This is a genomic window from Actinosynnema sp. ALI-1.44 (assembly GCF_001984155.1).
In the GTDB taxonomy this organism is placed as follows: domain Bacteria; phylum Actinomycetota; class Actinomycetes; order Mycobacteriales; family Pseudonocardiaceae; genus Kibdelosporangium.
In genome coordinates, this window is the sequence record NZ_MTQO01000053.1 from 901,348 (window position 1) to 1,003,822 (window position 102,475).

Sequence of the window (102,475 nt, forward strand, 5' to 3'; positions counted from 1 at the left end):
GCGTACTGGCGCCGTCAAGAAGGTGCGGCGCAAGGAAAAGAAGAACATCTCCCACGGGCATGCTCACATCAAGAGCACGTTCAACAACACGATCGTCTCGATCACCGACCCGCAGGGCAACGTGATCAGCTGGGCGTCCAGCGGTCACGTCGGCTTCAAGGGCTCGCGCAAGTCGACGCCGTTCGCCGCCCAGATGGCCGCGGAGAACGCCGCCCGCAAGGCCGCCGAGCACGGCATGAAGAAGGTCGACGTGTTCGTCAAGGGCCCGGGTTCCGGCCGTGAGACCGCGATCCGTTCGCTGCAGGCAGCCGGCCTCGAGGTCGGCACGATCCAGGACGTGACCCCGCAGCCCCACAACGGCTGCCGCCCGCCCAAGCGGCGCCGGGTCTGAGGCACGGGGAGGAGTAAGAACAAATGGCTCGTTATACGGGACCTGCCACGCGTAAGTCGCGTCGGCTCAAGGTTGACCTCGTCGGTGGCGACAAGGCGTTCGAGCGTCGCCCCTACCCGCCCGGCCAGCACGGCCGCGGCCGGGTCAAGGAGAGCGAGTACCTGCTCCAGCTGCAGGAGAAGCAGAAGGCCCGCTTCACCTACGGCGTGCTCGAGCGTCAGTTCCGCAAGTACTACGACGAGGCCGTCCGCCAGCAGGGCAAGACCGGTGAGGTCCTGCTCCAGCTGCTGGAGTCGCGTTTGGACAACGTGGTGTACCGCGCGGGTCTCGCGCGCACCCGTCGCCAGGCGCGCCAGCTGGTCAGCCACGGTCACTTCATCGTCAACGGCGTGAAGGTGAACGTGCCCAGCTACCAGGTCACCAAGTTCGACATCATCGACGTGAAGCCGAAGTCGATGCCGACGCTGCCGTTCGAGGTCGCCAAGGCGACCATCGGCGACCGCCCGGTGCCGGCGTGGCTGCAGGTCGTCCCGTCGAACCTGCGGATCCTGGTGCACCAGCGGCCGGAGCGGGCGCAGATCGACGTGCCCGTCCAGGAACAGCTGATCGTCGAGTTCTACTCGAAGTAAGACTTGATCAGCCCCGGCGTTCCGATAGCGCCGGGGCTCCATTTCCAGGCATCAAATAGCGGGTGCCTCAGGGAAGGAAACGAAGAAAGTGCTTATCTCACAGCGTCCCAGTCTCGCCGAAGAGCCGGTCAGCGAGACCAGGTCCCGGTTCGTCATCGAGCCGCTCGAGCCTGGTTTCGGCTACACGCTCGGCAACTCGCTGCGCCGCACCCTGCTGTCCTCGATCCCGGGGGCGGCGGTCACCAGCATCCGCATCGACGGTGTGCTGCACGAGTTCACCACCGTTCCGGGGGTGAAGGAGGACGTCACCGACATCATCCTGAACCTCAAGGAGCTCGTCGTCTCGTCCGAGGAGGACGAGCCGGTCACCATGTACCTGCGCAAGCAGGGCCCTGGTGAGGTCACCGCCGGAGACATCGTGCCGCCGGCCGGTGTCACCGTGCACAACCCCGATCTGCACATCGCCACGCTGAACGGCAAGGGCAAGCTGGAGATCGAGCTGGTGGTCGAGCGGGGCCGTGGTTACGTGCCCGCGGTGCAGAACAAGCAGGCGGGTGCCGAGATCGGCCGGATCCCGGTCGACTCGATCTACTCGCCGGTGCTGAAGGTGACCTACAAGGTCGAGGCGACGCGTGTCGAGCAGCGCACGGACTTCGACAAGCTGATCCTGGACGTGGAGTCCAAGCCGTCGATCACGCCGCGCGACGCGGTGGCGTCGGCTGGCAAGACCCTGGTCGAGCTCTTCGGCCTGGCACGCGAGCTGAACGTCGATGCCGAGGGCATCGAGATCGGCCCGTCGCCCGCGGAGGCGGACACCATCGCCGCCTACGCGATGCCGATCGAGGACCTCGACCTGACGGTCCGGTCGTACAACTGCCTCAAGCGCGAGGGCATCCACACCGTGGGTGAGCTGGTTTCGCGCAGCGAGGCGGACCTGCTGGACATCCGCAACTTCGGTGCGAAGTCGATCGACGAGGTCAAGATGAAGCTCGTCAGCCTCGGCCTCGCGCTCAAGGACAGCCCTCCCGGGTTCGACCCGACCGCCGCGGCGTCGGACTACCCCGCCGAGAGCGCTTGGGCGACTGCGGACACCAGCGTCGACACCAGCCACGACGACGGCCAGGACTACGCCGAGACGGAGCAGCTCTGAGTCCCTTGTGGACGCTCAAGAGCGGACATATCTAGGAGCTAGGAAATGCCCACCCCCACGAAGGGTCGCCGCCTCGGCGGGTCTCCGGCGCACGAACGGATGTTGCTGGCCAACCTGGCCACCTCGCTGTTCACGCACGGCCGGATCACCACCACGGAGGCCAAGGCCAAGCGGCTGCGTCCGTTGGCCGAGCGCCTGATCACCAAGGCGAAGTACGCGCACCAGGCCAACGAGGAGTACGTCAAGGCGACTCCCGAGGCCGAGCGCAAGGACAAGTACAGCGAGTCCGGCTTCAAGACCAGCCCGGCCGCACTGCACCACCGTCGTGAGATCACCAAGGTGATCCGCAACAAGGATGTCGTGCACCGCCTGCTGGCCGAGATCGGCCCGTTCTTCAACGACCGCGACGGTGGCTACACCCGCATCGTCAAGACGCTGCCGCGCAAGGGTGACAACGCCAAGATGGCGATCATCGAGCTGGTCAACGAGAAGACCGTGACCAGCGAGGCGGAGAAGGCCCGCGGTACCAAGTTCGCCAAGAAGGCCGACGAGCCGAAGGCGGAGACCAAGGTGGAGGACCAGGACGCCGAGGCGCCCGAGTCCGCGACCAAGGACGCCGCGGACGAGCCCGCCGAGGGTGCCGAGGCCAAGGCCGATGAGGCCCCGGCTGAGGACGCCACCGAGGAGAAGTCCGAGAAGAAGGACGAGTCCTGAGGGATCAGTTCGACCAGGAGCCCGTCGCCCCCACTGGGGACGGCGGGCTCCTGCGCATACGCCTGGACATCGCCTACGACGGAACGGACTTCTCCGGTTGGGCCCGTCAGCCCGAGCGCAGGACCGTCTGCGGGGTCCTGGAGGACACGCTCGCGCGGATCATGCGGCTGCCCGAAGTCCGTCTGACCGTGGCCGGGCGGACGGACGCGGGTGTGCACGCGACCGGCCAGGTGGCCCATGTGGACCTCCCGGTCGTGCCGGAGGCGTACCGCCTGAACCGCGCGCTGCCCGGCGACGTGAGGATCCTGGGCGTCTCAACGGTGTCCACGGACTTCGACGCCCGGTTCGCCGCACTGCGCAGGCACTACACGTACCGCGTGTCGGACGCGGTGGTAGCTCCCTTGCAGCGCAACCACATCGTGGCCTGGCCGCGTTCCCTCGACATCGGCCTGATCAACGCGGCCGCCCAGACCTTGTTGGGAACGCACGACTTCGTGGCCTTCTGCAAGCGACGTGAAGGTGCCACGACCATCCGCGAGCTGCAGCGCCTGGCCTGGCGCAGGGAAGGCGAGGTGCTGGTCGCCGACGTGTCGGCGGACGCCTTCTGCCACTCCATGGTCCGCAGCCTGGTCGGCGCCCTGTTGGCGGTGGGCGAGGGCAAACGCCCGGTCGACTGGCCCGCGAAGCTGCTCACCGCCGAAGCGCGGTCCAGCGAGGTGACCGTCGCACCGGCACACGGCCTGATCCTGACCAAGGTGGACTACCCAGCCGAGCCCGACCTGGCGAAACGCGCGGCGGAAACCCGCAACGTCCGCACCTTGACCTCGTGAGTGTCTTGGCCGGTTAGAACCGGCCAAAACACTCACGAGGGTTTTCCTACTGCTGGACGAACAGGAGGCGGTTCGGGGATCCCGAGCCGGGGTTGGTGACGACGTTCGGGGTCGCCCGGGTGTTCAGGGTGTTCTGCACGTCCGCCGGGGTGGCCCCGGGGTTGGTGGACAGGTAGAGCGCCGCGGCGCCCGCGACGTGCGGGGTGGCCATCGAGGTGCCGCTGATGTTGTTGGTGGCGGTGTCGCTGGTGTTCCAGGCCGACACGATGCTCTGGCCCGGCGCGAAGATGTCCGTGCACCTGCCGAAGTTGGAGAAGGAGGCGCGCGCGTCGTTGCTCGACGTCGCGTTCACGGTGATGGCTTCGGTCACGCGGGCGGGCGAGGAGTTGCACGCGTTCGTGTTCGAGTTACCCGAAGCGATCGCGTACGTGACGCCTGCCTGGATCGAACGGCGCACCGCGTTGTCGATCGCCGTGCTCGCCCCGCCACCGAGGCTCATGTTCGCAACGGCCGGCTTCTTGTGGTTCGCGGTCACCCAGTCGACGCCCGCGACGACCTGGGCGGTTGTGCCGGAGCCCTGGCAGTTCAGCACGCGGACGGCGAACAGTTGGGTGCCCTTGGCCACGCCGTGAGCCGTGCCACCGACAGTTCCCGCGACGTGGGTGCCGTGGCCGTGGCAGTCGTTCGCCGTACCACCGGAGGTGATCGCGTCGAAGCCTGTCTTCGCACGGCCGCCGAAGTCGCTGTGGGTCAGGCGGATGCCGGTGTCGACGATGTACGAGTTCACGTTGGCGGCGGTGTTCGGGTACGTGTATTTGCTGTCCACCGGCCGGTTGCGCTGGTCGATCCGGTCAAGGCCCCAGGACGGTGGGTTGTTCTGGGTGTCCTGGATCCGCACGACCTGGTCTGCCTGCACGTAGTCCACCGCTGGGTCCGCGGCGAGGCGACGTGCTTGCTGTGCGGTCATGTCCGCGGCGAAGCCGTTCAGCGCTGCTTTGTACGTGAACTTGACCGTGCCGCCGTACTTCTTGGTCAGCGAAGCCGCGTTCTCCGGTGTGTTCTTCAGAGCGACGATGTAGGAGTTCGGCACCACGTCGGCCGCGTTGGCCTCGAGAACTGTGCCTTCGGCGGCGTTGGCCGGCGTGGCCAGTCCGATGGTCGCGGCGAGCAGCACCGCGAACCCGGCCGTGCCCGTTAAGCGGGCAGCCTTCGATACTCGCATCCTTCTGGTCTCCTTCGAGCAGGGCGTGCGTGTCGGTTCCGATCGCCACGCACGGATTGAAGGGAACGGACTACACATTGGTCCGAACCACGGCATCACGCAAGGGAAGTGCGCAACTTCAATGTGTCACGTATCCCCAGTTCCCCACTTTGGGAATGAATTAGCCCGTCCAGCGCAGGAACGGCTGCGCCGGACGGGCTAAGGATGAGACGTTTAGACCGTCAATGTCCATTTGTTGACGGTGCCGACGTCCGCACGCGCGGTGTCCTGCACGCGCAGGTTCCACGTCCCGTTCGCGTCTTCTGCGGACAGGTTCACCGCGTACGTCTCGACCACGTTGTCCGCGCTGTCACCGGAGCTGGCCGGCTTGAGGTTGCGGACCGCGCCGCTCGGCGACACGAGATCGATCTTCAGGTCGCCGCGGTAGGTGTGGGTGATGTCGACGGACACCTTCCCCGCCGTCGCACCCTTCTTGCCCGCGCACTCCGAGATGGCGATCGGGCTGTTCACCGTGCTCAGGTCCGGGATCGCCACGTCGGTGTCGTTGGTCTTGGTGGTGCAGGTGACCGGCGGCGGCTCGGTGCCGCCTCCGCCCGTGTACAGCAGCTTGTTCGGCGAGCCGCTGCCCGGACCGGTGATCTTGCCGTCGGTGGCGGCGTTGACCAGCGCGTCACGCACCTCCTGCGGCGTGGCGGCGGCGTGGTCGGCCAGGTACAGCGCGGCCCCGCCCGCGACGTGCGGGGTGGCCATCGAGGTGCCGCTGATGTTGTTGGTGGCGGTGTCGCTGGTGTTCCACGACGACACGATGCTCTGGCCCGGCCCGAAGATGTCCGTGCAGGTGCCGTAGTTCGAGAACGACGCACGGCCGTCGGTGTCCGTGGACGCGTTCACAGTGATCGCCTCCGGCACGCGGGCCGGGGAGTAGTTGCAAGCGTTTGCGTTCGAGTTGCCGGACGCGATGGCGTACGTGACACCGGACGCGATCGACTTCTTCACGGCCGCGTCCAGCGTGGCGTCGGCACCGCCGCCGAGGCTCATGTTGGCCACCGCGGGCTTGACGGCGTTCGCGGTCACCCAGTCGATGCCCGCGACGACCTGGGCGGTCGTGCCGGAGCCCTGGCAGTCCAGCACGCGGACCGCGAACAGGTTCACGCCTTTCGCGACGCCGTACTCCTTGCCGCCGACGGTCCCGGCGACGTGCGTGCCGTGGCCGTGGCAGTCGTTGGCGTTGCCGCCGGAGGTGATCGCGTCGAAGCCCGGCTTCGCGCGGCCGCCGAACGTCTGGTGGGTGACGCGGATACCGGTGTCGATGATGTACGCGCTCACGTTCGACGCCGGAGTCGAGTACGTGTAGGACTTGTCCAGCGGCAGGGTGCGCTGGTCGATCCGGTCGAGCCCCCACGACGGCGGGTTCGGCTGGGTGTCGGTGATCCGGAACGTCCGGTTCGCCTGGACGTACCGCACGGCGGGGTCGGCCGCGAGTTCGCGGGCCTGTGTCTCGCTCATCGTGGCGGCGAAGCCGGTCAGCGCGGACTTGTAGGTGTGCGTGACGCCAGCGCCGTACTTCCGCGCCAGCGCCGTGGTCTGGTCCGCGTTCTTCAGGACGACGACGAAGGAATCCTTGACCACACCGTCGGCGTCGAGACCGAGGATCTGGCCCTGTGCGGACGCGGGGGCGGCCGATGCGGGGGCGGCTAATCCGACCGTCGCGGCGGCGACCGCGGCGATCCCGGCGATACCCGTGATCCGGGCAGCCCGAATTACACCCATCCTGATTTCTCCTTCGAGCAGGGCGTGCACGGCCCCGGGTGCCCTCGCGGCCGTGCACGAATGGAAGGACGATCATCAGGGTGCGTTGTGACCATGCGATCGCACAAGGTCACACGGGGGGTTTACATATTCCCAGAAAGGGTTTAATCGCCGCGCCGAATTGGTCCGATGATCTGTTGTTCCCGCTGGGTGGAGACCAATCGCAAAGGCCGCCACAAGTTCGAACCCAACGCCACGACCTGGTCGTCCTGCAAGGACGTCAGCTGGTTGATCATGGGCGGCGGCAGTCGCCAAATGCGCGAGGCGAGTTGTGCCTGGCCCGATGGAAGTCGTTGCATGAGCACAAGGTCGGCCGCGTTCGCGGTCGCGCCCGCCTGCGGGTGCAAATACGGCAAAACGTAAATAGTGGTCTGCCACGGCGTTCGTGGCGGAAACAGTTCCTGCGGAGTCGGTCCGCCGTCGTGCACCACGAGCAATGGGCTGTCCTCTGTGGGCCGTGGCAGTTCCACCGGGCTGAGCCTGCGGATCTGCACGATCGGCACCGGGCGACCGTCCGGAGTGGTCCCCGCGGCCTTCTGCAGCACCTGCCACTTGGTCGGGCGCCCGGTCGCGATCACCACCCAAGCACCGACCGCCATCGCGCGCAGCGCTGTCTGCAACGCCAGGTACAACCCGCCCACCAGGACGATCCTGGTCGGCGCGGGACGCAGGGTGGAGACCATCAGCGGCTCGCCACCCGGCATGTTCTGGCCGAGCACCATGCCGCCGCGGTCGCCCGACGGGCTGACGTGGTCGAGCATGTCCGGCGAGACCATGAACTCCGGTGCGACGCCCTTGTTGAGGCCCTGTGCGTCCACCAACCGGCTGGAGCCGCTCACACCGCACCTCCCAGCGGCAACGTGGCTGCGAGACCGGCGACTTGCAGGCCGCGCAACGGGGTCAGCGTGATTCCGATCTTGTCCGAGATCGCTTCGAGCCGCTCGTCGGCGGCGTCGAGCTCACCGGGCGTCCGCGCGCTCACGCGGACCAGGCCACGCACACCGATCTGGTTGTCCTCCGCGCCAGGCGACAACGACAACGCGATCGTCGACGACAGCGCGCGGACACCGGTCAGCGCGTTCAGGCTCGTGGCGACCTTGCCGTTGGGCCAGCCGGTGATCGAGTAGCTGGCGTGGCCGACACCCGCTGCCGTGACACCCGTCCACTTCTCCTGCAGGCTCACCCGGGAGTTGTTCCCGGCCACCGCGGTCAGTTCGGCCGAGGTGATGCCGGCCTTCAACAGCTCGTCCGGGTCCAACGGCCGCGTCGGCACGCCACGCGACTCGAGAGCGTTGCGGATACGCGACAACGCACCGATCAACGCGCGGTGTGCACCCACGACACCGCCACCGCGCTCACGAACCGCGGCGGGGCAGCGGCTCGGGTCGAGGCGTACGGCAACCCACGTGGTCCGCCGTGCCGCGGCGGGCAGCGGGCCGAGCACCTCGAGGTACGAGCTGAGCGCGGGCGAGTTCGGCGGCAGCGAAGTGCTGCCCGGGTAGCAGTGCCAGATCACCTGGATCGCGTCGAGCACCACACCGCGGTCCTCGAGGCACGGCGCCAACGCGCTCAGCGGCAGGCTCGGCGTGGTGCCGACCTGTGTGACCAGGCTGGGCGCCGGGTCCACCAGCAGCACCGCGGTCCACGCGCCGTCGTGCCACGCCAGACCCAGCGGGCGGCGCTCGTGGTCCTGGCCGTGTGCGACAACGAGGTCCGGCACAGCCAGCCGCAGCAGTGCGACGCGCGCGTCCTCGGGGCCGGTGACGGCTGCCGCGCTGTCGGCGGCGACCTGCTCCATCGAGATCGGCGCCGACGGCTTGGTCACCCTGCCGTGCGTGCGGAACGTGTACCGGGTGGTCAAGCTCACCCACTGCGGGAACCACCGGCCGCGCCACCGGATGAACGCGAACAGCAGCGCGACCACCAGCACACCGACGGCCACGTAGAGCAGGCTCGTGTTGATCGCGATCAGGATCAGCCCGATCGCGAGACCGAGCTCCACCACGACCAGGTTGGTCACCGGCAGCGCGCCGAGGCTGGCACCGACCGTGCGCCTGCGGGCCGAGATCGGCACCTTCGGCGTGCTGGGCGGCGGTGGCTGCTGCGGCATCGGCCCGCTGTTGGGCGGGCGCTGACCAGGCGGCGGCCCGGACGGTGGTCCAGGCGGTGGTCCAGGCGGTGGTCCAGGCGGTGGTCCAGGCGGTGGTCCAGGCGGTGGTCCAGGCGGTCCCCCGGGGCCGGGCGGACCGGGCGGGCGGCCACCGGGCGGCCTGCCCCCCGGAGGCGGTCCGCCACCGGGCGGTCCACCCCCGCCGGGTGGACCCCCGCCGGGCGGACGTCCCCCGGGCGGTGGCATGCCATGGCGTGGAGGCGTGGTCACCGACATCCCTACCGTCTCTTCCCCTCGATCTTCCCCGCAGGCGGATCGACACTGGTCAGCCCCAGTTCCCCGGAACTGCCAGCCCACCGCCTCCGGTACGGCTATCCTGCGGAACCGTACCGCGACAGGGAGAGCTGCAGGCCGAGAATGCCCTCAACACCGACGACAAAGTCTCAGGTTCAGGCGTATCGCTTCGTGCTGCGAAGGATGCAGTCCGCGCTGGTCCGGAAGGACGCAGTGATGCTGCACGACCCGATGCGGACGCATTCGCGTGCGACCGCCGTCGGGTTCATCCTCGGCGCGATCGGTGTGCTCGGGTTCGTGATCGTGGGCCTCCTCGCGCCCAAACCGACGCTCCCGGAGAGCGGGATCATCATCGCCGAGCCGTCGGGCACGGTGTACGTGGTCTCGGGCAATCCGAAGACGCTGACCCCCACCTTCAACCTGGCGTCCGCCCGGCTGCTCGTGCTGGCCCAGCAGAACCAGGGCCAGAGCGGCGGCAGCGAGAACCCGGACGCGCCTGCCCAGGCGCCTGCCAACCCGACGGTGATCGACGACAAGAACCTGAAGGACATCCCGAAGCGCCAGCTGACGGGAATCCCGAACGGACCGCAGCTGCTGCCCGCCGAAGACCAGCGGACCAGCGACAACTGGGCGGTCTGCGACGTGATCACGTTGGACAGGACGCTGCCGGAAGCCCAGCAGGCGACCGGTATCCAGACTTCGGTGCTCGCGGGTGTCGGCGACCTGAGCAGGGAGTTGCAGCCGGGCGAATCGCTGCTCGTGCAGGCGGAGAACAAGAAGACGTACCTGGTGTACCGCACGCCGAGCAACGTCAACGAGCGCAACTCCAACGCGGTGCGGGCCGAGGTCGACCTGAACAAGCCGTCCGTGGTCCAGGCGCTCAAGCTCGACAAGGGCGCGGTGCGCAGGATCAGCACGGGCATGCTGAACGCGATCCCCGAGGTGAAGTCCCTCACCGCGCCGACGGTGTCCGGCAACGGCACGTCCGATCTGGGTGTGCAGGTCGGTGGTGTGTTCTCGGTGCCCAACGCCTCCAACCGCGACTACTACGTCGTGTACAGCGACGGCATCGAGAAGATCAAGTCGACGACAGCCGACCTGATCCGGTACGAGAAGTCGGCCGGTAGCGCGAGCATCCCGGAGATCTCGCCCGACCGGATCACCTCGCAGACCCTCCAGGACCGCATCGACGACCGCCTCTCCCCGGACGTGGCACCTGGCGTGCTCCAGGCGCAGGCAGCGGGCAACTCGGTCGCCTGCCTCGGTTGGTCGCTCCAGGGAACGGGGGACGCGCGCGACAGCCACACCGCACTGCACATCAGCGCGGAGTTGCCGCTGCCGAAGGACGCGTCGGGCGCGAAGATGCAGCCGTTGAAGATCGCCACCCCGAGCGCGGACGGCCAGAAGATCGACAGCTTCTTCATGCCGCCGGGCCGGGCAGCGGTGGTCAGGGGTTCGGCGTCGAAGGCGGACTTCGACAGGGGCCCGATCTACCTGGTCTCCGACCGAGGGGTGAAGTACGGCATCCCGGACACCAGGACAGCGGGCGCACTCGGCCTGGACAAGCAGTCCCCGGCCCCGGACGCGATCGTCCGGCTGCTGCCGGACGGAGCGTCGTTGTCCTCGAAGGACGTGAACCGCAGCTTCGACTCGGTTCCCTTCGATCCCCAAGCGGGAACGGTGAACACCCCACCGGCACAACCGAACCAGGGCGGCGGTTCCTAGCCGCCGCAGACGAACCTCCGACGCCCGCCAGGGTCCACTGTGGCCCGGCGGGCGTTCTTGTGTTCGGCGGGAGGTTTCAGGCGGGCAGCGGCCGGTCGGCTGTGTCATAGGCGTGGCGTGCCGTTTCCACCCGGGTGAAATGGGTGTCGGACCACTCGGTGAGCACGGCGAACACCGGCCCGAGCGTCCGGCCGAGGTCGCTGATCTCGTACTCCACCCTCGGCGGGATCTCCGCGTGGTACGAGCGCGTGACGAGTCCGTCGCGTTCCAGTTGCCGCAGCCGCTGGGTGAGCACTTTCGGCGTGATGCCGGACAGGCGCCGCTGGATCTGCACGAACCGCTGTCTGCCGTGTTCCTTGAGCACCCACAGGATCGGCGTCGACCACCGGCTGAACACCAGGTCGACCACGGGGCTGATCGGGCACGCGCCCACGGCTTCGACGGGGTGGGGCATCACGGCACCTCGCATGGTTCCCGGGAGAGAGCCACTATCTTCTGGGAACCTACTGTATTCGCGGCGTTACCTTCGCTCTGCCGAGTTTCCCGGCAGAAGGAGGAACGACACCATGACCGCGCTCGCCCTGCCCACCCGTCCCGGCGACCGCCCCGAGACCGGCCCCGCGGTGCCACACGTCCAGCTCAGCCAGAACAGTCCGGACGATGTCCGCGAGCGGCTCACGCGGTGGATGACCGAAAACCTGCGTGCGGCCGTGATCCGGCCCAGTGAGATCTCCGAACCGGGCGCGCTGGCCTTCTTCCTCGACGACGCGCGGCCACCGGACGGCGCGGTGCTGTTGCCACCACGGCTGGACGCCGAGTTCGTCCACGTCCACACCGACGGCAGCCTGCACCTCGCGCTGTCCACTGAGGACCAGGACGAGCTCGTCGCCAAGGGCTGGGGCGAACCGCATCCGCTGTACTCGCCCACGGTCAACGTGATGATGCTCTACGGCCCGCGCACGGAGGAGGAACTGCGGGTCGCTGAATCCGTTGTCGCGGCGTCGTACCGCTACGCCACAGGCCACGATCTCGGCTGACACGAAAAAGCGGGGCACCCGGCCGGGTGCCCCGCTTCTCCTGTCCGGTGTTCTAGTCCGGCTGGAGCCAGGAGGTGTGGATCAGCTGCTGGCCCAGCTTCCTCGTGATCATCACGCCGCGACCGGGCGGCAGCTGCTTCGACTTGTACGTGCCGAGCAGGACGCCCTCGTCCTTGCTCGCGCTCATCACCAGGCCCGGCACCGACAGCTCCTTGAGCTTGCCGATGATCGGGTCGAAGGACGCGCGCGACGCGCCACCCGAGCGGCGGGCGACGATCATGTGCATACCGACGTCCTTGGCCTGCGGGAGGAACTCCTGCAACGGCTGCAGGGGGTTGCCGCCCTGCGTGGCCACCAGGTCGTAGTCGTCGACGATCACGAACAGCTCCGGACCCGACCACCACGACCGCGTCTTGAGCTGTTCCTGCGTGGTGTCCGGCCCCGGCAGCCGCTTCTTCAGCGAGCCGACGACGTCCTTCATCATCTCGTTGAGCTGGTTGGCCGAGACCGCGTAGCCCAGCAGGTGCCCGGTGTTGATGAAGCCGAGCATGGTGCGGCGGTAGTCGACGAGCAGGATCACCACTTCGTCCTCGGAGTACCGCTCCATGATGCCGCGCACGATGTTGCGCAGCAGGTTCGTCTTGCCGGACTCGCCGTCGGCGAAGGCGAGGAAGTGCGGCTCCGAGTCGAAGTCGATGTAGACCGGGGCGAGCTCGTCCTCGTTCACGCCGATCGGGATCAACCTGGTGTTGCGGTGCTTGTCCAGCTTGATCATGTCGTCGTACGGCATCAGGTCCGGCAGCAGGCGGATCGCCGGTGCCAGCGGTCCGCGCCAGCACTGCCTGATCCGGTTCGCCGCGTCCTGCACACCGGCACCGACGTCCTCCGCGTTGGACGAGCCGTCGATGCGGGGCAGGCCGACGAGGAAGTGCAGCTTGTCACGGGTCAGACCGCGGCCGGGGCGACCGGCGGGCACGTTCACCGCGACCCGGCGGTCGATGTCGGACTCGGTCGGGTCACCGAGGCGCAGCTCGAACCGGGTTCCCATCAGGTCCTTGACCGCGGGGCGGATCTCCGCCCACCGGCTGGCCGCGATGATGACGTGCACGCCGTAGGACAGGCCCTGCGCGACCAGGTTGACCACCTGGGCTTCGAGCGACTCGAACTCCTGGCGGAAGTTCAGCCAGCCGTCCACGAGCAGGAACACGTCGCCGAACGGGTCCTCGGTGATCTGGCCCTGCCGCTTGCGGTTGCGGAAGTCGATCATCGAGTCGATGTTGTGGTCGCGGAACAGCTGCTCCCGCTCGGCGATCAGCGACGTGATCTCGGCGACCATCCGGCGGGCCAGGTCCGGGTCCAACCTGGACGCGACGCCACCGACGTGCGGCAGGCCACGCAGCGACGCGAGCGTTCCACCACCGAGGTCGAGGCAGTAGAACTGCGCCTCCTGCGGCGTGTGCGTCAACGCCATCGACATCACGAGCGTTCGCAGCAGCATCGACTTCCCGGACTGCGGACCGCCGACGATCGCGGCGTGGCCCATCGCACCGGAGAAGTCCGCCCACAGCAGGTCACGGCGTTGCTCGAACGGCTTGTCGATGATGCCGAGCGGAACCTGGAGCCGTCCGTTGGCGAAGTGCCCCGGCACGGTCATGCCGCGGTCCTCGGTCGGCTGCAACGGCGACAGCAGCGTGTCCAGCGAGTTCGGCGTCTCCAGCGGCGGCAGCCACACCTCGTGCGCGGGTGCGCCCTGGCCGACGAGCCGCTTGACGATGACGTCGAGTTCGCTCTCCTCGGTGCCGCCTTCCGGCTTGTTCTCCTTGGGCTGCTCGACCGGCTTGATCGGCTCCTTGGGGATTTCGATGTAGTCCGGCACGAACAGCCGTGGCCGCTTGTCGCTGGTGACCGGCGCGGACGGACCGGCGGCCTGCATGCCTGCCGGCCGGTACGGACCGGACACATAGGACGCCTTGAAGCGGACCATGGTCGACGTGTCGAACTTCAGGTACCCGGAACCGGGGATCGACGGCAGCTCGAACGCGTCCGGCACACCGATCGCGGCACGGGACTCCGCCGCCGAGAACGTCTTCAGACCGATCCGGTACGACAGGTGCGAGTCGAGACCGCGCAGCTTGCCTTCCTCCAGCCGCTGCGACGCCAGCAACATGTGCATCTGCAGCGACCGGCCCAACCGTCCGATCGCGACGAACAGGTCGATGAAGTCCGGTTTGGCGCTCAGCAGCTCGGAGAACTCGTCGACCACGATGAACAACGCGGGCAGCGGGTCGAGGTCGGCGCCGTTCTCGCGGGCTTTCTCGTACTCCCAGACGTTCTTGAAGTTGCCGCCGTTCTTCAGCGCCTCCTGGCGCCTGTTCATCTCACCGGCGAGCGCGTCCCGCATGCGGTCGACCAGCGTCAGGTCGCCCTGCAGGTTGGTGATGGTCGCGGCGACGTGCGGCGCGTCGTCCAGGCCGAGGAACGTCGCACCACCCTTGAAGTCGACGAGGACGAAGTTGAGGATCGTCGACGAGTGCGTGGCGAGCATGCCCAGCACCAGCGTGCGGAGGAACTCCGACTTACCGGAACCGGTGGCGCCGATGCACAGGCCGTGCGGGCCCATGCCCTCCATCGCCGCTTCCTTGATGTCCAGCTCGACCGCCTGGCCGAACTCGCCGACACCGAACGGGACGCGGTAGCGGTCGCGGACCGGCCGTGGCCGCCACGCCTGCTGCACGTCGAACGTCATCGGGTCGCCGGGAATCCCGAGCAGCTCCAGCAGCGTCGGGTTGGACAGCAGCGGCTCATCCTCGCCGGTGTCCGCGGCGCCGGTACCGAGGCGGTACGGGGAAAGCTTGCGCGCCAGGGCCTCCGCCTCGGCGATGCTCAACGTGTCCGGTGCGCCGAACCACTCGACACCGCTCGCGCTGCGCGCGCCGAGCCGCGTCGGCTCGACCACGAGGCGCAGACCGCGGCGTGCGGTCAGGTTGCCGAGCGAGTCCGACAGGTCGAGCAGCGTGACGCCGATCAGCCCCTCTTCGAGGATGATCTGCTCCTCGCGGGTCACGTCGCCGTCGTCGATCACTATCACGATGTGCGGCTGGTCCGGCTGTGGCGGGGCGTTGCGGGTGAACCGCTGCCGTTCGCGCAGCTGCTCGTCCAGCCAGTGCTCGACCTGGCCGAGCGAACCGGCCATCAGCCGCATCTGGCCGATGCCGTCCACCATGGACGGGTGCTGCGCGTGCGGCAGCCACTTCGCCCACTCCCACTCCGCCTTGGCACGACCGGCCGTGACGACGGCGATCATCACGTCGTCCGGGGTGTGGAACGTGACCAGCTGGGCCAGCATCGCCCTGGCCAGCGCCCGGGTCAGCTCCCTGTCGCCGGCCATCCCGACCGCGGCGAAGTTGCGGATCGCCAGCGAGATGGGCAGATCGGGCACGATCGAGTGGGCGCGCACGAACCGGCGCAGCGCCAGCGTCGCGATCGGCTCGAGTTCGTCGACCGGACCGGTCTGCGGCGGCACGAGCCGCGTGGCCAGCCGGGTCGACGCGCGTCCGACGCGCAGGTGGCAGAAGTCGGCGTCGGCCTGCCTGCGCTCCCACATCCGCCGCGACGTCGCGATCGACCACATGGCCTGCGGGTCCGGGTGGATCCACTCGCGCTCGGAGCGCTGGTCGCGGGCGGCCTCACGGGCCCGGTCGCGCATCTGGCCGAGGTAGCGCAGGTAGTCCTTGCGGTCCTCGTTCATCTCGGCTTTCTTCTGCCCGCCACCGCGGCCGCCGCCGCCCGCGAACATGCCGACCATCGAGAACATCATCATGACCGGGAACAGCAGGGCCATCGGGCTGCGCCCGGACGGGCCGCCGAGGGTGAACATCATGACGACCATGCCGAGCATCGCGAGGATCATCACGACCGGCATCATCTTCATCAGGATGCTGCCGGGGATCACGCGAGGCACCTCGGGTGGTGGCTCGAGGTGCACCTCGCCGCCCGGCGGCCGGGGTGCGGCGAGGCGTGGCAAACGCTTGAACTGCAGCGTGCTCACGGTGTGGGCCCCTCTTCGACGCTCGATGAGACGTACATATCGCGGAACCGCCAGCGGAGGCGATACCGGTGCGGCCATACTAGGGGCGGCCACGGACGGGTATGCGCCATTCGGTGAAGAAGTACCCGGCCAAGTGGGCGACCGCATAGGGTCGGCAAGTTCGCAAGAAGGCTCGAAGGGGGCAGGTGTGGCTACCGGTACGACGGTGTTCAGCAGGGTGACAGTCGTCGCGCCGAGAACGCGCATCGACGTCGCACTTCCCGCTGACGTGTCAGTGGCCGACTTGCTGCCGATGCTGCTGGACATGGCCAAAGAGGCCACTCCGGACGGCGGCGCGCGGCACGGCGGGTGGTGCCTGGCCAAGCTCGGCGACAGCCCGCTCGACCCGAGCAGGACGCTCGGTTCGCTCGGCATCGTCGACGGCGACATGTTGCAGCTGCGCAAGCGCAACGAGAACCCGCCGCCACCGCTGTTCGACGACGTGGTCGACGCGATCGCGGAGTCCAGTCCGGACAGTTTCCGGCCGTGGACCAAGCAGACGGCCAACAGGATCGGCTACGTGGCAGGCGCGCTGGCGTTGGTGCTGGCGGCGGTCGCGGTGTTCGTCGGCGGCCCGTTCGGCGGGGGTTCCCAGCTCGCGGCGGCCGTCGCGGCCGGTGCCACGGCGGTGATCGCGGTCGCCGCGGGTGCCGTGGTGGCGCGTGCCTACCAGGCGACGACGGCCGGTGTGCTGATCGCCGCGGCCGGTGGCCTGCCGATGGCGTTCGTCAGCGGCGTCTACATCGTTCCCGACGGCCTCGGCGCCGCGAACTTCCTGCTCGGCTCGGCGCTGATGGGGATCGTGGCGTCGGCGTCGATCATGTTGATCGGCGCGGGGGTGACCACGTTCGTCGCGGCCGGGACGGCGTCGGTGTTCGGCATCCTGGCGTTCGCGGTCGGCACGCTGATCGACCACCCCGCGCCCGGCATCGCCGCGGGCGCGGCCGCCGCGGCGCTGGCAGGCATCTCGATGCTGCCGAGGCTGACCATCCAGCTGGCGAAGCTGCCGCTGCCGAACGTGCCCGGCAGCGCGGAGGACCTCAAGGAAGACACGGCCATGCCGGACTACCGCTCGATCGAGCGGCGTGCGGGCCTGGCACACGAGTACATGACCGGCATGATCATCGGCAGCGGGATCGTCGCGGCGGTGTCCGCGATGATCAGCGCGACGGCTCCTGGTGTCTGGGGCGTCATCACCGCGGTCGTGGTCACGCTCGTGCTGTTGCTGCGCGGCCGGACGTACGCCAACGGCAGCCAGGCGGTGGCGCTGCTGGCCACCGGCATGCTGTCGGCGGCGGGTGTGCTGATCGGCTGGCTGGTCGTGGCGGACGCGTTCGACCGCCTGCTGTGGGTGTTCGGTGCGCTGCTGCTGATCGGCGCCGCCGCGCTGGTGCTCGGTGTGATCTTCCCCGAGCAGCGGTTCTCGCCACCGCTGCGGCGCGGGGTCGAAGTGTTCGAAGCGATCTGCATCGCCGCCGTGCTGCCACTGGCACTGGCCGTGATGGACCTGTACTCGACGTTGCGGCACCTGAACTTCAAGATCTGATGAAGACGACGACGGTGAAGAAGCTCGCGGCGGTCACGGCTGTGCTGGGCCTGTTGGTCGGTCAACCGGCGTTCGCCCAGCAACAGCAGGACCAGTCGGCATCGGGCGCCGAGCCGCCGAAGGTCGACGTCAGCCGTCCGGTGGTGACGGACACGAAGGCGCCGCCGACGAACATCGAGTACGCGAAGGCGACCGGCTGCATCGGCAGCCTCAACCAGGGTGTCGTGCTGCCCAACAAGCCCTGGGGGCAGCAGCAGTTGCGCATCGAGGAGGCGCAGACCTTCGCGACCGGCAAGGGCCAGATGGTCGCGGTGATCGACACCGGTGTGCGCGACCACAAGTACCTCAAGGACCGCGTGGTCGCGGGAGCCGACTACGTCAGCAAGACCGCCAACCCGACCGAGGACTGCGACGGGCACGGCACCGAGGTCGCGGGGATCATCGCGGCGAAGAGCCCGGACCTGACCAAGGTCGGCTTCACCGGCGTCGCGCCGGACGCGAAGATCCTGGCGATCCGCCAGTCCAGCGAGAACTACAAGGGCAAACCGCAGCCGACGGCGGAGAAGCCCGATCCGCAGGAACAGCCTGCCGGTGACCTCAAGACGCTGGCGCAGGCGGTCGTCAACGCGGCGAACACCAAAGAGGTCACCGTGATCAACATGTCGGTGGACAACTGCAGGGAAGCCAAGTACGGCATCTCCGAGCCGGAGCGGGACCTGCAGCGGGCACTGCGGTACGCGGTCGACCAGAACAAGGTGGTCGTGGCGTCCGCGGGCAACCTCGGTCCTGTTTGCACGGACGCGAAGAACGGCCCGGACCCCAAGAAACCCACGCACATCGTCACGCCGCCGTGGTTCGCCGACGACGTGCTGTCGGTGGCGGCGGTGAACGAGAAGGGCAACCTGGCAGCGTTCAGCGTGCAGGGGCCGTGGGTGAGCGTGGCCGCGCCGGGCACGGACATCATCTCGCTCGACCCGGCCGGTGACCTCGCCAACCGCACGATCCAGGGCGGCAAGCCGGTCCCGATCCAGGGCACCAGCTTCGCCGCGCCGTACGTCGCCGGGCTCGCCGCACTGGTCAGGGAACGGTTCCCCGACCTGACCGCACGCCAGGTGATGAACCGGATCAAGATGACCGCACAGCACCCGGCGGCGCCGGGCGGCCGGGACAACCTGGTCGGCTACGGGATGATCAACCCGGTCGCGGCGCTGACCGCGATGGTCCCGCCGGAGTTCGGCATCCCGGCCGACAAGGCGGAGAACCTCCCCGCCGGGATGCCGCCGTTCCGCTCGAAGGACTGGAGCGCGATGTCCGTCGCCTTGATCGGCGCCGGTGGTGGCGTGGTCCTGTTGCTGCTGACGCTGTTCATCATGCACGCGATCCGGCGCAACAAACCCGGCCAGGACGCGGACGCGTGACCCTCAGCCGGACCGGTGGGCGGCGATCGCCATCGCCGCCCCGACGGCGGCGACCGCCAGGTTGGCGTACAGCTCGTATCCGGTGAGGAACCCGATGTTGGGTATCACCCAGCGGTTCACCGAGTTCAGGACGAACCCGAAGAACGGCTGGTAGAACAAGTGGTCGATGGTCCCGCTGATCCCGATGAGCAGCAGGAGCACCCCCACCGCCGCGATGGCCTTGCGCATGGTCGTCAAAGCTACGAAAGCGGCCGTGACCAGCGGATCGGCCGGAGGAACCGGCTCGCTGCGACCAAAGTATCAACTTCGCGGGCCACACCGGATCCGCGCGTACAGTCCATGGATCATGAGGAGTCGCCGCAGCGTCCGTGACTGGTTGGTGGACACCACCTTGTTCCTGTTCGCGGCGTTGCTGGGCGTGCTCGCGGCCAACGACAGGTTCAACGGCAGCGTGCCGATGCCGAACCCGTCGTGGCTCTTCCAGGTCGACCAGGTCCTCGGCCTGCTGGCCTGTTGCACGGTCTGGATCCGCAAACGCTGGCCGGTCGAGGTCGCCGTGGCGCTGCTCGTGGTTGGCACGTTCTCCGAACTGACCGGGGGCGGCATGCTCGTTGCGCTGTTCACCGTCGCCGTGCACCGGCCGCCGAAGGTCTCACTGCTGGTGTTCGCGTTGAGCCTGGCATCGACCACCGCGTTCATCTACATCCGTCCGGATACCGGCGACACACAGACAGTTCTGATCCTTGCGCTCACGATCCAGGGCATCGTGCAGGCATGGGGTCTGGTCGTGTACCACCGGCGCCAGCTGATCATCTCGCTGAAGGACCGCGCTGACCGGGCCGAGACCGAGGCGCAGTTGCGCGCGCACCAGGTCAGGGAGGAGATCGCGCGGGAGATGCACGACGTGCTCGGCCACCGGCTGTCGCTGCTGAGCGTGCACGCGGGAGCGCTCGAGTACAACCCGGCCGCGCCCAGCGACGACATCGCCAGAGCGGCCAAGGTGATCAGGGAAAGCGCGCACCAGGCGTTGCAGGACCTCCGCGAGGTCATCGGCGTGCTCAGGGCCCCGGTCGGCGAGCTGCCCCAGCCGACGATGGCGGACGTGGCGACACTGGTGACCGAGTCCCGCCGGGCCGGGATGAACGTGCGGCTGCGCCAGGAACTCACCGGGACCGTGCCGGAGCTGCTCGGCCGGACCAGCTACCGCATTGTCCAAGAAGGACTGACCAACGCCAGGAAACACGCGCCGGGCGCGGACGTCCACGTGGTGCTGACCGGCGAGCCCGCGGACGGCCTGACGGTCGAGGTGGTCAACACCCTCCCCGCGCCGGTCACCGAGAACACCGGCGGCCAGGGCCTCAAGGGCCTCGGCGAACGCGTCGCACTGGCCGACGGCCGCTTCGAACACGGCCCGACCACCGAAGGATGGCGCCTGAGGGCATGGCTACCGTGGCCCGCGTGACTACCTCGGTCCTGATCGTCGACGACGATCCCCTTGTCCGCGCGGGTCTGGTCATGATGCTCGGCGGTGCGCCCGACATCACGGTCGTCGCCGAGGCGAAGGACGGCACCGAGGTGGTGCCGTTGGTCGACCGGCACCAGCCGGACGTCGTCCTGATGGACATCCGGATGCCCGCGATGGACGGCCTGTCGGCCACCGAGATCCTGCGGTCCCGCCCCGCGGCCCCCGAGGTGATCATCCTGACCACGTTCGACGCCGACGTCCACGTGCTGCGGGCGTTGCGGGCGGGCGCGGCGGGCTTCCTGCTCAAGGACACCCCACCAGGCGAGATCGTCGACGCCGTCCGCCGGGTGGCGCAGGGCAGTCCCGTGCTGTCGCCCGCGGTGACCAGGCGGCTGATCGACCGCGTCGCCGAGACGGATCACGACAGGCGCCGGGGCGACGCCCGTGACCGGCTCGACGAACTGTCCGAACGGGAACGCGAGGTCGCCGTCGCGGTCGGCCACGGCAAGTCCAACGCCGAGATCGCCTCGTCGCTCTACCTCAGCGTGCCGACGGTCAAGACCCACGTGTCGAGCGTGCTGACCAAGCTGGACCTGAACAACCGCGTCCAGATCGCCTTGCTGGTGCACGACGCCGGGCTACTCGACAGCCAGTGACCTGACGAACCCCCTACGATTCGAACGGGCTTCGAGTTGCTCGGGGGTGAACGGGGAGATGACGCTGCGCGTCGCCGTGGACTTCGGGACGTCCAGCACGTGTGTCGCCGTGTCCGTGAACGGCCGTGAACCGCAGGTCGTCGCGGTGGACGGGCGGCCGGTGCTGTCCTCGGCCGTGTACGCCTCGCCTGACGGCAGGCTGTTCGTCGGGCTGGAGGCGGAACGCCAGGCCGCGGTCGACCCGTCCCGGTACGAACCCAATCCCAAGCGCCGCGTCGACGAACCGGAACTTCTGCTCGGCAACAGGGTGGTCCCGGTCGTCGAAGCCATCCGGGCCGTGCTCACCCGTGCCGTGGACGAGGCACGCCGGTTCGCGGGCGGCGCACCCGTCGCCCAGTTGGTGCTGACGCACCCGGCGGACTGGGGCGGGATCCGCACCCGGGTGCTCCGGCAGGCCGCCAACGGCCTGTCCGAGCGGATTTCCCTTGTCCCGGAACCGGTCGCGGCCGCGGTGTTCCACGCGGACACCTTCGACGGGCGCGCCGAGGTGATCGCCGTGCTGGACATCGGCGGCGGCACGGTCGACGTCAGCGTGGTCGGCCGGACGCGTGGACCCGGGCACGAGTTCCGGGTGCTGGCCACGAAAGGCGACCCGTCGTTCGGCGGCGCGGACGTCGATCAGGCGCTGCTGCAACACGTCGGGCGGATGATCGCCGGGACGGATCCGGACGGGTGGCGGTCGCTGATCGAAGGGCGTGAGCTGGCCGACCGCAGGCGCAGGCGGGTCGTCTCGCAGGATGTCCAGGGTGCGAAGGAAACCCTGTCCCGGCACACCTACACCGATGTGCCGATGCCGGTTCCGTTCGCCGACGCGCACGTGACCAGGCAGGACCTGGAGCAGCTCGTCGCGGCGCCGCTCGGCCGCGCGGTCGAGCTGGTCGCCGCCGCGGTCCGTGAGGCCGGTGTCCGCGCCGACCAGGTCTTCCTCGTCGGTGGGTCGAGCCGGATCCCGATGGTGGCGCGGCTGGTGCACGAGCGGATCGGGATCGTGCCGACCACGCTCGACCAGCCGGAGACGGTGGTCGCCCGCGGCGCGCTGAAGGCCGTTCCCGGCGAGATCCGCCGCGGTCCGGTCCAGAACAGTCCCGTTCAGAGCGGCCAGGACCGGACTGTGCCGGTCCGGACGAGCGCCCTGCCGTCCTTGCCCCGGTCCCAACCGGCGCCACCCCCGCTGCCCCCGGTGCGGCAGTTCGTTCCGCCGCCCATGCCCGCCCCGGTCAAGAGCCGGGCGAAACCGTGGATCATCGGCGGTGTCGCGGCGGTCGTGGTCGCCGCCGTGGTGGTCGTGCTCGTGCTGAGCACCGGCGGCGGTTCGCCGACGGCCGAGCAGCCGCCCGGCCGGACGATCGCCCAGTTCGACTACACCTTCACGATGCCGCAGGACTGGAAGCAGGTCGCGTCGGACACCACCTACCGCGAGGTCAGGGTGAAGCCGTCGGACGCGGAACAGGGACTGGACACGATCATCGTCCAGGAGCTGGCGCTGGCCTTCGACCCCTCGGTCGACAGGGAACGGGCCGTCGGCGGGCTGCGGGAGAAGTACCGGCAGTCGACGAACCTGCGGCTGTCGGACCTGAACGAGAACGGCCGGTTCGCCGACCGGGACGTCGTCTCCTACCGGCAGCAGGTGGACAACGCGACTGTGGAGTGGTTCGTGCTGTTCGACAAACGCGCGCAGGTCAGCGTCGGCTGCGAGTACACGCAGAGCGGCCGTGACCGGGTGATGGCCGCCTGTGATCGTGTTGTACGCACGATGACCGTCAACTGACTCCGTTCCCCTATCGGGTGACGGAGACGGCGACATTTCACAAGAGCAAATCGTCCAGGCCCGCGCCAGGCCCAATCGGCATACAAGCAGGTCAGGATGGGTTTTCTGGCATTCGCATTCGCACTGATAAACCCCGGTTCCCGGTAGTGGCGTTTACTAGAGCAACGACCTCGAAACTTCTGCGGACAGCATGGAACCGGAGCTGGCAGGGTCTGCGTCGGAAGGGTTGTACGAACAAAGAACGTACAAACCAGGACTTCGATGAAGGGGGCATCTCCCAATGCCGAACAGCTCCTTTGAGATTACGCCGGACATGCTGGCCAAGGCCCAGCAGGACACCTCGAACGTCCGCGAGCAGTCGGCCGGCCACATCCAGCAGCTGCGCAACAACCTCGCCCAGCTCGAGGGTGCCTGGGTCGGCGACGCGGCCACCGCGTTCCACTCGCTCGTCGGCCGGTTCAACCAGGCCGCCGACAAGGTGCTGGCCGACCTGCAGACGATCAGCGAGAGCCTCGGTACGGCGGCGAAGGCCTACGGCCACCGCGAGGAAGAGAGCAAGTCGACCTTCACCAAGGCCGAGGGCAACTTCTCCTTCTGATCCGGATCTCGGACGAGCCTTTCTTTCGACACCGAACTTTCGTTTACTGAGCCAGACTTTCGCTTTGGGAGGAACTTCAAATGTCAGACGGTCGCATTAAGGTCGAATTCGCCGCGGTCGAGGCCGCGGGTGCCCAGATCGACGGCACTGCCAAGAAGATGGACGGGGAGCTCGACACTCTCCGTAGCCAGCTCGCCCCGCTGCGTGACGCCTACAGCGGTGCCGCCAAGGAAGCGTGGGACGCGGTGCAGACCAGCTGGGACAACGCGCAGAACGAGCTGAACCAGGTGTTGGCCCAGATCGGTGCGGCGACCAAGCAGGCCGCGCAGGACTACCAGGAGACCGAGTCCGGCGTGACCAAGCTCTGGGGCTGAGCGAAAAACCGCCAGAACAGCGCAGGGACCCCGGGAATCCGGGGTCCTTTTCGCGCGTCCGTCATTTCTGGATGCTGCCCATCCGGTTCCAGAACTGGGTCTTCGCCTCATTGCCCGCAGGCAGGGCGGTGACCTGGTCCGGCCGTGGCGCCGCCGGGAAATCGGCCGGGGTGGCCGGTCCCTTGGCGTCGTAGCCGATCTCGAGCTGGACCTTGCTCTTCTCGCCGTGCACCTCGCCCTTGACCTCGGCCTTGAGCAGAGTGCGGTCGCTGTTGAGCACGATGTTCACCGCGACCAGCCGGTTCATCATCGCCGGTTCGATCAACGCGACGACGTCGGCCGGGAAGTTGATCACCTGATTGTCGACGACTGTCTTCAGCGTGATCTCGGTGCGCAGCTCGGTTCTGCCGTCGGGCAGCCGCATGCCGGTCGTGTTCCGGCCGGGCGGCGAGGCCTTGTCGGTCGCGCCGAGAGCGGCGACGATTTTGCAGAGCGTCTGCAGGCCCACGATCGCGCAGTCGAGGTCCGTCCCGGACGCCGACATCGACACCCACTCGGTCGGCGCGATCGAGGTGTACGCCTTGCCGAGGCGGACGTACTCGAGCGGGTCACCCGACGGGTGGTAGATGTCGTAGTCGTACCCGGGCGGCGTCTTCGACCGGCTCTTCGTGAGCAGCGCTGGTGGCGTGCCCCGCATGGCGACGTCGACGTCCGAGCCGCTCTTGCGCTCGTTGACCGCAGCGTAGAAGAAGATCGTCCCGCGGAAGTCCCTGGTCTCGTCGACGTACTTCTCGATCGCTCTGACGCTCGTCGAGTAGACGTCCGCGGCCGCCTGCCTGGCGGCCTCCGGATTTGGCGTCGGCACACCTGTGACGGACTGCCCGCACCCCGCCGTCAGCAGCAGGGTCACGAGTGCCAGTGCGGTTGCGCGCATCACGTCCCCCTGGAGTGAAGTCCCAGATCGGGAGGCTATCGCAGGCCCGGTGACGGCGTTGCGCGGCGGTGAAGAGGGGGGCGTTTTGACCCTCGGGGAAGCAACCAGGTATCTTCTATCGTTGTTGTGCGGCGCGGCGTGTGACTAGCGCGCCCTAGGTGGGTCCGACCTGCCGTGGGTCCGGCCCCGCACAGGTACCCAGACGCAAGTTTTGACGATGAGGTAGACCCGTGCCCACGTACAGCCCGAAGCCCGGCGAGGTGGCCCGCGCCTGGCACGTGATCGATGCCGAGGACGTGGTGCTCGGCCGCCTTGCCACGCAGGTCGCAACCCTTCTGCGGGGCAAGCACAAGCCGACCTACGCCCCGCATGTGGACACTGGTGACTTCGTCGTCATCGTGAACGCCGAGAAGGTTGTCCTCACCGGCAGCAAGCGGGATCAGGCTTTCGCCTACCGGCACAGCGGTTACCCCGGCGGACTCACCAAGAAGTCCTTCGGCGAACTGCTGGACACCCGCCCCGACCGGCTCCTGGAGAAGGTCGTCAAGGGCATGCTGCCGAAGAACAAGCTCGGCCGTGCCCAGGGCAAGAAGCTCAAGGTCTACGCCGGCCCTGAGCACCCGCACACGGCGCAGCAGCCGACGCCCTTCGAGATCACCAAGGTTGCCCAGTGAGTGAAGAGAACCTGACCACCGAGACCCCCGAGGTCGACGCCGTCGCCGAGGCTCCCGAGGCCACTGACGCCGTCGAGACCGTCGAGGAGACCCCTGAGGTCACCGCCGAGGCCCCTGTGGAGGACACTGCCGAGGCAGGCGAGGACGCTCCGGCTTCGGCCCCGGTCGTGCGCGTTCCGGCCCCTGGCGAGGTCGCTCAGACCGTCGGTCGCCGCAAGGAGGCCGTGGTCCGCGTCCGCCTGACCCCCGGCTCCGGCCAGTTCCGGCTGAACGGCAAGTCCCTCGAGGAGTACTTCCCGAACAAGGTGCACCAGCAGCTCATCCGTGAGCCACTGGTGATCCTGGACAAGCCCGAGCTGTTCGACGTGCGCGCCAACCTCAAGGGCGGCGGCATCACCGGCCAGGCCGGTGCGCTGCGTCTCGCGATCGCCCGCGCGCTGATCGAGATCGACGCCGAGGACCGCCCGGCGCTGAAGAAGGCCGGCTTCCTGACCCGTGACCCGCGGGTGAAGGAGCGCAAGAAGTACGGTCTGAAGAAGGCCCGCAAGGCGCCTCAGTACAGCAAGCGCTGACACATCTCAGCCCGCGAACGGGAGCAGCAGGTTTTTTCTGCTGCTCCCGTTCTGCTACTCCAGGGAGGTTTCATTGAGCCGGTTGTTCGGCACCGACGGCGTGCGCGGGCTTGCGAACGTCGACCTGACACCGGAACTGGCGATGGCGGTGTCCGCTTCGGCGGCCCGTGTGCTGGCTGAACACGACCGCTCGCACCGCCCGGTCGCGGTGGTCGGGCGTGACCCCCGTGCCAGTGGCGAGATGCTGCAGGCCGCGGTGGCCGCGGGCCTGGCGTCCGCGGGCGCGGACGTGATGCAGGTGGACGTGGTGCCGACGCCCGGCGTGGCGTACCTCGTCGACAACCTCAGCGCCGACCTCGGCGTGATGATCTCCGCGTCGCACAACCCGATGCCGGACAACGGCATCAAGCTGTTCGCGGCGCACGGCCACAAACTGCCCGACGACGTCGAGGACGAGATCGAAGCCGGGATCGACGCGGCCCCGCAGCGCCCGACCGGCGCGGGCGTCGGCCGGATCTACACGATCCCGGACGCACTCGACCGCTACATCGCACACCTCCTCGAGGCGGCGCCGCAGCGGCTGGACGGCCTGAAAGTCGTGGTGGACTGCGCCAACGGCGCCGCATGGGCGGCTGCTCCGCGCGCCTACCGCGAGGCGGGCGCCGAGGTGATCGCGATCCACGCGCTGCCGGACGGCGAGAACATCAACGACCAGTGTGGTTCGACACACATCGAGTCGCTCCGCGAAGCCGTCCTGGCCGAGGGCGCGGACATGGGCATCGCGCACGACGGCGACGCCGACCGTTGCCTCGCCGTCGACGCACAGGGCAACTTGGTGGACGGCGACCAGATCATGGCCGTCCTCGCGCTTGCCATGAAGGACCGCGGCGAGCTCGTGGAGAACACGCTGGTCGCCACAGTCATGAGCAACCTCGGGCTGCACCTCGCGATGCGCGACGCCGGTGTGACGATCCGCACCACGGCCGTCGGCGACCGCTACGTTCTCGAGGAGCTGCGCAACGGCGGCTACTCGCTGGGTGGCGAGCAGTCCGGCCACGTCCTGCTGCCGAGCCACGCGACCACGGGCGACGGCCTGCTCACCGCGATGGGCGTGATGGCCAGGGTGGCAGCGACCGGACGGCCGCTGGCCGAGCTCGCCGGTGTGATGCAGCGCCTGCCGCAGGTGCTGGTGAACGTGAAGGTCACGGACAAGGCCGCGGTCGCCAAGGCGTCGTCGGTCAACGACGCCGTGGCCGCGGTCGAGGCCGAACTCGGTGAGACCGGCCGTGTCCTGCTGCGCCCGTCGGGCACCGAACAACTCGTCCGGGTGATGGTCGAGGCCACGAGCGAGGCCGCGGCCGAGGCGGCGGCGAACCGGTTGGCCGGAGTGGTCTCCGCAGTCTCCTGAACGACCGTTCCGCAGGGCCGGCAGCAGCCGCCACCTCCGGGCTGGTTTGCAACCAATGTGGCCTTCGTTGCGGAAAACGCAACGAAGGCCACATTGGTTGCACAGGAATCTTTCTTCCACGGCTTCTCGTTCCTCCGCGAGGCGGCCCGCCACCGGGCTGGCGACAATCCGGCCGTTCACCCGCCGCGCCCATGGTGAGCTGGGTACATTCCTTACCGGACGAGTAAACCGATGGCACCGATCGCGCGTCGCGTGCGTCGAAGTCGAGCAAGCCAGATGAAGGGGGGACCCCATGGCAGGGAAGACCGAGATCAAGCCCGATGAGGTACGGGCCGTTGCCGCGGACATCGAGGCGATGGGGGCGGCTTTCGACGAAGTGGTGAAGTTCGTCAACGCGAACGTGCTCAAGGCTGAACACTTCGGGCACGTCGCCGGCGTCTCGGAGAAGGCAGGCGGGGGTTACACGACCGCGGTGGGAGCGTTCGCGGGTGGACTCACCAAGGCTGCCGGGTTCATCAAGGGAGTCGGGGCGACCCTGAAGGCGTCGGCCGACCAGCACGGTGGAACCGAGTCGGCCAACAAGCAGAACCTCGCGAACACCGACGGGGGTGCGTGACCGTGAGCGACGCGCTCGCAGGACCAATCCGGACTTCGATGGTCGAGCCATTGGGAGATGGCAGGGACACGTCCGACGCGCAGCTCGGCAAGGCACAGTGGTTCGTCACCTTCATGAGCGGCGAGATGGGCGGACTCTACAACATCTGGTGCGGCAACCCGTGCGCCGCGCCCGACCTGCAGTACCAGTCCGGCAACCAGGTCCGGGCGATGATGGCGGAAGGTGCCCCGGAGACCACCGTCCTCAAGGAACTCGCGGGCATCAACTGGGGCATGATCTGGGACGCCAAGGGCCGGTTCGAGAGCCTGGCGAAGGTGGGCGCGGCGGCGGGGCAGAGCCTGACCAACGGTGTCAACGGGATCCACTCCGCGTGGCCGGACAAGGCAGGCGCCAAGGCCGCGGACAAGTTCAACGAGCTGGCCCGGCCGATCCGCGACTTCGGCGGCGTGACCGACGCGATCGCGAAGGCGGCTGCCGGTCTGTGGAACACCAGCAGGCAGCCGGTGATCGACATCGGCAACCTCCAGCAGGCGAACATCACCAATATGGTGAACAAGTACCAGGGTCTCGACTTCAACCAGAAGCGGACCCTCGTCATGTACCTCGACCGGGCGCGGATGTACGGTCGCGACTGGTCAGGCACCAACGACGTCGACGACGACGGCTCCGGCACAGGTGAGATCACGCCCGGGTCGCTGCGCAGCACCCCTGGCCTGATCGACATCAACGAGGGCCACGCCAGCGAGATCTACGCCGACTCGTTCATCCGGGAGATGGACACGTTCGGCTACTACTACCGCAACGCCATGACCTCGTACCGGCAGCTACTGGAGGCCGCGTACAAAGCGGTCAGCGAGGGGCTGAACACGTTCGCCCAGGCGATGCGGACCGCCAACACGACCATGTTCGACACCCTGCAGGCCCCCGGGACGGGCGGCGGGGGCAAGGACGACACCGGCGGTGGTGGCAAGAAGGACGACACGGGCGGTGGTGGCAAGAAGGACACCGGCGGTGGCGGCTTCAAGGGCGGCCCCGGGGACACCGGCGGCGGGTACCAGCCGCCGCCACTGCCCAAGCCCGAGACGGAGATGCCGCCCACCCAGACCGATCCGTCCGCGGTGGACCCGGCCAAGGACTCGACGGCGACCGACCCGAACGCGACCGATCCAACCAAGGATGTGCCCGGGACCGGTGTGGACGGCGGTGCGGGCAAGCCGACCGGCGGCGAGACTGTCACCATCGACGAGGGCGGCCGCAAGATCTCGGTCACCAGCCCGGACAGCAGCGGCCACGTCCAGGTGACCGTCGACGACGGCACCGGCCAGCCAAAGACGTACGACCTCGATTTCGGCCAGAGCCAGCCGGGCGCGGCGACACCGGGCGCACCCGGTGCGGGAACGCCGGGCCAGCAGGGTTCCACCCCCCTCGGTCCGGACGGCCAACCGGTGCAGACCCTGCCCGCACCCGCGGGCGGCGACCCGGCCGAAACGCTCAAGCCGGGGCCGGACGGCAAGATCGTCATGCACGACGGCGACGTCACGATCACCGCGGAGCACCCGCCGGGCCAGCCGGACCAGGTCAAGCTGACGGTCGACGACGGCACCGGCGAACCGACCACCTACGTGCTCGACTACAGCGACAAGACGGGCGGCGCGCAGACCCTCCAGGCCGAACCGGTTTCCGCCAACCTGGACGGGTCGCAGAACATCGCGGATCGGCAGCCCGCGCAGGCCCAGGGATTCGCCGGCGGGGGTTCGGACGGCTCGGCCGTGCCCGCGGGTTCCGGCGCTGGGGTGTCCGCCGCGACCGCCGAGGCTTCCGCTTCGGCCGCGCCGTCCAGCGGTGCGCAGGAGCCACTGCAGTCGGTTCCGGGCTCGGATCAACCGGTCCAGACGACCAGTACCCAGGCGGTGGCGTCCGACTTCGGAGGCGGTGGCGGTGGCGGCTTCGCCGACTCGGCGTGGTCCACTCAGGGCGACCTGCTGTCCGGTGACGACGGCAGCCAGGTCGCGCCCGCGGCCGGTGAGGCCGGACTCGCCACCATCTCCGACGACGGGGCGCAGCAGCCGCACCCGGCGCAGGTGAACGGTGCCGGGATGGGCGGCGGAATGCCGATGGGTGGCATGGGCGCCGGTGGCGCAGGCGGAGGCGACACCGAGCGCAGCGGCGGCCAGTGGTCGGTGGCGGGTGACCTGTTCGCCGAGGACGAGCTCAGCGAGCCTGCCAGGATCGCTGGCGTGCTCGACGACGACGCGCGCTGATTGAGGAGAACCGCGAGTGTTCGACCACGACTACGAGAGCCCTGATGCGCAGGCCGTCCGAATCCGATTCGAGGAGATCGAAGCGGCGTACCGCGCTGACCACGACCGGCTGCTGTCCGACGATGACCAGCGGGGCAAGGAACTCGCGGAGATCGAAGCCAAGCACGCCGAGGCGGAGGAAGCCGCGCAGAAGGTCATCGCTGAGCGGGAGGGGCGGAGTGCGCCCACTGAGGAACCGTCGCCGTGGACGGCTCCGCAGAAGGAAACCGTGATGTCCTTCGGCGACTTCGACGAGGAGCAGTCGAAGGCCGACGTGTGGTCGACACCGACCCCGCCGATGGGTTTCCCGCCGCCGCCACCGATCCCCGAACCGGTGCCGGAACCGGAGGCCTTCCGCACGTCGGCGCCGGAAGCGGTGCTGTCGTTCGGCGGCTACGACGAGGAAGAGGAAGCCGCGCCGGTTCGGCAGACGCCGCAACCGCCGCAGGCGTCGGGCAGGCGCAGAGCCAGGGACGAAGACGAGGACGATGACATGTCCGGGCAGAGCTGGCTGCGCTGAAATGGTTGTGGGGGCGAGAAATGACAGGGCGCAACGACAAGCTTGAGGTCAACAAGGAGCTTGTCACCGCGATCAGCAAGGAGATGACCGAGTTCGGCACCGCGTTGACGACCGCGCGGGCGTACGCGCACGCCGACAACGGGCTGACCGCGGACAAGTTCGGCACGATCGCGGCGCGTACCGGCGTCGGCCAGACCTACACGCAGCTGCGCGAGACGCTGCGCGGCATCCTCGACAAGGCATCGCCCACAGTGGACGCTCTTGCCGAGGCGATGGCCAAGGCACACGAGAAGACCGTCGAGGCGGACGCCGAGGCGGCGGCGCGGTTCAGGAGGGCGGGCAATGACCTCCGATGACATCACCGCCCCGCTGAAGCCGGTCAACAGCAAGGACATCGACTCGACCACGGAGCTGCTCGACACGTTCAAGTGGTTCAAGGAGAACCTGTCCACGAGGCCCGGCCGGTTCGGCGAGCTGTACCAGCGCTGGAACGGCCACCCCGCCAGCAGGATGGGCGCGAGCGGGTGGTCCGCGCGGCCGTGGAACCCGGAAGACGACCGGATGATCGACGATCTCGGCGGGATCGACTTCGGGCCGATGCTCGGCGACGTCGAGCGGTTCGGCAACCTGCGGGTCGCGGGCGACGAGATGCGTGGCACGGCCGATTCGATCCGCAACCGCCTGACCGACGCGTGGTCGGGCCCCGCGGCCGAGGCGGCGTTGGACAAGCTCGACGCGCTGGGCAAGGCGTCGGTGACGTTCCGGGACACGCTCAACCAGTTCGCCGCGGCCCTGGACGCGGCGAGGACGACGACGAAGGACGCGGTCACCGACCTGAAGACCGCGATCGGCGGCCAGATCAAGCCGTTCGACCTGCCGGGCGGGGTGGATCTGCGCCGCCAGCAGGTCGACCGGATCGACACCGCGATGGCGGGCGGTCCGCCGTTCGGCCGTCCGTTCGTGCTCGCCGAACTCCGTCAACCGTCCACTGTGGATCTCAACAGCGGCGGCATCGGGCAGTGGTGGAGCAACGAGACGATCAACGCGCTCGATGCCCTGTGCGACAACTACTTCAACGCGATCGGCCCGTTGCGCAGGATCGTCGGTGAGACCACGACGGCGATCGCCAACTCGTGGTCGGCGCTGAACGAGGCGCTCAAACGGATCCAGGCGACCGCCGACCTCGACCCGTTCGGCAAGATCGCGCCCGCACCGGGCAAGACGTCGCCGCAGATCGGAATCCACGCCCAGTCCGCGGACCGCGTCGGTGTCACGGTGGACGGCAAGCGCTACGAGATGGACCTGAGCCGTTCCGAACCCACCGCGCCACCGGTTGCGCAACCGTCACCCGCGGCCAACGCCGTGGGCGGCGGACCCGGCGGCACCGGCGCGTCAGGCGGTGGTGGTGGCGGAGGCGGTAGCCACAAAGCCGCCGGTGGCGGTGGTGGCGGTGGTGGGGGAGGTGGCGGCGGCCCCGCCGGTACAGGCGCGGCCGAGACGCCCGCTCCCGCCCCAGGTGCGATGGCGGGCGTGCAGATGCCCGCGAACGCGGCCCCGGCGGCAGCGCCGCCCGCAGCGGGCCCGCCTGCTGGTGCGGCTCCCGGTGGCGCGCCGGGCGGCATGCCCATGGGTGGCATGCCGATGGGTGGCATGGGCGCCGGTGGCGGCCAGGGTGGTGACACCGAACGCCAGAGCAAGTGGCGTACCCAGGGCGATCTGTTCGACGACGCCGTGGACCTGGCCGTGCCGATGGTGATCGGTGACGACGACCCGTACGGTCCCTTCGGCCCGAAGGGGAAGAAGTGATCGACGAATCCGACCCGGCCGTCGTCGCCATGCGCGCCCAGTTCGCCGAGATCTCCGCACGGCACAAGGCAGGCGTGGCCCAGTCCGTCGCGGAGTACCAGCAGGGCGAAGCGGCCAACAAGGCATACCAGGACGAAGTGGCGCGCCGGGAGGCCGAGCAGGCGGCCGCGGTGAAGCCACCGGAGCCGGAGGCGAAGAACCCGTGGCTGTCGCGCCGGAACGCGCCGAACCGGCCGGAGCCCGAAGACGGAGACGAGACCGGTTACTACTCAAACACCTGGATGCAGAAGCGGTGACTCCTGGATCCTGGCGCCCTTGAAGTCGTTGTCCAGCAAGTCGTCGTAGGCGTCCGTACCAGTCAGGTGCTTGAGGAAGAACGCGGTCAGCATCGCGCGGGAGGTTCGCTGGGTCCTGCGTTCGCCCTTGCCCGGCAACAGCAGTTGGCTCCAGTGCCGTCCTTCGGTGAACCCGAGGTGCCCGGCTTTGGGCAGCTCACGCACCTGCACCGGCCCCGCCCACGCCTTGGCGATCAGGTCGGCGTTGCCGACAGCGGGGGCGACCAGGTCGTTCTCGGCGGTCAGGTGCAGTCCTGGCATCCGGCACGAGCGTGCGGCCTCGACAGCGGACGGTCGCGCCTCGGCCGCCGCCAGCGTCGCGACGGCACAGACCCGGGAGTCCTCGGCCGCGGCCAGCACCGCGCTCCCGCCGCCGAAGCAGTGCCCGGCCAGCCCCAGCCGATCGGGTGAAACCGTGACCTGGCCGTCGCCGAGCCGCACGTTGACGCACGTCTGGAGGGCGGTCCGGAGGTCGGCGGCGAACAGCCGGTGCGACCCGAGCGGGCCGACGTGCGTGTTCGGCGCGACCACGACGATGCCGTGGGTGGCCAGGTGACGCAGGAGACCGTGGTAGCGCAACGCGGGCTGCAGCCAGCCGTGTCCGAACGCGACGGCCGGCAGACCGTGCCCTGACCTGGGCGTGAACAGCACTCCGGGCTGCCCGACCAGGCCGAGGTCACCCCGCAGTACCGAGTGCGGACCGGGAAGTGCCAGCTCGTAGGCCAGCTGCTTGGCGCGTGCCATGAGGCGACGTTATCCGATGGCCGCCGGGCTCACCCGGTCACCTCACGGTTGCGAAGACCGCTCGGCGGTCAGGCGCTCGGCGGTCGCATGTGCCGCGCGCTCGTCGTGGTCGTGCGGATCGCTCACGGCCAGACCAGGGGAGACCGCCGTACCCGCGACAGGTCCGGCGGACTGCTGCAACGTGTGCGTCACCTCGTGCGCGAGCGTCTGGTAACCCTCGGTGGATTCGGGGTTGTAGGCGCCCGTGTTGAAGAAGACGTCGTTGCCCGTGGTGAAGGCCCGTGCACCGAGCTGGTTGGACAGGCTCGCCGCGGTGGCGTCCGTGTGCAGACGGACGTCGCCGAGCGACTGCCCGAGCCCGCTCTCCATCTGGGTACGGACCTGCGCGGGCAGCGGACTGCCCCCACCGAGTTGCCCCCGGATGCGGTCGGCGACGTCATCGCCGGGAAGTCCGCGGGACTCACCCTCGATGAGCCGGGCGACCATCTGATTCCCGCCCGCGAGAACGGCGTTTGCGGAATCGTCCTTGACGGCGGCTGTCTCGGTGGAGACTTGTGCCCGCTGCCGCGCGCTGCCAGCCTCCTCGGCGCGGATACGGTCAGGCTCCATGAATTCAGGTTAGGCGCCTCGGTGACCATTTCATACGGATGGCGACGACGAAGACCCTCTGGTCCTGCCTGCGCTGGTAAACGGTGACAACGAACGTGCCCGCCTTGGCGCCCCTTCGGGCTAGGAAGTCCTCGGCGCACGCCCTCGTGTAGGTGGTCAGCCAGGCCACCTTGTGCTCGGGTCGCTGGCTGAAACACCATCCCTGGTCTTCGACGGTCTCGGTGTACTCGAGGATCCGGTGGGACTTCGAAATCTCCCGGCGGTACTCGATCTCATGGGTGTAGTTCCAAAACTTCGTCACGGTCGACGGATGATCGCGGTGCGAATCACTGGCTACGATTCGTACGGAATGCCTTCCGGGCAACAGGAATAGCGAAATCCGGCCGGTTCGCCGCAGCCGTGCTGCGGACTTCCCGGGACGCGGCGCCCCGCGAGTGCGAACGTTCATTTCGACATAACCCGGTTTTGGGGTGCGCGTCGTGCGCCGGGGTGAGGGTGGCTCCCGGTGTAGATCCCGAACTGGGAGGTACTGTGTCCGTCCCCACCACACCCTCACGTCGTTCCGTCCTGCTCGGCGGTGCCGCCGCGTTGGGCATCACGGCGCTGGGCACCACGCAGGCGAGCGCGTCCGCCGACCGGCTCGCCGACCCGTTCACGCTGGGCATCGCGTCCGGCGACCCCGATCACCACAGTGTCGTGCTGTGGACCCGGTTGGCGCAGAACCCCCTGGCTGACAACGGCCTTGGCGGAATGCCGGATCGGCCGTACCTCGTCGAGTGGGAGATCGCCACCGACGAGCGGTTCCGGCGGACTGTCCGGCGTGGTGTCGAGCTGGCCCGGCCGCAGTCGGCGCACAGCGTGCACGTGGAGGTCGACGGGCTGCGGCCCGGCTCGGAGTACTTCTACCGTTTCCGTACGCAGGGCCACGTCTCCGAAGCCGGGCGGACGAGGACCGCGCCCGCACCGGGCACTCTGCGCACCGACCTGACGATGTGCTTCGCGTCCTGCAGCCATTTCGGCGCCGGGCACTTCACGGCGTACAAGCGGCTTGCCGAGGACGAGCCCGGCCTGATCCTGCACCTCGGTGACTACCAGTACGAGTACGCGGCGGGCGCCAACGACGTCCGCAAGGTCCTCGGCCCGGAGACCCGGACGCTGGAGAACTACCGACTGCGACACGCGCAGTACAAGACCGACCCGGATCTCCAGCTCGCGCACGCGACCGCGCCCTGGCTGACGGTCTGGGACGATCATGAGACGGAGAACAACTGGGCGGACGAGGTCCCGGAGCAGCCGGACCCCGATTTCCTCGCCCGGCGCAAGAACGCTTTCCAGGCGTACTACGAGAACATGCCGTTGCGTCGCACCGCCCGCCCTCGTGGCATCGACATGCGGCTCTACCGCCGTATCCAGTGGGGCGCACTGATCAACTTCCACATGCTCGACACCCGCCAGTACCGCGATGACCAGGCGTGTGGCGACGGCGTCAAGGCGAACTGCGACGCGCGGCTGGAGCCGACCCGGTCCATCACCGGGGAGGAGCAGGAGCGGTGGCTGCTCGACGGCCTCCGGCGCTCCCGTGCGCGCTGGGACGTCCTCGGCCAGCAGGTGTTCTTCTCGCAGATCGACCTCACGCCCGGCGCCGCGCAGGGTTACAACATGGACGCATGGGACGGCTACAAGGCCAACCGCGACCGGGTCGCCGAAGGGCTCGGCCGGACTCGCAACGGTGTTGTGCTGACCGGTGACGTGCACCGGCACTGGGCCGCTGAGATCAAGTCCGACTACACCGACCCGACCTCGCGGGGACTGGGCACGGAGTTCGTCACGACGTCGATCACGAGCGGCGGCGACGGCAACGACGACCCGAACGCCGGTGTGCTGGCCGAGAACCCGCACGTCAAGTTCCACAAGAACCGGCGCGGGTACATCCGGACGAAGTTCACCGCCGACGAGTTGCGGGCGGATTACCGGATCCTGCCGTACGTCCGCCAGGCGGGAGCCGAAGCGTCGACCGCCGCCAGCTTCGTGGTCGCCGACCGTGACCCCAGCCTGCACCGGGCGTAATTCAGACACGAACTAGGCCTATTGGACGCAAGTTATTGACGAGCAGGACGTGGGGCCCCAGAGTAGGCGAGACCTCGTCAACAGGAGAACGCCATGCGTCCTGCTCTCATCCTGGCCACGGTCACCGGGCTGGTTCTCGGCGTGACCACGGCCAGTGCCGACCCCGCCGACCAGGTGCGGCAGCGTGACTTCAGCGCGGCCGCCGCCGAGTTCGGCGTACCGGAAAGCGTACTGCTCGGTGTGTCCTATTTGGAGTCCAAGTGGGACACCAACGCCGGGACGCCGAGCACCAGCGCCGGTTACGGCCCAATGCACCTCACCGACGTGCGTACCGCGAACCCCAGTGGCGGCACACACCACGACGACGGCACCGAAGACCCGCGCGGTGACGACTCGCGGTCGCCGCTCAAACCCGAGCCAGCGCCGCCGGTCGAACCGGTTCCGCAACTGATGACGGTCGACCAGGCGGCCGCGTTGACCGGTACGCCCACCGAGGACCTGCGGAGCAACGCCAAGCAGAACATCCGCGGTGGCGCCGCCCTGCTTGCGCAGTACCAGAAGGAAATCGGCGTCACCAGCGACAACCCCGCGGACTGGTACGGCGCGGTCGCCCGCTACGGCGGCGCCGGTGACACAGGCGCGGCGGCGACGTTCGCCGACGAGGTGTTCGCGACCATCAACACCGGAGCCGACCGCGTCACCGACGACGGCCAGCACGTCCGGCTCGCCGCGACCCCGGTCCAGCCCGCCAAGGGCCAGCTCGACCGCCTCGGCCTCCGGAAGTCCACTTCGGACAACACGGAATGCCCGCGCAGCCTTGCCTGCGAGTGGATCCCGGCACCGTACGAGGAGTACGTGGACAGCAAGGGCAAGTTGACGTACGGCAACCACGACAAGGGCAACCGACCGGAGTCGCAGGACATCAGGTACATCGTCATCCACGACACCGAAGGCCGGTGGGACGGTGTGCTCAACATGGTCCGCGACCCGAAGTACGTGAGCTGGCAGTACACCCTGCGGTCAGCCGACGGGCACGTCGCCCAGCACGTGAAGCACAAGGACGTGGCCTGGCAGGCGGGCAACTGGTACGTCAACTCCAAGTCGATCGGCCTGGAACACGAGGGCTTCGCCGCGCTCGGCACCTGGTACACCGAGGCGATGTACCGCTCGTCCGCGAAGCTCGTGCGCTACCTGGCGGCGAAGTACCGGATCCCGTTGGACCGCGCGCACATCATCGGCCACGACAACGTCCCCGGCACGATCCCGGACACCGTGAAGGGCATGCACTGGGACCCGGGCCCCTACTGGGACTGGTCGCACTACTTCGACCTGCTCGGCGCGCCGCTGCGGCCCATGGGAAACCTCGGCCTCGTCACGATCAGGCCTGACTTCGACAAGAACAAGCCCGCGTTCGTCGGCTGCGTGAAGCCCGGGGAGCCGTGCACGCCGCGTGGATCCACCTCGGTCATCCTGCACACGCAACCGGACGCGAACTCGCCGCTGCTCAAGGATCCCGGTCTCAGGCCGGACGGATCACCCGGCACGATGCAGATCTCCGACCACAGCAGCCGCGTCGAGACGGGCCAGCAGTTCGCGGTCGCCGACGTCCGCGGCGACTGGACCGCGATCTGGTACCTGGGCCAGAAGGGCTGGTTCCACAACCCGCGCAAGGCGCCGACCGCCCTGGGGACCGGCGGGCTCGTGGTCACGCCGAAGAAGGGCAAGACCACGGTCCCGGTGTACGGCAGGGCGTATCCGGAAGCCTCGGCGTACCCGGCGAACATCCCTGTGCAGGGCGTCGTCCCGTTGCAGTACACGTTCTCCGCGGGCGAGCGGTATTCCGTCGGCCAGGCGTTGACGTCCGAGTACTACTGGGCCAGCACTTTCGACTCGTCGAACCACACCGTGGTCCGCGGCAGGACGAAGTACGTGCAGATCCAGTTCGGGCACCGGATCATGTTCGTCAAGGCGGAGGACGTCGACGTGAAGCCGTCGTTCCTGCGCTAGACGTGCACCACGTCGACGGGCAGCCCAGGATCCGTCGGCAGCTCGAGAGATGACGGACGGACACCGGCAGCGACGACATGAGCGCCCACAGCGGCGATCATGGCGCCGTTGTCGGTGCACAGCCGGGGCCGGGGCACCCGCAACTCGATCCCGGCCTGCTCGCACCGCTCACGGGCCAGTTCGGAAAGCCGTGAGTTCGCCGCCACGCCACCGGAGATCACGAGCGTGCCGATGCCGAGCTCCTTGGCCGCCCTGACCGCCTTCGCCGTCAGCACGTCAGCCACGGACTCCTGGAACGACGCGCAGACGTCCTCCACGGGAATCGGCTTGCCTTCGGCCTCGCGGGCTTCGACCCAGCGGGCGACCGCGGTTTTCAAGCCGGAGAACGAGAAGTCGAACCTGGGGTCACGCGGGCCGGTCAGGCCGCGCGGGAACTTGATCGCATTCGGGTCGCCCTGCTTGGCGGCCTTGTCGATCGGCGGGCCGCCGGGGTAGGGCAGGCCGATGATCCTGGCGACCTTGTCGTAGGCCTCACCGGCGGCGTCGTCGATCGTCGACCCGATCTCGGTGATCTTGCCTGCCAGGTCCTCGACCTTCAGCAGTTGCGTGTGCCCGCCGGAAACCAGCAGCGCCAGGCACTCCGACGGCAACGGTCCGTGCTGCAGGGTGTCCGCGGCGACGTGCCCGGCGAGGTGGTTCACGCCGTACAGCGGCACATCCAACGCGGCGGCGTACGCCTTCGCGGCGGACACACCGACGAGCAGCGCACCGGCGAGCCCGGGACCGCACGTGACCGCGATCGCGTCCACGTTGGACAACGAGAGGCCCGACTCGTCCAGCGCCCGTTCCATGGTCGGCACCATGGCTTCCAGGTGCGCCCGGCTGGCCACCTCCGGCACCACCCCGCCGAACCGGGCGTGCTGGTCCACACTGGACGCCACCTGGTCGGCGAGCAGGGTCATGCCGCCGTCTTCGGCGAGCCGGACGATCCCCACGCCGGTCTCGTCGCAGGAGCTCTCGATGCCGAGAACTATCTTGTCACTCACTGGATCTCCCCGGCCTGGCCATGGTGTACGCGTCGGCGCCGGACGGCTGGTAGTACCGCCTGCGCAGACCGATCTGCTGGAAGCCGTGTGCCTTGTAGAGCCTGATCGCGGGCACGTTGTCGGTTCGCACCTCGAGGAACACCGGGGCTTGCGCCTCGTCGGCGTGGTCGAGCAGGTCCCGCAACAGCGCCTTGCCGATCCCCTTGCCCTGGTGGTCGGGGTCGACCCCGATGGTGTGGATCTCGCCCTCGTAGTTGCCCGGCGTGCCGAGCATGGCGATCCCCGCGTAACCGACGAGACCGCCCGGCTCGGCGTGCGCGCCGACGTAGTGGTTGCCGGTCTCCAGCTCGAACTGGAAGGCCTGCACGCTCCACGGGTCCTCCCCGGGGAACAGCACCTTCTCCAGCTCCGCGCAGCGGGACAGGTCCTCGCCGCGCAGCGGTTCGAGACGGACAGTCACGCCCGGCTCACCCGCTTGCGGGCGCCGGGTTCGACCGCGTCCGGCCTGCGCAGGTACAGCGGGGTCAAGGGCGGCGGCGTCCGGCCGAACAGCGGCGCGGCGGCCATGACCAGCCCGTTCGGCGTCGGCGACGCGGCTTCGACAGCCCGCCGCAGCAGCTCGGCGCCCACCACGAGGTCGGCTTCCACGTCCTCCAGGTCGGCGGGTTTGCGCACGTCAGGCCCCTCGACGCGGCGGCCGTCGTGGTAGCGCGCCCAGTACGCCTCCTTGCGGCGGGCGTCGGTGACCACGAGCAGGTGGCGGACTTCGGGGAAGTCGGCGGCGATGGCGTCGAGCGTGGACACCGGGTACACCGGCTTGCCGAGCGCCTGGCCGAGGGCGGCGGCGGTGACCATGCCCGCGCGCAGTCCCGTGAACGGTCCGGGCCCCGACCCGCACACGACGGCGTCGAGGTCGGCGAAGTCCAGCCCGGCCTCGGCGAGCGCCTCCTTGCTGTGCGGGGTCAGCAGCTCGCCGTGCGCTCGGGCGTCGACCGTGACCCGGCTGGCCAGTGTGCGGGCCGTGCCTTCGTGATCGAGGTCGACGACGCCGGCGGTGACCGCCGGGGTGGCGGTGTCAAGGGCGAGAACGAGCACTGACCAAGAGTACGCAGTCTGGACTTGACGCCGATGTCAAGGCCTAGCGTGGACGCATGATGCGGATCGGAGAGCTGGCCCAGCGCGCGGGCACGAGCACACGGTCCCTGCGCTACTACGAGGCACAGGGGCTGCTGACCACCCGGCGGGCGGCCAACGGGCACCGCGAGTACGACGAGAGCGACCTGCGCCTGGTCAAGGAGATCCGGTCGCTGCTGGAGATCGGCTTCGCGCTGGAGGAGACCCGCCCGTTCGTCGAATGCCTGCGCGCGGGGCACACCGCGGGGGACGTCTGCCCGGCGTCGATCGAGGTCTACCGGCGCAAGCTCGCGGAGCTCAACGAAGGCATCGCCCGGCTGAGCGCGATCCGCGACCGGCTCGCCGCGCATCTGGACACAGTCACGGTCCCGGAGAGGAAACGACCATGCTCGAACTGACGGACACGACATTCGCCGCGCACCTGGCGGACTCGGACCGGCCGGTGCTCGTCTACTTCTGGGCGACGTGGTGCCCGCCGTGCCGGATGCTCGCGCCGGTGCTCGCCGAACTGTCGGCCGAGCTCACGGACGTCGTCGAGATCGTCAAGGTCGACCTGGACGCGGAGGTCGCCACCGCCCGTTCCCAGCGGATCATGGCCGCGCCGACGCTGAACCTGTACCGGGACGGCGAACTGGTGCACTCCATGGTCGGCGCCCGGCCCAAGCACGCACTGCTGCGCGACCTCGAATCCCACCTGGAACTCACAGCCCGATAATTCCGCTCAGGGCCGGTGCCTGAGACCGTCCATGAGCAGGTCGAGCAGTCGTCCGACCTGCTCGTGTTCGCTCTGGTACCCGGCCATGGCGACGCCGCTGAGCGTCACCAGCATGTCCCACGGGCTGTACTTCGAGGACTCCGCTGAAGCCAAACCGTGCGTGCGGGATGGCGAACTCCGGGGCATCGCGTCGTACGCGCTGGACCCGGCGGCGGCAGAGCGGTTGTGGGAGGTGTCCCTCGCCACACTGGGCTGACTCCACCCTGGGCTGATCCCCGCCGGCCCCGGCATAGTGGCGTGCATGTTTGGTGAGCTGACCCGGGCTACCGACCGCCCTGCGCTGCGTTTCGGCGATGTGGACCTGACCTACCGGCAGTTGGCGGGTGCGGCGGGAGCTGTCGCGGCCCAGATCGAGGGCAAGGCGCGAGTCGCCGTGTGGGCGACGCCGACGGTCCAGACCGCGGTGGCCGTGATCGGCGCACTGGTCGCCGGGATCCCGGTCGTGCCGATCAACCCGAAGGTCGGCGAACGCGAACTGGAGCACATCCTCGCGGACTGCTCGCCGGACGTGATCCTGCGGGAAGCGGACATCGACGTCACCGCCTCCGCGCCGTTGCCCGGCGTGGACATCGCCGACACAGCGCCCGCGTTCATCGTGTACACCTCCGGCACCACGGGACCGCCGAAAGGTGTCGTACTGCCCCGCCGGGCCATCATGTCCAATTTGGATGCATTGGCGACGGCGTGGGAGTGGACGTCCGAGGATGTTTTGGTGCACGGGCTGCCGCTGTTCCACGTACACGGTTTGATCATCGGGATCGTGGGGCCGTTGCGGCGCGGTGGGTCCGTTCGGCACGTCGGCAAGTTCAGCTCCGCCGCTGTCGCACGGGAGCTCGGCGCCGACGCCACGATGATGTTCGGCGTCCCGACGATGTACCACCGGCTCGCCGCCGACGCCGAGGCCGATCCCGCGTTGGCCGAGGCGATCGGGAAGGCGCGGTTGCTGGTGTCCGGGTCGGCCGCGCTGCCCGCGAGCGACCACGACCGCATCTTCCAGGCGACCGGTCAGCGGATCGTGGAGCGCTACGGGATGAGCGAGACGCTGATGAACTGCAGCGTCCGCGCCGGTGGCGAACGCAGGCCGGGCACGGTCGGTCCGCCGGTGGACGGCGTCGACCTGCGGATCGTGGACGAGCAGGGCTCGCGGGTGCCGGACGGTGAGATCGGTGAGATCGAGGTGCGCGGCCCGAACCTGTTCCTTGAGTACCTCAACCGGCCGGACGCGACTGCGGAGGCCTTGCGGGACGGCTGGTTCCGCACCGGCGACGTGGCCACTGTCGACCCGGACGGGTACGTCAGGATCGTCGGCCGCCGCGCCACCGACCTGATCAAGAGCGGCGGCTACAAGATCGGCGCGGGCGAGATCGAGAACGTGCTGCTCGAACACCCGCAGGTGGCCGAGGTGGCGGTGACGGGCGAGCCGGACGACGACCTGGGCGAGCGGATCGTCGCCTGGATCGTGCCCGCGGGGGACCGGCCCGCCGAGCAGGACCTGATCGACCACGTGGCCAGGCTGCTCACACCGCACAAGCGGCCACGGGTGGTCCGGTTCCTGGACGCCTTGCCACGCAACGACATGGGCAAGGTGACCAAGCGTGCCCTCAGCCAGTGACCCGCTGAGCTGGCCCGGGTACGAGGAAGCCAGAGTCCGGGCAAGAGCGGCGACCGGCGCCGAGGAATCGGTGACGTACGGTCAGGTGCTGATCGGCGACATCGACGTGATGCTGGTCGAGTTCGACTTCCGGTTCCTCGGCGGCTCGGTCGGCACGGCGACCGGTGACCGCCTGGTGCACGCGCTGTCGACGGCGCGTACGCACGGCCTGCCGGTTGTGTCGTTGCTGGCGACCGGCGGAAGCCGAATGCAGGAAGGCATGCTTTCGCTGCTGCAACTGCAACGGGTGGCGCGGGAATGCCACCTGAACCGGGAGAGCGGGATTCCGCACGTCACCGTGCTGCGTAACCCCACCACAGGTGGTGTGTGGGCGTCGCTCGGCGCGAGCGCGGACGTCATCCTCGCCGCCGACGGCGCCCAGGTGGCCTTCGGCGGCCGACGAGTGCGGGCCGCCCAGGACGCCGACCACCCGGCGTTCACGGCGACGGGCCAGTTCGCCGCCGGGCAGGTCGACGAGGTGGTGACACCCGAGTCGCTGCCCGACGCGTTGTCCACCTGGCTGGAACTGCTGACGGGCGGCGTCGACGAGCCGGCGGAGGTACCGAAAGCCCTGGGCAGCACGGAACTCCCGGCCACCGGCTGGGAAGCGGTCAGCCGCGCGCGTGACCCGCGGCGACCACGCGCCACGGCGTATCTGGATGCCTACTTCGACTCCTACCGGCTGATCACCGGTGATCGGACCGGCGGCGTCGACCCGGGCACGCTGTGCGGAATCGGGTGGCGCGGTGGACGTTCGGTCGCCTTCGCCGCCCAGACGGGAACAGCGACCGAACCGCCCGGGTACCGGACGGCCTGCCGGTTGATCACGATGGCCGACCGGCTCGGCATCCCGGTCCTGACCCTGATCGACACCCCTGGCGCGGCCAACGATCCAGCGTCGGAGTCGGCCGGGCTGGCCGCGGCGATCTCCAGTGTGTTCACCGCGGTCGCCGCGACCCGCATTCCCGTGACCACCCTGGTGATCGGCGAAGGTGGCTCCGGCGGCGCGTTGGCGCTCGCCGGAGCGGGCCGGACCTGGATCACCCCGGACGCCTACTTCTCCGTGATAGCACCGGAACTGGCCGCGGCCATCCTGAAACGGGGCCAGGGCGAGGCCGTCGAACTGGCCGACCACCTGCACCTGCGCCCGCAGGACCTGCTCGACCTGGGCGTGGTCGACGGCATCGCGTGACGGCCTAGGCGTCCACCGGCAAGGCTTGCTTGGCCTCGTTGCCGCTCGCTGCACTGCGCGACTTGACGAACACCAGCGCGAGCACGGCCGCGACAGCACCGACGACACCAGCGACCACATAGGACGATTCGAGCCCCTTGTCGAACTCCGTCGAGTGGCTGACGACTGTGCCGAGAACCGCCACGCCCAGGGCGAACCCGAGCTGCCGGAACGTGTTCAGCGCACCGGACGCCATTCCTGCCCGCTGGTGCGGGACCGTCGCCATGATGGCGCCCGGCAGAGCCTGAGCTGTCACCGCGACGCCCACGCCCGTGACGATCATCCCCGGCAGGGTCACTGTCCAGCTGTTCCCCGTTGTCATCAGGAAAGCACCCAGGCTGACCACCGCCATCCCGATGCCGATCGTGTACCTGAACGGCACCGCGTGCAGGCGCCTGCCGAGCGTGCCCGCGATCACGAAGGAAGACAGGCTCATCGGCAGCAGGGCCAGCCCCGCCGTCAGCACCCGCAGACCCAGGCTCTGCTGCAGCCAGACCGACATGAACGGCAGGTAGCCGAACGCCGCGAACGAGAAAGCCATCGCCGCCAACAGGATCACCAGCGAGGACGGCCTGCGCAACAGCGTCAGGTCCAGCATCGCCTTCGTGCTCCTGGCCTGCAGCACCACGAACACGACCAGGACCAGCAGGCCCGCGCCGATCCAGCCGAGGACCTCCGCCGAGGCCCAGCCGTGCTGGCCCGCTTCCATCAGGCCGTACGTCACCGCTGCCACACCTGCCGTGAAGGTGATGACGCCGGGGACGTCCACGCCTTGGGCGTGCGGGTTCGTGGATTCCGCCACGACCTTCGCGGTCAGCCAGAGCGCGAGGAGCACCACCGGGATGTTGATCAGGAAGATCCAGCGCCAGCCGATGAACTCGGTCAGCACGCCGCCGACCACCGGTCCGAGCGCCGACGCGACCCCCGCGACCACGCCCCAGATCCCGAGCGCGATTCCCCTGTCCCGGCCGTGGTAGACGACGTTCAGGATGGCCATCGTCGTCGCCATCATCGCCGCACCGCCGACGCCTTGCACCGCTCGTGCGACCACGAGGACCTCGGTGGACGGCGCCAGGCCGCAGGCGAGCGACGCCACACCGAAGACCACCAGGCTGCCGAGGTACGTCCGTTTGCGGCCGATCTGGTCGGCCAGCGCACCGCTGGCGAGCACGATCGCCGCCAGTGCCAGCGCGTAGGCGTCGACCACCCATTGCATGCCGGTGAGCGACGCCTGCAAGTCGCTCGCGATGTCCGGCAGGGCGACGGTCACGATCGTGACGTCGACCAGCAGGATGAACCCGCCGAGGCACACCGCGAGCAGCGGCGACCACTTCCCCATGTCGATCTCCTTAGGACACTGTCGTGTTCGACCGAAAGGATCTGTGTCCGACACCGCCGATGCCCATGACCGGAGCCACAACGACGGATTTCGACATCCGGTCAGCTCTTGTGGTGAAAACCGACACCTGACCGTGCGGCGGCACGGGCGCTACCGTGAAGCGGTGGAAGTCGACGAGATCGACAGGGCGCTGATCCACGCGCTCGAAGTGGACGGGCGCGCGCCGTTCAACAAGCTCGGCGAGGTGCTCGGGCTGTCCGACCAGACGGTCGCCAGGCGCTACCGCAGGCTGCGGGCGGAGTCGGTCGCGCGAGTGGTCGGCCAGACCGCGCCGTGGCGCGTCGGCCAGGTCCGCTGGTACCTGCGGATCCGGGTGGAGCCGAGTGTGGCGGTGTCCGTGGCGACGGCGTTGGCCCGCAGGCCGGGGACCTACTGGGTGCAGATGAACTCCGGTGGCACCGAGATCACGTGCGTGGCGCAGGCCGCCAGTGCCGAGGAGCCGGACAACCTGCTGCTGCGCCAGTTGCCGCGAACCCCGCGGGTCATCGACGTCACCGCGCAGAGCGTGCTGAACGTGTTCCTCGGTGACGAGGCCGTCTACCCCTCGTTGATCAACGCGCTCACGCCGGAGCAGGTGGCCGCGCTCCGGCCGGAACTGTCCATAACGGACGAGACGGTCGCGTTGGACGATGCCGACCAGCGCATGCTCGCCGTGCTCGAACAGGACGGCCGGGCCGGGTTCGCCGAACTGGCCAAGGCGACGGGCTGGTCGGAGAGCACCACCCGGCGGCGGCTGGAGTTCCTGCGCGAGTGCGGCGCGGTCTACCTGGACGTCGACCTGAACTCCACCGCGCTCGGGTTCTTCAGCGAGACGCACCTGTGGATGTCCGTCGCCCCTTCGGACATCCAGCGCACCGGCGAGATCCTGGCCTCACACCAGGAGATCGCCTTCGTCGCGGCGATGACCGGTGCGGCGAACATCGGCGCGACGGCGGTGTGCCGCGACGTGCCGGAGTTCTACCGGTACCTGACCACGAAAGTGGCTTCGCTCAAGGCGATCCGCCAACTGGAGACCGCGCCGGTGATCCGCACGATCAAGCGCGGCGCCACGCTCGTCACGTGAGCTGGGCGACCCGAGCGGTCCAGGCGCCGTGCGGTTCGAGCCGGGCTGTCCGGGTGTCGTCCGGCTGCCTTTCCAGGCGTACCACCAGGTAGTCGTCCGCCAGTTGCTCGGCCAGGCCCTCGCCCCACTCGATCACGACGGCGGCTTCGGTCAGGTCGGAGTCGAGGTCCAGGTCGTCGACCTCCTCGACGTGGCCGATCAACCGGTACGCGTCGACGTGCACGAGCGGAACGCCGCCCGGCTCACCGGGCTTGTGCACCCGCTCGATCACGAACGTCGGCGAGCTGACCCGGCCCCGCACCCCGAGACCCGCGGCGATTCCCCGTACCAGCACGGTCTTTCCCGCGCCGAGCGGACCGGCGAGCAACACGAGGTCGCCCGCGCCGAGCATCCCGCCGAGCTTCTGTCCGAACTCGACTGTGTCGTCAACTGTGGGAAGGGAGATCATGCTCTGCGCTGCCACCATCTACGTCCCGCGCCACGACCGCTGGCGCACTGCCTGACCAGGTCGACCAGGCCGGCGTTGACCTGGTCGGGTTGTTCGAGGATCACCATGTGCCCGGCGCCGCGCACCCGGACCAGCTTCGCGTCCGGCAGTTCCGCGGCGATCCGCTCGGCGTGCGAGAACGGCGTCATCCGGTCGCGGTCCCCGCTGAGCACGAGCACGAAACAGTGTTGCAGGCCGACCAGCGCCTTGTACCTGTTGTGGCTGCCCAGCGTCTCGATGAAGTCGGCGAGCACCCGGACCGGGGTGACGTCGAGCATGTCCATCATGAAGTCGACCAGCTTCGGGCTGACGCCGCGGCTGCCGAACGCGATCAGCCGGACCGCGCGCCGGGTCAGTTGCCCACCGGCGGCCCTGACCAGTTCGACGAGGCCGGGCTGCCAGTCGGCGAGCGCGCCCATGCTGCGGGTCAAGGGGTTGTAGCGGGACAGCAGCGGCCTCGGCAGGCCGCTCGCGCCGATCTCACCGGCGGACGTGCCGATCAGCGCCACGCCGCGGATCCGGTCGGCGAACAGGTCGGGTTCCTGCTCGGCGAGCGCGATGACGGTCATCGCGCCCATCGAGTGCCCGACGAGGACGATCGGCCCCTTCGGCACCATCGCGCGCAGGACGGCGGCGAGGTCGCGGCCCAGTTGGTCGATCGTGCTCGACACCTCGGTCGCCCGGCCGGACTTGCCGTGGCTGCGCTGGTCGTAGAGCACCTGGCGGACCCTCGGATCGGTCTGCTCGGCCAACATCCGCCGCTGGAAGTGCCACGACTTCCGGTTCAGGGCGAACCCGTGCACGAGCACGACGGTGATGTCGGGCGTGCCGCCGTCGTCCGGGTCGACTTCCTCGACCGACAGGGGCACGCCGTCGTCGGCCGCGACCGTGCTGGTCCGGCTCGGCGGAAGCAGGCCCAGCGGCTCGTCGGCGTACATGTCCGCTATATCGCGGCGTTTGGACCGAACGACAGCGGTTCCGATGGCCGCGCCTGTGGCGACGACTCCGACCGCGCCTCCGATCAGGCCCGCGACGCGACCGTTCACGACATGCCCACGTAACGGCGCCGCACGCGCGGCCGGTACATGTTCGTCACGATCTCGTAGTCGATCGTGCCCAGCTTGTCGGCCCATTCGCGGGCAGTCGGCTCGCCGTGGGCACCGGGGCCGAAGAGGATGACCTCGTCGCCTGGGTTGACCGGGTCGTCGCCCCGGTTGTCTCCGCAGTCGACGACGATCTGGTCCATGCACACCCGTCCGACAACCGGACGGCGCCGCCCGGCCAGGAAAACCTCGAAACGCCCCGACAGCCCACGGGGCACGCCGTCGGCGTAGCCAACGGGGACGAGCGCGAGCGTGGTGTCCCGCTCGGCGATCCAGGTGTGCCCGTAGGACACGCCTTCGCCCGCGCGGGTGAGCTTGGTGCTGACCACACTGGACCGGAAGGTCATCACCGGCCGGAGGTCCTCGTGCCGGGGGACGGGATTGAGCCCGTACATGGCGATCCCGACGCGGACCATGTCGTAGGCGAGGTCCGGCCGGGTCAGCGCGGCCGCCGAGTTCGCGATGTGCCGGATCGGCGTGTGGCCCGCGGCCCGTGCGATCTCGTAGGCGTGGTCGAACCGCTTGGCCTGCAGGTCGATGGACGGGTTGCCGAGTTCGTCGGCCGAGGCGAGGTGCGACCAGATCCCGTGGACGTCGTGGTCACGGGCGGCTTGGACCAGGTCGGGCCATTCCTCGGCGGAGCACCCGTTGCGGTTGAGCCCGGTGTCGATCTTGAGGTGGATCCTGGCGCCTTCGGTCGCCCGCAACTCGGCGACGCTGGACACCCCGAGATCCACACCGGCCGCGATGGCGTCGGACAGGTCCTCGTCCGGCGCGTGCAACCAGGCCAGGATGGGCGCTTCGACACCGGCTTTGCGCAGGTCGACGGCCTCGGCGGGGGAGGCGGCCCCGATCCAGGTGGCGCCTGCCTCGAGCGCGGCCTTCGCCACGGGCACGGCGCCATGGCCGTAACCGTCGGCTTTGACCACGGCCATCACCGGGACCTGGGCGCGGTCGGCGAGCAGGGCGACGTTGTGCCGCAGAGAGTCGAGGTCGACGACAGTCTCCGCACGCGGCGCGTATTGACCGGACATAACGTCGCCCATGCTCGCATATGTTTGTTACCAGCTCAGTGCTAGACCCTGCTCAGGAAGAACTCGTCAGAGACACGTCCCTCCAGCAGGAGCCAATCCAGCCTGCCGTTGACCACATACGTGCCGTACGGCGTCACGGCCGCGGTTGTCGGCGCCGAAATCGGCCACGCTGTGTGCTTCGTCACCGCCGCGCCTGCCCAGAGTCCCCTGGGTCGCAGCACGGTCACCGCGTCCTCGCCTGGCCCGCCGAGCTTGTTGGTGACGACGACCAGCGAACCGTCAGGCTGGAGCGCGAGGCCGTCCCCGCCGACGAGCGGCTTGTCCAAGGCGACCTCCACGAGACGGTTGTGTGTGACCTTGTAGAGCTTGCCGTTCTCGTAGTGCACGACGAGCAGGAACCCGGCCGGGTGCCAGACCACGCCGTTCATGCCGTACGCCACGCCCGTCAGGCGCTTGTCCGTGACGAACGGTGTCGCGTTGCCGTTGACGTCGACCTTGTAGAGCGTCTCACCCGGCGGGTCGGTGACGTACGCGTTGCCGAACCAGTCGATCGCCAGGTCGTTGGCGGCCTTGCCGAACTTGACCAGATGCAGTGTGCGGCCGGTCGACAGCTCGAAGATGCCGAGACCCTGGCTGTACGCGGTCAGCACGCGGTTGCGCACGGCGTCGACGTGCACGCCGAGCGGCTGTGTCAACGCCGGGTCGCTGACCAGCGTGCGGGCCTGGCCGTCCTTGCCGACCACGGAGATCGTGCTGCGCACGATCGAGGTGACCAGGAACGCCTGCCTGGTCGGGTCCCACGCCACGCCTTCCGGGTGCAGCGCGTCCCCCTTGCCGTTGATCAGTTTCGGCATCGTTGACGCCGCGGCCGTGCCCGTGGAAGCCAGGAAGACGGCCAACGCCATCAGAACTATTCGCTTCATTCGTGCCCCCATCTTTATTAGGATCCATACAGTAATCAGAGCTCTGATGATGGTCAAGGCTCTTGCTGGACGTAGCATGTTGACGTGCGGATGCCGGTCGAAGAACGCCTCGGGACGAACCTGAAGCGGGCGGTCGACGCCCTCACCACCGCCAAGCAGGCCGCCGTGAAGCCGAGCGGGCTGACCATCCCGCAGTACTCGGCCATGCTGTTCCTCGTCGACAACCCGGGCATCTCGGCGGCGGCGCTGGCCCGGCTGTGCATGGTGACCCCGCAGACGATGACCACGATCCTGCAGAACCTGGAATCGGCCGGGATGATCGTGCGCACCCCGCACCGCTGGCACCGCAACATGCTGGAAACGCGGTTGACCGACGCGGGGCAGGCGGCGTTCGACAAGGCCGACGAACGGGCGGTCGCGGTGGAACGCGGTTTGGCCGACGAGTACACCGAGGACGAACTGAACACCCTGCGCGCACTGCTGGACAGGTGCACGGCGGCGTTGTCGGAGTGAACGACTCGGCGTGGTAATACCATCACCCGGGTGGGGGATACTGTAAGTTCGTTCGGTGGCGCAAGACAAGGCGGTTCGCCGGCGGGCGGCGCATCTGGGCCCGGAGAAGCGACGGCCCCTCATCCTTGACTCGGCGCTACAGGTCTACCTGGCACACGGGTATCGCGGAACGTCCATGCAGGCGGTCGCCAACGCGGCCGGTGTCACCAAACCCGTGGTGTACGAGTGCTTCCGCAACCGCGACGAGTTACTGCTCGCCCTGCTCGCCAGGGAGGAGACACGGCTGTTCGACGCCGTGATCGCGGCACTGCCGAAGACGCCGGACTTCGACAACATCCAGGCGCTGATCGAGTCGGGGCTCGAGGCGTTCCTGACCGCGGCGACCGGGGCGCCGGATTCGTGGCGAGTGGTCTTCGAGTCCTCCCGCAACTCCGATTCCCCGGTTTCCCAACGGGTCCAGGCGGCCAGGGAGACGGTCACCGGCAGGCTGCGCGACCTGGTGATGATGTACCTGGCCACCTTCCAGGTCGAAGACAGCGAACGCAAGGCGCCGGTGCTGGCCGCGTTGCTCGCGTCGATCTGCGAGAGCTGCGGCCGGATGATCATCGTCGAGCGGCAGCCGTGGACACCGACCGACCTCGCCCAGTACGTGTCACGATTGATGACCCTCGGCGTCAAGCGCGCCTGAATTCCGCACGCAGCACTCCACGAAGTCCCTGGTGACGGCGTTGGCGTCGGCTGCGAACGCGACGCCGACCCGCGTCGGCTCGACGCCGGAGACAGGCAGGTAGGTGATACCGGGCCGGGCGTAGAAGCGCGCCGAGGACTCCGGGGCGAGGGCGATGCCGTAACCGTTGGCGATCGCGCTCAGCCACTCGTCCGGGGTGTCGGTGACCGCGCCGATGCGCGGCTGGCGCCCGTCCCGCTCGTCCGCTGCCAGCCAGTAGTCGCGCCACCGGCCTGTTTCCGGCGCGGCCGCGACGAACGGCTCGTCCCACAGCTCGCGGAAGTCGACCCGGTCACGTCCGGCGAGCCGATGAGTCGTCGCCAACGCGATCACCCTCGGTTCGGTCAGCAGCACCCGCACGTGCCAGTTCTCCTGACCGGGGAACGGAAGCCGGGTGATCGCGGCGTCCACGTCACCGTCGTCCAGCCCGGCACTGGGGTTCGACCAGGTGGCTTGCCGCATGTCGACACGCCAGCCCGGACGGCGCTCGGCGAACGCGGCGATGATCTCCGGCGTCGCCTCGTTCGCCGCGCTCGCGAGGAACCCGACTCGCAGTACCTTCGCGGCACGGCTCGCCGCGCTCTTGGTGTCCCGCAGCACGCCGTCCCAACCCGCCAGCAGCGCCGGGACTTGACGGGCGAATGTCGTGCCCAGGTCCGTGAGCGCCATTCCGGCACGGGAACGTGTGAACAGCTGGACACCCAGGAGGTTCTCCAACTGTTTGATCTGCTTGGTCAGCGCGGGCTGCGAGACGAACAGCCGCTGCGCGGCCCTGGTGAGGTTGCCTTCCTCGGCCACCACCACGAAGGAGCGCAGCAACCGGGTGTCCACATCCATGCCATCAGGTTATAGACGCAGGTATTGGACGCAAGCCGGGCATCCGGCCACGGTGGGGGCATGTCGACCAGCTATCTGATCGTCGCGGCCGTCACGGTCGCGGTGAACACCGCCGCCGCGGTCGCCGACTTCGTTCGCGCGAAGTTCGTCCTGGCCAACGCCGCCGAACTCGACCTGCCCGCGTTCTCGATCCTCCCGCTCGGCGTGCTGAAACTGGCCGGTGCCTCCGGGCTGGCACTGGGCATGGCGGGAATCGAGGCCGTCGGCATCGCCGCCGCCGTCGGCCTCGTGCTGTTCTTCGTCGGTGCGGTCGGGATTCACGTGTGGAAAAGCGTGTACCACAACATCGGGTATCCGGGCGCCTGCCTGGTGTTGGCAGGCGCCACGCTCGCTCTTTCGTTCAGCTAGGGCTGCAATCCCGCCCAGAACGCGCAATTGCTTTCGACGGCAGGGTTCTTCGGCGCCACGGCCGTCAAACCGAGTTCCTGGACGTCACCGTCCGAGGTGTACCGGCGCCACTCCGGCAGGCCGCGGGTGTTCGGGTTGCCGGTGTGCGCGAACGTCGTCCAGTAGCGGACCATGGTCGCCGACAGGGATTCCTGCCGCGGCGTCATCGGCTTGCCGAAGAACTGGCGCCAGGTGTAGTTCAGTTCGAAGGCGTGCGCCGCGCCCTCGTCGAACCCCGGCCAGTCCACAATGGCCGGTGCGGTCCGGTCGGTGAACTGGTACGCGTACACCGGAATCGGGAGCGGCTTGGCCGTGAACAGCTTGTAGCTGTCCAGATGACCACAGGTGGACAGCAGTTGCGACGGCGCGTCGGTCTGCCAGGTGGCCAGTGCGACGCTCGGCGACGAGTAGTTGCCGACCGGGTACCTGGCCAGCACCTTGTCGGCCGCCGGGCCGAACGTCTCGCGGGTGATCTGCTCGTACTGCGTGGCCGTGACAGGCTTGCCGACGCCGTCGTAGAACAACCCGACGAACAGCCTGGCCTCGTCCAGGTTGCTGCCCCACAACAACGGCACGTGCTGGAACTTGTCACGCCGGATCGCGTCCGGTGGCTGCAACGGCAGTTCACGCCCGCCGACCACCGGTGCCCCGCCGGGCCACGCCGCCAGCAGGTCCTTGACCGGCTTGCCCCGCAGGCAAGCCGCGTCAGCGCAGCCGAGCTTCGCGGCGAACTGCGTTCCGGTGGCGTGTGCGGCGTCCGGAGTCAGCGTGTCGGCCGCACAGCTGAAACTCTGCCCGATCGCACGATGGAACAAACCGGTGGTCAACGGCGAGACGACCATGTCGCAGACGCTCGACGCGCCCGCCGACTCGCCGAAGATGGTGACGTTGCCGGGGTTCCCGCCGAACGCGGCGGCATTGCGTTGCACCCATCGCAATCCCGCCAGCTGGTCCTGGAGGCCGTAGTTACCCGACTGGTTGCCCGCTTCGGCGGTCAGACCGGGCGTGGCCAGGTATCCCAGCGGTCCCAGTCGGTATGCGACCGTCACGACGACGACGTCGCCTTTCGTCACCAGTTTGACCGGGTCGTAGTGGCTCGCGGCGCCACTGGTGAACCCGCCGCCGTGGAACCACACCATCACGGGCAACGGCTTGTGCTGCCGCTTCGGTGCGGTGACGTTGAGGTACAGGCAATCCTCGGCCTCGGACGCGTCCGGGCCGAGCGCGGGCAGTTGGGCGCAGATCGCCTTGGGTTTCGTCGCGTCCAACGGGTCCCGCCACGGCGCCGCCGGCCGTGGCGGTCGCCACCGCAGCGTGCCGACCGGTGGCGCGGCGAACGGAATCCCCTGGAACGAGCGGACATCGCCGGTCACGGATCCCCGGACCGGGCCGCGATCGGTGCGGACGACCGTGCCTGGCGCGGCATCCGCCGGGCCTGCGAGCAGTCCGAGCAGGCCGATGCTGGTGAGTACCAATCCTCGCCATTTCACCCGCTCACTGTGGCACGGTCCGCGACGCCCGGCCTCCCCCGCAGGTCGGAGACCGGTCCAGTGCCGGGGAAAGCGGTCCACCTGAGGAATCCGGCCATAATGGGGGCATGCCTGTTGCGGCGATCCTCGCGTTCGACAATGTGATCCCGTTCGACCTGGCGACTCCCATCGAGGTGTTCTCCAGGACGAAGGCCTACGAGGTCCGGGTCTGCGGCACGTCGACAGTCGACGCCGGAGCGTTCCGGCTGCAACCGCCGTGGGGTCTCGACGGGCTCGTCGGCGCCGACATGGTGATCGTGCCCGGCTGCGCCGACGTGTACGCGCCCGTAGCGGACGACGTCCGCGAGGCACTCCGGTCGGCAGCCGAAGCGGGAGCCCGGATCGCGTCGATCTGCACCGGCGCGTTCATCCTGGCGGCGACCGGTTTGCTGGACGGCAAGCGCGCGACAACGCACTGGCTCGTCGCACAGGCGTTGGCCGAACGCTTCCCGGCTGTCACGGTCGATCCCAATGTGCTCTATGTGGACAACGGACAGGTGCTGACGTCCGCGGGAGCCGCGGCGGGATTGGACTTGTGCCTGCACCTGATCCGCAAGGACTACGGCTCCGCCGTGGCGGCGGACGCGGCGCGCCTGTCGGTGATGCCGTTGGAGCGCGAAGGCGGCCAGGCCCAGTTCATCGTCCACCCGCAGCCCGCGATGCCGCAGGGATCCGTGCTGGAACCGTTGCTGCAGTGGATGGTCGACAACGCGGGCCGAGATCTGTCCCTTGAGGACATAGCGGCGCACGCGATGATCAGCGCGCGAACGCTGAACCGGCGGTTTCGCGAGCAGATGGGCACGTCTCCGTTGCAGTGGTTGCACAACCTGCGGATCCGGCAGGCGCAGACGCTGCTCGAGTCCACGTCCGCCCCGGTCGAACTGATCGGCGCCCGCGTGGGATTCGGGTCACCGACCGCCTTCCGGGAACGGTTCAAGCGCGTGGTGGGGATCAGCCCGACCGCGTACCGGATCGCCTTCCGGTCAGTCGCGCAACCAGCGGATGGTCTCCGGCAAAGCGCCGGCGATCGCTGACGCCGGAGCGGGCGCGCCGGACGCGGCGTACGTGCCCGCGTGCGCGTGGGCGTACGCCGCGCATCCCGCTGCCAGCCACGGATCGATGCCCGCGGCGAGCAACGCGCCGAGAATCCCCGAGAGCACATCCCCCGACCCCGCCGTGGCCAGCCACGCCGAAGGTGCCTGGTTGACCAGCACGCGGCCGTCAGGCGCGGCGACGATCGTGTTGTACCCCTTGAGGAGTACGACCGCGTTGACCCGCCGGGCGAGCGATTTCGCCGATGCCACACGGTCTTTGCCCAGTGGTGCGAGCCTGGCGAACTCACGGTCGTGCGGCGTGAGGACAAGGGGAGTGTCCGGGTCACGCCGATCCCACAACGCCGGGTGCTGCGACAGCAGCGTGATCCCGTCCGCGTCGACGCAGACCGGGACACCGACGCCGAGGACGTACTCCATCAGCTCACGGCCCGCGCCGCCGGTCCCGACGCCGGGGCCGACCACCCAGGCCTGCACCCGTCCGGCGTCCTCGATCGCCCCGCTGACAACGACTTCCGGCCACCGCTGGCCCACGATCTCCGCGGCGGTCCCGGCGTACCGCACCAACCCGGACGTGGCGAGCACCGCACCGCTCGCGGACAGGACGGCGGCACCCGGGTAGGTGGCCGATCCGGCGGCGATCCCGGTGACCCCCTGGGTGTACTTGTCGTCATCCGGCCCGGGGACCGGCCACGCGCCTGCCACGTCCTGCCGGTCGATGATCCCGAAGTCCGGCTCGCCCAGCGCCGCGCCGAGACCGATGTCGAGCACCCGCACCTCGCCACACCGGGGGCTGAGCGCGTGCACGGGCTTGCGCCCGCCGAACGTGACGGTGATCGCCGCGTCGACACACGGGCCGTCCTCGGCCCCGGTGTCCGGGTCGACTCCGCTCGGCAGGTCGACAGCGATGATCGGAGCGGTGATCCGCTCGACGAGCTTGGCCGCGTCCGGCCGCAACGCGCCCTTGCCGGAGATACCCACGATGCCGTCGATCACCACGTCGGCCGGGCCCGGCTCGGCCACGATCCGGCCACCGGCGCGCCGGTACGCCGCCAGCCCCGCGGCATGGGCCCGCTCGGGCTTGAGCAGGATCGCATCGACCGCGATGCCCCGACGGCGCAGGAACGCACCCGCCCAGAGCGCGTCACCCCCGTTGTTGCCCGCGCCGACCAGGAGCAGGACCTTCCGCGGCCGGAGTTCGGCGGCGCAGACTGCCACCCCGAACGCCGCGCGCCGCATCAGCGTCGACTCCGGTACCGTCTGGAACAGCTTCTGCTCGGCCGCCTTGACCCGATCCGTCGTCCACACTCCACGCATGCGACCAAGGTACGGCCCAGGAGCGGGGTGGCGCTCACGACAACGGCGCCTCTTCGCCGGAGCGAGGAGGCGCCGTTGGTGGCTACTGGGTGTCAGTGGCCGTGGCCATGTCCGTGGCCGTGTCCGGCCGCGGGTGGCTCTTCTTCTTTCTTTTCCACGACGGAGCTCTCGGTGGTCAGGACCATGCGGGCGATGGATGCCGCGTTGGTGACTGCCGAGCGGGTGACCTTCACGGGGTCGATGATCGCCACGCCGGTCGCCGACCAGGCGTGTTCGGTCAACCAACCCAGGTCACACTCACGACAATCACCCGACGCTGATCTTCCAAGATCAGGTAGACGGCGATGCCCTCGGCGGAGGAGCCGAAGAGTACTTTGCGCAAATTCCCATCGGGGTTGTCGTCCCGGTATGGGAGGGCGTCCCATGGGGTGAGTTCGAGAAATGCGATGAGTTCCGCGTAGTAGGGCAGCGCCGCTGTAGGGAGCCCGTCGACCTGGTCTCGTGCCTCGGGAAGGATCTCGTACGAGTACACGCGGCTAGTGACCCAGCCTCGCGTTGATCTGTGCCTTGTGTTCTTGGCTGGACACCGTGGGCACGTTCTCTCCGCGCTGCAGGCGGGCGACTCGTTCGAGCATGTTCTGGTGCGCGAGTGGCCCTTGCCGCTGGGTGATCTCGGCGATCTTCCGGTACGTGTCCAGCACGGTGAACACGCCGGTCAGGTTCAAGGTGTGAGCGGCTGAGGCCATTTCCTCGGCGTAGCGCTGTTCGAATTCCCTGCGCTCGGAGCCGACGAGGGCGTCTCGGATCGCCTGCGGGGTGTTGGCTGACAGCAGCGCGGGCCCCGGCCGGGCGTCCGGTGTCGGCGAGGCGGGAGAAGCCATGGCTCACACCATAGACCGCGAAACGACTTAGGCGCGATCTGGAAGCAGGTTCCGCTGGTCCTACGACAACGGCGCCTCTTCGCCGGAGCGAGGAGGCGCCGTTGGTGGCTACTGGGTGTCAGTGGCCGTGGCCATGTCCGTGGCCGTGTCCGGCCGCGGGTGGCTCTTCTTCTTTCTTTTCCACGACGGAGCTCTCGGTGGTCAGGACCATGCGGGCGATGGATGCCGCGTTGGTGACTGCCGAGCGGGTGACCTTCACCGGGTCGATGATGCCTTCGGCGACCAGGTCGCCGAAGGTCAGCTTCGCCGCGTTGAGGCCGTGGCCCCAGTCGCTTTCGCGCACGCGGTGCACCACGACCGCGCCCTCGAGGCCGGCGTTGCTGGCGATCCAGTGCAGCGGCGCGGCGAGTGCCTCGCGCACGATCGCCACACCGGTCGCCTCGTCGCCGGTCAGGCCGAGGTTGCCGTCGAGCTCCTTGGCCGCGTGCACGATCGCCGAGCCGCCGCCGGGGACGATGCCTTCCTCGACCGCTGCTTTCGTCGCTGCCACCGCGTCCTCGATGCGGTGCTTGCGCTCGGTCAGTTCGGTCTCGGTCGCCGCGCCGACACGGATCACCGCGACGCCACCGGCCAGCTTGGCCAGTCGCTCCTGCAGCTTCTCCCTGTCCCAGTCCGAGTCGGACGCCTCGATCTCCTTGCGGAGCTGCTCGACGCGGGCCTGCACCTCGGCCTTGTCGCCCTTGCCCTCGATGATCGTCGTCTCGTCCTTGGTGACGACGATCCGGCGGGCCGAGCCCAGCACGTCCAGGCCGACCTCGGCCAGCTTCATGCCGATCTCGCTGGAGACCACCTGGCCACCGGTGACGAACGCCAGGTCGTCGAGGAACGCCTTGCGGCGGTCACCGAAGAACGGCGCCTTCACCGCGACGGCCTTGATCGTCTTGCGCGCGGAGTTGACCACCAGGGTGGACAGCGCCTCGCCCTCGATGTCCTCCGCGACGATCAGCACCGGCTTGCTCGCCTGGACGATCTTCTCCAGGATCGGCAGCAGGTCGGCGAGCGCCGAGATCTTCTCGCGGAACAGCAGGATGTACGCGTCCTCCAGGACGGCTTCCTGCGCCTCCGCGTCCGTGGCGAAGTGCGCCGAGATGTAGCCCTTGTCGAACTGGACACCCTCGGTGATGACGAGTTCGGTCGCCAGCGTGGAGGACTCCTCCACGGTGATCACGCCGTCCTCGCCGACCCGCTCGATGGCCTCGCCGAGCAGCGCGCCGATCGACGCGTCACGCGAGGTGACGGTGCCGACCTGGGCGATGTTGTCGCGGCCCTTGATCGGGGTGGCCTTGGCGCGGAGCACCTCGACGACCTTGTCCACGGCGGCCTGGATGCCACGGCCGAGCGAGGTCGGGTTGGCGCCTGCCGCGATGTTGCGCATCCCGACCCGCACGAGGGCCTGGGCGAGCACGGTCGCGGTGGTGGTGCCGTCACCGGCCACGTCGTTGGTCTTGGTCGCCACGCTCTTGGCGAGCTGCGCACCGAGGTTCTCGAACGAGTCTTCCAGCTCGATCTCACGCGCCACGGTGACACCGTCGAGCGTCACGGTCGGGCCGCCGAACTTCTTGGCGAGCACGACGTGCCGTCCGCGCGGGCCCAGAGTCACCTTGACCGCGTCGGCCAGCTTGTTGACCCCGCGCTCGAGTGCCCGACGAGCGTCCTCGTCGAAGCTGATCTGCTTGGGCATTTACAACCTCTCTTTAAGACAAACACCCCGGTGGCCCCGGTGAAGGGGACGCCGGGGCGCTTGACGTCGAGTGGCAGCGCGTCAGTTGATGACGGCCAGCACGTCGCGGGCGGAGAGGATCAAGTACTCCTCGCCGTTGTACTTGACCTCGGTGCCGCCGTACTTCGAGTAGATGACGACGTCGCCGACGCTCACGTCCAGCGGAACGCGGTTGCCGTTGTCGTCGATGCGGCCGGGGCCCACAGCCAGGACCTTGCCCTCCTGGGGCTTCTCCTTGGCGGTGTCCGGAATGACGAGACCGGACGCGGTCGTCGCCTCGGCCTCGCTGGCCTGAACGACGATCTTGTCCTCGAGCGGTTTGATGTTCACGCTCACCGGTGTGACCTCCATGGGTCTTCCAAAGCGTTGGCAGGTACCTACAGCGGCTCCTGGCCACCCCGCCGTCGCGGGTGCCGGGGCGGTGTCTGGTGCCGTGCAACTAGCACTCTACCCACTCGAGTGCCAACGCTTCAACGCGGCCCTCCTCGCACCGATAAAGTCGCTGCCGTGCGCATCGCAGCTCGAATCGTCCAGGGCATCCTCCTCGTCGGTGGCATCGGTCTCGGGATCTTCGCCGGGATCAGGGGAGCCATCCTCGCCAACAAACCGACTGTCTGCTTCAACCACTCGGGCAACGGCCCGCGCGAGTACCCGTGCCCCGGCATCGGCGACATCCCGGTCGACCTGAACTACATGGTCGTCGTCGCGGTGCTCGCGGTCGGGCTGATCGTGGCCGCGTGCGTGTTCCGGCCGTATCCGCCGGGCCACGGGCGCCAGGGGCAGGCCCAGCCACAGGCGCAACCCCAGGGGCAGTCGCCGGGCTGGCAGCCGCAGGGGCCGCCGAGCGGTCAGGTCCCGGCGCAGCAGTACCCGCCGCAGCAGCCGGGCCAGTTCGGGCCGAGATAGCGGTATACCGGAAGTCCTGCGCCGCCGCATGCCGCTGGTTATGCTCCCCGCGACTGGGCAAGCAGAAGCTGGGGGCAGTAGGTGAGTTATCCGCAGGGTCCGCAGTACGACGGCGGCTATCAGCAGCAACAGGGCGGTTATCCGCAGCCGGGTGGGTATCCCCCGCAGCAGCCGGGCTACCCGCCGCCCTACCCGCCGAAGAAGAACAACAACGCCCTGATCATCACGCTCGCGGGTGTCTCTGCGGCGGCCGTGATCGCGTTGGTCCTGGTGCTCGTTCTGTCCGGCAAGGACGACAGCTCCTCCACGGCGAGCGACAACAAGCCCGCGGGCGCGCCCGACGTGGAGATACCGGGGCCGAACGGCGGCGGGAAGCCGACCGGTGGCAGCCGGCCGACGGGTGGCGGGAGCAGCGGCGACAGCGGCGGCCCCGAGGAGCTCGCGAAGGCGGCCGTGGACGCCATCGAGTCGAGGTCGACCAGTCAGATCGACTCGCTGGCCTGCAGCAGCACGGCGGCCAGTGAGCTCAAGCGTGAGCTGGCCAAGGTCCCGTCCGGGGTGACCGCGACGGTCGACGACGTCAAGGAGACGGGCTCGACGGCGCAGGCGAAGATCACGATGAAGCTGGGCGGCCAGAGCGAGGGGTTCACCATGGAGATGCGCAAGAGCGGCTCGAAGTGGTGCATCAGCGGCATCTGACCGCCGGGTGTTCGAGAGCGGGACGTTAAAAAGGGGCGCCGGTCGGCGCCCCTTTTCGGATTCAGTTGTCTGGGGTGAGTGCGGTCTAGGTGCCCGCGCCGACGAAACTTCGTTTGCGGGTCTTGATGATGCTGTCTCGTTCGGACTCGGAGAGCCCGCCCCAGATCCCGTACGGCTCGTGTACCGCGAGCGCGTGTTTGCGGCACAGTTCCAGGACCGGGCACGCGTGGCAGATAGCTTTCGCCCGCGCCTCCCGCCTGCTGCGTGCCGGCCCGCGCTCGCCGTCGGGGTGGAAGAAGAAGGCGCTGTCCATACCGCGACAGCTGCCTTCGAGCTGCCAGTCCCACACGTCCGCGTTGGGGCCGGGAAGCCTGCGCGTATCCGCCATCTGGCCCGCCTCCTCGTCTCGTGGAGAGGACGTCAGTACTCCATTCGGTCCAACGAAGGCGACAGTAGAACCGCGCCAATACTTGTTCAAGGGTGATCACCAAGAGATCACCCAATCCAGTAACCGGCCCATTACGGACAGCGTCGGGTGACACCGGCGGTACACGCTGTGCCCGCAAACGATCACTCTGTAGGCATTCCTTGCTCACCAACACGACACGGCGGCGGCTCCGGTTGCCGGGGGCTCGGACCGACCCGACGATGAGAGTTGTGGCGACGGGGCCGGATTCCATCCTCGGCATCCCCCTGCGGGGGGACGTGCCGGAGCCGTCATTGCCGGTGGCTGCCGTGGCCCGCAGGCTCGGCGTGGCACCGTCGACCCTGCGCACGTGGGACCGCAGGTACGGCCTCGGCCCACGGGGGCACACCACGGGCAGGCACCGCAGGTACGGACCGGAGGACGTGGCACGTCTCGAACTGATGCAACGGGCGTTGCTGCGTGGGGCGTCACCGGCCGAAGCAGCCGAGTACGCGCTCAGGGCGCACGTCGAGCCGGGCAAACCCGCGCCACAGCCGGTCGCTGTGCCGGACGAATCGGCATTGGCGCGGGGGCTCGGCAGGGCCGCGCTCGCGATGGACACCCCGGCCGTGCAGGAGCTGCTCAACGAGGCGATCGCGGCGGACGGCGTGATCTCGTGCTGGGACCGGGTCGTGCGGCCGGTGCTGACGGCCGTCGCGGGCCGCTGGGCGCACTCGGGCGCCTGCGTGGAGGTGGAGCACCTGCTCAAGGAGTGCGTCCTCGCCGCGATGATCGCCGCGACCCCGTTGCTCGGCCACGCCCGCAACCCGAGACCGGTATTACTGTCGTGTGCGCCTGAAGAGCGGCACAGCCTGCCGCTGTACGTACTGCGCGCCGCGCTGGCGCGCCGCGAGATCGGGACCCAGATGCTCGGTGCCGCGCTGCCGGCCGACGCGCTCGCCGCGGCTGTCCGCCGGACGGCCCCCGCCGCTGTGGTGCTGTGGGCGCAACTGCCCCGGCACGGCGATCCGGACGTGTTCGAGCGGGTGCCGCAGACCCGGCAGCGGATCAGGATGTTCGGCTGCGGTCCCGGCTGGGTCACCGCCCGGCTGCCGGAGCAGGTCCGGCGGCTCGACGCGTTGGCCGACGCCGTCGACCAGATCGAGGCGGTGGTCGCGGGTGCGCGCACATGAAGAGTGACCAGCTCCGCGCCGCGGCCTTCGGTGACCGCCCGGACACCCGCGTGTCCCCCGGGGAGCGCCCGAGGGACCGTTGGCTGGCAGCGGTGGTGCTCGGCGGTCAGGGCCGCTACGCCGCGGCCTCCGCGGTCCTCACCGATCTGGTCAGGCACCGGGACCCGGTGATCGCGTCGCTGGCCGCGAGCACCCTCGGTTCGCACCGCAGGCAAGTGGGTGGCCACGACGTCGCGCGGCGCCTCGACGCGACCGCGCTCGCCAGGCTGACCGACACCGCCGCCGACGGCGACTGCGACGGGATCGACGCGCTGGGCGCCCGGTCGGACGCGTTGCTCGGGCTCGCGGCCGACGCGCTGGGCACCGGCAGGCTGACCGCCGCGCGCAGGCTGATCGCGGCCGCGGACGCGCTCGGCGATGTCGGCTGGCGTGGGCAGGTCCGGCTCGGCTGGGTCAGGGCCGAGGTGGAGCTCGCCGCCGGACGTTCTTCTGAATCGGTACCGAACGCGGAGGCCGCCCTGCGTCGAGCGCTGGCCGCGGGGGCCGTCCGGCACATCGCGAAGTCCGGCATGGTGCTCGCGGCGGCGTTGACGGTTCGGGGCGGCGTCACGGAGCGCATCCGGGCCAAACACCTCGCGTCCGGGGTGGTGGACCAGGCGATCGAGTACGGCCTCCTGCCGCTGGTGTGGCCTTGCTCACTCCTGCTCGCGGATCTGGACCCCGCGAAGGCGGACAGCCACCGCGCACGCGCGGCCGGTGCTCTGCACTGTGTGTTACGACGATCTGACCCGATCGCGCGTCGCCTGGCCGCGTCCTCCCCCTGGGTGCCGGACACGCTTCTGACATCGGGTGAACCCACCCGGACGAGCATCCGGGCGAACTCGTTCACAGAATTACCACCAGATCGTGTCAAGGTTGGCGCGCAAGCGTCCGATAGGGGAGGAGGAACGTCACTCGGCTGCAGGAAGGAGTCCCCGTGACGACGGTCTTGATCTGCGACGACCGGCGCAGCGTGCGGGAAGGTCTCACCCGCGTTATGTCTGCTGTACCCGGGGTTAGTCGCATCGACTGCGTAGCGCACGGTGACGAGTTGCTCGCCCGCTTCTCCCGCCAGCCGGTGGACGTCGTGCTCGTTGGTACCCAGCGCGCCGTGCCGACTGGTGTGGAAGCGACGCGGCGGCTCGTGTCGGCCAACCCGCAGGCAAACGTCATCGTGTTCGGAGCGCCGGACGATGCGGGCAGCATCGCCGCGGCGATCGCAGGCGGTGCCCGTGGTTACCTGCGTTGGGACGCCTCGCGCCCCGAACTGGTGGCCGCGCTGGCGCACACGCTGGCCAGCACCTCGGTGCCCGCGCCGCGTCAGCCGTCCGACCCCGGTGTCCAGCTCACCGATCGTGAGTTGCAAGTGCTGCGCGGGATGAGCCAGGGCAAGAGCAACGGACAGATCGGGCGTGAGCTCTACCTGTCCGAGGACACGGTGAAGACCCACGCGAGGCGGTTGTTCCGCAAGCTGGGGGTGCGTGATCGTGCGCAAGCTGTCGCACACGGTTTCCGCCGGGGCCTGGTTTCCTAGCGGCGGATCGACGACTATCTCCAACGTGGTTCGGCCCGGGGGTTGGTGACCTCGGGCCGTTCCGCATGTCTTCACCGCACGTGGGCTTGATCACTCCTTCGAGTGGTCGGATCCGACTACAAAGCCCCATCCGGCGGTTAGTCCGCTTGGGGGTGACCGGTACGGTGGAGGAGTTGTCACCGTGACGGGGGATACTCCGCGCACGGTGACGGTTACTGTCGGACGCCTACGAGTAACGCCAAGGCTGTTGTCTGCGATGACGAATTTGGGGGACGGACTGGACGCTTCAGTGAGCGCTGCCGTCGAGGGTGATCCTCGTGCGGTCGGTCGTGTATTGGAGTCCATTCGTCCCCTCGTGGTGCGGTACTGCCGCGCACGGGTCGGTAGGCAGGAACGTTCTTTCGCTTCGGCGGACGACGTGGCGCAGGAGGTGTGTCTCGCGGTACTCACAGCTCTGCCGAGTTACCGCGACCAGGGCAGGCCCTTCCTCGCCTTCGTGTACGGCATCGCCGCGCACAAGGTGGCTGACGCCCATCGGGCGGCAGCGCGTAACCGTTCGGAGCCCGTGGCCGACGTACCTGACGAACCGGAAACCGACGCGGGACCCGAACAACGAGCTATGCAGGGCGAACTCACCAGGCGCATGAAGCAACTGCTGGACGTCCTGCCCGACAAACAGCGCGAGATCGTGGTGCTGCGAGTGGTCGTTGGACTGTCAGCGGAAGAGACCGCCGAAGCGGTGGGCTCGACTCCGGGGGCGGTGCGGGTCGCTCAGCACCGCGCTTTGGCACGGCTACGTAAGACTCTGTCAGCGGAGGAGGTGGTCTGAATGGCCGACCGGCACGAAAGTGACGGCAGAGAGTCACCCGAGTCGCCGCAGACCGGCCGATCGGGTGACATCTACCCGATCCCCTCGGGTGCTACATCCACGGAACGTGACGATACCCACGTTGCGCCGGAAAATGAATACTTCTCGGCAATCGACCTTGAAGAAGCTGAGGACCTGGCGCAGATCCGCGCCGACGACGAGCTCCTCGACGCCCTCGCGGCCAAGATCGACGACGCCGGTTCCGTGGATTTCGACGACGAGCAGCTGAACGCTCTGCTGCTCGCGTGGCGCCAAGACGTGGACAGCGTTCCCGTACCGGAGATCGTGGACACCAAAACCGCAGTGGCGACAGTCACCGCGGCGCGATCGGCACGGAGACGCAGGCCGCGCATGCTCGTCCCGGTCGCAGCTGCAGCAGCTGTGCTGGCGATAGCGTTCGCAGGTGTGGGGATGGCCGCTCGGGACGCCGTACCCGGCGACCCGCTCTGGGGTTTGAGCAAGGTCCTCTACGCCGATCACGCACGCTCGGTGGAAGCCGCCAAGTCCGTGCGCACCGACTTGAACGACGCACAGCAAGCACTGGAGCAGGGCCGGGTCAACGAGGCGAAGGACCGGCTGGACGCGGCGGGCACCGCGTTGTCGAACGTCTCGAACGAAGACGGCAAGGACGTGCTGAAGGCCAAGCACGAGTCCCTGCTGGAGCAGCTGACCATGGGCCCGGCGCCGGAGAAGCCGACGAGCCCGCGGGTGGACGTCTCCAAGCCGTCATCGCCTTCGTCGTCCACGACGCCGACACCGAGCGGCACCCCGCCGTCGCAGCCGCCGTCGAACAAGCCGTCCGAGCCGTCGACGCCGAACAGCGGCTCCTCCGAGCCGGGCAAGCCACCTGGCTCGGGCACCAACGGCAGCGGAGGAACCCCGGACCCGGGCACGGGCAACGGGTCGACACGCAGCGACGCGCCCTCGCCAGGTGACGGCGGACGCCCGGGCAGCGTGGCCCCCGAGGGCAACGTCCCGCAGGCGAACCTCTCGGGCAGCTGAACGCAAGACAGGTCAACCCTCGTGAGGGGTTATCGGGGGTACTAACCCGGATAACCACTCACGAGGGTTGACCCGTCTCTAGCGAGCGTTCTCGGTGGCGGTCACGCCGTCGGCGTAGCCGCGGCAGTACTCCCAGCTCACGTAGGCGCCGGGGTCGGGGTCGAACGCGGGCTCGTGCGGGCGCATCCGGCCGTCGGTCAGCAGCTGTTCGAGGCTGGCACGCAGCAGGGCCCAGTCGTGGTAGTGCGGCTCCTGGCATTCACCGCAGTCCACGACGACGCCCTTGACCCCGCGGTGCTCCAGCAGGGCCTGGTAGACGGCCAGGTCGGACAGGTCGGTCAGCAGTTCGGCCCGCTCGTCCTCTCCCATCGGGTTCTCGACCGCGTCATCGTGGTCGATGATGGCCCGGGCGGGGTCGTCCGGGTCGCCCGCGAAGGGGTCGGGGGGCAGTGAGTCGTGCGGCACGGTCTCGCACGGTACCGGGCGGGCCCCCACGCCTGTCCAGATACCATGGTGTCAACGGTCTCGCCTGGGAAAACACGGGCGGCCACGGACGTGACAGCCGAGACGGCGCAGGGAAGGCCCGGGACACCATGACCAGCGAGCTCACCGCCCACCAGGTGCCGGGCAAGTTCGCGATGCTCGGGCTGACCTTCGACGACGTCCTGTTGCTGCCCGCCGCGTCGACCGTGGTGCCGAGCGACGTCGACACCCAGTCCAGGCTCTCGCGCAACATCACCCTGCGCGTCCCGCTGGCGTCCGCGGCCATGGACACGGTCACCGACGCCCGGATGGCCATCGCCATGGCCCGGCACGGCGGTATCGGCGTCCTGCAGCGCAACCTGCCGATCGACGTGCAGGCGACCCAGGTGGAGACGGTCAAGCGGTCCGAGGCTGGCATGGTGACCGACCCGGTGACGTGCTCCCCGGAGGACACGTTGGCCGAGGTGGACGCGATGTGCGCCCGCTACCGGATCTCCGGTCTGCCGGTGACCGATGCCGAGGGCGTGCTCGTCGGCATCATCACCAACCGCGACATGCGCTTCGAGCTGGACCACACCAAGAAGGTCAGCGAGGTGATGACCAAGGGGCCGCTGGTCACCGCCCAGGTCGGCGTGTCGGCCGAGCCCGCGCTCGGCCTGCTGCGCCGCCACAAGGTGGAGAAGCTCCCGATCATCGACGGCGCGGGCAAGCTGCGCGGCCTGATCACGGTCAAGGACTTCGTCAAGACCGAGCAGTACCCGCTGGCCACCAAGGACCCGGACGGCAGGCTGCTGTGCGGTGCCGCGATCGGCGTCGACGACGTCGCACACAAGCGGGCGATGGCGCTGGTGGACGCGGGCGTCGACGTGATCATGGTCGACACCGCGCACGGCCACCAGCGCAACGTCGTCGAGATGGTCACGAGGCTGAAGCAGGAACTCGGCGACGTCGTGGACATCGTCGGCGGGAACGTGGCGACCCGCGCGGGCGCCCAAGCCCTGGTGGAAGCGGGTGCGGACGGCGTGAAGGTCGGCGTCGGCCCCGGTTCGATCTGCACCACGCGCGTGGTGGCGGGCGTGGGTGTCCCGCAGATCACGGCGATCCACGAGGCCGCGCAGGCGTGCCGCCCGGCGGGTGTGCCGGTGATCGGTGACGGCGGCATCCAGTACTCCGGTGACATCGCCAAAGCCATCGCCGCCGGTGCGAGCACAGTCATGATCGGCGGCCTGCTCGCGGGCACGGCCGAAGCGCCCGGCGAGGTGGTGCTGGTCAACGGCCAGCAGTTCAAGACCTACCGGGGTATGGGGTCGCTCGGCGCGATGCAGGCGCGTGGCGAGGCGAAGTCGTACTCCAAGGACCGGTACTTCCAGGACGACGTGCTGTCCGAGGACAAGCTGGTGCCCGAGGGCATCGAAGGACGCACGCCTTACCGCGGCCCGCTGGCCACCGTGGTGCACCAACTCGTCGGCGGCCTGCGCGCCGCGATGGGCTACACCGGGTCGCACAGCGTCGCCGAACTGCAGGACGCGCAGCTCATCCGAATCACCGCGGCGGGCCTGAAGGAAAGCCACCCGCACGACATCACCATGACCGTCGAAGCGCCGAACTACGCCAAGCGCTGACGCTCGCATACCTGGAGGATTGACAGTGCGGGACCTTGTCGAGATCGGCATGGGCCGGACGGCCCGGCGCGCCTACGAGCTTGACGACATCGAGATCGTGCCGTCGCGGCGGACGCGGTCGTCGAAGGACGTGTCCACCGCGTGGCAGCTCGACGCGTACCGCTTCGAGATCCCGCTGGTCACGCACCCGACCGACGCGGTGGTCTCGCCGCGGACCGCCATCGCGGTCGGTGAGCTCGGCGGGCTCGGCGTGATCAACGCGGAGGGCCTGTGGGCCCGGCACTCCAATGTGGACGACGTGCTGTTCCGGCTGATCGAGGCCGCCGAGGAGGCGTCCGAGGCCGCCGAAGTGACCAAGGTGTTGCAGGAGCTGCACTCCGCGCCGATCCAGGCGGAACTGGTCACCCAGTCGATCAAGGAGGTCCGCGACTCCGGTGTGACGGTCGCCGCGCGGGTCAGCCCGCAGCGTGCGGCTGAGCTGACGCCGGACCTGATCGCGGCGGGCGTGGAGATCCTGATCGTGCAGGGCACCATCGTGTCGGCCGAGCACGTGGCCCGCGACGGGGAACCGCTGAACCTCAAGACCTTCATCGAGGACCTGGACATCCCGGTGGTCGCGGGCGGCGCGCACGACTACCGCACGGCGATGCACCTCATGCGCACGGGCGCGGCCGGTGTCATCGTCGGCTACGGCTACAGCAGCGGCGTCACGTCGACCGACAGCGTGCTGGGCATCGGTGTTCCGATGGCGACCGCGATCGTCGACGCGGCGGCGGCGCGCCGCGACTACCTGGACGAGACCGGCGGCCGTTACGTGCACGTGCTGGCCGACGGCGGAATCGACACCAGCGGTCAGATCGCCAAGGCGATCGCCTGTGGTGCGGACGCCGTCATGCTCGGTGCCCCGCTCGCGGCCGCCAGCGAAGCGCCGGGCGGCGGGTTGTACTGGACGGCCGCCGCAGCGCACCCGTCGTTGCCACGCAGCCGGGTCGTGCCCGCGGCGGAGAGCGAGGTCGGGCTGCGCGAGCTGCTGTTCGGCCCGTCCAGTGACGCCGACGGCACGCTGAACCTGTTCGGTGCTCTGCGCCGGGCGATGGCCAAGACGGGATACTCGGACCTCAAGGAGTTCCAGAAGGTCGGCCTCACGATCCGGGGCTGACCCCGACCAGCCTGGGGGTTGGGTTGCGCAAGATCGTGGTGCGGGGTGACGACGTCGCCCTCGCGGAGTTGTCCGACAAGGACAAGGAATGGCTCAAGGAGCAAAGCGACGGCGCGTTCGACGTCGACCGCGACGGGCGGGACATGCCGTTCACGACCCCGGTTCACCGTCTGGCGGTGACGACCGAGAGCGGCGAGGAGTTGCTGGGTGAGGTGAACTGGCATCCGGTGAAGTACGGCCCCTCGTACGGCTGTGTGGCGTGGAACTTCGGCCGCAACCTCTTGCCGCAGTCGCGTGGCAAGGGCATCGGCACGGAGGTGCTGAGGCTGCTCGTTCGGCACCTGTTCGACACGACCGACGTCGACCGGATCGAAGGCGGCACGGACACCACCAACGTGCGTGCCCAGCGCTCCATGGAGAAGGCCGGGTTCACCCGCGAGGGCATCATTCGCGGTGCTCAGCTGCGGGACGGCAAGCGCCATGACCTGATCAGCTACAGCATCCTGCGCTCGGACCCCCGTCCGTGAAAGTTACTGGCGAGAAACTTACCGCTAGTCAGAACGCGCTCGCCGAACTAGCCTCGAGGGATGGTTGACTACGACGTCATCGTCGTCGGCTCGGGCTTCGGCGGGAGTGTCGCCGCGCTCCGGCTGACCGAGAAGGGCTACCGGGTCGCCGTCGTCGAGGCGGGCAGGCGGTTCGCCGACGACGAGTTCGCCAAGACCTCGTGGGATCTGCGCCGCTACCTGTGGGCGCCCGCAGTCGGCTGCTTCGGCATCCAGCGCATCCACCTGCTGCGGGACGTCATGGTGCTGGCAGGCGCGGGTGTCGGCGGCGGGTCGCTGGTGTACGCCAACACCCTCTACCGTCCGCTCGACCCGTTCTACCAGGACAAGCAGTGGGCCCACATCACTGACTGGCGTGCCGAGCTGGCGCCGCACTACGACCAGGCGACCCGGATGCTCGGCGTCGTGACCAACCCGACCGTGACGCCGTCCGACGAGGTCATGCAGAAGGTGGCCGCGGACATGGGCGTCGCGGACTCGTACCACCCGACGCCCGTGGGTGTGTACTTCGGCAAGCCCGGCGAGTCCGTGGCCGACCCGTACTTCGGCGGCGCGGGCCCGGCTCGGACCGGCTGCACCGAGTGCGGTTCGTGCATGACCGGCTGCCGTGTCGGCGCCAAGAACACCTTGGTGAAGAACTACCTCTACCTGGCTGAACAGGCTGGGGCGAAGATCATCCCGCTGACCACCGTGACCGGGCTGACCGAGCGCGCGGACGGCTCGTTCGAGGTCGCGATCCGCAAGACGGGCAAGCGGTTCCGGCACTCGCTGACCGCGGCCAAGGTCGTCCTCGCCGCGGGCACGTGGGGGACGCAGAACCTGCTGCACCAGATGCGCCACACCGGCGCACTGCCCAGGCTCTCACCCAGGCTCGGCGAGCTGACCAGGACGAACTCCGAGGCGATCATCGGCGCAGGCCGGTTCACCGCCGATCCGGACATGGACTTCAGCCGGGGCGTCGCGATCACGTCGTCCTTCCACCCCGACTCGGACACACACATCGAACCCGTCCGCTACGGCAAGGGCAGCAACGCGATGAGTCTGTTGCAGACGATCGCGACGGACGGCGCGTCCGCGGTGCCGCGCTGGAAACAAGCTCTCCGGTTCATGGCCAAGCACCCCGTGCAGACCGCTCGGCTGCTGAACGGGTACCGGTGGAGCGAGCGGACAGTGATCCTGCTCGTCATGCAGTCGCTGGACAACTCGATCACCACCTATGTGGACAAGCGCGGGCGGTACACGTCCAAGCAAGGGCACGGCGAGCCGAACCCGGCCTTCATCCCGGCGGGTCACGAGGCCAACCAGCTGACCGCGAAGCACATCGACGGCATCGCCGGTGGCACGTGGGGCGAGATCTTCGACATCCCGCTGACCGCGCACTTCATCGGCGGCTGTCCGATCGGGCTGGACGCCGGGTCCGGCGTCATCGACCCGTACCACCGGGTGCACAACTACCCCGGTCTGTCCGTTGTGGACGGCGCGGCGATCACGGCGAACCTCGGGGTGAACCCGTCGCTGACCATCACGGCACAGGCCGAGCGGGCATTCTCGTTGTGGCCCAACAAGGGCGAAGCGGACAACCGGCCGGAACAAGGTTCACCGTATCGTCGCGTCGACGCGGTTGCGCCGCGGTCGCCGGCCGTGCCGTCGTCCGCACCCGGAGCACTGCGTTAGCCCCCTCCCCACAGGATTTGGTTTGCAACCAATGTGGCCTTCGGTGCGCGAAACGCAACAAAGGCCACATTGGTTGCACCGGAACTGCGCGACATTGTCGTGCGAAGTCGCACCGGACGCCCGATGATGGACACGTCGGGAGGAGTCGGGATGATGGATCGGCGCGCCTTCTTGCGGGCAGCGGGACTGGTCGGGGCCGGGTCTGTCCTCGTGGGCTGCTCGTCGGGCGGCCCGGCGGAGCCCGGCGCCGCCACTACGCCGCCGACGGCACCGCCGCCGACCACCACGACGACCGGCCCGCCGTCACCGCCGAACTGGGAGTCGTTGCGCGCCAGGATCTCCGGAACCGTCCTGCTACCGGGTGACGCGGAGTTCGACAAGGCCGGGCTGGCCTTCAACCCGCTGACCGACACGCGCAAGCCTGCCGCGGTCGTCCGGTGCAAGAACAAGGATGACGTCCAGGCCTGCGTCGGCGTCGCGGCCGAGTCGAAGATCCCGATCGCGGCCCGTGGTGGCGGGCACAGCTATGCCGGGTACTCGGTGCCCGAAGGCGGCCTGCTGGTCGACATGAGCGAACTTAAGGAGATCCAAGTCCGTCCGGACGGGACGGTCCGGATCGGCGCGGGTGCTCGGCTGATGGACGTCTACACCGAACTGGCGAAGGCGGGCCGGTGCCTGCCCGGCGGGTCCTGCCCGACGGTCGGCATCGCCGGTCTCACGCTCGGCGGGGGAATCGGTGTGCTGTCGAGGAGGTTCGGGCTGACGTGCGACCGCCTCGACGCGGCGACGGTGGTGACCGCCGACAGTCAGGTGATCGAGGCGTCCGGTGCGAAGGGAACGGACCTGTTCTGGGCGCTGCGCGGCGGCGGTGGCGGCAACTTCGGCATCGTCACGGAGTTCCTGTTCTCGACGTTCCCCGCCCCGAACCTCGCGGTGTTCACCCTGCGGTTCCCGGCCGGGTCGGTCGCGACCGCCCTCGGCGCCTGGCAGGAGTGGATCGCTTCGGCGCCACCGGAACTGTGGTCCAACTTCGTCGTGTCCGGTGCCTCCCGCGCTCCGGCGTGCCACATCAGCGGCTGCTACGTCGGTTCCGTCGGCGACCTGAACGGTCTGCTGGCCGGGCTGAAGGCCCGCCCGACCGCCCGCATCGTGCAGGAGAAGGACTACCTGCAGGGGATGCGGTTCTTCGCGGGCGGCAGCCAGCGCGAGTCCTTTGTGGCCTCATCGCGGATGCTGCCTGCCCCGGCGGACCCGGCGAGGGTCGCGGAGCTGATGACCGGCAGGCAAGGTGTGGACCTGTTGATCGACGCCCTCGGCGGTGCGGTCGCGGACCTCGGCCCGTCGGACACCGCGTTCCCGCACCGGAAAGCCTTCGCCAGCGCCCAGATCTACGGCAAGACGGACGCCTCCGGTGCCGCGCGGGCGACCACCCAGGTCGCCGAGATCCGGGACGCCTTGGCGGAGTTCACCGGCGTCACAGGGTACGTCAACTACATCGACCCCGCGATGCCGGACTGGGCGAACGCCTACTACGGCGCGAACCTGCCAAGGCTCCAGCAGGTCGCCAAATCCGTCGACCCGGACAAGGTATTCGGCTTTGCGCAAGCGGTACCGCGAACCTAGCTGCTCCTAGCTGCCGAGGCAGACGAACGGGCGGCGCAGCGGATCCACGCTCACCGCCTCGGCCAGCGCCACGGCGGGGGACGCGCCGGAACCCAAAGCCCGGTGGTAGTCGTCCATGGCCGCCGCTGCGGGCAGGTCCCCGACGCGGCTGGCCGCGGCCACCACCGTGCCGACGCCACCGGCCAGCAGGGCCCCGGCGAAGCCCAGTGCCTCGTCACCGGGGCGGATCCGGTTCAGCGCCAGTTCGCACGCGGCGAGCACGACCTGACGCGGTGGCTGGTGCAGCCGGGCGAGTTCGTGGGCGAACAGCGCGCCGTCGACCAGTTCCAGCCGGGAGAACAACGCGTTGTCAGCCTCGTGTTCACCGTGCGCGGCGACGTGCACCAGCGACGCGCCGTCCATGGTCTCCAGCACACGGGACGCCGTCGCGTCCGTACCCGCCAGCAGCGTCGAATTGTCGTAGTGCGCGGCCAGTTTGTCGATCTCGCCGATGGCCGCGGCCAATCCGGGGCCACGGACCAAGGCCGTGTGGCCTGCCGAGGGCGCCGCCCCGCGCGACGCGGCGAGCCACGCGGTCGCCGACGGCGCGACCACGACCGGTCGGGACCGCAGCGAATCCAAAGCGCCCCAAGGAACCGCGTAGAGCGAACCGGTCGGGACGATCACCCACTCGCCCGCCAGCCCGGTCAACGGCCGCATCAGCTGCTCGTCCAGCGCGGCGGCGTGTTTGCGGGCCGACGCCGAGATCGCGTCGAACAGCGGTTCCGGCAGGTGGTCGGGGGCCATGGCGTTGAGGTCCGCGTGCAGCCGCATGGCGTTCTCGCTCGCCGCTGCCGCCGAACCAAGCCGCACCAGCCGGACCCGTCCACCGGCAAGCACGACGGCCAGCAGCGAGTCACCGGACACCGCGAAGCTGACCAGTCCCGCCGATCCGAGCTGTGCCAACACATCCGCGACGCCCGCGACCGGGCGGGGCTTGCCCCAGCGGGACGCCGCGTGCCAGCCGAGCCGCATCGCGGCGCGCCGCCGCTCGGTGTAGCGGGACTGCAACTTCGCCGTCGGCCTGCCCTCGATCCGGGCCTGGCGCAGCGTGTAGCCCAGGTGCCGCGTCTCGGCGATGAGCTCACTGAGCCGCGGATCGTCGGAACCCGATGCCTCGTACCGGTACGTCTGTGCCCGCGTTCGTTCCAGCCAGTCGAACAGGCGCCGCGCCTCGGCGGCCGTGTCGCCACCGCCGAGCACCAGCCGGACCGCGAGGTCCCCGAGCTCCTGGCCGTGGATCGCGGTGCCGGACACCAGTTCCAGCCCGCCCATCCGGTCGCGTGCCCGGCTCAGTTCGTTCAGCCCGGCACGTGCCTGCGCGAACGCCTTCCGGCGGTTACCTTGTGCCACAGCGAGTTCGGCCTGGCAGAGCCGCAGCAGCATGCGCTGTTCGATCGGGGTCAGCTGACCGGGCCGCGGCACTTGGGCAAGCAACTCCTCGGCTCGCGCGGGATCACCGCGCAGCAACTCCAGCCGTGCGGCCAGTGTGCCCGCGAGCATGGCGTCGTCCGTGAGCCGGAGTGTGCGTAGTTGTTGGGCGAGTTGGGTTGCCAGCGCGGGCAACCGGGCCGGGATGCGGCCGGAGCCGATGGCGCGCTTGGCGTCCACGCGCAGGCTGATCAACGCCGCGATGGTCGCCCACGATTCGTTGCCGCGTTTGAGCAGCCGCCGCCTCGCCGCGGTGGCCATCCGCTTGGCGAGGGTCAGCTCGTCCTCCAGCAGTGCCGCCGCCGCGCGGAACAGTTCGGCTTCCGCGAGGTCCTGGTAGACGCGCTGCTCCCGGGCGTGCGGGATGACCAGGTCCAGGTCCTGGCCCGCGTGGTCGGCCAGCCCGGCGGCCAGCAGCGCCTGCGCGCGGTCCAGCCGCAGCCGGGACAGCATGTCCGGACCCTGTTCCTGGCAGATCCGTTCGGCTTCCTCGTAACAGCGCAGCGCGCCGGGGATGTCACCGGTGCGGCGCTTGAGGTCGCCGAGCGAGATCATGGTGATGGCCAGCCGGATCGGCAGGTTGTGCTCGATCGCGATGGCGATCGCCCGGTTGAGGTCCCTCGTCGCCGGGCCGAGCCTGCCGGTGATCACGTACGCCAGGCCGCGGTTGGCGATCGAGGCGAGCAGCGACTCGGTGATCCGGGCGGGATCGTCGGTGCCCTCGGCCAGACAGCGTTCCTTGTGCTCGATGGCCGAGTCGAGCAGCGGGATCCCCTCTTCGTCACGGCCCGCGCGCATCAGAACGGTGGCGTGGTTGTGGTCGACGAACCCGTTGAGCTCCGAGCGGACCGGTCCGGCAGGCAGCCGCGCGATCTCCGGGCGCAGCGCCTGAAGGCCGTCGATGCCGACCGCGACAGTGCCCAGTTCGGCTTGCGAGTACGCCATGGTGACCTGGATCCGGAACCAGGCCCGCAGCCAGTCGGTCCGCTCGCTCGCCGCCTCCGCGACGCCGTCCAGTATCGCGAGGGCCTTCCGCATCACGCGGATGGCCTCGGCCTCCCTGGCCTTCGCGCCGAGGGCGAGCGCTCGCCGGTGGAGTTCGCCCGCCTGACGGATCGCCTCCGCTGTCCGGTTCACGAGGCCGCGACTCACCTGACTATGAGATCACAGAATCCGGACAAAAGAAGCCCCGTGGGCCGGACATTGCCCGGCCCGCAGGGCGCGGCGTGCCGAAGATCAGGAATTCGTGCTCGTGGTCGGCACGCTGTCGTGGTGGTAACCACCGGTGGGCCGAACCCGGGGCTCGGGCTGCGGCTCGGGCTCCGGCTCCGGGTCGACCGGAGTGCCGTCGTGGTGGTAGCCGCCGGTGGGCCGCGGCAGCACGCCGACCGGCCCGGTGTCGTGGTGGTAGCCGCCGTCGTCGGTCGTGACCTTGGGGTCCGCGGGCAGAGCGCCGCCACTGCTGTCCACGACCTCGGTCTGCTGGGCACCGGCCTGTGACCGGGTGTTCTCGCCCTGCTTCGGCTTGACCAGGCCTTGTAGGTCTTCGTTCTCCGTGTTGGCCGTCGTCATGGGTAGTTCCCTCCTCGTAACGCGCTCTGGGCACGTGTCCCCTGTCCGGAGTCGTGAACCGGTGATCACGACTCTCGGTGTTCAAACGCGGCTCCCCCCATGGAACCCGCCTGGAATGTACCGCACGAATGGGGGAATGGGAATTACGAAGAGAAACGAGATCTTGGTTCAATTGCTCCAATTGTGACGCAATTGATCCGCTCAGAGGCTAACGTTTGTCAGGACCGTTATCCGCTCCTCGGTCAGGTCGATCATCGCCGACCGGACGCCTTCCCGGCCGAATCCGGACCCCTTCACACCGCCGTACGGCATCTGGTCAGCGCGGAACGACGGAACGTCGCCGACGATGACCCCGCCGACTTCCAGCTCCGCGCCCGCCCGGGTCGCCGTCGGCAGATCGCGCGTGAAGATCCCGGCCTGAAGCCCGTACGCCGATGAATTCACCCGATCGAACGCCTCGTCGTTACCGTCCACAATTGACACAACAAGGACAGGTCCGAACACCTCCTCGGCCCAGACCTTGCTGTCCTCCGGCGCGTCGAGCAGCACGGTCGGCTCGACCAGCGTGCCGTCCCGGTGCCCACCGGCCAGCAGCTTCGCGCCCCGGGACGTGGCTTCCTCGATCCAGGACACGATCCGCTCGGCGGCCGATTCGTCGACAACCGGACCGACCTCGACCTCGGGGTCATGCGGGTCGCCGTTGCGCAGCCCGCGGACCGCGTCGACGAGCTTGCCGACGAACTCGTCCGCGACGGCCCGGTCGACGAGGACCCGCTGGACGGCGATGCACGACTGCCCGGCCTGGTAGTTGCCGAACGTGGCGATCCGGGCGGCGGCGAAGTCGAGGTCGGGCCAGTCCGCGCACACCACGGCCGCCGCGTTGCCGCCCAGTTCGAGCACGAAGTGCTTGCGCGGCGCGGCGTCCATCAACGACCAGCCGACCGGTCCCGACCCGGTGAACGACACCACGGGCAACCGGTCGTCCCGCACGAGCGCGGCCGTCGCCTCGTTGCCGACCGGCAGGACCGAGAACGCGCCGTCCGGCAGATCCGTCTCGGCCAGCAGTTCGCCGAGCACCAAGGACGACAGCGGCGTACGCGGTGCGGGCTTGATCACAATCGGGGCGCCGACCGCGAGCGACGGCGCGACCTTGTGCGCCACCAGGTTGAGCGGGAAGTTGAACGGCGCGATGCCCAGCACCGGTCCGCGCGGGAACCGGCGGACCAGCGCGACCCGCCCGGCCATGCTCGCCTCGGTGTCCAGCCGCTGGATCTCGCCGCCGAACCGGCGCGCCTCCTCGGCGGCCACCCGGAACGTCGACACCGCGCGCCGGACCTCGATCTCGGCCCACTTCAGCGGTTTGCCGTTCTCGGCGGTGATCAGCTCGGCGAGCTCCTCGGCCTGCTCGGCGAGACCGCGCGACACGTGCTCCAGCGCGTCGGCCCGTACGTGTGCGGGCGTGCGCCGGAACTCGGAGGCCACGGCGGCGGCCGCCGCGACGGCGCGTTCGACCTGCTCGGGTCCGGGAACGGCGACAGTGGCCACTTCGGAACCGTCGAACGGGTGGTGCACGGTCAGTGCTTCCACGCCCTGCTCAGGGCGTCCCGCGATCCAACAGGGCCGAGGTGTGGGCGTGTAGGCATCCATGGGGTCCAAGGTAACCACTCCAACGGGTACGGGCGCACGCACTCCCTGTGAACACGTTCACCCACCAAGCAGATCGGCAGGCCCGCCTGGGATGCTTGACCTGCGCTCATCCGAAAGGGGTCAAGCAAGTGTCCGACGCCAGCGCCCGGCCCGTGCTCGTCATCGACTTCGGCGCCCAGTACGCCCAGCTGATCGCCCGTCGTGTGCGTGAGGCCCAGGTGTACTCCGAAGTCGTGCCGCACACCGAGTCCGTCAAGGACCTGATCGCCCGTGATCCGGCCGCCATCATCCTTTCGGGTGGACCTGCGAGTGTCTTCGTCGAAGGCGCGCCCAGCGTCGACCCGGCACTCTTCGACGCCGGGGTTCCGGTGTTCGGCATCTGCTACGGCTACCAGGCGATGGCCCGCGGCCTCGGCGGCACGGTCGAGGCGACCGGGATCCGCGAGTTCGGCCGCACCGAGCTGGCGGTGTCCGGGGGTGTCCTGCACGAGGACCTGCCCGGCAAGCACCCGGTGTGGATGAGCCACAACGACAGCGTCACCAAGGCGCCGGAGGGCTTCACGGTCACCGCTTCCAGCGACGGCGCCGTCGTCGCCGGCTTCGAGGACGTCGAGCGCCGCTTCGCCGGTGTGCAGTACCACCCCGAGGTCGGTCACTCGCCGCACGGCCAGGAGGTGCTGCGCCGCTTCCTGCACGAGATCGCGGGCGTCAAGCCACAGTGGACCGTGGCGTCCATTGTGGAGGAGCAGGTCGCCGCGATCAGGGCGGCGGTCGGCGACGGGCGCGCGATCTGCGGCCTGTCCGGCGGTGTGGACTCCGCGGTGGCAGCCGCGCTCGTCCAGAAGGCGATCGGCGACCGGCTGACGTGCGTCTTCGTCGACCACGGCCTGCTGCGGGCCGGTGAGCGCACCCAGGTCGAGCGCGACTTCGTCGCCGCGACCGGGGTCAATCTGGTCACAGTGGACGCACGCGAGCGGTTCCTCGACGCGCTGGCCGGCGTGACCGACCCCGAGCAGAAGCGCAAGATCATCGGCCGGGAGTTCATCCGCGTCTTCGAGCAGGCCGCACGGGACCTCAAGACCGAGGAGGGCGTCGACTTCCTCGTGCAGGGCACGCTCTACCCGGACGTCGTCGAGTCCGGCGGCGGGTCGGGCACGGCGAACATCAAGAGCCACCACAACGTCGGCGGCCTGCCGGACGACCTGCAGTTCAAGCTGGTCGAACCGCTGCGAGCGCTGTTCAAGGACGAGGTCCGCAAGGTCGGCGTCGAACTGGGCCTGCCGGAGACGATCGTGCACCGGCAGCCCTTCCCCGGGCCCGGCCTGGCGATCCGGATCATCGGCGAGGTCAACGCGCACAACCTGGAGATCCTGCGCGCCGCGGACTCGATCGCCCGCGAGGAGCTCACCGCGGCCGGTCTCGACCGCGACATCTGGCAGTGCCCGGTCGTGTTGCTGGCCGACGTGCGAAGCGTTGGCGTTCAAGGAGACGGCCGGACGTACGGGCACCCGGTCGTGTTGCGCCCGGTGTCCAGTGAGGACGCGATGACCGCGGACTGGACCCGGCTGCCCTACGACGTGCTCGAGCGCCTGTCCACGCGGATCACGAACGAGGTGCCCGAGGTCAACCGTGTCGTCCTCGACGTCACGAGCAAGCCCCCGGGCACCATCGAGTGGGAATGACCCGTCGTGAGTGTTCATCGGGGTTCCAACCCCGATGAACACTCACGAGGTTCTACTGGGTCAGCCGCCGGTGTTCTGGCGGATCCAGGCTGCCGTCGCGACGGTGTCGACGTAGATCGACGGGCCGGTCGCGCAGGTCGAGCTGTTGTTGCCCGCGCGGCTCGTGGCACCGATCAGCTGCCACACGCCGTTGACCTTCTTGACCTGCGGGCCGCCGGAGTCGCCGTAGCAGGCACCCGCGCGTCCACCCGGGTTGTTGGTGCAGATCTCAGTCGCGCCGCGGATGCCGGTGCACCGGTTGTCGGCGACGATCGAGGTGTCCAGTTCCTGCAGGGTGATCGGCGCGCCGCCACAGCCGCGCGGTGCGCAGGTCTGGCCCCAGCCGATGATCCTGGTCGCCGTCCCGGCCGGGCCGGAGTCGGCGGCGATCGCGATCGGCGCCTGCGGCACCGAGGTCGCGAGTTGCAGCACCGCGAGGTCTTCGGACGGGTGAGCGATCCGACGGGACACGCGTGCGACCGTGCCGCCGCTGGTCCTGTTGGTGGTGCCGACGCGGACCTGGGCAGGCTGGCCGCAGTGCTTCGCGGTGACCACCCAGTTCGCCTTGACCAGCGAGCCGCCACAGCTGTGGCCGCCGGAGGTCGACTGCAGGGATGCCATGAACGTGTAGACCTCGGTGGCGTTGCGGCCACCGACAACCATCGGTTCGACGTCTGTTGGCTGACCCGCTGGTGCCGCTGCGGCTGGGGTGACCAGCCCGGCGAGCGCGACTCCAGCGGTGAACAGGCCGGCGAGCAGGGACCGTGCCTTCATGGAGTTCTCCTTTTGTGGCCTCGGAGTGATCCGGGTCACGGAGAACCGTAGAAAAGTTCGTTACTACACCGTAACCGTCATAAGTAGGAAAAAGATCCCATCTGGAGTCAGACGAGCCGCCGGTCCGAGGCCCAACGGGACAGTTCATAGCGGTTGGACAACTGGGTCTTTCGCAACACGCTGGAAACGTGGGTCTCCACCGTCTTGACCGAAATGAACAGCTCGGAAGCGATCTCCTTGTAGGCGTATCCACGCGCCAGCAACCGCAGCACGTCACGCTCACGCGGCGTGAGCAGATCCAGCTCGGGGTCGCTGATCGGCGCCGAACCCGGCCGGTCGGCGAACGCGTCGAGCACGAACCCGGCCAGCCGCGGTGAGAACACCGCGTCCCCCTCGGCCACCCGGCAGACCGCCCGGACCAGTTCCTGGCTGGAGATCGTCTTGGTGACGTACCCGCGCGCGCCCGCCCTGATCACCGTGATCACGTCTTCGGCCTGGTCGGACACGGACAGGGCGAGGAACACCACAGCGGGGTGCGTCTGCCGCATCTGGCGCAGCACCTCCGCTCCGCCGCCGTCGGGCATGTGCACGTCCAGCAGCACCACGTCGGGCAGTTTCGCGGCGATCCCGGCGACCGCCTCGCCGACCGTGCCCGCCTCGCCGACCACCTCGACCTCGTCGGTGATCGAGTCCAGCTCGGTGCGCACGCCCGCGCGGAACAACGCGTGGTCGTCCACCAGGAAGACCCGGACCTTGCGGGTGGTGTCCTGTGTCGTCTCGCTCACGCCTTGGCCTCTCTTCCGGCATTCCGCGACGAGGCGGTGCTCCTCGGCATCTCGAGGTGCACTTCGGTGCCTTCGCCGATGGCGGTCCGGATCCGTACCGAACCCCCGTTGCGGTCCATCCTGCCCTTGATGGAGTCGGCGAGGCCATGCCGGTCGGCCGGAACGGTCGATTCGTCGAAGCCCTTGCCCCGGTCGCGGACGAAGATGTTCACCCGATCCGGCTCGACCTCGGCGTACACGCTGACCTCCGCGACGCCCGCGTGCTTGGCGGCGTTGACCGTCGCCTCCCTGGTCGCCTGGACCAACGAGGTCAGCTTCTCGTCCAGTTCGCAGTCGCCGACGACGACCTGCTGGACCTTGATCGCGAACGTGTCCTCGACCTCGCCGCACGCCACCTCGACGGCCTCGGACAGCGTGGCCGGCCCGGACGCGTGGGTGGGCGGCGCGTCGCCGCGGCTGTAGCCGGTCGGCCCGTACAGCCAGGTTCGCAGTTGCCGCTCCTGGCCACGGGCGAGCCGGAGCACCTCGCGGGGCGTTTCGGCCTGCTTCTGGATCAGCGCGAGCGTCTGCAGCACGGAGTCGTGCAGGTGGGCGGCGATCTCGGCCCGTTCCTCGGTCCGGATCCGCTTACGGCGCTCGTCACCGAGGTCGCGCACCAACCGCAACCACCACGGCACGGTCACGGCCGCGACACCCAGCAGGACAGCCACCACTGCAGCGATGACGAACTGAGGCTGGTCGTAGGCGCCCACGGCCTGCAGCAGGAACGCGGCGACACCCGACACGACCAGGGCGATACCGGACAACGTGCGCACGAGCGCGCCACGTTCGCCCTTGCGGCGTTCGTCGGCCTCACGCCAGACGATCGCGGCACCGACCACGGCGAGCACCAGCGCGGCGCTGGCCCAGCCGTTGATCGACCCGGCCAGCGTGCCACCGGCGAGCGCGACCCCGATACCGAGCGCGATCAGGCCGATGGCCTGCTGGCGCTCCTTGGTCGAGATCGGCGCGACCTCGGCGTCCGCGTCCTGCTGCGGCACGAACGCCCACAACAGGCCGTACACGATCACCCCGACGCCACCGGCGGCCGCGAGCGCGGCGAACGCGAGCCGGACCCAGAGCACGTCGACGTTGAGGTGATCGGCCAGACCACCGGCGATGCCCGCGATCGTGCGCCCGGAACGCCGCCGGTGCATCCGGTTGAATTCCGGGCCCGTCAGGGCATTGGTGTCCCGCCTGATCTGCAAACCCACACGAGAATGGTCACACGCGCGAGCGAACCGGTCATCAGGGAACGACCCGGGGACAAGCTCAGGGGCGGTCCCTGATGCGTGGAGCGGGCCAGTCGGCTCATCCTTGTCATCGTGAGTGGAGCGCAGCAGCAGAACCATCCGCTGGCCGGGGCGGAGGACACGCTGAGGGATTTCTGGAGCACCCGGCCGAGGCGGCCGAGGCGCGGCCGGAAGATCGCGGGTGTCGCGGCCGCCATCGCCAACCGGTACCAGATCGATCCGATCCTGGTCAGGGTCCTGCTGGTGGTCGCGGCCGTGGTCGGCGGGTCCGGGCTGATGGTGTACGTCTTCGGCTGGTTGTTCTTCCCGGACGAGAAGGACGAGGAAGCGGCGCTGCCCGCGCTGGTCGGCCGTGGCCGCAGCAGCACGGGCTGGTTCTTCACGCTCTTGCTGTGCGCGGTGATGTTCGGCGTCTCGCTGTGGACCTTCAACGGCAACGGCGGCGAGGGGATCGTTGGCCTCGCCTTGCTGGTGACAGCGATGTTCCTGCTGCACCGCAGCCGTTCGTCGCTCGCGCCGCAGACCACGCCTCCGCCCGCCGCGCAGCCGACGATGCCGCTGGGGATGGACATGAACGCGCCGACGACCGCGGTACCCGTGCCGCCGGAGCCCGAGCAGCGGACCGGTCCGCCCGCGTGGGATCCGCTCGGTGCCGCCCCGTTCGCGTGGGACCTGCCGGAACCGGCACCGGCCACGCCTGAGCCGCAGCCGCCCGCGCCGCGCCGCAAGCGCTCCGCGATCGGCGGGATCACGCTCGGTGCCGCTCTCGCCGTCGGCGGTGCGTGCGCGCTCGTCGCGCCGTACGCCTCATGGCTCACGACGGGGCACATCATCGGCATCGTGCTGGCCATCGTCGGCCTCGGCATGGTCGGCGGTTCGCTGATGGGTGGCGGCCGTGGTCTGATCGGCCTGGCGGTTCCGTTGGCGCTGGCCGGTTTCGTGTTCACCGCGGCGCGCACCCCGGACGGCCCGTGGGACGGCGCTTCGCAGGACTGGGGCAACATCTCCACGCGCCCGACGGCGATCAGCTCGGTCGAGCCGAGCTACCGCGTGGACGGCGGAACCGTCGAACTGGACCTGACCGCGCTGCCCACCACCGGTGACGTCCGGACATCGATCAACGTCGGGCTCGGCAACATCGAGGTGGTCGTACCGCCGGACGCGGACGTGGTGGCCAACTGCCGCGCCGGGTTCGGTGCGGTCCAGTGCCTCGGCAGTGAACGCAGCGCGGCCGACGCGACCGTCCAGACGATCGACAACGGCGCGGACGGTCCCGGTGGCCTCAAGATCTACCTGGACGCCAAGGTGAACTCGGGAACCGTGGAGGTGCGCCGTGGCTGACGACAACACGGACAAGGCAACTGACCGCAAGCGGCTCGACCCGCTGACCCTGTTCGCCGGGATCGCGGCGCTGCTGATGTCGGCCTACGTGCTGACCGACGGCCAGACGTGGTTGCCTTCCTTCGATCCGCGTTGGTTGCTGGCCAGCGGCGCGGTCCTCGTCGGACTGCTGCTACTCGGCAGCTCGCTCCGTCGCCGCAACCGCTGACGCGGGGGCCGGTGGTGCCGCCACAGCCGGAACGACGAGTTCCGGCTTCGTGGCGGCTTTCGGCTGCCAACGGGTCATGCCCACTCCCAGGAGGACCACGACCATGCCGGCCACCACGCGGAGCGTCACCGGTTCGCCGAGCACGACGGCGCCGAGCAGCACGGAGACCACGGGGAGCAGGTAACCGACGGCGGTCGCGGCGACCGCGCCTTCGTCGGCGATCAACCGGTAGTTCAGCGCGAAGGCGAACCCGGTCCCGAAAACCCCGAGGACGAGCAGTGCGATCACGGCCATCGGGTGCCACTCGACCGGCTCGAACCCGTCGATCGGCAGCGCCAGGGTGCTCAGCCCGGCAGCGGTGACCAGCTGGGCGGCCGACAACGCGATCGGGGAGGTGCCCTTCCCGGACAGCTTGAGCCCGATGTACGTGTAGCTGACGGCGTAACTGATCGCGGCGGCGAGGATCCCGAGCGCGCCCCAACTGGTCAGCCCGCCCGCGTGCCACGGCGCGAAGATCAGCAGCGTCCCGGCGAAACCGACCACCATGCCGAGCATCCGCAGTGAGAAGAGGTTGCGCTCCTGGCGGATGAGCACACCGATCAACAAGGCCCACAACGGCGTTGTGGCGTTGAGCACACCGGCGACACCGGAGTCGACCGTCTGCTCACCGAAAGCGAAGAGGAAAAACGGCAACGCGTTGCCGAAGAAGGCGGCGAACGCCAGGTGGGCCCAGGTCTTGCCGTCCTTGGGAAGCCGCTGCCTGCTGGAGTAGCAGAGCACGACCAGCACGGTGGCGCCTAACAGCGTCCGCCCGAGCGTGATCTGGCCGGGGGACATCGACTGCAAGGCGAACTTGATCCACAAGAAGCTGGATCCCCAGAGCAGGGCGAGAACGCCCATCCTGATCAGCGTGCCCCTGCTGCCCACCGCGATCTCCCATCCTCGAAGTACGCCCCAACGATGCCTGGGCTAACTAGCCAGAACAATTGAAAATAAGTGCATCGACCGTTAAGCAAATCTGTAAGATCGACACATGCTCGACGTACGCCGCATGCAGCTGCTCAGAGCCGTCGTGACCAGCGGGTCAGTCACCTCGGCAGCGGGAAACCTCGGCTACACGCCGTCCGCCATCAGCCAGCAACTGGCGGTGCTGGAGAAGGAGGCGGGAGTGGCCCTCCTGGAACGCGTTGGCCGTGGAGTCCGCGCGACCGCGGCGGGACGCCTGCTGACCGAGCACGCGGCGATCATCAGCAAGAACCTATCGGATGCCGAAAGCGCACTGCGCGACCTGAAGGAAGGAAAAACGGGACAGCTGTCGATCCGCTACTTCTCGACCGCAGGTGTAGCCCTGGTTCCGCCGGCGATGGCGCGTTTTCGCCAGGACCACCCGGGAGTGCAGATGGACCTGAAACTGATCGACCCGGAAGACCCGCTGCCGGAAGTGGAAGAAGGCAGAGCGGACGTGGCGATCGTGGTCTTCCCCCGGATGGACCCGCCGAGGAGGGGCGTGCAGCTGATCCACCTGATGCACGACCCGCTGCGGGCAGTGCTGCCCAAAGGCCACCGGCTGGCGTCGAAACGCAACGTGGACCTGGCGGACCTGGCGGAAGAACCTTGGATCAGCACGGAGTTCGTCCCGGGGCCGTGCGCGGACCTGATGGTGGACGCCTGCGCGGCAGCGGGATTCACCCCGAACGTGGCCGTGGAGTCGGAGGACTACACGACCTCGCAGGGATTCGTGGCAGCGGGCCTCGGCGTGGCCCTGATCCCCAAGCTCGGCCTGGACACCACCCACTTCGGCGTGGTCGCCAAGCGCGTGCGCAGGCCGGAGCCGGTCAGGGAGATCTACGCGGCGATCCGCGAGACAAGCGCGGACAACCCGGCGGTCCAGGCCTTCCTGACAGCCCTGGGAGACGTGGCGGCCCGGATCACCCGGTAGCGGTCAGGCGGATCCGGCCTTGGCGAAGTCGTCGATCATCAGCTTGCCGTTCTGGACGATCACCGTGAACCGGTACGGCTCACGGGTTTCGTTGCCGTCCTTGAACTTGAACCGCACTGTGCCGCGGACGTTGCCCTTGCCGTCGTCGGAGACGTCGGTGATCCGGACGTCCGACATCCTGGCGTAGAAGTTGAAGTAGCCGTCCTTGCCGTTGGACTGGCCTTGTGCCTTCGGGGTGAGCCGGGCCCAGCCGGCTTCCGGGTTTTCCGGCAGCAGGTCGTAGTAGCTGTTGACGAAGCTGCCCGCGTCTTCCAGTTTCTCCGCGTCGTCATCGTCGTCGGGTGGGCTCGATGGCGTCACCGACGGGGTGGAGGACGGTGGTGGCGTCGAAGTGGTGTTCTTCTTCGGGGCTTCCGACGCTGTCTTGGTGACGGTGGCCGGCGGCGGCGCGGGCAGCGTCGTCTGCTGCCCTTGTGCGTTCGACGGGTTGCTCGAGGTGAAGAGGCTGGCGACGAGCACACCGATGGCGGCCGCGCCGAGGATTGCCAGGACGGTCAGGACGATCTTGCGGACGTCTCTGCCCTGTCTCTGCTGGGCCCCGGGTCTTGGCTGGGGCTCCGGTGACGGCTGCGAGCCGCGTGGCGGAGTGGTGGGCGGCGGGCCCATGGGGAAACCACCCGGCGGTGTGCGGCGCGGCTCAGCCAGCGGGTTGGCGTCGATCCGCGTCGCGGGGTGGTTGGGCGGCGGCTGCTGCGGGGGCATCGGCGCGGGCGGCTGGATCCGCTGCGCCACGGTCGGGCCGTCGTACGAGCCGCTGATCAGTCCCTGCGGGACCGGACGACCCGCGGCGATGGCGGCGAGCGCGTCCTTGGCCGCGGCCATGGTCGGCCGCTCCTCCGGTTCGGTACGCAGCAGGCGCATCAGCAGCGCGGTCAACGGCCCTGCCTGCCGTGGCGGCGTGATCTTGCCCGCGGCGACGGCGTGCAGCAGCGCGAGCGTGTTCTCGCTCAGCCCGAACGGCGAATGGCCCTCGACGCAGATGTACAGCGTGGAGCCCAGCGAGAACACGTCCGACGCCGGCGTCGGCTCCATGCCTTTGGCGACCTCGGGGGCGAGGTACGCGGGTGTCCCGGCGAGCATGCCGGTCGCGGTGACGGTCACGTCGCCGACCGCGCGCGAGATGCCGAAGTCGGTGATCTTCACCGAGGCGTCGTTGCCGAGCAGCACGTTCGCGGGCTTGATGTCGCGGTGCACGATCCCGGCCGCGTGCGCGGCCACCAGACCGGTGGCGACCTCGGCACCGATCCTGGCCGCTTCCTGCGGCGGCAGCGTGATCCGGTCGTCCAGCTCGGCGGCGAGGCTGCGGGACGGCAGGTACTCCATCACCAGCCACGGCTGGCCGTCGTCCTCGACCACGTCGTAGACGGTGATCGCGTTCGGATGCTGCAGCCGTGCCGCGATCCGGCCTTCACGCATCGAGCGCAGGCGGCCTTCCTCGGCCTGAGCGGCGCTGAGACCGGGTTGCGTCAACAGCTGTTTCACCGCGACCGTGCGGTGCAACCGCTCGTCGTGCGCCTGCCAGACGACGCCCATAGCGCCGCTGCCGATGCGCTGACCCAGTCGGTATCGACCCGCCACCAGGCGGTCTTCGTCGGAGGGCAACGCCTAACTCCCGTACGGCTGGATGTCTGCGACCAAAGGACTCTACCTATGTGTCGTTTGGGCGCACGCGGAGGTTGCTTTCGAATTTCAGGGACCGGTCGGTTCGCCGGACCCCGGAGGCGGCGTCTTCGATGTGGTCGTGGTCGTGGTCTTGCCCGTTGTCGTGGTCGTCGTGGTGGTTGTCGTCGTTGTCGTCGTCGTCGTTGTGCTCGACGTAGTCGGCTTCGTCGACTTCGGGGGTTGCTTGATTGGCGGCGCCGAAGAGGTTCCGGTGTCCGACTCGGAGTACGTGAACGTCGGCACCGAGGTGGTGGTGGACTGCGAGCTGTTCACCGGCGACGTCGACGGCCCGGTGTTCGGCTCCTTGTCGTTGGCGGCGATCAACCAGCCGCCCAGGCCTAAGACCAGTGCCGCCATCACACCCGCGACCACCAGCGGCCGCTTGGACTGCTTGCGCGGCGGCGGAGGCGGGGCGGTCGCGGGCCGGACACCCGTGCGGGATCGCGCGGACGGCGCGGTGACCGCCCTCGTCCGCGGATCGGTCGACGGACCCGCGAACATCGTCCGCGTCTCCGGCACGTCCGGGTGGTCGCCACGGGCGACGGCCGCCAGCATGTCCCGCGCGTGCGCCGCGGTCGGCCGGTCCTCGGCCTCCGTGGCCAGCAGGGCGATCAGGACCGGGGTCAGCGGCCCTGCCTGCTGCGGCGGGTTGATCCGGCCAGCGGCGACGGCGTGCAGCAGGCCGAGCGTGTTCTCGCTCAGCCCGAACGGCGGCTCGCCTTCGACGGCCGCGTACAGCGTGGAGCCGAGGGAGAAGACGTCCGTCGGCGGTGTCGGGTCCTTGCCGTAGGCCACCTCGGGCGCCAGGTACGCGGGCGTGCCGGCGATCAGGCCGGTCTTGGTAACGGTGACGTCGTCACTGGCCCGCGAGATGCCGAAGTCGGTGATCTTCACCGTGCCGTTGTCGGCCAGCAGGATGTTGCCGGGCTTGATGTCCCGGTGCACGATTCCGGCCGCGTGCGCGGCTGCCAGCGCGGCGGCGATCTGCGCGCCGATCGCGGCGACCTCGTGCGGGGGCAGCGTGCCGCGCTCCTTGAGCGCCGCGGCCAGGCTCACACTCGGGACGTACTCCATGACCAGCCAGGGCGCGTCGTCCTCGTCGACGACATCGAACACCGTCACGGCGTTCGGGTGGTGCAGTTTCGCGGCGATCCGGCCCTCACGCTGGACGCGTTCGAGCTGCTCGTTGATCTCATCCTGGGACAGGCCGGTCTGCAACAGGACCTGCTTGACGGCGACGACTCTGTTGAGCCGCTCGTCCTTGGCCTGCCAGACGACGCCCATGGCGCCAGTGCCGATGCGATGCACGAGCCGGTAGCGACCGGCTACCAGTCGGCCTTCGTCGCTCACGACACCTCCTTGCCCGCGAACTGCTCGCCGGCGATCCCTTTTTCCTGGCGGTCGACCCCGAAACCCGCCTCCAGGCTATGCGCTCACTCTTCGCGCACGGCCACAAGACCGTTACCTGGATACGAACGACACCGGCGTGTCTGAGCGCCGGTGCGGAGAATGAGACCAATCCCACACACGGGCCCATTCCTCGGGCGTGCCCAGCTTAGCCCGATCGGGGTGCGCATTGGTGACGCGAGGTACGGACACGTCCCAAACGGGCGTATCCATCCAGGTGTCAGCTGCGCTGAGCGGAGAGGATCTCGGCGCCGGTGATCCGTTTGGGTTGACCGTCGGTGACCCTGAGCAGCTGTTGAACGCGGGCGGTGTCGCCGTCGGGCAGGACCATCTCGACCACGGCGAGCAGTGCGCCGTCGCCGCGCGACTGCACGTCGACCACGCGGATGTCGCGCGTCTGCGACCACGACGCCACGAAGCGGGACAGGTCGGTCTGCCGGAGGAGGCCGTCGAGCAGGGCGACAGCCTGTTGCGGCTGCTTGGCCAGCAGCTTGTAGTACTCGCGGACCAGCTCGGTGTCGGTCGGCACGGAGTCGGTCGGCTGCGTCGGCGGCGTGCTCGAACCGGACAGCTTCTTGGCGTCGACCGGGCGACGGCTTCCGGCCGGGTTCTCCACGGTCGCGGACGCGCTGCCCTTGTTGGGCGCGGGCAGTTCGGTGGTGATCCGCGGCGTGTTGCCCGCGGTCAGGGTGAACATGTTGGGCAGCAGTGCCTGCTCGTTGGTCATCTCCGCGGCGGGGCGCTCCGCTGCCTCCGTGTTCGCCTGCCTGCGCGTGTTGATGATCGACGCGGCGGCGATGGAACCGCACAGCACGACGGTCGCCACACCCAGACCGGCCAGTTTGGCCAGCTGCCCGGTGCGGGTCGCGCGGCGGCGGTGCGTGTTCGGAGCCGGTGACTGGGCCTGCGCGGGCTCGTCCGTCGACGAGATCGGCGGCATCGGTTCCGTGTCGATGCCCGCGGGCATCTCCTCGGTGGCGGCCTCGTCCGCGTCGCGGGACGGGGCGTGAACCGGGGTCGGCCGGTTCTTGATCAGCTCCGCAACGGTGATCGCCCCGGCTCGGATGTGCCGGCGACCAGACGTCGGACGCTCCACTGGTTACTTCCTTGCGTGTGTGTCACTGCTGCCCTGGGGTGTCGAGCACGCAGGGCCACATCAGGATCACCCGTTCGGGGTGGTACGTGGCGCTGTTCGTACCTCGACTGGGCCAGCGGTCACCGCTGGCACTGTCGGTATCGGCCCGTTCGGCCCAGGACTTAATGGGTAACTTCGGAACTGATTTTCGGATCGCGGCCGGAGGTGAACTTCAGCCGCCTGGGCTCGGTGAACGTCGATCCATCCTTTTTGGTGATCTTCACCTCACTGACGGTCGTGCCCTGGTTGGGGTCGATGTGGATCTCGCGCACCTCGACCGACTCGATGTCCGCGTAGTTCTGCCGGAACGCCTGCTCACCCTGGCCGCGCATCCCGCCGGTGGTCATCTGGTACGCCGCAGCGGGGTCGCGGGTGATCAGGCTGTAGAAGGCTTCGGTGCGGTCACCGATCTGCTGCGGGTCGTTGGTCGCGAAAGCCCGCTTCGGTGTGGTCACCCGGACCGGCCCCGCGGGTGGCGCGAACGACTCCGACGACTCCGACGACTCCGATGACGTCGGCGAAGCGCTCACCTGCACGGAGGAGTTCTGCTCCGCCAACGAGCCGCCGGTGGTGCCGCGATGCGACTGGGTGGGCACCGGGCCTGCTGCCGGGCGCTCCGGACCGCGGCTGGTCGTCGGCTTCTGCGGCGACCGTGCCGAGGTCTCCGGCGGCGCGTCGAGGAAGGCGGGCGAGCTCGGCAGGGCGGGCAAGGCGTCGATGGAGTCGGTGTTCTTCGGCTTGCCGACCAACGCGGCCGCGGCGAACGAGAGCGCGAACACGACGGCGAGGGACGCGCCGACGGCGAACCACGCGGCCGTGCGCCAGGTCCGCGGCGGTGTGACCGAGGCGGGGATGCCGCCGAGGTCGAACTTGCGCAGGCCGGGCACCGTCGTCTCGGCCGCTGTCGGCGGCGGTACCGGCGGCACGGGGCCGGTGCGGGCCTTCGCCGGGTCGGCGCCGGGCAACGCCGGGTCGGACCGGGCGTGCGCCGGAGCGTGTGGGTGTGTGACCTGAGGCGTCCAACTGCCCTGGTGATGCCGGTGTCGTCCCGCCGGTGGTCCTGGCTCCCCGCTGGTCATGATGGTGTGACCCTTCTCACTGCCTGTCATGACGTGATGACTCATGATCACGACACGACGACTTTGTGAGCACGGCGCGGGGACCTGCCACGCGGGTCGCGCGGGCGCCGGTCCACGGCACTGTCCTGCCAGCCGCACCGAAGTCGACGCCGTCGGTGATGGCGGCGCCGACCAACACTGATCCGGTGCTCACCTACGCCAGGGTATGCCGTCGCCCCGGACGCGAAAACGCTGGTAGGACCCCGAATTCATGGGCCACACGAAGGAGTGAACTCGCTTGACAGCCGGGCGGACCGGCGCGGTCGCTGCCGCGCCGGGCGGAGCCGGAGACACCACTCAGGAGTCGGTCTTGTACTTCTTCTGGGTCGACTCGAGCGACTTGACCGCGACGGCACCGGAGCCGCCACCGATCAGGATCGCGAGGATGTCGACGAAGCCGCTGCCGCCGGTGAGCAACAGCCCCAGGAGCGCCCCGGCTGTCGTCACACCGGCGACCGGCCACCGGGAACGGACGTACTGCGCGATGGGCCCACCGCCCGCGCGCTTGGTCGCCGCCGAGTTCAGCAGCGCCAAGTACCCGACGTGGGCGAGGGTGGCCACCAGGGCCACGATGACGACGATCACGGCGATCAGGTCCAGCATGACTCCAGTGTGCCCTTTCTCCGGGCGTGCACGGATGGGTGATCGCCCTGATTTTCGTCGTTCCTACCGGCCGAGCCTGCCCCGGCCGAGGTTCAGCAGCGCCATCGCGAGCTGGCGGCCTTCCGGGCCGAGTTCGCGGTAGCGGGCGAGCACGTCCATCTCGCGGTTGTAGACGATCTTCGGGCCGCCCGCGGCCATCCTCGCCGCGCCGATCGTCTGCGACACCTCGACGCGGCGCTTGACCAGGCGCAGGATCTCGGCATCCAGCCAGTCGATCTCCTTGCGCAGCGCGTCGATGTCGTCCGCGGCGGTCCCGTTCTCGGTCGTGGGGGTCATCGGCTTTCCCGTCGTTCTGGGAGACCTGGCCAGGGAGCGCGAAACCCCCGGGTCCGAGGACTCCGGGGGCTTCGTGGTGTCTGGTGGCGTCAGAGGACCACGGGAGCCGGAGTCCGGTTCCCGTAGAAAAAGTAAAAGCGCTCTGTCCGCACGCAGTCATCTTGACACAACCGGCGTCCGCGCGTCGAGTTGAGGTTCCTGCTCCTCGTCGGCCCGCTCATCGGCGGCCTTGTCCAGCTTGCGGAACAGCTTGGTCATGATCACCCCGCCGACCACCACGCCACCGCCGACCAGTGCGAACGACAGCAAACCCGGGTCGATGACCTGGCTGGCCCCGGAAAGCGCGGCCCCGACCGCGGTCCACAGCGCCGCCCACACCACCGCGGAGATCGCGCCGAACGTGACGAACTTGCGCAACGGCATCCGCAGCGCCCCGGCGAGCACCGGTGCCAGCGTGTGCGCCACGGAGACGAACCGCGCTGTCACCAGCAGCCAGCCACCTGACTGCCCGACCAGGTGCTCGGCCTGCGCCCACCGCTTCGGACCGGCCTTCCGGCCGATCCAGCCGTGCTTGATCGCCGGCCCCGACCAGCGACCGAGCGCGTAACCACCCAACTGGCCCGCAAGGCACCCCGCGGCCGCCACCGCCCCCGCGATGGGCGACCACGCGACGTGCAACACCCCGATGCACGCGCCGACGAGCACTTCCCCCGGCAGGACGACGCCGATCACCACCGTCGTCTCGAGGAACGCCAGCACGAAGATCGTCACCAGCACCGCGACCGGTGACAGTGCGGTCAGGTCCGGCATCAGATCCTCGAACACGTTCCCCGCCCCCGTCCGTAACTCCCCTTGTTGCGACTCCTCATGAAGACTGTCGTCCGCGACAGGCGAATGGATCAGGGATCAGCCCCGGAAAACCCCGGAAACGGACCCCGAACTCCAGGTGAAGCCGCCGTCATCCGGACCAGCCATCCGCCGCCCGGTTCTATTCCCGACGAACCAGCTTGGGTGCGTGCTGGTGAACACACGTGCGAGGGCGCCCGAACTTCGTCGGACCAACCGAGTACCTTTGTTCGCGATGAGCGCGCTGTTCGAGCTTCCCGGCACCACACCTGTCAACCCGGCCGTCGCCGCCCTGCTTGAGGGCCTCAACGACCGGCAGCGCCAGGCTGTCGAGCACAGCGGTACGCCGCTGCTGGTCGTCGCGGGCGCGGGCTCGGGCAAGACCCGTGTGCTGACAAGGAGAATCGCCTACCTGCTGGCCGCGCGGAACGCGCATCCCGGCGAGATCATGGCGATCACCTTCACCAACAAGGCCGCCGCCGAGATGAAGGAGCGCGTCGCCGACCTGGTCGGCGGGCGCGCCAAGGCGATGTGGGTCTCCACGTTCCACTCGATGTGCGTGCGGATCATGCGCCGCGAGGCCAAGACCATCGGCATGTCGTCGAACTTCTCGGTCTACGACTCCGACGACACCCGGCGGCTGATCACCCTGGTCGCCAGGGATCTCGACCTCGACCCGAAGCGCTACTCCGCGCGGTCGCTCGCCGTGCAGATCTCGAACCTGAAGAACGAGCTGATCGACTACGAGACCGCCGCGGGCCGCGCGACCAACGACTTCGAGCGCCGCACGGCCGAGGTCTACGCCGTCTACCAGCAGCGGCTCCAGCAGGCCAACGCGTTCGACTTCGACGACCTGATCATGAAGTCGGTCGAGCTGCTGCAGGCCTTCCCCGACGTGGCCGAGTACTACCGCCGCCGCTTCCGGCACGTGCTGGTCGACGAGTACCAGGACACCAACCACGCCCAGTACATGCTGGTCCGTGAGCTGGTCGGGGTCGGCGCGGGCGACATCCCGCCGGGCGAGCTGTGCGTGGTCGGCGACGCGGACCAGTCCATCTACGCCTTCCGCGGCGCGACGATCCGCAACATCGAGGAGTTCGAGCGCGACTACCCGGACGCGACCACGATCAAGCTCGAGCAGAACTACCGCTCCACGCAGACCATCCTGTCCGCGGCCAACGCCGTCATCTCCCGCAACCCCGGCCGGATCGACAAGCGGCTGTGGACCGACTCGGGCGAAGGCGAGAAGATCGTCGGCTACGTCGGCGACAACGAGCACGACGAGGCCGCCTTCGTCGCGGGCGAGATCGACAAGCTGATCGACCACGGCGACGCCCGCAACGCCGACATCGCGGTGTTCTACCGGACCAACAACCAGTCCCGTGTCTTCGAAGAGATCTTCATCAGGCTGGGCCTGCCGTACAAGGTCGTCGGCGGGGTCCGCTTCTACGAGCGCAAGGAAGTCCGCGACGCGTTGGCGTACCTGCGGGTGCTGGCCAACCCCGAGGACACGGTGTCGCTGCGGCGGATCCTGAACGTGCCCAAGCGCGGCATCGGCGACCGGGCGGAAGCCGTGGTCGCGGCGCACGCGGAGCAGGAGCGGATCTCGTTCAGCGCGGCGCTGCGCAAGGCAGCGGCCGGTACGGTCCCGCTGCTCAACCCCCGTTCCGAGAAGTGCATCGCGGGATTCGTCGAGTTGCTGGACTCGCTGCGCGAACTGGTCGACGGCGGTGTCGCCGAGCTGCTCGAAGCGATCATCGACCGCACCGGCTACCAGGCCGAACTCGAGGAGAGCGAAGACCCGCAGGACGCCACCCGGCTGGAGAACCTCCGCGAGCTGATCACCGTGGCCAGGGAGTTCGCCGAGGTCCCGCCCGCGATCGACGACGAGGAGACGGCGCCGCAGCTGGGCACCCTTGAGGCGTTCCTCGAGCGCGTGTCGCTCGTGGCCGACGCGGACCAGGTGCCGGACGCCGACTCCGACGGCGTGGTCACGCTGATGACGTTGCACACCGCCAAGGGCCTCGAATACCCGGTCGTGTTCAGCACCGGCTGGGAGGACGGCATCTTCCCGCACATGCGCGCGTTGTCCGACCCGGTCGAACTGGCCGAGGAGCGGCGCCTGGCGTACGTCGGGATCACGCGCGCGCGTGAGCGGCTGTACCTGTCCCGAGCGGTGATGCGCTCCGCGTGGGGGCAGCCGTCGACCAACCCGGCGTCCCGGTTCCTCGACGAGATCCCGGCCGAGCTGATCGAGTGGCGCAGGCTGGAGTCGTCGTCGAGGCGCTCGTCCGGGCCGTCCGCGATGACGACGTGGAGCCGGTCCGGGTCGGACTCGGCACAGGCCAGGATCGCCGCGCAGGGCATGCGTTCGACGCCGTTCAAGGGCTGGCAGGACACCCCGGCGCTGAAGCTGGAAGCGGGCGACCGCGTCAACCACGACAAGTACGGGCTCGGCACAGTCGTCGCGACGGACGGCGCGGGCCCCCGCGCCACGGCCACGATCGACTTCGGCAGCGCGGGCACAATTCGGCTGATGCTGATCGGCAGCGTTCCCCTGGTGAAGCTCTAGGGGGTTGCCTTCAGGGGCGCCTACGGGGGTTTCCCGGATGCGTGTTGCCGTCCGGCGGTCCAGTATCTGGATCACAGGACGAACACGCTGTGGGGAGTATCGTGAATACGAAGCCTATTCAGGAAGCCGTCAGCAAGTGGTTCAAGCAGACGGCTGGCGGTGAGCAACGGCCGGTCCTTTTCGACATCGACGAGACGTACCCGGCGTTGCGCAGTCTCGACAACTCGTATGCGGACATTCGTGCCGAATTGGACGTGGTCGTCGCCGACCGCTCGGCGTTGCCCGCCTACCACGATCTGGACCCTGACCAGGCCACGATCTCCAATGTCACGCCCGAGGAGTGGAAGATCTTCTACCTGTGGGCGATGGGTGAGCGGGCGGAGCCGAACGCCTCGCAATGCCCGAGGACGACCGCGCTGCTGGCGTCCATCCCGAATGTCTTCCAGGCCTTCTTCTCCATTCTCGAGCCCGGGAAGTCGATTCCGGAACACGAGGGCCCGTACTGCGGATATCTGCGGTACCACCTCGGGCTGAAGGTGCCGGACGAGGCGCCGCCGAGCATTCGGGTCAAGGACCAGTGGTACACGTGGCAGGAAAACGAAAGCATGCTGTTCGACGACAGCTGGAGCCACGAAGTGGTGAACAACAGCACGGAAGAGCGGATTGTCCTGATTGTCGACGTGCTGCGGCCGATGCCGTTGCCGCAGACGATCGTGAACAAGGGCGTCGCGCTGGCGGCTCGCTACGTCTACGGCCGCAAGGTGCTTGAGCGCGCCGCGCAGCCCAGCAGGCGATCGGCTGCGGCAGCGACCTGACCAGGCAGTCGACCAAGAGTTCGAAAACTGTCAGACCCCCCTGCTTGACTAGCGGAATGAAAGAAAACCGCATCAAGCAGGAGGTGTCCACATGGACGAGATCTTGTTCCGCGCGCTGGCTGAGCGTGTGGCGGGCTATCTGGACGGCGTTGACCGCATGGCCACGGCGCAACCCAGGGAAGTCGGCCACGAACTGCGCAGGCTCTCCGGAGCCTGGCGGTCGCTGCTCGGCCAGCACGCGCCGACAGGTCGAAGGCGACGATGCGTCGGCTGCCAGTCGCCTCGGGGCTCGCCCGCCATGTGCACGGTGTGGCGAGTCGCCGGAACCTGGTTCGTCAGAGCTTGATGCCGCGCGTGGCCAGCCACGGCGCCGGGTTCATCTTGCGACCGGAGGAGTCCCAGACCTCGAAGTGCAGGTGGGTTCCGGTGGACTGGCCACGGTTGCCCATCCGCGCGATCTGGTCGCCCGCCTTGACCTTGGCGCCTTCCCGCGTCGTGATCGAGTCCATGTGGCCGTAGACGCTGATGGTGCCGTCCGCGTGCTGGACGCGAACCCACAGGCCGAAGCCGCTGGCCGGGCCCGCCTCGATGACGACGCCGTCGGTGACCGCGCGGATCGGCGAGCCGAACCTGCCCGCGATGTCCACGCCGAAGTGGGTCGTGCCCCACCGGGCGCCGAAACCGGAGGTGTAGGCGCCGTCCGCCGGGCGGACGTACTTGACTCGATCCCGCTCGGCCTGCTCGGCGGCTTCCTGCTGAAGCCGCGCGGTGCGGTTCGCGATCAGCTGGGCGCTGTTGGTCAGCTTCCTCGCCTCGACACCGGCATCGCTGACCTGCGCGACGGTGAGGACTTCGGGAGCAGCGGCGCTGGTGTCTCCGCCGACACCGAATGCCGCGGATGCGCCTTCGGAGTTCGCCAGTGGAGTGATGCCGTCGCTGGGAGCCGGGCCTGACTTGAGGGTCTGACCAGCTGCGGCGGCAGCGAAAGCGCCGAGGGCAACAGCTGCGACGACCACACGGCCACGCAACGCGGGTGGCGGCGCCGGAAGCCGGTGCGCACCACGCTCGGCGCGATCGTCGGCGGAGGTGCGCTCAAGCGCCTCCACAACAACCGCAGACTGCTGCTGCCCGCCGGGGGAGCGGTGACGAGACAAAGCCTGCCCTTCTGCCTCGGGGAGATCCGGGCGGCACCTCGACTCGCGGGGACGAGCGTTGGCGTGGACAACCGGGCGGGGGATCCCGGGCGAGTGGTTTCGGGGGAACCACTCAAGTCCTGCCGTGACCGGACCGTGACAACGGACCGGGGGACAGTAACCGTGGGAGACGGCAGAGGGCAACTTCCCCGCGGCCTTCAGTGCCGATCAGGGAGGGCGCACAAGTCACTGATCAGTAACTATTACCCAAAGTTAAGGCGGCATAACACACCAGAATGTGATCTGCGTTACGCCAACCGGGCGGTTCTTCGCGCCATGAGGACACCGTCAACCGCTCACCGCACCCTCGGCCCCGTTACCCGAGCAACGGCCGCCGCTATGCACCCCGTGCAACCCACCGGCGACCCTCATCCCGCGCCGCCGGCAAACCCCCGCCTGCCCGCTACCCCGTCCGGCTGAGCCACGGACATTTCCCCACGTCACCGGCCCAACTTTGCCTCTCGGTTCCTAAGACGCCTCAAACGTTGTCGAGGTTGTCTGGTTCAACCCGTCAACCTTGGCGAAACTTCCCGTCCGTTTCTGCGGTTGGGGTTTCGAGACGGTCCCTCGCCGGGTGGCTGACCTCTGGGCAGGAGGTTCTTCGGGTCGTATTGCTCCCGGCGCATGCTTTTCGTGTCCCGGGGTTGGCGGGCGCAGGTGTCCCCTGCCCTGCGCTTACCCGCTCGTCGACCAGAATTGTTCTGCGCTCGAGCAGGTGTCGGGCCGGGATTGTGCCCTGGCCGACCTGGGCCGCAGTCGCGGCCGCACCGACCACGTTGGTTGCGGTTGCTTCTGCCCACTCGGTACGCCTGCCCCGTGAGCCGTTGCTGGCATTCGACCTTTCCTGCGGGCGCCGTGTGAGGGTCCGGAATCCGGGTGTTGTTGATCACTCGGGTGGCGCATATCCGGGTTCTGTCCTCGTGACCTGGTGTGTTCATGGTCGTTGCTGTGCTGGGCGAGGTCGTGTGTGATCGCCTTGCTAGGTTCGGGGTGATGAATTCGCGGATCCGATCGTCGGAGACCCGGCGTCCGACCGGCCCGACCGCTGGTGAGGGTGGAGATTTCGTGCCGGAACGGCTTGCGGTACCGGCGCTGTTGAAACTGGCGATCGCCGTGGCCGCCGTCGGCGCCGTGCTGGTGGCGATCGGCCCGTCCGTCGGGGTGCTGCGCGGTGCGCCGCCTGCCGCGTACGGCAGTGGCCCGCTTCTCGTCGTCCTTGCTGTTCTTCCTGTTCTTGTCGCGGCTGGGTTGTTGGTTGCTGGGAAGCCGGTTGGCGCTGCTGGTGTTCTTGTCGGCGCCGCGTTCCTTGCGCCGGGTCGGGCGTTGATCGATCTTCAGCTGGCCGCGGACGCGTTGGTGGCGTCGAGGCCCGAGTTGGTTGTGCCGACTGATCTTGTTCCGTTGGCTGCGGGTGCTGGGACGTGGCTGCTTGTCGCCGGGCATGTGTTGACGCTCGTCGCCGGTGCCATGGTGATCGTCCGCGCCGGTGCGCAGCCCGGTACCGCTGTCGCCGCCGAGTTCGAGGAAGCCGAGCCGGAGTCGCGCAAGCGATTGCTCGGGTGGGGGTTGGCCTTCGGTGGTCTCGCCGCCCTCGGCCTGCTCATGCCGCCGTTCCGGTCGGACAACGCCTTCCTGCTCGACGTCGACCTCGCCAACGGGCCTGGGCTGGTCATCGCGGGTGGGTTGCTGATCGCGTTGGCCGCGTTGCTCGGCTGCGTCGTCGCCGGGACTTCCCGCACGCCGAAGATGGGCCGGGGGGTGTTGGTCGGCGTCGCGGTCGCGGTCCTCACCTACTTGCTTCCCGCGCAGATCGCCGGGACCACAGTGGACTGGCTGCACACGGACTGGCGGTCCTACATGGCGACCGTCGGTGCGTTGGGGCTGATCGCCACGGCTGTGTGGCCGAGCGGGCTCGCTCTGAAACGCGGCGAGGGCGTACCCATCGAGCAGAGCGGCGGCCGGATGCACCTGATCGCCGGTGTGGCCGCGGTCCTCGCCGGTGCCGCCGCGGTGCTCGGCCAGGTGACGGACCTGTTCGTCGTGGCGATCCCGACGGACGTCCCGATCAACCAGACCGACGAGCTGATCATCCTTTCCGGCGCGCGACCGGGCTCCTTCGCCAACGGCCTGTTGCTTCCCGCGGGCCTGCTCGTGGTCGTGCTCGGTGTCCTCGTTCTGGTCAAGCCGATCGCGCGGATCTTCCGCCCGATGTTGAACGTCGCGTGGATCGCCATCCCGCTCGCCGCGTTCCTGGCGTTGGACGCCGTCATGACGGCCACGTCCACGAGCGGCGCCATCCGGGCGGGCGCGGCGACGTGGTGGACGTTGGCAGCGGTCCTGCTCGGGGTGGTCGCCGCCATCTGTGCGGGTGCCGCGGGCGCGATCGAGCGCGACGACGTCGATCTGAGCGACCGTCCGTCGAACATGATCCTGATGGCCCCGCTCGCCGCCGCCGTGCTGTTCGCCGTCGGCGCGTTCGGACTGCCGACGATGCGTGCCGAGCAGTACGTGGCGCCGGGTATCTGGTCGAACTTCCGCACCGCGTCGTGGGGCCTCGTCATCGCCCTGATCGCGGTGATCATGGCCGTGGTGATCGCGGCACGCAGCCGTCCGGCACGCGCCACCGCGTTGTTGTTCGGCGCGGCCTGTCTCGTCGCCGTGCACGCCCTCGAAGTGCCGATGACCGGCGGGCGAGCCGAGGGTTCGACGGCGGCTGCCGGGACGTGGCTGTCGCTCGCGACCATCGCGGCACTGGTGATCAGCGCGTTCGTGGCATTGGCGGTACGGCCGGAACCCGCGCGGCGCAAATGATCAGGCTGTTGCTCGTCGAGCTCGAACCGGAGGACGTCGAGACGCGGACCCTCGCACGCGAACTGCGCGACAACGGGGTCGAAGTCGTGTACGCCAAGGCGGGCACCGCCGTCGAGATCGCCAGTGCCGCCGAACAGGAGGACGTGCGCGCGGTCGGACTGGTCGTCAGGAGCGACGAACATCGCTCGATCGGTACAGAACTGGCCGCGCGGACCGTGGTGTTCGCCACTGCGGAGGGCGACGAGCACGCCATGCGAGCCGCCGGAGTCAAGGCTGTTTTCCGACATGGCAACGCTGAGGGCGTCGTGAGCTGGGCAAGCACGCTGACGCCCGATCACTTGCGGTGACCGACCTCACCAGTACCCACGGCCCGGCCCGTCGCGCCGGTCGCTAGGGTCTTTTCGTCCAACGCAGTGCATATGGTGGAGCAGGAGCTCTCAGTGGACCTGTACGAGTACCAGGCGAAGGACCTCTTCGCCGCCCACGGAGTGCCGGTCCTGCCGGGCTCCGTGGCTGACAACCCGGAAGACGCCAAGGCGATCGCGGCCGAGCTGGGGCAGACGGTCGTCGTCAAGGCACAGGTGAAGACCGGTGGCCGCGGCAAGGCCGGTGGCGTGAAGCTGGCCGACGACCCCGAGGACACCAGGACCAAGGCCGAGGCCATCCTCGGACTGGACATCAAGGGCCACGTGGTCCGCCGCGTCCTGGTGACGCCGGCATCCGACATCGCCGAGGAGTACTACTTCTCGTTCCTGCTCGACCGCGCCAACCGCAAGTTCCTCGCGATGGCCTCCGTCGAGGGCGGGATGGACATCGAAGAGGTCGCGGCCACGAAGCCGGAGGCGCTGGCCAAGGTCCTGATCGACCCGATCGCCGGTGTCGACCTCGCCAAGGCCAAGGACATCGCGGCGCAGGCGAAGTTCCCCGAGGCCGTCGCCGACCAGGTCGCCGAGGTCATCGTCAAGCTGTGGGACGCCTTCGTCGCGGAGGACGCCACGCTGGTCGAGGTGAACCCGCTGGTCCGCGACCCGCAGGACAAGATCATCGCGTTGGACGGCAAGGTCACGCTGGACGACAACGCCTCCTTCCGCCACCCGGCGCACGCCGACCTCGTCGACGTCGCCGCCGAGGACCCGCTGGAAGCCGCGGCCAAGGCGAAGGACCTCAACTACGTCAAGCTCGACGGCCAGGTCGGCATCATCGGCAACGGCGCGGGCCTCGTCATGTCCACTTTGGACGTCGTCGCCTACGCGGGCGAGAAGCACGGCGGTGTGAAGCCCGCCAACTTCCTCGACATCGGTGGTGGCGCGTCGGCCGAGGTGATGGCCAACGGGCTGGAGATCATCCTGTCCGACCCGGACGTGCGCAGCGTCTTCGTGAACGTGTTCGGCGGCATCACCGCGTGCGACGCGGTCGCCAACGGCATCGTGCAGGCCTTCCAGCTGCTCGAGTCCCGCGGTGAGGCGGTCACCAGGCCGATCGTGGTCCGGCTGGACGGCAACAACGCCGAGGAAGGGCGCCGGATCCTCACCGAGGCCGCGCTGCCCGGCCTCGAGCAGGTGGACACAATGGACAACGCGGCCGACAAGGCCGCCGCACTTGCTTCCGCGGGGGCGTGAGACAGATGGCCATCTTCCTCAACGAGAACTCCAAGGTCATCGTCCAGGGCATGACCGGCTCCGAGGGCACCAAGCACACCAAGCGGATGCTCAAGTCGGGCACGAACATCGTCGGCGGCGTGAACCCCCGCAAGGCGGGTACGGAAGCCGACATCGACGGCACGCTGGTGCCCGTGTTCGGCTCGGTGGCCGAGGCGATCGAGAAGACCGGCGCGGACGTGTCGGTGATCTTCGTACCGCCGAAGTTCGCGAAGGACGCGGTGATCGAGGCGATCGACGCGGAGATCGGGCTGGCGGTCGTGATCACCGAGGGCATCCCGGTGCACGACTCGGCGTACTTCTGGGCGCACGCGGGTGCCAAGGGCAACAAG

Annotated in this window: 101 protein-coding genes and 1 pseudogene (1 of these 102 cut by a window edge); 58 read left to right on the plus strand and 44 right to left on the minus strand. The window is 69.0% G+C overall.

The genetic code is table 11. The features are described from left to right. The 5 genes from rpsK to truA all read left to right on the plus strand — a co-directional run. Positions 1-391: the 3' portion of a 30S ribosomal protein S11 gene (gene rpsK / locus ALI144C_RS46435; RefSeq protein ID WP_033384187.1), read on the plus strand. The gene continues 14 nt to the left of window position 1, outside the view; 391 of the gene's 405 nt are visible here — the last part of the coding sequence; its start codon lies off the left edge, out of view; the stop codon is at positions 389-391. Between the two features lie 23 nt (positions 392-414). Then, positions 415-1,020, plus strand: a complete 606-nt coding sequence (rpsD, locus tag ALI144C_RS46440) for a 30S ribosomal protein S4 (protein WP_076993587.1) — start codon at positions 415-417, stop codon at positions 1,018-1,020. Positions 1,021-1,108: 88 nt separating this feature from the next. Beyond that, complete coding sequence (locus ALI144C_RS46445; RefSeq protein ID WP_054295745.1) at positions 1,109-2,170, plus strand: DNA-directed RNA polymerase subunit alpha; 1,062 nt, start codon at positions 1,109-1,111, stop codon at positions 2,168-2,170. Between the two features lie 45 nt (positions 2,171-2,215). Next, a complete protein-coding gene (rplQ, locus tag ALI144C_RS46450; RefSeq protein WP_076993588.1) occupies positions 2,216-2,884 on the plus strand; it encodes a 50S ribosomal protein L17 in 669 nt (222 codons plus the stop codon). A gap of 56 nt (positions 2,885-2,940) precedes the next feature. Beyond that, positions 2,941-3,714, plus strand: a complete 774-nt coding sequence (gene truA / locus ALI144C_RS46455; RefSeq protein ID WP_083753963.1) for a tRNA pseudouridine(38-40) synthase TruA — start codon at positions 2,941-2,943, stop codon at positions 3,712-3,714. A gap of 46 nt (positions 3,715-3,760) precedes the next feature. On the opposite strand, the gene ALI144C_RS46460 is transcribed toward truA, so the two are convergent. The 4 genes from ALI144C_RS46460 to eccE all read right to left on the minus strand — a co-directional run bounded on the left by ALI144C_RS46460 (position 3,761) and on the right by eccE (position 8,765). Further along, positions 3,761-4,936, minus strand: coding sequence for a S8 family peptidase (locus ALI144C_RS46460; RefSeq protein ID WP_076993590.1), 1,176 nt, complete (start codon positions 4,934-4,936; stop codon positions 3,761-3,763). Between the two features lie 213 nt (positions 4,937-5,149). Beyond that, the gene (locus tag ALI144C_RS46465) at positions 5,150-6,706 is read right to left on the minus strand and encodes a S8 family peptidase (protein WP_076993591.1); all 1,557 of its coding nucleotides are present in this window, start codon (positions 6,704-6,706) and stop codon (positions 5,150-5,152) included. A gap of 143 nt (positions 6,707-6,849) precedes the next feature. Further along, positions 6,850-7,521 carry a hypothetical protein gene (locus ALI144C_RS46470; protein WP_076993791.1) on the minus strand — a complete coding sequence of 224 codons (672 nt, stop codon included), beginning with the start codon at positions 7,519-7,521 and terminating at the stop codon, positions 6,850-6,852. Between the two features lie 59 nt (positions 7,522-7,580). Beyond that, positions 7,581-8,765 (minus strand): type VII secretion protein EccE, encoded by a 1,185-nt coding sequence (eccE, locus tag ALI144C_RS46475; RefSeq protein WP_076993792.1) that lies wholly within the window; start codon positions 8,763-8,765, stop codon positions 7,581-7,583. Between the two features lie 507 nt (positions 8,766-9,272). Here eccE and eccB point away from each other — a divergent pair. Continuing rightward, on the plus strand, positions 9,273-10,874 hold the full coding sequence (eccB, locus tag ALI144C_RS46480) for a type VII secretion protein EccB (RefSeq protein WP_076993592.1): 1,602 nt from the start codon (positions 9,273-9,275) through the stop codon (positions 10,872-10,874). A gap of 76 nt (positions 10,875-10,950) precedes the next feature. Here the strand turns inward: eccB and ALI144C_RS46485 are convergent, their stop codons facing one another. Then, positions 10,951-11,328, minus strand: coding sequence for a winged helix-turn-helix transcriptional regulator (locus tag ALI144C_RS46485; RefSeq protein ID WP_143231270.1), 378 nt, complete (start codon positions 11,326-11,328; stop codon positions 10,951-10,953). Positions 11,329-11,440: 112 nt separating this feature from the next. Between ALI144C_RS46485 and ALI144C_RS46490 the strand changes: the two genes are divergently transcribed. After that, the gene (locus ALI144C_RS46490) at positions 11,441-11,911 is read left to right on the plus strand and encodes a luciferase domain-containing protein (protein WP_076993594.1); all 471 of its coding nucleotides are present in this window, start codon (positions 11,441-11,443) and stop codon (positions 11,909-11,911) included. A gap of 52 nt (positions 11,912-11,963) precedes the next feature. On the opposite strand, the gene eccCa is transcribed toward ALI144C_RS46490, so the two are convergent. Continuing rightward, entirely contained in the window at positions 11,964-15,959 is a 3,996-nt protein-coding gene (gene eccCa / locus ALI144C_RS46495; RefSeq protein ID WP_076993595.1) for a type VII secretion protein EccCa, read from the minus strand. Between the two features lie 187 nt (positions 15,960-16,146). On the opposite strand from eccCa, the gene eccD reads away from it, so the two are divergent. Together eccD and mycP are read left to right on the plus strand one after the other, a co-directional pair. Next, entirely contained in the window at positions 16,147-17,544 is a 1,398-nt protein-coding gene (eccD, locus tag ALI144C_RS46500) for a type VII secretion integral membrane protein EccD (protein WP_076993596.1), read from the plus strand. Continuing rightward, positions 17,544-18,962: a type VII secretion-associated serine protease mycosin gene (gene mycP, locus ALI144C_RS46505; protein ID WP_076993597.1), complete on the plus strand. Its 1,419-nt coding sequence runs from the start codon at positions 17,544-17,546 to the stop codon at positions 18,960-18,962. The genes eccD and mycP overlap by 1 nt, the downstream gene beginning before the upstream one ends. 3 nt (positions 18,963-18,965) lie before the next feature. Here mycP and ALI144C_RS46510 read toward each other — a convergent pair whose 3' ends face one another. Beyond that, positions 18,966-19,190: a hypothetical protein gene (locus ALI144C_RS46510; protein WP_076993598.1), complete on the minus strand. Its 225-nt coding sequence runs from the start codon at positions 19,188-19,190 to the stop codon at positions 18,966-18,968. Between the two features lie 118 nt (positions 19,191-19,308). Between ALI144C_RS46510 and ALI144C_RS46515 the strand changes: the two genes are divergently transcribed. From ALI144C_RS46515 to ALI144C_RS46535, 5 genes are all read left to right on the plus strand, one after another. Next, on the plus strand, positions 19,309-20,424 hold the full coding sequence (locus ALI144C_RS46515; protein WP_076993599.1) for a sensor histidine kinase: 1,116 nt from the start codon (positions 19,309-19,311) through the stop codon (positions 20,422-20,424). Then, complete coding sequence (locus ALI144C_RS46520; protein WP_076993600.1) at positions 20,403-21,083, plus strand: response regulator transcription factor; 681 nt, start codon at positions 20,403-20,405, stop codon at positions 21,081-21,083. The genes ALI144C_RS46515 and ALI144C_RS46520 overlap by 22 nt, the downstream gene beginning before the upstream one ends. Positions 21,084-21,141: 58 nt before the next feature. Continuing rightward, a complete protein-coding gene (locus tag ALI144C_RS46525) occupies positions 21,142-22,911 on the plus strand; it encodes a type VII secretion-associated protein (protein ID WP_076993601.1) in 1,770 nt (589 codons plus the stop codon). Between the two features lie 280 nt (positions 22,912-23,191). Next, positions 23,192-23,509, plus strand: a complete 318-nt coding sequence (locus tag ALI144C_RS46530) for a WXG100 family type VII secretion target (RefSeq protein WP_083753965.1) — start codon at positions 23,192-23,194, stop codon at positions 23,507-23,509. Positions 23,510-23,589: 80 nt separating this feature from the next. Beyond that, complete coding sequence (locus ALI144C_RS46535; protein ID WP_076993603.1) at positions 23,590-23,883, plus strand: WXG100 family type VII secretion target; 294 nt, start codon at positions 23,590-23,592, stop codon at positions 23,881-23,883. A gap of 61 nt (positions 23,884-23,944) precedes the next feature. Here ALI144C_RS46535 and ALI144C_RS46540 read toward each other — a convergent pair whose 3' ends face one another. Then, complete coding sequence (locus tag ALI144C_RS46540; protein ID WP_076993604.1) at positions 23,945-24,817, minus strand: hypothetical protein; 873 nt, start codon at positions 24,815-24,817, stop codon at positions 23,945-23,947. A 230-nt stretch (positions 24,818-25,047) separates the two neighbouring features. Here ALI144C_RS46540 and rplM point away from each other — a divergent pair, with 230 nt between their 5' ends. The 9 genes from rplM to ALI144C_RS46585 all read left to right on the plus strand — a co-directional run bounded on the left by rplM (position 25,048) and on the right by ALI144C_RS46585 (position 33,009). Further along, complete coding sequence (gene rplM, locus ALI144C_RS46545) at positions 25,048-25,491, plus strand: 50S ribosomal protein L13 (RefSeq protein ID WP_054295728.1); 444 nt, start codon at positions 25,048-25,050, stop codon at positions 25,489-25,491. Continuing rightward, on the plus strand, positions 25,488-26,063 hold the full coding sequence (rpsI, locus tag ALI144C_RS46550) for a 30S ribosomal protein S9 (protein ID WP_076993605.1): 576 nt from the start codon (positions 25,488-25,490) through the stop codon (positions 26,061-26,063). Before rplM ends, rpsI begins: the two co-directional genes overlap by 4 nt. Positions 26,064-26,136: 73 nt before the next feature. Then, a complete protein-coding gene (gene glmM / locus ALI144C_RS46555; protein ID WP_076993606.1) occupies positions 26,137-27,471 on the plus strand; it encodes a phosphoglucosamine mutase in 1,335 nt (444 codons plus the stop codon). Positions 27,472-27,763: 292 nt separating this feature from the next. Then, a complete protein-coding gene (locus ALI144C_RS46560) occupies positions 27,764-28,087 on the plus strand; it encodes a hypothetical protein (protein ID WP_076993607.1) in 324 nt (107 codons plus the stop codon). 2 nt (positions 28,088-28,089) lie between these two features. Then, a complete protein-coding gene (locus tag ALI144C_RS46565; protein WP_143231272.1) occupies positions 28,090-30,348 on the plus strand; it encodes a hypothetical protein in 2,259 nt (752 codons plus the stop codon). 16 nt (positions 30,349-30,364) lie between these two features. Further along, positions 30,365-30,907: a hypothetical protein gene (locus tag ALI144C_RS46570; RefSeq protein ID WP_076993609.1), complete on the plus strand. Its 543-nt coding sequence runs from the start codon at positions 30,365-30,367 to the stop codon at positions 30,905-30,907. 20 nt (positions 30,908-30,927) lie between these two features. Further along, positions 30,928-31,263, plus strand: a complete 336-nt coding sequence (locus ALI144C_RS46575; RefSeq protein WP_076993610.1) for a hypothetical protein — start codon at positions 30,928-30,930, stop codon at positions 31,261-31,263. Further along, positions 31,250-32,713, plus strand: a complete 1,464-nt coding sequence (locus ALI144C_RS46580) for a WXG100 family type VII secretion target (RefSeq protein ID WP_076993611.1) — start codon at positions 31,250-31,252, stop codon at positions 32,711-32,713. Before ALI144C_RS46575 ends, ALI144C_RS46580 begins: the two co-directional genes overlap by 14 nt. Further along, complete coding sequence (locus ALI144C_RS46585; protein WP_076993612.1) at positions 32,710-33,009, plus strand: hypothetical protein; 300 nt, start codon at positions 32,710-32,712, stop codon at positions 33,007-33,009. Before ALI144C_RS46580 ends, ALI144C_RS46585 begins: the two co-directional genes overlap by 4 nt. Here ALI144C_RS46585 and ALI144C_RS46590 read toward each other — a convergent pair. Genes ALI144C_RS46590 through ALI144C_RS46600 form a run of 3 tightly spaced genes read right to left on the minus strand, consistent with a single transcriptional unit; the run spans position 32,983 to position 34,702 of the window. Further along, entirely contained in the window at positions 32,983-33,792 is an 810-nt protein-coding gene (locus ALI144C_RS46590) for a dienelactone hydrolase family protein (RefSeq protein ID WP_076993613.1), read from the minus strand. The two genes, ALI144C_RS46585 and ALI144C_RS46590, sit on opposite strands and share 27 nt — an antisense overlap. A gap of 42 nt (positions 33,793-33,834) precedes the next feature. Further along, complete coding sequence (locus tag ALI144C_RS46595) at positions 33,835-34,401, minus strand: eCIS core domain-containing protein (RefSeq protein ID WP_076993614.1); 567 nt, start codon at positions 34,399-34,401, stop codon at positions 33,835-33,837. Positions 34,402-34,405: 4 nt separating this feature from the next. Next, positions 34,406-34,702, minus strand: a complete 297-nt coding sequence (locus ALI144C_RS46600) for a hypothetical protein (protein ID WP_076993615.1) — start codon at positions 34,700-34,702, stop codon at positions 34,406-34,408. A 230-nt stretch (positions 34,703-34,932) separates the two neighbouring features. Between ALI144C_RS46600 and ALI144C_RS46605 the strand changes: the two genes are divergently transcribed. Beyond that, complete coding sequence (locus ALI144C_RS46605) at positions 34,933-36,468, plus strand: alkaline phosphatase D family protein (protein ID WP_076993616.1); 1,536 nt, start codon at positions 34,933-34,935, stop codon at positions 36,466-36,468. A gap of 93 nt (positions 36,469-36,561) precedes the next feature. Next, positions 36,562-38,475, plus strand: a complete 1,914-nt coding sequence (locus tag ALI144C_RS46610; protein WP_076993617.1) for an N-acetylmuramoyl-L-alanine amidase — start codon at positions 36,562-36,564, stop codon at positions 38,473-38,475. On the opposite strand, the gene tsaD is transcribed toward ALI144C_RS46610, so the two are convergent. Genes tsaD through tsaB form a run of 3 tightly spaced genes read right to left on the minus strand, consistent with a single transcriptional unit; the run spans position 38,472 to position 40,616 of the window. Beyond that, positions 38,472-39,521 carry a tRNA (adenosine(37)-N6)-threonylcarbamoyltransferase complex transferase subunit TsaD gene (gene tsaD / locus ALI144C_RS46615; protein WP_076993618.1) on the minus strand — a complete coding sequence of 350 codons (1,050 nt, stop codon included), beginning with the start codon at positions 39,519-39,521 and terminating at the stop codon, positions 38,472-38,474. The genes ALI144C_RS46610 and tsaD overlap by 4 nt on opposite strands. Next, positions 39,514-39,981 carry a ribosomal protein S18-alanine N-acetyltransferase gene (rimI, locus tag ALI144C_RS46620; RefSeq protein WP_076993619.1) on the minus strand — a complete coding sequence of 156 codons (468 nt, stop codon included), beginning with the start codon at positions 39,979-39,981 and terminating at the stop codon, positions 39,514-39,516. The genes tsaD and rimI overlap by 8 nt, the downstream gene beginning before the upstream one ends. Beyond that, entirely contained in the window at positions 39,978-40,616 is a 639-nt protein-coding gene (gene tsaB / locus ALI144C_RS46625; protein WP_076993620.1) for a tRNA (adenosine(37)-N6)-threonylcarbamoyltransferase complex dimerization subunit type 1 TsaB, read from the minus strand. Before tsaB ends, rimI begins: the two co-directional genes overlap by 4 nt. A 59-nt stretch (positions 40,617-40,675) precedes the next feature. On the opposite strand from tsaB, the gene ALI144C_RS46630 reads away from it, so the two are divergent. The 5 genes from ALI144C_RS46630 to ALI144C_RS46645 all read left to right on the plus strand — a co-directional run bounded on the left by ALI144C_RS46630 (position 40,676) and on the right by ALI144C_RS46645 (position 44,273). Beyond that, positions 40,676-41,053 carry a MerR family transcriptional regulator gene (locus ALI144C_RS46630; RefSeq protein WP_076993793.1) on the plus strand — a complete coding sequence of 126 codons (378 nt, stop codon included), beginning with the start codon at positions 40,676-40,678 and terminating at the stop codon, positions 41,051-41,053. Next, a complete protein-coding gene (trxA, locus tag ALI144C_RS46635; RefSeq protein WP_076993621.1) occupies positions 41,041-41,370 on the plus strand; it encodes a thioredoxin in 330 nt (109 codons plus the stop codon). The genes ALI144C_RS46630 and trxA overlap by 13 nt, the downstream gene beginning before the upstream one ends. Before the next feature lie 112 nt (positions 41,371-41,482). After that, complete coding sequence (locus ALI144C_RS56085) at positions 41,483-41,626, plus strand: hypothetical protein (protein WP_168211516.1); 144 nt, start codon at positions 41,483-41,485, stop codon at positions 41,624-41,626. Between the two features lie 45 nt (positions 41,627-41,671). Next, positions 41,672-43,042: an acyl-CoA synthetase gene (locus ALI144C_RS46640; RefSeq protein WP_076993622.1), complete on the plus strand. Its 1,371-nt coding sequence runs from the start codon at positions 41,672-41,674 to the stop codon at positions 43,040-43,042. Beyond that, positions 43,026-44,273, plus strand: a complete 1,248-nt coding sequence (locus tag ALI144C_RS46645) for a carboxyl transferase domain-containing protein (RefSeq protein ID WP_083753966.1) — start codon at positions 43,026-43,028, stop codon at positions 44,271-44,273. The genes ALI144C_RS46640 and ALI144C_RS46645 overlap by 17 nt, the downstream gene beginning before the upstream one ends. Positions 44,274-44,277: 4 nt before the next feature. On the opposite strand, the gene ALI144C_RS46650 is transcribed toward ALI144C_RS46645, so the two are convergent. Next, positions 44,278-45,651 carry an MFS transporter gene (locus ALI144C_RS46650; RefSeq protein WP_076993624.1) on the minus strand — a complete coding sequence of 458 codons (1,374 nt, stop codon included), beginning with the start codon at positions 45,649-45,651 and terminating at the stop codon, positions 44,278-44,280. A gap of 163 nt (positions 45,652-45,814) precedes the next feature. Between ALI144C_RS46650 and ALI144C_RS46655 the strand changes: the two genes are divergently transcribed. Then, a complete protein-coding gene (locus tag ALI144C_RS46655; RefSeq protein WP_076993794.1) occupies positions 45,815-46,774 on the plus strand; it encodes an Lrp/AsnC family transcriptional regulator in 960 nt (319 codons plus the stop codon). On the opposite strand, the gene tsaE is transcribed toward ALI144C_RS46655, so the two are convergent. Genes tsaE through ALI144C_RS46675 form a run of 4 tightly spaced genes read right to left on the minus strand, consistent with a single transcriptional unit; the run spans position 46,767 to position 50,321 of the window. Continuing rightward, positions 46,767-47,222, minus strand: coding sequence for a tRNA (adenosine(37)-N6)-threonylcarbamoyltransferase complex ATPase subunit type 1 TsaE (gene tsaE, locus ALI144C_RS46660; RefSeq protein WP_076993795.1), 456 nt, complete (start codon positions 47,220-47,222; stop codon positions 46,767-46,769). The two genes, ALI144C_RS46655 and tsaE, sit on opposite strands and share 8 nt — an antisense overlap. Further along, positions 47,219-48,307 carry an alpha/beta fold hydrolase gene (locus tag ALI144C_RS46665; RefSeq protein ID WP_076993625.1) on the minus strand — a complete coding sequence of 363 codons (1,089 nt, stop codon included), beginning with the start codon at positions 48,305-48,307 and terminating at the stop codon, positions 47,219-47,221. The genes tsaE and ALI144C_RS46665 overlap by 4 nt, the downstream gene beginning before the upstream one ends. Continuing rightward, a complete protein-coding gene (gene alr / locus ALI144C_RS46670) occupies positions 48,304-49,410 on the minus strand; it encodes an alanine racemase (RefSeq protein ID WP_441297607.1) in 1,107 nt (368 codons plus the stop codon). The genes ALI144C_RS46665 and alr overlap by 4 nt, the downstream gene beginning before the upstream one ends. 29 nt (positions 49,411-49,439) lie before the next feature. Then, complete coding sequence (locus tag ALI144C_RS46675) at positions 49,440-50,321, minus strand: SMP-30/gluconolactonase/LRE family protein (protein WP_168211517.1); 882 nt, start codon at positions 50,319-50,321, stop codon at positions 49,440-49,442. A 90-nt stretch (positions 50,322-50,411) separates the two neighbouring features. Between ALI144C_RS46675 and ALI144C_RS46680 the strand changes: the two genes are divergently transcribed. Beyond that, positions 50,412-50,834: a MarR family winged helix-turn-helix transcriptional regulator gene (locus tag ALI144C_RS46680; protein ID WP_076993628.1), complete on the plus strand. Its 423-nt coding sequence runs from the start codon at positions 50,412-50,414 to the stop codon at positions 50,832-50,834. Between the two features lie 55 nt (positions 50,835-50,889). Then, positions 50,890-51,522: a TetR/AcrR family transcriptional regulator gene (locus tag ALI144C_RS46685; protein ID WP_076993629.1), complete on the plus strand. Its 633-nt coding sequence runs from the start codon at positions 50,890-50,892 to the stop codon at positions 51,520-51,522. Here ALI144C_RS46685 and ALI144C_RS46690 read toward each other — a convergent pair. After that, positions 51,487-52,398: a LysR family transcriptional regulator gene (locus tag ALI144C_RS46690; protein ID WP_076993630.1), complete on the minus strand. Its 912-nt coding sequence runs from the start codon at positions 52,396-52,398 to the stop codon at positions 51,487-51,489. The two genes, ALI144C_RS46685 and ALI144C_RS46690, sit on opposite strands and share 36 nt — an antisense overlap. 60 nt (positions 52,399-52,458) lie before the next feature. Here ALI144C_RS46690 and ALI144C_RS46695 point away from each other — a divergent pair, with 60 nt between their 5' ends. Continuing rightward, a complete protein-coding gene (locus ALI144C_RS46695) occupies positions 52,459-52,806 on the plus strand; it encodes a DoxX family protein (protein ID WP_076993631.1) in 348 nt (115 codons plus the stop codon). Here the strand turns inward: ALI144C_RS46695 and ALI144C_RS46700 are convergent. Beyond that, positions 52,803-54,335 carry a carboxylesterase/lipase family protein gene (locus tag ALI144C_RS46700; RefSeq protein WP_168211518.1) on the minus strand — a complete coding sequence of 511 codons (1,533 nt, stop codon included), beginning with the start codon at positions 54,333-54,335 and terminating at the stop codon, positions 52,803-52,805. The genes ALI144C_RS46695 and ALI144C_RS46700 overlap by 4 nt on opposite strands. Positions 54,336-54,442: 107 nt before the next feature. Between ALI144C_RS46700 and ALI144C_RS46705 the strand changes: the two genes are divergently transcribed. Next, a complete protein-coding gene (locus ALI144C_RS46705) occupies positions 54,443-55,408 on the plus strand; it encodes a GlxA family transcriptional regulator (RefSeq protein WP_076993633.1) in 966 nt (321 codons plus the stop codon). Here the strand turns inward: ALI144C_RS46705 and ALI144C_RS46710 are convergent. The 6 genes from ALI144C_RS46710 to groES form a co-directional block, all read right to left on the minus strand. After that, positions 55,358-56,743: a bifunctional ADP-dependent NAD(P)H-hydrate dehydratase/NAD(P)H-hydrate epimerase gene (locus ALI144C_RS46710; RefSeq protein WP_076993634.1), complete on the minus strand. Its 1,386-nt coding sequence runs from the start codon at positions 56,741-56,743 to the stop codon at positions 55,358-55,360. The genes ALI144C_RS46705 and ALI144C_RS46710 overlap by 51 nt on opposite strands. A 92-nt stretch (positions 56,744-56,835) precedes the next feature. Continuing rightward, complete coding sequence (locus ALI144C_RS46715) at positions 56,836-57,024, minus strand: hypothetical protein (protein WP_076993635.1); 189 nt, start codon at positions 57,022-57,024, stop codon at positions 56,836-56,838. After that, the gene (locus tag ALI144C_RS46720) at positions 57,021-57,275 is read right to left on the minus strand and encodes a hypothetical protein (protein WP_076993636.1); all 255 of its coding nucleotides are present in this window, start codon (positions 57,273-57,275) and stop codon (positions 57,021-57,023) included. Before ALI144C_RS46720 ends, ALI144C_RS46715 begins: the two co-directional genes overlap by 4 nt. Positions 57,276-57,279: 4 nt before the next feature. Further along, complete coding sequence (locus tag ALI144C_RS46725; RefSeq protein ID WP_076993637.1) at positions 57,280-57,624, minus strand: DUF6247 family protein; 345 nt, start codon at positions 57,622-57,624, stop codon at positions 57,280-57,282. Between the two features lie 118 nt (positions 57,625-57,742). Beyond that, complete coding sequence (groL, locus tag ALI144C_RS46730) at positions 57,743-59,365, minus strand: chaperonin GroEL (protein WP_076993638.1); 1,623 nt, start codon at positions 59,363-59,365, stop codon at positions 57,743-57,745. An 81-nt stretch (positions 59,366-59,446) separates the two neighbouring features. Continuing rightward, positions 59,447-59,755 carry a co-chaperone GroES gene (groES, locus tag ALI144C_RS46735; protein ID WP_033384045.1) on the minus strand — a complete coding sequence of 103 codons (309 nt, stop codon included), beginning with the start codon at positions 59,753-59,755 and terminating at the stop codon, positions 59,447-59,449. 156 nt (positions 59,756-59,911) lie between these two features. Here groES and ALI144C_RS56980 point away from each other — a divergent pair, with 156 nt between their 5' ends. Both ALI144C_RS56980 and ALI144C_RS46745 read left to right on the plus strand, forming a co-directional pair. Continuing rightward, positions 59,912-60,310 carry a hypothetical protein gene (locus tag ALI144C_RS56980; RefSeq protein WP_076993639.1) on the plus strand — a complete coding sequence of 133 codons (399 nt, stop codon included), beginning with the start codon at positions 59,912-59,914 and terminating at the stop codon, positions 60,308-60,310. Between the two features lie 81 nt (positions 60,311-60,391). Continuing rightward, entirely contained in the window at positions 60,392-61,009 is a 618-nt protein-coding gene (locus ALI144C_RS46745; protein WP_076993640.1) for a hypothetical protein, read from the plus strand. An 85-nt stretch (positions 61,010-61,094) separates the two neighbouring features. Here ALI144C_RS46745 and ALI144C_RS46750 read toward each other — a convergent pair whose 3' ends face one another. After that, positions 61,095-61,397, minus strand: a complete 303-nt coding sequence (locus ALI144C_RS46750) for a WhiB family transcriptional regulator (protein ID WP_076993641.1) — start codon at positions 61,395-61,397, stop codon at positions 61,095-61,097. A 338-nt stretch (positions 61,398-61,735) separates the two neighbouring features. On the opposite strand from ALI144C_RS46750, the gene ALI144C_RS46755 reads away from it, so the two are divergent. From ALI144C_RS46755 to ALI144C_RS46775, 5 genes are all read left to right on the plus strand, one after another. Next, positions 61,736-62,608 (plus strand): MerR family transcriptional regulator, encoded by an 873-nt coding sequence (locus ALI144C_RS46755; RefSeq protein ID WP_237774650.1) that lies wholly within the window; start codon positions 61,736-61,738, stop codon positions 62,606-62,608. Further along, entirely contained in the window at positions 62,605-63,588 is a 984-nt protein-coding gene (locus ALI144C_RS46760) for a hypothetical protein (RefSeq protein ID WP_076993642.1), read from the plus strand. Before ALI144C_RS46755 ends, ALI144C_RS46760 begins: the two co-directional genes overlap by 4 nt. Beyond that, positions 63,585-64,181: a response regulator transcription factor gene (locus tag ALI144C_RS46765; protein ID WP_018682728.1), complete on the plus strand. Its 597-nt coding sequence runs from the start codon at positions 63,585-63,587 to the stop codon at positions 64,179-64,181. The genes ALI144C_RS46760 and ALI144C_RS46765 overlap by 4 nt, the downstream gene beginning before the upstream one ends. A 256-nt stretch (positions 64,182-64,437) precedes the next feature. Continuing rightward, a complete protein-coding gene (locus ALI144C_RS46770; protein ID WP_042198889.1) occupies positions 64,438-65,010 on the plus strand; it encodes a sigma-70 family RNA polymerase sigma factor in 573 nt (190 codons plus the stop codon). After that, complete coding sequence (locus tag ALI144C_RS46775) at positions 65,011-66,051, plus strand: anti-sigma-D factor RsdA (protein ID WP_076993643.1); 1,041 nt, start codon at positions 65,011-65,013, stop codon at positions 66,049-66,051. Between the two features lie 78 nt (positions 66,052-66,129). Here ALI144C_RS46775 and ALI144C_RS46780 read toward each other — a convergent pair whose 3' ends face one another. After that, positions 66,130-66,516, minus strand: coding sequence for a DUF5319 domain-containing protein (locus ALI144C_RS46780; protein ID WP_193441279.1), 387 nt, complete (start codon positions 66,514-66,516; stop codon positions 66,130-66,132). A 128-nt stretch (positions 66,517-66,644) separates the two neighbouring features. Here ALI144C_RS46780 and guaB point away from each other — a divergent pair, with 128 nt between their 5' ends. The 5 genes from guaB to ALI144C_RS46805 all read left to right on the plus strand — a co-directional run bounded on the left by guaB (position 66,645) and on the right by ALI144C_RS46805 (position 73,178). Continuing rightward, the gene (guaB, locus tag ALI144C_RS46785) at positions 66,645-68,156 is read left to right on the plus strand and encodes an IMP dehydrogenase (protein ID WP_076993644.1); all 1,512 of its coding nucleotides are present in this window, start codon (positions 66,645-66,647) and stop codon (positions 68,154-68,156) included. A 25-nt stretch (positions 68,157-68,181) separates the two neighbouring features. Next, entirely contained in the window at positions 68,182-69,315 is a 1,134-nt protein-coding gene (locus tag ALI144C_RS46790) for a GuaB3 family IMP dehydrogenase-related protein (RefSeq protein WP_076993645.1), read from the plus strand. 23 nt (positions 69,316-69,338) lie between these two features. Next, positions 69,339-69,842 carry a GNAT family N-acetyltransferase gene (locus tag ALI144C_RS46795; protein ID WP_076993646.1) on the plus strand — a complete coding sequence of 168 codons (504 nt, stop codon included), beginning with the start codon at positions 69,339-69,341 and terminating at the stop codon, positions 69,840-69,842. A 60-nt stretch (positions 69,843-69,902) separates the two neighbouring features. Further along, on the plus strand, positions 69,903-71,555 hold the full coding sequence (locus ALI144C_RS46800) for an FAD-dependent oxidoreductase (RefSeq protein WP_076993647.1): 1,653 nt from the start codon (positions 69,903-69,905) through the stop codon (positions 71,553-71,555). A gap of 150 nt (positions 71,556-71,705) precedes the next feature. Then, positions 71,706-73,178: an FAD-binding oxidoreductase gene (locus ALI144C_RS46805; protein ID WP_237774630.1), complete on the plus strand. Its 1,473-nt coding sequence runs from the start codon at positions 71,706-71,708 to the stop codon at positions 73,176-73,178. A gap of 6 nt (positions 73,179-73,184) precedes the next feature. Here ALI144C_RS46805 and ALI144C_RS46810 read toward each other — a convergent pair whose 3' ends face one another. The 3 genes from ALI144C_RS46810 to ALI144C_RS46820 all read right to left on the minus strand — a co-directional run bounded on the left by ALI144C_RS46810 (position 73,185) and on the right by ALI144C_RS46820 (position 77,867). Then, positions 73,185-75,785 (minus strand): CHAT domain-containing protein, encoded by a 2,601-nt coding sequence (locus ALI144C_RS46810; RefSeq protein ID WP_076993648.1) that lies wholly within the window; start codon positions 75,783-75,785, stop codon positions 73,185-73,187. Between the two features lie 99 nt (positions 75,786-75,884). Next, positions 75,885-76,220, minus strand: coding sequence for a hypothetical protein (locus ALI144C_RS46815; RefSeq protein ID WP_076993649.1), 336 nt, complete (start codon positions 76,218-76,220; stop codon positions 75,885-75,887). Between the two features lie 201 nt (positions 76,221-76,421). Continuing rightward, positions 76,422-77,867 carry an aldehyde dehydrogenase family protein gene (locus ALI144C_RS46820; RefSeq protein WP_076993650.1) on the minus strand — a complete coding sequence of 482 codons (1,446 nt, stop codon included), beginning with the start codon at positions 77,865-77,867 and terminating at the stop codon, positions 76,422-76,424. A gap of 128 nt (positions 77,868-77,995) precedes the next feature. On the opposite strand from ALI144C_RS46820, the gene guaA reads away from it, so the two are divergent. Further along, positions 77,996-79,549, plus strand: coding sequence for a glutamine-hydrolyzing GMP synthase (guaA, locus tag ALI144C_RS46825; protein WP_076993651.1), 1,554 nt, complete (start codon positions 77,996-77,998; stop codon positions 79,547-79,549). A 60-nt stretch (positions 79,550-79,609) separates the two neighbouring features. Here the strand turns inward: guaA and ALI144C_RS46830 are convergent, their stop codons facing one another. The 3 genes from ALI144C_RS46830 to ALI144C_RS46840 form a co-directional block, all read right to left on the minus strand. Next, positions 79,610-80,362, minus strand: a complete 753-nt coding sequence (locus ALI144C_RS46830; protein WP_076993652.1) for a S1 family peptidase — start codon at positions 80,360-80,362, stop codon at positions 79,610-79,612. Positions 80,363-80,469: 107 nt separating this feature from the next. Further along, on the minus strand, positions 80,470-81,147 hold the full coding sequence (locus ALI144C_RS46835; RefSeq protein ID WP_076993653.1) for a response regulator: 678 nt from the start codon (positions 81,145-81,147) through the stop codon (positions 80,470-80,472). After that, the gene (locus ALI144C_RS46840) at positions 81,144-82,400 is read right to left on the minus strand and encodes an ATP-binding protein (RefSeq protein WP_237774631.1); all 1,257 of its coding nucleotides are present in this window, start codon (positions 82,398-82,400) and stop codon (positions 81,144-81,146) included. The genes ALI144C_RS46835 and ALI144C_RS46840 overlap by 4 nt, the downstream gene beginning before the upstream one ends. Positions 82,401-82,511: 111 nt before the next feature. On the opposite strand from ALI144C_RS46840, the gene ALI144C_RS46845 reads away from it, so the two are divergent. Beyond that, on the plus strand, positions 82,512-83,780 hold the full coding sequence (locus ALI144C_RS46845) for a PspC domain-containing protein (protein ID WP_168211519.1): 1,269 nt from the start codon (positions 82,512-82,514) through the stop codon (positions 83,778-83,780). Further along, positions 83,773-83,988: a hypothetical protein gene (locus ALI144C_RS46850; protein WP_076993654.1), complete on the plus strand. Its 216-nt coding sequence runs from the start codon at positions 83,773-83,775 to the stop codon at positions 83,986-83,988. Before ALI144C_RS46845 ends, ALI144C_RS46850 begins: the two co-directional genes overlap by 8 nt. On the opposite strand, the gene ALI144C_RS46855 is transcribed toward ALI144C_RS46850, so the two are convergent. Beyond that, complete coding sequence (locus ALI144C_RS46855) at positions 83,953-84,921, minus strand: DMT family transporter (RefSeq protein ID WP_076993655.1); 969 nt, start codon at positions 84,919-84,921, stop codon at positions 83,953-83,955. The two genes, ALI144C_RS46850 and ALI144C_RS46855, sit on opposite strands and share 36 nt — an antisense overlap. Positions 84,922-85,021: 100 nt before the next feature. Between ALI144C_RS46855 and ALI144C_RS46860 the strand changes: the two genes are divergently transcribed. Then, positions 85,022-85,927 (plus strand): LysR family transcriptional regulator, encoded by a 906-nt coding sequence (locus ALI144C_RS46860; RefSeq protein ID WP_076993656.1) that lies wholly within the window; start codon positions 85,022-85,024, stop codon positions 85,925-85,927. 3 nt (positions 85,928-85,930) lie between these two features. Here the strand turns inward: ALI144C_RS46860 and ALI144C_RS46865 are convergent, their stop codons facing one another. From ALI144C_RS46865 to ALI144C_RS46895, 7 genes are all read right to left on the minus strand, one after another. Continuing rightward, complete coding sequence (locus ALI144C_RS46865) at positions 85,931-87,589, minus strand: serine/threonine-protein kinase (protein WP_076993657.1); 1,659 nt, start codon at positions 87,587-87,589, stop codon at positions 85,931-85,933. An 87-nt stretch (positions 87,590-87,676) separates the two neighbouring features. Beyond that, entirely contained in the window at positions 87,677-88,999 is a 1,323-nt protein-coding gene (locus tag ALI144C_RS46870) for a serine/threonine-protein kinase (protein WP_076993658.1), read from the minus strand. Positions 89,000-89,276: 277 nt separating this feature from the next. Beyond that, positions 89,277-90,152 (minus strand): hypothetical protein, encoded by an 876-nt coding sequence (locus tag ALI144C_RS46875; protein WP_076993659.1) that lies wholly within the window; start codon positions 90,150-90,152, stop codon positions 89,277-89,279. Positions 90,153-90,313: 161 nt separating this feature from the next. Next, entirely contained in the window at positions 90,314-91,270 is a 957-nt protein-coding gene (locus ALI144C_RS46880) for a hypothetical protein (protein WP_143231275.1), read from the minus strand. Between the two features lie 336 nt (positions 91,271-91,606). Further along, positions 91,607-91,912, minus strand: coding sequence for a hypothetical protein (locus tag ALI144C_RS46885; RefSeq protein ID WP_076993661.1), 306 nt, complete (start codon positions 91,910-91,912; stop codon positions 91,607-91,609). 63 nt (positions 91,913-91,975) lie between these two features. Continuing rightward, complete coding sequence (locus ALI144C_RS46890; RefSeq protein WP_269086742.1) at positions 91,976-92,281, minus strand: chorismate mutase; 306 nt, start codon at positions 92,279-92,281, stop codon at positions 91,976-91,978. Between the two features lie 123 nt (positions 92,282-92,404). Then, the gene (locus ALI144C_RS46895; RefSeq protein WP_076993662.1) at positions 92,405-93,073 is read right to left on the minus strand and encodes a DedA family protein; all 669 of its coding nucleotides are present in this window, start codon (positions 93,071-93,073) and stop codon (positions 92,405-92,407) included. Positions 93,074-93,329: 256 nt separating this feature from the next. Between ALI144C_RS46895 and pcrA the strand changes: the two genes are divergently transcribed. The 3 genes from pcrA (at position 93,330) to ALI144C_RS46910 (ending at position 96,827) form a co-directional block, all read left to right on the plus strand. After that, a complete protein-coding gene (pcrA, locus tag ALI144C_RS46900; protein WP_076993801.1) occupies positions 93,330-95,666 on the plus strand; it encodes a DNA helicase PcrA in 2,337 nt (778 codons plus the stop codon). A gap of 101 nt (positions 95,667-95,767) precedes the next feature. Further along, positions 95,768-96,481, plus strand: a complete 714-nt coding sequence (locus ALI144C_RS46905) for an aspartyl/asparaginyl beta-hydroxylase domain-containing protein (protein ID WP_202819211.1) — start codon at positions 95,768-95,770, stop codon at positions 96,479-96,481. 91 nt (positions 96,482-96,572) lie between these two features. Beyond that, positions 96,573-96,827, plus strand: coding sequence for a hypothetical protein (locus tag ALI144C_RS46910; protein WP_076993663.1), 255 nt, complete (start codon positions 96,573-96,575; stop codon positions 96,825-96,827). On the opposite strand, the gene ALI144C_RS46915 is transcribed toward ALI144C_RS46910, so the two are convergent. Beyond that, on the minus strand, positions 96,817-97,587 hold the full coding sequence (locus ALI144C_RS46915) for a M23 family metallopeptidase (RefSeq protein ID WP_237774632.1): 771 nt from the start codon (positions 97,585-97,587) through the stop codon (positions 96,817-96,819). The genes ALI144C_RS46910 and ALI144C_RS46915 overlap by 11 nt on opposite strands. 1,152 nt (positions 97,588-98,739) lie before the next feature. Between ALI144C_RS46915 and ALI144C_RS46920 the strand changes: the two genes are divergently transcribed. The 4 genes and pseudogenes from ALI144C_RS46920 to ALI144C_RS46935 all read left to right on the plus strand — a co-directional run. Further along, the gene (locus ALI144C_RS46920) at positions 98,740-100,485 is read left to right on the plus strand and encodes a hypothetical protein (RefSeq protein WP_143231276.1); all 1,746 of its coding nucleotides are present in this window, start codon (positions 98,740-98,742) and stop codon (positions 100,483-100,485) included. Then, positions 100,482-100,832, plus strand: coding sequence for a hypothetical protein (locus tag ALI144C_RS46925; protein WP_076993665.1), 351 nt, complete (start codon positions 100,482-100,484; stop codon positions 100,830-100,832). Before ALI144C_RS46920 ends, ALI144C_RS46925 begins: the two co-directional genes overlap by 4 nt. 93 nt (positions 100,833-100,925) lie before the next feature. Further along, a complete protein-coding gene (gene sucC / locus ALI144C_RS46930) occupies positions 100,926-102,104 on the plus strand; it encodes an ADP-forming succinate--CoA ligase subunit beta (RefSeq protein WP_076993666.1) in 1,179 nt (392 codons plus the stop codon). A 5-nt stretch (positions 102,105-102,109) separates the two neighbouring features. Beyond that, positions 102,110-102,475, plus strand: a pseudogene (locus ALI144C_RS46935) (succinate--CoA ligase subunit alpha); the annotation flags it as partial.

Excerpts from the sequence above, each read along its gene's own strand:
- ALI144C_RS46630 (WP_076993793.1), top strand. The coding sequence starts at position 40,676 with ATGCGGATCGGAGAGCTGGCCCAGCGCGCGGGCACGAGCACACGGTCC.
- ALI144C_RS46580 (WP_076993611.1), top strand. The coding sequence starts at position 31,250 with ATGACCTCCGATGACATCACCGCCCCGCTGAAGCCGGTCAACAGCAAG.
- rplQ (WP_076993588.1), top strand. The coding sequence starts at position 2,216 with ATGCCCACCCCCACGAAGGGTCGCCGCCTCGGCGGGTCTCCGGCGCAC.
- groES (WP_033384045.1), bottom strand. The coding sequence starts at position 59,755 with ATGGAGGTCACACCGGTGAGCGTGAACATCAAACCGCTCGAGGACAAG.
- ALI144C_RS46490 (WP_076993594.1), top strand. The coding sequence starts at position 11,441 with ATGACCGCGCTCGCCCTGCCCACCCGTCCCGGCGACCGCCCCGAGACC.
- ALI144C_RS46465 (WP_076993591.1), bottom strand. The coding sequence starts at position 6,706 with ATGGGTGTAATTCGGGCTGCCCGGATCACGGGTATCGCCGGGATCGCC.
- ALI144C_RS46595 (WP_076993614.1), bottom strand. The coding sequence starts at position 34,401 with ATGGAGCCTGACCGTATCCGCGCCGAGGAGGCTGGCAGCGCGCGGCAG.
- ALI144C_RS46800 (WP_076993647.1), top strand. The coding sequence starts at position 69,903 with ATGGTTGACTACGACGTCATCGTCGTCGGCTCGGGCTTCGGCGGGAGT.
- tsaE (WP_076993795.1), bottom strand. The coding sequence starts at position 47,222 with ATGATCTCCCTTCCCACAGTTGACGACACAGTCGAGTTCGGACAGAAG.
- ALI144C_RS46775 (WP_076993643.1), top strand. The coding sequence starts at position 65,011 with ATGGCCGACCGGCACGAAAGTGACGGCAGAGAGTCACCCGAGTCGCCG.
- ALI144C_RS46925 (WP_076993665.1), top strand. The coding sequence starts at position 100,482 with ATGATCAGGCTGTTGCTCGTCGAGCTCGAACCGGAGGACGTCGAGACG.
- ALI144C_RS46680 (WP_076993628.1), top strand. The coding sequence starts at position 50,412 with ATGCCGGTCGAAGAACGCCTCGGGACGAACCTGAAGCGGGCGGTCGAC.
- groL (WP_076993638.1), bottom strand. The coding sequence starts at position 59,365 with ATGCCCAAGCAGATCAGCTTCGACGAGGACGCTCGTCGGGCACTCGAG.
- ALI144C_RS46535 (WP_076993603.1), top strand. The coding sequence starts at position 23,590 with ATGTCAGACGGTCGCATTAAGGTCGAATTCGCCGCGGTCGAGGCCGCG.
- ALI144C_RS46695 (WP_076993631.1), top strand. The coding sequence starts at position 52,459 with ATGTCGACCAGCTATCTGATCGTCGCGGCCGTCACGGTCGCGGTGAAC.
- pcrA (WP_076993801.1), top strand. The coding sequence starts at position 93,330 with ATGAGCGCGCTGTTCGAGCTTCCCGGCACCACACCTGTCAACCCGGCC.
- ALI144C_RS46820 (WP_076993650.1), bottom strand. The coding sequence starts at position 77,867 with ATGGATGCCTACACGCCCACACCTCGGCCCTGTTGGATCGCGGGACGC.
- ALI144C_RS46830 (WP_076993652.1), bottom strand. The coding sequence starts at position 80,362 with ATGAAGGCACGGTCCCTGCTCGCCGGCCTGTTCACCGCTGGAGTCGCG.
- ALI144C_RS46460 (WP_076993590.1), bottom strand. The coding sequence starts at position 4,936 with ATGCGAGTATCGAAGGCTGCCCGCTTAACGGGCACGGCCGGGTTCGCG.
- ALI144C_RS46575 (WP_076993610.1), top strand. The coding sequence starts at position 30,928 with ATGACAGGGCGCAACGACAAGCTTGAGGTCAACAAGGAGCTTGTCACC.
- ALI144C_RS46640 (WP_076993622.1), top strand. The coding sequence starts at position 41,672 with ATGTTTGGTGAGCTGACCCGGGCTACCGACCGCCCTGCGCTGCGTTTC.
- ALI144C_RS46805 (WP_237774630.1), top strand. The coding sequence starts at position 71,706 with ATGATGGATCGGCGCGCCTTCTTGCGGGCAGCGGGACTGGTCGGGGCC.
- ALI144C_RS46650 (WP_076993624.1), bottom strand. The coding sequence starts at position 45,651 with ATGGGGAAGTGGTCGCCGCTGCTCGCGGTGTGCCTCGGCGGGTTCATC.
- ALI144C_RS46815 (WP_076993649.1), bottom strand. The coding sequence starts at position 76,220 with ATGACGACGGCCAACACGGAGAACGAAGACCTACAAGGCCTGGTCAAG.
- mycP (WP_076993597.1), top strand. The coding sequence starts at position 17,544 with ATGAAGACGACGACGGTGAAGAAGCTCGCGGCGGTCACGGCTGTGCTG.
- ALI144C_RS56085 (WP_168211516.1), top strand. The coding sequence starts at position 41,483 with ATGTCCCACGGGCTGTACTTCGAGGACTCCGCTGAAGCCAAACCGTGC.
- guaB (WP_076993644.1), top strand. The coding sequence starts at position 66,645 with ATGACCAGCGAGCTCACCGCCCACCAGGTGCCGGGCAAGTTCGCGATG.
- ALI144C_RS46525 (WP_076993601.1), top strand. The coding sequence starts at position 21,142 with ATGACGCTGCGCGTCGCCGTGGACTTCGGGACGTCCAGCACGTGTGTC.
- ALI144C_RS46515 (WP_076993599.1), top strand. The coding sequence starts at position 19,309 with ATGAGGAGTCGCCGCAGCGTCCGTGACTGGTTGGTGGACACCACCTTG.
- ALI144C_RS46770 (WP_042198889.1), top strand. The coding sequence starts at position 64,438 with ATGACGAATTTGGGGGACGGACTGGACGCTTCAGTGAGCGCTGCCGTC.
- ALI144C_RS46610 (WP_076993617.1), top strand. The coding sequence starts at position 36,562 with ATGCGTCCTGCTCTCATCCTGGCCACGGTCACCGGGCTGGTTCTCGGC.
- eccB (WP_076993592.1), top strand. The coding sequence starts at position 9,273 with ATGCCCTCAACACCGACGACAAAGTCTCAGGTTCAGGCGTATCGCTTC.
- ALI144C_RS46510 (WP_076993598.1), bottom strand. The coding sequence starts at position 19,190 with ATGCGCAAGGCCATCGCGGCGGTGGGGGTGCTCCTGCTGCTCATCGGG.
- ALI144C_RS46725 (WP_076993637.1), bottom strand. The coding sequence starts at position 57,624 with ATGGCTTCTCCCGCCTCGCCGACACCGGACGCCCGGCCGGGGCCCGCG.
- ALI144C_RS46485 (WP_143231270.1), bottom strand. The coding sequence starts at position 11,328 with ATGCCCCACCCCGTCGAAGCCGTGGGCGCGTGCCCGATCAGCCCCGTG.
- ALI144C_RS46520 (WP_076993600.1), top strand. The coding sequence starts at position 20,403 with ATGGCTACCGTGGCCCGCGTGACTACCTCGGTCCTGATCGTCGACGAC.
- ALI144C_RS46750 (WP_076993641.1), bottom strand. The coding sequence starts at position 61,397 with ATGGCGGATACGCGCAGGCTTCCCGGCCCCAACGCGGACGTGTGGGAC.
- ALI144C_RS46530 (WP_083753965.1), top strand. The coding sequence starts at position 23,192 with ATGCCGAACAGCTCCTTTGAGATTACGCCGGACATGCTGGCCAAGGCC.
- ALI144C_RS46540 (WP_076993604.1), bottom strand. The coding sequence starts at position 24,817 with ATGCGCGCAACCGCACTGGCACTCGTGACCCTGCTGCTGACGGCGGGG.
- ALI144C_RS46880 (WP_143231275.1), bottom strand. The coding sequence starts at position 91,270 with ATGACCAGCGGGGAGCCAGGACCACCGGCGGGACGACACCGGCATCAC.
- ALI144C_RS46560 (WP_076993607.1), top strand. The coding sequence starts at position 27,764 with ATGGCAGGGAAGACCGAGATCAAGCCCGATGAGGTACGGGCCGTTGCC.
- ALI144C_RS46590 (WP_076993613.1), bottom strand. The coding sequence starts at position 33,792 with ATGGCACGCGCCAAGCAGCTGGCCTACGAGCTGGCACTTCCCGGTCCG.
- rpsD (WP_076993587.1), top strand. The coding sequence starts at position 415 with ATGGCTCGTTATACGGGACCTGCCACGCGTAAGTCGCGTCGGCTCAAG.
- ALI144C_RS46760 (WP_076993642.1), top strand. The coding sequence starts at position 62,605 with ATGAAGAGTGACCAGCTCCGCGCCGCGGCCTTCGGTGACCGCCCGGAC.
- ALI144C_RS46710 (WP_076993634.1), bottom strand. The coding sequence starts at position 56,743 with ATGCGTGGAGTGTGGACGACGGATCGGGTCAAGGCGGCCGAGCAGAAG.
- ALI144C_RS46885 (WP_076993661.1), bottom strand. The coding sequence starts at position 91,912 with ATGCTGGACCTGATCGCCGTGATCGTCGTCATCGTGGCCCTGGTGGCC.
- ALI144C_RS46690 (WP_076993630.1), bottom strand. The coding sequence starts at position 52,398 with ATGGATGTGGACACCCGGTTGCTGCGCTCCTTCGTGGTGGTGGCCGAG.
- ALI144C_RS46675 (WP_168211517.1), bottom strand. The coding sequence starts at position 50,321 with ATGAAGCGAATAGTTCTGATGGCGTTGGCCGTCTTCCTGGCTTCCACG.
- alr (WP_441297607.1), bottom strand. The coding sequence starts at position 49,410 with ATGGGCGACGTTATGTCCGGTCAATACGCGCCGCGTGCGGAGACTGTC.
- ALI144C_RS46705 (WP_076993633.1), top strand. The coding sequence starts at position 54,443 with ATGCCTGTTGCGGCGATCCTCGCGTTCGACAATGTGATCCCGTTCGAC.
- trxA (WP_076993621.1), top strand. The coding sequence starts at position 41,041 with ATGCTCGAACTGACGGACACGACATTCGCCGCGCACCTGGCGGACTCG.
- ALI144C_RS46910 (WP_076993663.1), top strand. The coding sequence starts at position 96,573 with ATGGACGAGATCTTGTTCCGCGCGCTGGCTGAGCGTGTGGCGGGCTAT.
- ALI144C_RS46470 (WP_076993791.1), bottom strand. The coding sequence starts at position 7,521 with ATGGTCTCGCCGGACATGCTCGACCACGTCAGCCCGTCGGGCGACCGC.
- ALI144C_RS46860 (WP_076993656.1), top strand. The coding sequence starts at position 85,022 with ATGCTCGACGTACGCCGCATGCAGCTGCTCAGAGCCGTCGTGACCAGC.